The organism is Mycolicibacterium llatzerense, from assembly GCF_025331195.1.
Classification (GTDB): domain Bacteria; phylum Actinomycetota; class Actinomycetes; order Mycobacteriales; family Mycobacteriaceae; genus Mycobacterium; species Mycobacterium llatzerense.
Window position 1 is genome coordinate 1,598,260 of sequence record NZ_LXOV01000001.1, and the last position, 115,343, is coordinate 1,713,602.

The 115,343-nt window shown below is 65.5% G+C and carries 82 protein-coding genes, 1 tRNA gene, 1 other RNA gene and 3 pseudogenes (2 of these 87 only partly in view); 52 read left to right on the top strand and 35 right to left on the bottom strand.

The window, feature by feature from the left end:
- The 4 genes in view from A7G45_RS08005 to A7G45_RS08020 are tightly spaced (at most 27 nt apart) and all read right to left on the bottom strand, a layout consistent with a single transcriptional unit that may run on beyond the window.
- Nucleotides 1-1,562, bottom strand: partial view of an FAD-dependent monooxygenase gene (locus tag A7G45_RS08005; protein WP_260935529.1) — the 5' portion only. It extends 202 nt beyond the left edge of the window; the window shows 1,562 of its 1,764 coding nt (coding positions 1-1,562); it begins with the start codon at nucleotides 1,560-1,562; its stop codon lies beyond the left edge, outside the window.
- 24 nt (nucleotides 1,563-1,586) lie between these two features.
- Complete coding sequence (locus A7G45_RS08010) at nucleotides 1,587-3,569, bottom strand: acetoacetate--CoA ligase (RefSeq protein ID WP_260935532.1); 1,983 nt, start codon at nucleotides 3,567-3,569, stop codon at nucleotides 1,587-1,589.
- The gene (locus tag A7G45_RS08015; protein ID WP_260935534.1) at nucleotides 3,566-4,420 is read right to left on the bottom strand and encodes a fumarylacetoacetate hydrolase family protein; all 855 of its coding nucleotides are present in this window, start codon (nucleotides 4,418-4,420) and stop codon (nucleotides 3,566-3,568) included. Before A7G45_RS08015 ends, A7G45_RS08010 begins: the two co-directional genes overlap by 4 nt.
- A gap of 27 nt (nucleotides 4,421-4,447) precedes the next feature.
- A complete protein-coding gene (locus tag A7G45_RS08020) occupies nucleotides 4,448-5,017 on the bottom strand; it encodes a VOC family protein (protein WP_260935536.1) in 570 nt (189 codons plus the stop codon).
- A 263-nt stretch (nucleotides 5,018-5,280) separates the two neighbouring features.
- Between A7G45_RS08020 and A7G45_RS08025 the strand changes: the two genes are divergently transcribed.
- The 5 genes from A7G45_RS08025 to A7G45_RS08045 all read left to right on the top strand — a co-directional run bounded on the left by A7G45_RS08025 (nucleotide 5,281) and on the right by A7G45_RS08045 (nucleotide 10,907).
- Nucleotides 5,281-5,937 (top strand): TetR/AcrR family transcriptional regulator, encoded by a 657-nt coding sequence (locus A7G45_RS08025; RefSeq protein WP_260935538.1) that lies wholly within the window; start codon nucleotides 5,281-5,283, stop codon nucleotides 5,935-5,937.
- Between the two features lie 253 nt (nucleotides 5,938-6,190).
- Nucleotides 6,191-6,694: a flavin reductase family protein gene (locus A7G45_RS08030; protein ID WP_260935540.1), complete on the top strand. Its 504-nt coding sequence runs from the start codon at nucleotides 6,191-6,193 to the stop codon at nucleotides 6,692-6,694.
- Complete coding sequence (ribB, locus tag A7G45_RS08035) at nucleotides 6,691-7,974, top strand: 3,4-dihydroxy-2-butanone-4-phosphate synthase (RefSeq protein ID WP_260935542.1); 1,284 nt, start codon at nucleotides 6,691-6,693, stop codon at nucleotides 7,972-7,974. Before A7G45_RS08030 ends, ribB begins: the two co-directional genes overlap by 4 nt.
- Nucleotides 7,975-8,037: 63 nt before the next feature.
- Nucleotides 8,038-9,270 (top strand): acyl-CoA dehydrogenase family protein, encoded by a 1,233-nt coding sequence (locus tag A7G45_RS08040; protein WP_260935544.1) that lies wholly within the window; start codon nucleotides 8,038-8,040, stop codon nucleotides 9,268-9,270.
- 329 nt (nucleotides 9,271-9,599) lie between these two features.
- Nucleotides 9,600-10,907 carry a phytoene desaturase family protein gene (locus tag A7G45_RS08045; RefSeq protein WP_260935546.1) on the top strand — a complete coding sequence of 436 codons (1,308 nt, stop codon included), beginning with the start codon at nucleotides 9,600-9,602 and terminating at the stop codon, nucleotides 10,905-10,907.
- Nucleotides 10,908-10,985: 78 nt separating this feature from the next.
- Here A7G45_RS08045 and A7G45_RS08050 read toward each other — a convergent pair whose 3' ends face one another.
- From A7G45_RS08050 to A7G45_RS08065, 4 genes are read right to left on the bottom strand one after another with little or no spacing between them, the layout of a single operon-like run.
- Entirely contained in the window at nucleotides 10,986-11,534 is a 549-nt protein-coding gene (locus tag A7G45_RS08050) for a hypothetical protein (protein ID WP_260935548.1), read from the bottom strand.
- A 49-nt stretch (nucleotides 11,535-11,583) separates the two neighbouring features.
- Entirely contained in the window at nucleotides 11,584-12,477 is an 894-nt protein-coding gene (locus A7G45_RS08055) for an IS3 family transposase (protein WP_260932168.1), read from the bottom strand.
- Entirely contained in the window at nucleotides 12,474-12,791 is a 318-nt protein-coding gene (locus tag A7G45_RS08060; RefSeq protein ID WP_260932170.1) for a transposase, read from the bottom strand. The genes A7G45_RS08055 and A7G45_RS08060 overlap by 4 nt, the downstream gene beginning before the upstream one ends.
- A gap of 36 nt (nucleotides 12,792-12,827) precedes the next feature.
- On the bottom strand, nucleotides 12,828-12,989 hold the full coding sequence (locus tag A7G45_RS08065) for a hypothetical protein (protein ID WP_260935550.1): 162 nt from the start codon (nucleotides 12,987-12,989) through the stop codon (nucleotides 12,828-12,830).
- A gap of 439 nt (nucleotides 12,990-13,428) precedes the next feature.
- Here A7G45_RS08065 and A7G45_RS08070 point away from each other — a divergent pair, with 439 nt between their 5' ends.
- Together A7G45_RS08070 and A7G45_RS08075 are read left to right on the top strand one after the other, a co-directional pair.
- Entirely contained in the window at nucleotides 13,429-14,937 is a 1,509-nt protein-coding gene (locus tag A7G45_RS08070; RefSeq protein WP_260935552.1) for a wax ester/triacylglycerol synthase family O-acyltransferase, read from the top strand.
- 132 nt (nucleotides 14,938-15,069) lie between these two features.
- The gene (locus A7G45_RS08075) at nucleotides 15,070-16,386 is read left to right on the top strand and encodes a DUF445 domain-containing protein (RefSeq protein ID WP_260935554.1); all 1,317 of its coding nucleotides are present in this window, start codon (nucleotides 15,070-15,072) and stop codon (nucleotides 16,384-16,386) included.
- A gap of 420 nt (nucleotides 16,387-16,806) precedes the next feature.
- Here the strand turns inward: A7G45_RS08075 and A7G45_RS08080 are convergent, their stop codons facing one another.
- Nucleotides 16,807-17,781 carry a PDR/VanB family oxidoreductase gene (locus A7G45_RS08080; RefSeq protein ID WP_260935556.1) on the bottom strand — a complete coding sequence of 325 codons (975 nt, stop codon included), beginning with the start codon at nucleotides 17,779-17,781 and terminating at the stop codon, nucleotides 16,807-16,809.
- Nucleotides 17,782-18,510: 729 nt separating this feature from the next.
- Here A7G45_RS08080 and A7G45_RS08085 point away from each other — a divergent pair.
- The 15 genes from A7G45_RS08085 (at nucleotide 18,511) to A7G45_RS08155 (ending at nucleotide 30,709) form a co-directional block, all read left to right on the top strand.
- On the top strand, nucleotides 18,511-19,380 hold the full coding sequence (locus A7G45_RS08085) for an ABC transporter permease (protein WP_377042068.1): 870 nt from the start codon (nucleotides 18,511-18,513) through the stop codon (nucleotides 19,378-19,380).
- 29 nt (nucleotides 19,381-19,409) lie between these two features.
- Nucleotides 19,410-20,252, top strand: a complete 843-nt coding sequence (locus tag A7G45_RS08090) for an MlaE family ABC transporter permease (protein ID WP_260938057.1) — start codon at nucleotides 19,410-19,412, stop codon at nucleotides 20,250-20,252.
- A gap of 22 nt (nucleotides 20,253-20,274) precedes the next feature.
- Nucleotides 20,275-21,354 carry an MlaD family protein gene (locus A7G45_RS08095; RefSeq protein WP_260938058.1) on the top strand — a complete coding sequence of 360 codons (1,080 nt, stop codon included), beginning with the start codon at nucleotides 20,275-20,277 and terminating at the stop codon, nucleotides 21,352-21,354.
- Nucleotides 21,351-22,358: an MlaD family protein gene (locus A7G45_RS08100; protein ID WP_260935560.1), complete on the top strand. Its 1,008-nt coding sequence runs from the start codon at nucleotides 21,351-21,353 to the stop codon at nucleotides 22,356-22,358. The genes A7G45_RS08095 and A7G45_RS08100 overlap by 4 nt, the downstream gene beginning before the upstream one ends.
- Nucleotides 22,355-23,317, top strand: a complete 963-nt coding sequence (locus A7G45_RS08105; protein WP_260935561.1) for an MlaD family protein — start codon at nucleotides 22,355-22,357, stop codon at nucleotides 23,315-23,317. The genes A7G45_RS08100 and A7G45_RS08105 overlap by 4 nt, the downstream gene beginning before the upstream one ends.
- Nucleotides 23,287-24,435 (top strand): MlaD family protein, encoded by a 1,149-nt coding sequence (locus A7G45_RS08110; RefSeq protein ID WP_260935564.1) that lies wholly within the window; start codon nucleotides 23,287-23,289, stop codon nucleotides 24,433-24,435. Before A7G45_RS08105 ends, A7G45_RS08110 begins: the two co-directional genes overlap by 31 nt.
- Nucleotides 24,436-24,467: 32 nt before the next feature.
- Entirely contained in the window at nucleotides 24,468-25,427 is a 960-nt protein-coding gene (locus A7G45_RS08115) for an MlaD family protein (RefSeq protein ID WP_377042063.1), read from the top strand.
- On the top strand, nucleotides 25,424-26,380 hold the full coding sequence (locus tag A7G45_RS08120; RefSeq protein ID WP_260935568.1) for an MlaD family protein: 957 nt from the start codon (nucleotides 25,424-25,426) through the stop codon (nucleotides 26,378-26,380). The genes A7G45_RS08115 and A7G45_RS08120 overlap by 4 nt, the downstream gene beginning before the upstream one ends.
- A 32-nt stretch (nucleotides 26,381-26,412) precedes the next feature.
- Nucleotides 26,413-27,060 carry a hypothetical protein gene (locus tag A7G45_RS08125; RefSeq protein ID WP_260935571.1) on the top strand — a complete coding sequence of 216 codons (648 nt, stop codon included), beginning with the start codon at nucleotides 26,413-26,415 and terminating at the stop codon, nucleotides 27,058-27,060.
- Nucleotides 27,061-27,123: 63 nt separating this feature from the next.
- Entirely contained in the window at nucleotides 27,124-27,780 is a 657-nt protein-coding gene (locus A7G45_RS08130) for a hypothetical protein (protein ID WP_260935573.1), read from the top strand.
- Between the two features lie 136 nt (nucleotides 27,781-27,916).
- Entirely contained in the window at nucleotides 27,917-28,366 is a 450-nt protein-coding gene (locus tag A7G45_RS08135; protein ID WP_260935575.1) for a hypothetical protein, read from the top strand.
- Nucleotides 28,367-28,434: 68 nt separating this feature from the next.
- Entirely contained in the window at nucleotides 28,435-28,806 is a 372-nt protein-coding gene (locus A7G45_RS08140) for a hypothetical protein (protein WP_377042069.1), read from the top strand.
- A 122-nt stretch (nucleotides 28,807-28,928) separates the two neighbouring features.
- Complete coding sequence (locus A7G45_RS08145) at nucleotides 28,929-29,465, top strand: hypothetical protein (RefSeq protein WP_260938062.1); 537 nt, start codon at nucleotides 28,929-28,931, stop codon at nucleotides 29,463-29,465.
- A gap of 90 nt (nucleotides 29,466-29,555) precedes the next feature.
- A complete protein-coding gene (locus tag A7G45_RS08150) occupies nucleotides 29,556-29,960 on the top strand; it encodes a nuclear transport factor 2 family protein (RefSeq protein WP_260935577.1) in 405 nt (134 codons plus the stop codon).
- A 14-nt stretch (nucleotides 29,961-29,974) separates the two neighbouring features.
- Complete coding sequence (locus A7G45_RS08155; protein WP_260935579.1) at nucleotides 29,975-30,709, top strand: SDR family NAD(P)-dependent oxidoreductase; 735 nt, start codon at nucleotides 29,975-29,977, stop codon at nucleotides 30,707-30,709.
- Between the two features lie 214 nt (nucleotides 30,710-30,923).
- On the opposite strand, the gene A7G45_RS08160 is transcribed toward A7G45_RS08155, so the two are convergent.
- Complete coding sequence (locus tag A7G45_RS08160) at nucleotides 30,924-31,409, bottom strand: Lrp/AsnC family transcriptional regulator (RefSeq protein WP_260935580.1); 486 nt, start codon at nucleotides 31,407-31,409, stop codon at nucleotides 30,924-30,926.
- 188 nt (nucleotides 31,410-31,597) lie between these two features.
- On the opposite strand from A7G45_RS08160, the gene A7G45_RS08165 reads away from it, so the two are divergent.
- The 3 genes from A7G45_RS08165 to A7G45_RS08175 all read left to right on the top strand — a co-directional run bounded on the left by A7G45_RS08165 (nucleotide 31,598) and on the right by A7G45_RS08175 (nucleotide 36,632).
- The gene (locus A7G45_RS08165) at nucleotides 31,598-33,925 is read left to right on the top strand and encodes a thiamine pyrophosphate-binding protein (protein ID WP_260935582.1); all 2,328 of its coding nucleotides are present in this window, start codon (nucleotides 31,598-31,600) and stop codon (nucleotides 33,923-33,925) included.
- 37 nt (nucleotides 33,926-33,962) lie between these two features.
- A complete protein-coding gene (locus A7G45_RS08170; protein ID WP_377042070.1) occupies nucleotides 33,963-35,132 on the top strand; it encodes a 2-oxo acid dehydrogenase subunit E2 in 1,170 nt (389 codons plus the stop codon).
- 480 nt (nucleotides 35,133-35,612) lie between these two features.
- Entirely contained in the window at nucleotides 35,613-36,632 is a 1,020-nt protein-coding gene (locus tag A7G45_RS08175; protein ID WP_260935589.1) for an ABC transporter ATP-binding protein, read from the top strand.
- 134 nt (nucleotides 36,633-36,766) lie between these two features.
- Here A7G45_RS08175 and A7G45_RS08180 read toward each other — a convergent pair whose 3' ends face one another.
- The 5 genes from A7G45_RS08180 to A7G45_RS08200 all read right to left on the bottom strand — a co-directional run bounded on the left by A7G45_RS08180 (nucleotide 36,767) and on the right by A7G45_RS08200 (nucleotide 42,697).
- Nucleotides 36,767-37,738, bottom strand: a complete 972-nt coding sequence (locus A7G45_RS08180; RefSeq protein WP_260935593.1) for a quinone oxidoreductase family protein — start codon at nucleotides 37,736-37,738, stop codon at nucleotides 36,767-36,769.
- A 132-nt stretch (nucleotides 37,739-37,870) separates the two neighbouring features.
- Nucleotides 37,871-38,764 (bottom strand): SDR family oxidoreductase, encoded by an 894-nt coding sequence (locus A7G45_RS08185; RefSeq protein WP_260935596.1) that lies wholly within the window; start codon nucleotides 38,762-38,764, stop codon nucleotides 37,871-37,873.
- A gap of 72 nt (nucleotides 38,765-38,836) precedes the next feature.
- A complete protein-coding gene (locus A7G45_RS08190; RefSeq protein WP_260935600.1) occupies nucleotides 38,837-39,751 on the bottom strand; it encodes an SDR family NAD(P)-dependent oxidoreductase in 915 nt (304 codons plus the stop codon).
- A gap of 437 nt (nucleotides 39,752-40,188) precedes the next feature.
- A complete protein-coding gene (locus A7G45_RS08195) occupies nucleotides 40,189-41,595 on the bottom strand; it encodes an aldehyde dehydrogenase family protein (RefSeq protein WP_260935601.1) in 1,407 nt (468 codons plus the stop codon).
- Nucleotide 41,596: 1 nt separating this feature from the next.
- Nucleotides 41,597-42,697 (bottom strand): AMP-binding protein, encoded by a 1,101-nt coding sequence (locus A7G45_RS08200; RefSeq protein WP_260935604.1) that lies wholly within the window; start codon nucleotides 42,695-42,697, stop codon nucleotides 41,597-41,599.
- A 94-nt stretch (nucleotides 42,698-42,791) separates the two neighbouring features.
- On the opposite strand from A7G45_RS08200, the gene A7G45_RS08205 reads away from it, so the two are divergent.
- The gene (locus A7G45_RS08205) at nucleotides 42,792-43,586 is read left to right on the top strand and encodes a helix-turn-helix transcriptional regulator (protein WP_260935605.1); all 795 of its coding nucleotides are present in this window, start codon (nucleotides 42,792-42,794) and stop codon (nucleotides 43,584-43,586) included.
- A gap of 174 nt (nucleotides 43,587-43,760) precedes the next feature.
- On the opposite strand, the gene A7G45_RS08210 is transcribed toward A7G45_RS08205, so the two are convergent.
- From A7G45_RS08210 to A7G45_RS08220, 3 genes are read right to left on the bottom strand one after another with little or no spacing between them, the layout of a single operon-like run.
- The gene (locus A7G45_RS08210; protein WP_260935608.1) at nucleotides 43,761-44,030 is read right to left on the bottom strand and encodes a cytochrome C oxidase subunit IV family protein; all 270 of its coding nucleotides are present in this window, start codon (nucleotides 44,028-44,030) and stop codon (nucleotides 43,761-43,763) included.
- A gap of 4 nt (nucleotides 44,031-44,034) precedes the next feature.
- The gene (locus A7G45_RS08215) at nucleotides 44,035-44,634 is read right to left on the bottom strand and encodes a cytochrome c oxidase subunit 3 (RefSeq protein ID WP_260935610.1); all 600 of its coding nucleotides are present in this window, start codon (nucleotides 44,632-44,634) and stop codon (nucleotides 44,035-44,037) included.
- Nucleotides 44,631-45,350: a hypothetical protein gene (locus A7G45_RS08220; RefSeq protein WP_260935612.1), complete on the bottom strand. Its 720-nt coding sequence runs from the start codon at nucleotides 45,348-45,350 to the stop codon at nucleotides 44,631-44,633. Before A7G45_RS08220 ends, A7G45_RS08215 begins: the two co-directional genes overlap by 4 nt.
- Nucleotides 45,351-46,177: 827 nt before the next feature.
- Between A7G45_RS08220 and A7G45_RS08225 the strand changes: the two genes are divergently transcribed.
- The 7 genes and pseudogenes from A7G45_RS08225 (at nucleotide 46,178) to lipA (ending at nucleotide 50,689) form a co-directional block, all read left to right on the top strand.
- Complete coding sequence (locus A7G45_RS08225) at nucleotides 46,178-46,366, top strand: hypothetical protein (protein ID WP_260935615.1); 189 nt, start codon at nucleotides 46,178-46,180, stop codon at nucleotides 46,364-46,366.
- 185 nt (nucleotides 46,367-46,551) lie between these two features.
- Nucleotides 46,552-46,941 carry a hypothetical protein gene (locus A7G45_RS08230; protein WP_260935617.1) on the top strand — a complete coding sequence of 130 codons (390 nt, stop codon included), beginning with the start codon at nucleotides 46,552-46,554 and terminating at the stop codon, nucleotides 46,939-46,941.
- A 115-nt stretch (nucleotides 46,942-47,056) separates the two neighbouring features.
- Entirely contained in the window at nucleotides 47,057-47,371 is a 315-nt protein-coding gene (locus tag A7G45_RS08235) for a DUF7427 family protein (RefSeq protein ID WP_260935618.1), read from the top strand.
- 99 nt (nucleotides 47,372-47,470) lie between these two features.
- Nucleotides 47,471-47,806 (top strand): annotated as a pseudogene (locus A7G45_RS08240) (transglycosylase family protein); the annotation flags it as partial.
- Nucleotides 47,807-48,307: 501 nt separating this feature from the next.
- Nucleotides 48,308-48,661 (top strand): annotated as a pseudogene (locus A7G45_RS08245) (NlpC/P60 family protein); the annotation flags it as partial.
- 205 nt (nucleotides 48,662-48,866) lie between these two features.
- On the top strand, nucleotides 48,867-49,502 hold the full coding sequence (locus tag A7G45_RS08250) for a TetR/AcrR family transcriptional regulator (protein ID WP_260935622.1): 636 nt from the start codon (nucleotides 48,867-48,869) through the stop codon (nucleotides 49,500-49,502).
- Nucleotides 49,503-49,699: 197 nt separating this feature from the next.
- A complete protein-coding gene (lipA, locus tag A7G45_RS08255; RefSeq protein ID WP_260935624.1) occupies nucleotides 49,700-50,689 on the top strand; it encodes a lipoyl synthase in 990 nt (329 codons plus the stop codon).
- Between the two features lie 124 nt (nucleotides 50,690-50,813).
- Here lipA and A7G45_RS08260 read toward each other — a convergent pair whose 3' ends face one another.
- Complete coding sequence (locus A7G45_RS08260) at nucleotides 50,814-52,790, bottom strand: hypothetical protein (protein WP_260935626.1); 1,977 nt, start codon at nucleotides 52,788-52,790, stop codon at nucleotides 50,814-50,816.
- Between the two features lie 290 nt (nucleotides 52,791-53,080).
- Between A7G45_RS08260 and A7G45_RS08265 the strand changes: the two genes are divergently transcribed.
- Nucleotides 53,081-53,302 (top strand): hypothetical protein, encoded by a 222-nt coding sequence (locus A7G45_RS08265; RefSeq protein ID WP_260935628.1) that lies wholly within the window; start codon nucleotides 53,081-53,083, stop codon nucleotides 53,300-53,302.
- A gap of 338 nt (nucleotides 53,303-53,640) precedes the next feature.
- Here the strand turns inward: A7G45_RS08265 and A7G45_RS08270 are convergent, their stop codons facing one another.
- From A7G45_RS08270 to A7G45_RS08280, 3 genes are all read right to left on the bottom strand, one after another.
- Nucleotides 53,641-56,100, bottom strand: a complete 2,460-nt coding sequence (locus A7G45_RS08270) for a tetratricopeptide repeat protein (protein ID WP_260935629.1) — start codon at nucleotides 56,098-56,100, stop codon at nucleotides 53,641-53,643.
- On the bottom strand, nucleotides 56,097-56,399 hold the full coding sequence (locus A7G45_RS08275) for a hypothetical protein (protein ID WP_260935632.1): 303 nt from the start codon (nucleotides 56,397-56,399) through the stop codon (nucleotides 56,097-56,099). The genes A7G45_RS08270 and A7G45_RS08275 overlap by 4 nt, the downstream gene beginning before the upstream one ends.
- A gap of 157 nt (nucleotides 56,400-56,556) precedes the next feature.
- Entirely contained in the window at nucleotides 56,557-57,639 is a 1,083-nt protein-coding gene (locus tag A7G45_RS08280) for a DNA polymerase domain-containing protein (protein ID WP_260935635.1), read from the bottom strand.
- 268 nt (nucleotides 57,640-57,907) lie between these two features.
- Here A7G45_RS08280 and A7G45_RS08285 point away from each other — a divergent pair.
- A pseudogene (locus A7G45_RS08285) lies at nucleotides 57,908-57,985 on the top strand (hypothetical protein); the annotation flags it as partial.
- Here A7G45_RS08285 and A7G45_RS08290 read toward each other — a convergent pair.
- Nucleotides 57,977-58,123, bottom strand: coding sequence for a hypothetical protein (locus A7G45_RS08290; protein ID WP_260935637.1), 147 nt, complete (start codon nucleotides 58,121-58,123; stop codon nucleotides 57,977-57,979). The pseudogene A7G45_RS08285 and the gene A7G45_RS08290 overlap by 9 nt on opposite strands.
- Before the next feature lie 216 nt (nucleotides 58,124-58,339).
- Here A7G45_RS08290 and A7G45_RS08295 point away from each other — a divergent pair, with 216 nt between their 5' ends.
- A complete protein-coding gene (locus tag A7G45_RS08295; RefSeq protein WP_133759330.1) occupies nucleotides 58,340-59,020 on the top strand; it encodes a GAP family protein in 681 nt (226 codons plus the stop codon).
- Here the strand turns inward: A7G45_RS08295 and A7G45_RS08300 are convergent.
- Entirely contained in the window at nucleotides 59,017-60,516 is a 1,500-nt protein-coding gene (locus A7G45_RS08300; protein WP_260935646.1) for an MFS transporter, read from the bottom strand. The genes A7G45_RS08295 and A7G45_RS08300 overlap by 4 nt on opposite strands.
- A gap of 113 nt (nucleotides 60,517-60,629) precedes the next feature.
- On the opposite strand from A7G45_RS08300, the gene A7G45_RS08305 reads away from it, so the two are divergent.
- Genes A7G45_RS08305 through A7G45_RS08325 form a run of 5 tightly spaced genes read left to right on the top strand, consistent with a single transcriptional unit; the run spans nucleotide 60,630 to nucleotide 65,231 of the window.
- Entirely contained in the window at nucleotides 60,630-61,775 is a 1,146-nt protein-coding gene (locus A7G45_RS08305) for a LuxE/PaaK family acyltransferase (protein ID WP_260935649.1), read from the top strand.
- 3 nt (nucleotides 61,776-61,778) lie between these two features.
- Complete coding sequence (locus A7G45_RS08310; RefSeq protein WP_260935652.1) at nucleotides 61,779-62,177, top strand: iron-sulfur cluster assembly scaffold protein; 399 nt, start codon at nucleotides 61,779-61,781, stop codon at nucleotides 62,175-62,177.
- Nucleotides 62,152-63,387 (top strand): cysteine desulfurase family protein, encoded by a 1,236-nt coding sequence (locus tag A7G45_RS08315; protein WP_260935654.1) that lies wholly within the window; start codon nucleotides 62,152-62,154, stop codon nucleotides 63,385-63,387. The genes A7G45_RS08310 and A7G45_RS08315 overlap by 26 nt, the downstream gene beginning before the upstream one ends.
- Nucleotides 63,371-63,649: an acyl carrier protein gene (locus A7G45_RS08320; protein ID WP_260935659.1), complete on the top strand. Its 279-nt coding sequence runs from the start codon at nucleotides 63,371-63,373 to the stop codon at nucleotides 63,647-63,649. Before A7G45_RS08315 ends, A7G45_RS08320 begins: the two co-directional genes overlap by 17 nt.
- The gene (locus A7G45_RS08325) at nucleotides 63,642-65,231 is read left to right on the top strand and encodes an AMP-binding protein (protein ID WP_260935660.1); all 1,590 of its coding nucleotides are present in this window, start codon (nucleotides 63,642-63,644) and stop codon (nucleotides 65,229-65,231) included. The genes A7G45_RS08320 and A7G45_RS08325 overlap by 8 nt, the downstream gene beginning before the upstream one ends.
- Nucleotides 65,232-65,350: 119 nt before the next feature.
- On the opposite strand, the gene cspE is transcribed toward A7G45_RS08325, so the two are convergent.
- Nucleotides 65,351-65,554, bottom strand: coding sequence for a transcription antiterminator/RNA stability regulator CspE (cspE, locus tag A7G45_RS08330; protein ID WP_043402873.1), 204 nt, complete (start codon nucleotides 65,552-65,554; stop codon nucleotides 65,351-65,353).
- A 157-nt stretch (nucleotides 65,555-65,711) separates the two neighbouring features.
- Here cspE and A7G45_RS08335 point away from each other — a divergent pair, with 157 nt between their 5' ends.
- Nucleotides 65,712-66,755, top strand: a complete 1,044-nt coding sequence (locus A7G45_RS08335) for a zinc-binding dehydrogenase (protein ID WP_260935675.1) — start codon at nucleotides 65,712-65,714, stop codon at nucleotides 66,753-66,755.
- Nucleotides 66,756-66,758: 3 nt separating this feature from the next.
- Here A7G45_RS08335 and A7G45_RS08340 read toward each other — a convergent pair whose 3' ends face one another.
- Nucleotides 66,759-67,196: a DUF3887 domain-containing protein gene (locus tag A7G45_RS08340; protein WP_166651090.1), complete on the bottom strand. Its 438-nt coding sequence runs from the start codon at nucleotides 67,194-67,196 to the stop codon at nucleotides 66,759-66,761.
- Nucleotides 67,197-67,301: 105 nt separating this feature from the next.
- Between A7G45_RS08340 and A7G45_RS08345 the strand changes: the two genes are divergently transcribed.
- Entirely contained in the window at nucleotides 67,302-68,522 is a 1,221-nt protein-coding gene (locus A7G45_RS08345; protein WP_260935685.1) for an oxygenase MpaB family protein, read from the top strand.
- A gap of 3 nt (nucleotides 68,523-68,525) precedes the next feature.
- Here the strand turns inward: A7G45_RS08345 and A7G45_RS08350 are convergent, their stop codons facing one another.
- The 4 genes from A7G45_RS08350 to A7G45_RS08365 form a co-directional block, all read right to left on the bottom strand.
- A complete protein-coding gene (locus A7G45_RS08350) occupies nucleotides 68,526-68,789 on the bottom strand; it encodes a hypothetical protein (protein ID WP_043402880.1) in 264 nt (87 codons plus the stop codon).
- A gap of 243 nt (nucleotides 68,790-69,032) precedes the next feature.
- Nucleotides 69,033-70,043 (bottom strand): S1C family serine protease, encoded by a 1,011-nt coding sequence (locus A7G45_RS08355; RefSeq protein WP_260935689.1) that lies wholly within the window; start codon nucleotides 70,041-70,043, stop codon nucleotides 69,033-69,035.
- A 45-nt stretch (nucleotides 70,044-70,088) separates the two neighbouring features.
- Entirely contained in the window at nucleotides 70,089-70,883 is a 795-nt protein-coding gene (locus A7G45_RS08360) for a lipid uptake coordinator LucA (protein ID WP_260935691.1), read from the bottom strand.
- Between the two features lie 79 nt (nucleotides 70,884-70,962).
- Nucleotides 70,963-71,048: transfer RNA gene (locus tag A7G45_RS08365), tRNA-Ser, on the bottom strand.
- A gap of 68 nt (nucleotides 71,049-71,116) precedes the next feature.
- Here A7G45_RS08365 and ffs point away from each other — a divergent pair.
- Nucleotides 71,117-71,213, top strand: an RNA gene (gene ffs / locus A7G45_RS08370) — signal recognition particle sRNA small type.
- Nucleotides 71,214-71,241: 28 nt separating this feature from the next.
- A complete protein-coding gene (locus A7G45_RS08375; RefSeq protein ID WP_260935694.1) occupies nucleotides 71,242-72,516 on the top strand; it encodes an aspartate aminotransferase type Ic in 1,275 nt (424 codons plus the stop codon).
- Between the two features lie 276 nt (nucleotides 72,517-72,792).
- Here the strand turns inward: A7G45_RS08375 and A7G45_RS08380 are convergent, their stop codons facing one another.
- Nucleotides 72,793-73,071 (bottom strand): ribosomal protein L7/L12, encoded by a 279-nt coding sequence (locus tag A7G45_RS08380; protein WP_260935698.1) that lies wholly within the window; start codon nucleotides 73,069-73,071, stop codon nucleotides 72,793-72,795.
- A 117-nt stretch (nucleotides 73,072-73,188) separates the two neighbouring features.
- Here A7G45_RS08380 and A7G45_RS08385 point away from each other — a divergent pair, with 117 nt between their 5' ends.
- Nucleotides 73,189-75,186, top strand: coding sequence for a DNA polymerase III subunits gamma/tau (locus tag A7G45_RS08385; protein ID WP_260935701.1), 1,998 nt, complete (start codon nucleotides 73,189-73,191; stop codon nucleotides 75,184-75,186).
- Here the strand turns inward: A7G45_RS08385 and A7G45_RS08390 are convergent, their stop codons facing one another.
- Together A7G45_RS08390 and A7G45_RS08395 are read right to left on the bottom strand one after the other, a co-directional pair.
- Complete coding sequence (locus A7G45_RS08390; protein WP_260935703.1) at nucleotides 75,187-76,491, bottom strand: class I SAM-dependent methyltransferase; 1,305 nt, start codon at nucleotides 76,489-76,491, stop codon at nucleotides 75,187-75,189.
- Complete coding sequence (locus A7G45_RS08395; protein ID WP_260935706.1) at nucleotides 76,488-77,879, bottom strand: FAD-binding oxidoreductase; 1,392 nt, start codon at nucleotides 77,877-77,879, stop codon at nucleotides 76,488-76,490. The genes A7G45_RS08390 and A7G45_RS08395 overlap by 4 nt, the downstream gene beginning before the upstream one ends.
- A gap of 72 nt (nucleotides 77,880-77,951) precedes the next feature.
- On the opposite strand from A7G45_RS08395, the gene A7G45_RS08400 reads away from it, so the two are divergent.
- The 6 genes from A7G45_RS08400 to A7G45_RS08425 all read left to right on the top strand — a co-directional run bounded on the left by A7G45_RS08400 (nucleotide 77,952) and on the right by A7G45_RS08425 (nucleotide 114,021).
- Nucleotides 77,952-78,389 (top strand): SRPBCC family protein, encoded by a 438-nt coding sequence (locus A7G45_RS08400; protein ID WP_043399530.1) that lies wholly within the window; start codon nucleotides 77,952-77,954, stop codon nucleotides 78,387-78,389.
- A gap of 133 nt (nucleotides 78,390-78,522) precedes the next feature.
- Nucleotides 78,523-78,855: a YbaB/EbfC family nucleoid-associated protein gene (locus A7G45_RS08405; protein ID WP_029119043.1), complete on the top strand. Its 333-nt coding sequence runs from the start codon at nucleotides 78,523-78,525 to the stop codon at nucleotides 78,853-78,855.
- Nucleotide 78,856: 1 nt separating this feature from the next.
- Nucleotides 78,857-79,468: a recombination mediator RecR gene (gene recR / locus A7G45_RS08410; protein ID WP_043399537.1), complete on the top strand. Its 612-nt coding sequence runs from the start codon at nucleotides 78,857-78,859 to the stop codon at nucleotides 79,466-79,468.
- Between the two features lie 329 nt (nucleotides 79,469-79,797).
- Nucleotides 79,798-80,022: an MbtH family protein gene (locus A7G45_RS08415; RefSeq protein WP_043399539.1), complete on the top strand. Its 225-nt coding sequence runs from the start codon at nucleotides 79,798-79,800 to the stop codon at nucleotides 80,020-80,022.
- Between the two features lie 43 nt (nucleotides 80,023-80,065).
- Nucleotides 80,066-111,079 carry a non-ribosomal peptide synthase/polyketide synthase gene (locus A7G45_RS08420; protein ID WP_260935724.1) on the top strand — a complete coding sequence of 10,338 codons (31,014 nt, stop codon included), beginning with the start codon at nucleotides 80,066-80,068 and terminating at the stop codon, nucleotides 111,077-111,079.
- Nucleotides 111,076-114,021: an MMPL/RND family transporter gene (locus A7G45_RS08425; protein ID WP_260935727.1), complete on the top strand. Its 2,946-nt coding sequence runs from the start codon at nucleotides 111,076-111,078 to the stop codon at nucleotides 114,019-114,021. The genes A7G45_RS08420 and A7G45_RS08425 overlap by 4 nt, the downstream gene beginning before the upstream one ends.
- On the opposite strand, the gene A7G45_RS08430 is transcribed toward A7G45_RS08425, so the two are convergent.
- On the bottom strand, nucleotides 114,011-114,796 hold the full coding sequence (locus A7G45_RS08430; protein WP_043399605.1) for a GntR family transcriptional regulator: 786 nt from the start codon (nucleotides 114,794-114,796) through the stop codon (nucleotides 114,011-114,013). The two genes, A7G45_RS08425 and A7G45_RS08430, sit on opposite strands and share 11 nt — an antisense overlap.
- A 24-nt stretch (nucleotides 114,797-114,820) precedes the next feature.
- On the bottom strand, nucleotides 114,821-115,343 hold the 3' portion of the coding sequence (fabG, locus tag A7G45_RS08435; RefSeq protein WP_260935736.1) for a 3-oxoacyl-ACP reductase FabG. It continues 254 nt past the right edge of the window; the window shows 523 of its 777 coding nt (coding positions 255-777); its start codon lies off the right edge, out of view — the gene reads right to left on this strand; it ends in the stop codon at nucleotides 114,821-114,823.

Here is a 115,343-nt window from a genome sequence, read left to right on the forward strand (position 1 = left end):
TTCTCTGCGGCGGCCTCGGCCGCGGCCGACCACTGCTGGCCGTCGGCGCCGGTAATGAGCAGCAACCCTCCGTGGCGACCGACCAGGTCGTGGGTGGAGACGCGACCATCAGATGAATCGAGCCAGGCGTGCGGCAGTCGATGTCCGGGGCGGGTGGTCGGGTAGTAGGTCGAGCCCATCGGGTCCGCCGGCGGCGGCGGGGTGCCGTCGGGGACGAGGGCGCCGGCCGGGTAGAAGTACCCGATTTCGAGGTCGTGCGCCTGGAATTCGGTCCGTTGGGTCTGCACAGCTTCGTCGAACCGTGCCCGGCGGCTGGCGCCCATCGGTGTCTCGGAGAAGAACACGTCGAACACGGCGCGGTGCATCTCGGGTGGCACCGGGATGGGCAGCAGGCCCATGCCGGCGTCGACCACGAAGTGGTTCTGCATGGTGAACAGGGCCCAGTCGACGATGCGGATACCGACCGGTTGGCGTTCGACCGCGTAGGTGCCGAGCAGGGCTGCGTCGGCGTGGCCGCGGAGGACGGCCTGCAACTTCCACGCGAGGTTGTGTGCGTCCTGCACGCAGGTGTTGAGTCCCAGGCCGGTGGTGGGCGGGTGCCGATGCGCGGCGTCCCCGACCAGGAAGACCCGGCCATCGCTGTAGCGATCGGCGATGGTTCCCTGCACCGACCATCGGCTGATGCGCTTGATGGTGATGGGGTGGTCGCCGACGCCGAGCAGTTCTCGGATCTTGGCGAGGATGGTGGTTTCGTCGAGGTTGGAGTCATCGGTGGGCAGGAAGGCGAAGTGGAACGCCCATTCCTCCGAGTGGCGGCCCCAGGTGGGCCCCATCTGCACCATGTTGCCGCCCGATGGGTACGAGCCGGCTTCGGGATTGATGAAGTGGGCGATGAGGGTGTCGTCGTCCCACCATTCGGAGAAGTCGGCTTCGAGGTGGGTGGTGACGATGTCGAGCAGGTCGGACGCGCCGACCATGGTCGCTCCGATCGTGGGCCCAACGGTCTTGCCGCCGTCGGCGCCGACGAGGTAGTCGGCGATGACCGTGAAGCTCTCTCCGGTGGTCCGGTTGACGATCGTGGCGGTGACCGCCGATTCGTCTTGGCTCATCTCGGTCAGTTCATGGTGGAAAAGGACCTTGCCGGGTGCGCGCACTTCGGCATGGCCACGCAGCACGGGTTCGAGCCTGAGCTGCGGGTAGTTGGTCGACGGGCAGGCGCTGTCGCGCATGTAGCGCTCGGTGAGCGCGCCTCCTCCGAAGCAGTCCATCTTGGCGAACGTCTTGCCCTGAAGGGGGTCTGTGCCGGTGAGGCTGGTCTGCCAGACCACCGAGGCCATCTTCTCGATCGGTGCGCCGACGGCGTAGATGTCGTCGGCGATCCCGAATTGGCGGAGGATTTCCATGGTCCGCTGGTTGAGGTAGTGGGCTTTGGGTAGCAGCGATGTGCTCTCGTGCCGCTCTACCAGGATGTGGTCAATGCCATAGGTGGACAACATGATTGATGTGGTGAGGCCGGATGCGCCGCCACCGACGATAAGTACCGGGACTCGGATCTCGGACATGGGGGTCTCCTCGTGAGATGGGATTCAGTGGGTTGCGCGGCGGAGCTGGTCCGACAGCTGTTCAAAGACATCCAGTGAGCGGGGGTTGCGGACTGCCCCGTCAGATACGACGGTTTGCCGCGCCGCGCCGAGCAGAATGCGTTTGACGGGCACTTCGAGCTTTTTGCCGGTCATGTTGTAGGGGATGGCCGGCACGGCGATGATGTCGTCGGGCACGTGCCGTGGTGACAGTCGCCGGCGCAATCCGACGGCGATCTGGCTGCGCAGCTCGTCGTCGAGTTGGGCGCCATCGTGCAGGCACACAAACAGCAAGAGCGATCCGAGGCCGCCGGACGGGTCGTCCAGGTGCACGACAAGACTGTCCTCGATCGCGCTGAATTCCTGTAGCGCAGAGTAGAACTCGCTGGTGCCGAGGCGGATGCCACCGCGGTTGAGGGTGCCGTCGGATCGCCCGCTGATGATGCATGCGCCGCGGTCGTTGAACGTGACCCAGTCGCCGTGCCGCCAGTGGCCGGGGTAGACGTCGAAGTAGGCGCTGCGGTACTTGGCGTCGCCGGGGTCGTTCCAGAACTGTATCGGCATGGAGGGCATCGGAGCGGAGATGACCAGCTCGCCGAGTTCATTGGTGACCGGCTGGCCGGCGGCGTCGAAGGCGCGGGCCAGTACGCCCAAGGCAGCCGTGGTGATTTCGCCCGCGCGCACCGGGAGTAGCGGGCTGCCACCGACGAATGATGTGCACACGTCGGTGCCGCCGCTGGTGGACTGCAGGTACAGCGTGGGGTTGACCGCCTCGTAGACCCAGCGGAAGCCTTCTGCCGGCAGTGGGGATCCGGTCGACACCATCGCGCGTAGCCGGCTCAGATCGAACTGGTCCCGGGGCCGGACGCCGCGCTTGCGGCAGGCGATGAGAAAAGCCGCCCCCGCGCCGAACACGGTGACACCAGCGTCCTCGATGATGCGCCAAAGCTCCTCGGCGGCAGGATAATTCGGATCACCGTCGAACAGCACGATGGCAGCACCGAGCAAAAGCCCCGACAGCTGGATGTTCCACATCACCCACGTCGTTGTGCAGTACACGAAGTAGGTGTCGTCGGGACCTAGATCGGAGTGCAGCCCCAGCGCCTTCTGCAGTTCCAGCACGATTCCGCCGTGGCTGTGCACGATCGCCTTGGGAAGGCCGGTGGTGCCTGACGAAAACAGCACCCACAGTGGGTGATTGAACGCCTGGCGGTCGTAGCGGGGGAGTGCTGGTTCGGTGAGTAGGTCATCCCAGCTGATGTCGCCGATAGGGTCGCTGCCCAGGTAGTTGACGCCGACTGTGGTGGTCACTGACGGCAGACCGTCGCGGATCGCTGCCACTTCGGGGCGCCGATCGATGCTCTTGGCGCCGTAGCGGTATCCGTCGATGGTGATCAGGACGGTCGGTTCGAGTTGCCGGAGCCGATCGAGAACGCTGTCGGTGCCCAGCTCGGGAGCGCACACCGCCCAAATGGCACCGATGCTGGCGGCGGCGAGCATCGCGGTCACCGCTTCGGGGATGTTCGGCAGATACGCGGCGACGCGGTCACCGGGCCCAACGCCCAGCCGACGCAGCCCAGCGGCGGCGCGGGCTACGCGGTCGCGGAGCTCACCGCGGGTCACCGTGGTGGTGTCGCGTGTCTGTGACACCGCGGTGACGACGATCTGGTCGTCACGGCCACGCAACATGTTCTCGGCGTAGTTGAGCCGTGTGCGGGGGAACCACTGGGTGCCTGGCATTGACGGATCGTCGAGAACCTGGGTGGTGTCCCCCTCGCCGAGGACATCGAAGTACTCCCAGATGGACCGCCAGAAGCCGGACAAATCCTCGGTCGACCACTGCCACAAGCGGTGGTAATCGGAACCAATGTCAGGGTGAGTGTCGTTGAGCCACTGCGCATACCGGCCCATACGGCAGTCGGACAGTGACTGTTCCGATGGCGCCCACAGTATCTCGGTGTCGGCGGACGGGATGGCGTCAGCTGTCACTGCTGGTCCTGCTGGACCACCATGCGGTGACGCATCGTGCCGATGCCCTCGATGACCGTGATCAGTTCCTCGCCGGGCTGCAGGTAGCGCTGCGGGCTCATGGCGAAACCGACGCCGTCGGGTGTTCCGGTGAAAATCAGGTCACCGGGGAACAGCGGCAGGATCGACGACAGATATGACACCAGCGTGGGCACCGAGAAAATCAGGTCACCGGTGCGCGCGTGCTGTACCTGGTCGTCGCCGACCGAGCAGCTGATTTCGAGGTCGTCGGGATCAGCGAATTCGTCCGGGGTGACCAATGCGGGACCAAGGGGAGCGAACCCCGGGTACGACTTGGCGAGGCTGAACTGTTGCGGGCCGGGGGGCTTGATCTGAAGGTCGCGCTCGGACAGGTCCTGCGCCGCAGTGAGGCCTGCGACGTAGTCCCAGGCTTGTCCTGCCGGGACGTGGCGCGCGTGCCGGCCGATGACGACGACGAGCTCGGCTTCCCAGTCCACCGAGCCGGGGGGCATCGTGATATCGCCGAACGGCCCGGCAATGGAGGACGCGAACTTGGTGAACACCATTGGCGTATCGGGGAGTTCGATGTTGTTCTCTTCGGCGTGGCCTCGGTAGTTCAGGCCGATCGCGAAGATTTGGCGAGGTGTGCCCACCGGAGCGCCGAGCTCGGATGGGGTGTAGGCCTGCCCGGGTGCCGAGTCCAGGCCGCGGGCCCAGAGACAGAATTCTTCCCATCGATCCAGGGCGTCCTGGAAAGAGGAAGAAAACTTTCCGGCGCTGACGGTTTCGACGTCAACCGCACCGTCGTTGACGGTGAGGCTGAGCCGGCCGTTGATGTTGAGCAGTCGCATTTTTTCGTCGTCCTCGATGGGTGAGTTTTAGGTCGTCAGCAGTTCGAAGGGGCTGACCTGCGGTGACTTGAGTGCCCAGGCCCGCGTGCGCAGTTCGGCCTCGGGCGTGCCGGATTTCAACGCGGCGGCGAGGGCGGCCGCATCGAAGCTCGGGCCGATCGGATCGGCGGCGTATTCCGGGCCGTTCATGTACGCGGTGGCTTCGTCTGGGGTCACGAAGTTATCGATCTGCAGTTCGACCATGTTCCCGTCGGGATCGCGGTAATACAGCGACGTGGTCACGCCATGCTGAACGGGCACCCGCGGCTCGATGCCTGCGTCGCTCAGTTCCAGGTACTTGTCCACCAGGTCGCCCAAGGTCGGGAAGGTGAATGCCGAATGGGCCAGACCGATTGTCAGTGGAGTCCGGTCGCTCATGACGTCCCCGGGAGGGCCGAAGATGGCGAGGCGGTGGTGTTCCTCGTCGAAAGTCAGAAAGCACATCGCCGGGTTTTCGTAAACCACCTCTGCACCAAGGACTTTCAGATACCAGGCTCGCATCTCGGGGAGCTGGTTGGTCTGCAGGACGAAATGAGCCAGATGCGGCCGAGCGGTCATCGTCTTCTCTCCGTGGTTGGGTGGCCGGTTGTTTTCGAGCCGGCCGGCTAGTGGCAGATATCGGCGAAGTAGCGGATCGGTGGTGGTCGTAGGCGGCCACTGTTGGCGATCCGACGTGCGCAGGCTCACAGTAAGCTACGAATTGATTCGTAGTCAATGACTCATAGTCGAGATATTGGCGAGGTTATGCCCCATACTTAAAGAACTGAGGACGCTCCGGTCTTGTACGGGGGTTCTCTCGTGATCGACCGGAAGGGCCGCTAGTGCAGACGAAGACCGAGCAGCGGTCGCGCAAAGTCCAGGCCGAGGAGACGCGCCGCCGCATCCTCGAGGTGGCGGTCGAAGCGTTCTCTGAGCAGCAATATGACGACGTCGCGGTCGGCGACATCGCATCGACTGCCGGCGTGGCCCATGGGCTGTTGTTTCACTACTTCAAGAACAAGCGCGGCTTGTACCTGGCGGCGATGGAGGAGGCTGCGCGCGAGTTCGACGCGGCGCACCAGGGCGACTCGAACCTGCCGCCGGGCGCCCAAATGCGCCAGCGTTACTACAACCAGTTCGCCTACCTGGCGCGACACCGTGGCCTGGCGACCCGCTTGGTGTTGGGTGGGCGCGGCGCCGATCCGGAGGCATGGGCCTTCTTTGAAGAGCACCGCTGGCGCGAAATCGATCGGGGCTGCGCGGCGCTGGGCCTGGATGCTCAGCGGACCGCGCTGCGCATCATGCTCCGGTCCGCGACAGCAGCCGTCGACGCGGTCGTGGCCTTCTGGCACCAAAACGGACAGCCCTTCGAAGTCACCGAGCTGACCGACATCCTCTTCGAGCAAACGATCCTGGCTCTGCGTGGCGCCGCGCAACTCGATCCCACGTTGGCGGGTCCAGTCGAGCACGCCATCGAGCAGCTGCGTAGCCCCGTCTAAGCACCTACTTCCGCGCCCTTGCTCGGACCGGCTCCGCAGGCCGGCCCGGGTATCGGTGTGCCTCACCACCGCGCAATTTGCGCCCCGGGGAGCTCCTGTGCCAGATTTGGTCGACTTGAAGTCATTGACAATGAGTCAAAGCGAGCTAGGCTGTGACATGTACCACCTGCCCTCGGATGTGTTCGAAATGGGTTTGGTGGCAATCCCCGGCCAAGCGGACCGGATCGTTTGACATCCCTCTCCGGGAGGCACCATGGAAACCCTCAGTCTGGATAGCGCCGCCTTGCGAGCAGCGTTCGCGCACTTCCCGTCTGGCGTCATCGCGGTATGCGCCGACACAGAGACCGAACGTATCGGCATGGCCGCCAGCACATTTATGCCTGTATCGCTTGATCCGCCCCTCGTGGCGTTCTGCGTGCAGAACACCTCGTTGACATGGCCTCGCCTGGCCGCGGCTCCTCGCCTGGGTATCAGCGTCCTTAGCGCTGCCCACGGAGGCATTGTGCGGACGCTGGCCGCCAAAGATGGTGACCGGTTCGCCGGCGTGGAGACCGAAACTCTCGATGGGGGAGCGCTGCTGATCGCGGACGCGGTGGTCGCCATGGACGTGACGGTCACCGACCAGATCCGTGCGGGTGACCACACCATCGTCGTCATGCAGATCAACGACCTGCACGCTGCCAGCGAACCTTCATCCGCGAGTGAGCCAATCGTATTCCACCGCAGCACGTTTCGTACGCTGACGACGACGTCATGAACCGCATCGAGGCGGCGATCAGTGCATTGCGTCGTGGGCGTCCCGTCCTGGTCGCAGACGATGCCGACCGCGAGAACGAGGGCGATGTCATCCTGGCCGCCCATCACGTGAGCCCGGAGTGGGTTGCCTGGATGGTGCGCCACACCTCAGGGCTGTTGTGCGCTCCGATGACCGGCGAGCGCGCCGACGCGCTCGATCTGCCAGATATGGTGTCGCACAACCAGGATCCGAAACGCACCGCCTACACCGTGACGGTCGATGCGGCCGTGGGTATCAGCACCGGTATCAGCGCCGCTGACCGCGCCACCACGCTGGGTGTGCTGGCTGACCCTGCTTCCACCGCCGCCGATGTCATTCGCCCCGGACACATCCTGCCGTTGCGCGCGCGCCCCGGAGGCGTCCTGGAGCGGGCGGGCCATACCGAGGCCGCCGTCGACTTGTGCGCCTTGGCGGGACTCCCGGAGGTCGGGGTCATTGCCGAGCTCGTCGCCGATGACGGCTCGATGCTCCGCATGCCTGGTATTGAAGAGCTCGGTAGCCGCTGCGACCTGCCCGTTCTGACGGTCGCCGAATTGATCGCGTATCGCACCGCACACCCGGCCACGACCGTGACCCGCGGTCTCGATCGTGTTGTGCGCGTCGACGAAGCACGCCTTCCGACCCGGCACGGCATTTTCCGCACGGTGGGCTACCGGGATCAGCAGACCGGAGCCGAAATCTTGGCGTTGGTTGCCGGCACGCCAGGACCCAAGCCGGCAGTGGTGCGGGTGCACTCCGAATGCCTTACCGGGGAAGCGCTTGGTTCCCAACGGTGTGAATGTGGGCCACAACTCGATGAATCGTTGCGCCGCATCGCCGCCGAGGGCGGCGTCCTGGTCTACCTGCGTGGACAGGAAGGCCGCGGCATCGGCCTGCTGAAAAAGCTTGCGGCCTATCGACTGCAGGATGCGGGACTGGATACCGTTACGGCCAACCTCGCGCTCAACGAGCCGGTCGACGGCCGCGAGTACGGAGGTGCGGTCGCCGTCTTGCGCGATCTTGGGCTGACCTCGGTGCGGTTGATGACCAATAATCCGGCCAAAGTCCAGGCGGTCCATGACGGCGGAATCACTGTTGTACAACGTATTCCGCTCCACGTAGGGGCAGCCGCAGCCAACGTGCGTTATCTGGAGACCAAGCGGCGCAGCATGGGCCATTACCGGCCGGCCGACTGCGACCGGGTCACCGCCAACGCCGGCTCCGCGCCGTCGTGGCCATTGCTCTACGCAGGCATCCTGTGATGCCGCGGCGCCCGGCGCCGAACTTCTCAACCCACGTTGTTCAGATGAAAGGTATTGGTAATCATGAGCGTTGACCAGGACGTCCGACCGAGCGAGGACACCGCTGCTCTCGAGGACTCGTTCGACTTCGATGACGCACTCGGCGCAGAACTGCTCGACAAGGCCAAAGAGCTGCGGACACTTCTGGCAAGCAAGGCCGATGCAGCCGAGCAGGCCGGCGAACTCGACGACGAGGTTGTCGCCGCACTTACGGATGCAGGATTGTTCTCCATGGCAGGGCCCCAGCGCATTGGCGGCCTCGCTCAGTCGAGTCAGTCGATGGCCAAGGTCGCCGCTGAACTGGCGAAAGGATGCCCGTCCACGGCGTGGGTGTACACCATCTACAACTCGTGCCTGTGGTTCGCATCGAAGCTGCCGTCGGCGCTCCAGAGCCAGATTTTCGACGGCGGGATTCCGCGGATCTGCTCACCGCAGAACGGTATCGGCCAGTTGGTCGCCGACGGGGACAACTACATCCTGAGCGGACGGTGGGCCTACGCCACCGGCTCGCACGACGCTGCGGTCACCATGGTCCCGGCGTTGTCCCCCGAGCAGCTGCCGATGCTCGTGGTCATGCCGATGAGCGACGTCGTGCTCGAGAACACCTGGCAGGTTGCCGGGATGAAAGCCACCGGCTCGGACACTGTCGTCGCCAATGCCGTTGTCGTACCGGCGGGCAACGTCGCTCCGTTCACCGACATCTCTGCGACGCCGCCGACCTCGGTGGCCACTGAAGACCTGGAGCCCTGTGACTACTGGGTGAACTACCCGATCTTGCGGGCCAAGGCACTTGGCGTCCTGGTCGGCTGTGCAGAGGGCCTGCTGGAGGCGATCTCCGCCAAGAGCGGCGCGCCCATCATCTACAGCACCTACGCCCACAAGAGTGACTCCGCGGCCTATCACGCAGCGATCGGCGAGGCTGCCACCCAGATCCGTGCTGGGCGCCGCTTGGTCGAAAACTCTTGTGCGCGGATCGATACTGCTGCCCGCCAGCGCCGTGTCCTGTCAGTGGAAGAACGCACCGAAGCGCGTGGCGAAGGCGCTTTGGTTATCAGCATCCTCACCACAGCGATCGAACGGCTGATGGATCTCGGCGGCTCGTCGGGCTTCAGCACGACGGCTCCAGCTCAGCGCTACTGGCGTGACTTCAGCATCGCCGCACGCCACGTGATCTTCAACTCTCAGATCAGCTACGAAAGCGTCGGCCGCCGCGTGCTGGGAATTGAGCCCGGTGTCGTCGAGGTCGACATGCTCTGACCGCCACCTCAGTCGCGAACAACGTTGTGGGACGAGCAACCAGATAAGCTCTCCCGCAACGTTGTTCGTAGACTGCGCCTAGCGGCGCAACTCGCACGACGAATCAGGACATGCACCGTCACTGCTGGCGCACAGCGGGCGAACGGCGTCATTTTGATCGACCATGCCCGCGCTGGCATTGCCGGCGCGGCACGATGCCGGCGCACAGCGAACAGCCGATCTACGAACCTGGGCCGGGGGAGTACTGATCCGAGGCAGAATCCTGAGCGGGAAGCTGCGCTGTGATGACTCTGCCCGCCGCACCACTCACTGCACGCACGGAGGAAACCATGGCGGACACGGATCACGCCCAGTCATTTGACGCGGTAGTTATCGGTGCGGGTGCGGGCGGTATGGCCGCCGCGGCATACCTGGTAAAACGCGGCTACCGAACGCTCGTCGTGGAACGAGAACCACAGGTGGGGGGACGCGCCTCCACCGTGGACATCGACGGATTCGCCGTCAACACCGGTGCCCAGATCTTTGAGCTCGCAGGAGCCAATAAAGCCCTGTTCGATGAGGTCGGCGTACCGATCCGTGCACGAAAGCAGAAAGTCCCGCTCCTCCTGCGCCTGGGCAAGTACGACCTGCCCATGATGAGCGGACCCACCGGCTTCGTGATCAACAAGATCGTGATCGCCGCACTGGGCGGAACATCTCGCAAATTTGGATGGTTCCGGCCGAGCGAAGACCTGACCCTTGACCAGTGGCTCACCGGCATGGGCGCATCGGGCCGAACGATGAAGCTGGTCCGGAACCTGACGAGCGCGATGTTTGCGGCCGAACCAACAGATGTATCAGCCCAGGTGTTCTTCGACTACCTGACGAAGAAGGGCGGCATGAACATCTACGGGTCGCATCCCGATGGCGGGATCGGCCCATGGAAAGACCTGGCCGGCTACGTCGAGCGCAGCGGCGGCCAGATCTTGTTGAACGCGACGGTCACCGGCATCGGCGTCAACGCTGACGGCATAGCGGATTCGGTAACCGTCGAGCACAAGGGCGGCGGATCACAGACGATCCAAACCCGAAGCGTCATCAGCAATGTCGGGCCCGTGGCAACCGGTGGCCTGGTACCTGTAACGGCGTGGCCCAACGGCTACGTGGAGGCTCTGCACCGCGACAACTATCCCGGCACACTGATCACGATCAATTTCGCCACCTCCAAACGAATCCCCAACCTGAAAACCCTTGTGTTCTTCGGGTTCACCGAGCGATTGGCGTACGCCTCATACATGAGTGGGCCATCGCCGCGGCTGGCGCCCGCCGGCAAGCATCTGTATTGCGTGACCAGCACGCCACACCCTGCCAGCAGTGGGTTCGACGTCGACGCGGAAGTGGAACTGCTCAAGCAGGAGGGCATCGCCGAATTTCCGCAGCTGGCCGATGCGCGGATACTGTCCGTGGAGGTCTGCGCGGGCGACTGGCCCGGACAACGCGCGATCCCCGGACGCGACTGGCCGAATGAAACGCCGATCCCGAACGTGTGGAACGTCGGCGATGGGGCGCGCCCGCCGATGGGGGCAGGCCAGAGCGGATGCGTCGAGTCGGCGCGCTTAGCTGTCAGCAAGCTCGAGAACGCGATAAGTCCTTCCTAGCAACATGATTGGCGCGCCGAGCTACGTCAGGCGGCTCACCCGCCTCGTCGCGCAGGCGCAGAGACCCGCGCGCCCTGGTCAGCAGCCAGCAGCTTTCAATTCATCGAGATACCCGCCTGTATGCGCCGTCAGCTGTTCCATCACGCCAATGAAAGAACTTCGCTGACCGGTGTTTGGTATATCGATTTGCTCCAGGAATTCGGTGCTCAGCGCCAGGGTTCCCATGCTATGGCGAGTCTCCCCGTCGGATCTTCGCTGCCGCCGGCGAATGGTGATCTCCTTCTCGGCCGAGTGATCGGGGAGGACCGTCATCGTTCCCTCGCTGATGATGTCGAGATTGTTGTCGCCGAGCGCCAGCGACGCCACATTGATCGGAATCTCATGCACCGCTTTGTGTTTGTCTCTATTGACCAACACACCGAGGATGGTAAGGCCGTGCCAGTTCACGTCGCCGTTCCCGTTGAACGGCTGGTTCTTCTCGATCACCGCCAGCACAGCGGGGTCCAGAAGGGCCTGAAGGGCTGCGCGCTTGTTCTGCCATTCGGCGCTTGATTTGGCCGTGGGGTGGTACAGACTGTCGCGCTGGCTGGAGGTCAGGGTCACGCAATTCTGAGCCGCGCGGTCCATTGCGTGACCGTAGACCGCGTGTGGGGTTCCCCTGAAAAAGTGGACACGGTTAGCTTGATTGCTGATTGATCCGTGCGGTGATCTCGAAGTCGATAGGTGAGATCATTCCCAGTGAACTATGCCGCCTGTCATGGTTGTAGTAGCGAAGGTAATTGTCAAGTCCCGCAGCAAGATTCGCATACGTTGTGAAGGCATGCCGCTTGTAGTACTCGTGCTTGACCGTCGACCACAGTGATTCGGACCCGGCGTTGTCCCAACATATGCCGGTGGCCCCCATAGAGCGGCGCAGGCCGTGATCGGAGCAGACTGTGGCCAAGTCGTGACTGGTGTATTGACTGCCCCGGTCCGAGTGCAAGATGGTGCCGGCCACCGACCCGCCGCGGGTGAACACCGCCGCGTCCACCGCCTGCTCGACGAGCTCAGTGCGCATGTGGTCAGCCACCGACCAGCCCAGCACCCGTCGCGAGTGCTCGTCGCGGATCGCGCACAGGTAGGCATCGCCTTCACCGCAGGTCAGATAGGTGATGTCGGAGGTCCATACCGCATCGAGGCGGCCTTGATCGAAGACCCGGCCCACCCGGTCGGGTGGGAAAGACGCCGCCGGGTCGACGACTGTGGTTTTGACCTTGAAGGTGCGCGGGCTGATGCCTTCGATGCCCATCTCGGCCATGATCGCCGCGACGGTGTTGACCGACACCGAGACCCCAGCGGCGTGCAGGTCGGCGGTGATCCGTGGTGAACCGTAAGTGCGTCGGGATTCTTGCCAGTGGGCCAGGATCTTGACCTCGAGATCGCGGCGCCACTGCTGCCGCGGCGTGGGTTCGGTGCGTCGCTGCCGTGCTTCCCAGGCGTAATAGCCCGAGCGTGAGACGTCGAGGAGCTCGGTCAGTGTGGCGATGTCGTGGTCGGCGCACTCCGCGGCGATGAGCTCAAACCGACTCACCGATGTTGCTGTGCCGCAAAGTACGCCGATACTTTTTTCAAGAAGGCGATATCTCGGTCCTTCTCGGCCAGTTCCGCACGCAGCCGCACCAATTCGGCGCGTTCACGGGCCGTCAGATCGCCTTCTGGCGGCCCATGGCGGGCATCGCTGGCCACCCCGTCGCGGACCCTCTCCTGACGCACCCACTTGCCCAGCAGACTCTCGTGCAGGTTCAGTTCGCGGGCCACCTCCGAGACCGGCCGGCCCCTGTCAATCACCCGACGAGCAGCCTCCACCTTGAACTCCGGTGTGAACGACCGACGCGTCCGCGACATATCGACATCCTTCCAGCAGGACACCGTCCCGCTATCTCAGGTGTCCACTGAAACTGGGGAACCTCCGTGGTCGTGGGCGGCCCGGAGGTTGGTCAGGATGTCACCCATGATGAGGTTCCACTCGGACGGGGCGCGAAGGCTGACGCGGAGCGTCAGTACCGCGCGCTCGTCGGCGTCGCCGAAGGGGTAGGTGACCACATAAGAGAGCTCATTGCTCAAGTCTCCGGCCCGATAACTTTCGACAGAGGCCTGCAATTCAGCCAAATGCTTTTGGGCACGTCCATGTTTCGCGTAGGCGCTATCCACGATTGTGCATATTAGGACCAGACCCTGGCGGTGGCGTCATTTTGTCGGCTCGGCCGGCTGTGTGCAGTTGACTTCCAGGGCAAGCGTTTTGGTGTATGCGCAATGGGTTGGCGGCAGAAGGCGGCCTGGGATGGGGCGTGGCTTCTTTTTGTCCATGACGTTCGTTCGCCAACGACGGGCATGTAATCGGCTCCGCGTCAAGAGTTTGCCAAGTATACTGACTTTAAGTCATTGACACAAAATCAATCACCGGGTTAGGGTCGGAACTTCACAAAATGTGACCGGCGCCACTGCGGCGTCTCCAGAACGAAACGAACCCAAGGACGACGACGTGGATCAGATCAGGGGTAATGACGCCATGTGGCTGCATCTGGAAGCCGCCGGCGAGTCGATGCACATGACGTTGGCGTGTATCTACGAACCGGGCGGACTCCCGGCTCTCAGCGCCGAGGAACTGACCACCCACCTTGCATGCCGCGTAGTGTCGGCGTTTGCCACCTTCCGCCGCCGCCTCAAAGTCGTTCCGTTCAACATCGACCACCCGTACTGGGTCGATGACCCCGACTTCGATATCGCGCAACACATTCGGCAGCGCAAGGTACCCAGCCCCGGCGACCGGAACGCGCTGTTCTCCACGATGCTGGACGTCCACGCGGAACCGATGCGCAGGTCGAGCCCACTGTGGGACGTGACGTTGGTTCGCGGTCTCAACACCGTCGACGGATTGCCGCCGCACAGCTTCGCGGTGCTCTTCAGGTTCCACCACGTGATGGTCGACGGCCAGTCCGTCATGGAGATCATGCATCTCATCCACGACTCCTCCCCGGCCACGCCGGGGCTCGACGTGCACACCCCTATCGCATTCGTCGCCGCGCCCCCCTCGGTCCTTGCGATGGTGTGGCAGGCAGGAGTGAACGCCGTCGTCTATCCGGCCAAGAACGTTGTCCGAGTGGCTAGTCCGCTCCTTTCGGTGGTCCATCGTGCCGCAATGACCGCAGTGACGGCACCCGCCAGTGCCTTCGCCTGGGTCGCGGGACGCCTTGTGGCCACCGTAAGCGGATTGCTCAACGGCGCCGGCCCGACCCTGTTGCCCGCTGGTGCGCCCCGAACCCGCTTCAACAACCGCGTAAATGCTGATCGCCGTATCGGATTGGTCGAATTCGATCTCGATGCGCTTCGCGCGATGCGCCAGCTCGCCCCGGGCTCCACCATCAACGATGTCGCCCTAACAGTCATCGGCGGCGCGCTGCGGTGCCATCTCGATACGCTAGGCGAGCTGCCACCGGATTCGTTGGTGGCAGCGTGCCCGATATCAACGCGGCAGGACGCACCTGGTGCCGGCTCGCTGGGCAACCAGGCCTCTGCAATGTTCGTCCCGCTGTTCACCAACATCGCCGACCCCGTCGAGCGGCTGAAGGCAATCTCCGCGGCAACCGAGAAGGCAAAGGGCAGTGAGTATTCGGCGCGCGCCAAGCGTCTCACCGACATCATGTACAACACAACGGCCCTGGGATCGGCAGCGGCGGGCAGACTCGCGCTGCTCCTGGCCCACCGAGCGCCGGCCTTCAACACCATCGTCACCAACGTGCCCGGACCGAAAGAACCCATCTACCTGCTCGGCCGACCGCTGCGGGCCATGCAGCCGGTGCTGATGCTGATCGACGGCATGGGACTTTCGCATGTGGTCACCAGCGCCAACGGCAAGCTCATGATCGCGTTCGTCACCATCGCCGGCGCACTGCCCGATCCAACCGTCTACGAAGACGAATTGCGCGAAGTCGCCAGGGAACTCGACGAACGTGCACAGGTCAACGACGGCCGCGCGGACCAATGTGGGTGACCTTCATTGGTCCGCTTGGCACGCCGAGATCGGGCCGACCACCCGTCGACGAACGATGAACCACGAAATTCTGACGGCTGAGGTGATCGTGATGAACGTGCCAGATTTGGACGACACACCGGGGGACGACCAGTGACAACACAGCTCCTCGCCATCCAGACGTGGCCCGAAATTCAGGCCGACTTCAAACTCAACTGGCTGATCTACCTGTCGATGCCGCTTGTTGCGGCGTTCGTGGGCTGGAGCACCAAACTGCTCGCGGTCGAGATGCTCTACAAGCCACAGGAATTCAAAGGCATCGGACCCATCGGATGGCAGGGCATCGTGCCACGACGAGCGGGCAAAGTGGGGTCCAAAACCATCGAACTGCTGACCTCCAAAGTCCTCAAACCGGAGGAGATCCTCGACCGCGTCGACGCCAAAGAGGCGGTCGAGGCGCTGCGTGGTCCGCTGACCGAGGCAATCAATGAGGTGACGCGCGACGTCGCCGACCAGATCCGCCCCGGTCTGTGGGACGCATTACCCGAAGCCGGCAAATACGCCATTCGCTCCCGGCTGCACGCCGAGGCCCCCGCCATGGTGGAGAACCTGCTCGCCGAACTGAGAACCGACCTCAGCCGCTACATCGACATCCAGTTCCTGGCGGTCACCACCCTCGTGCGCAACAAAGCCAAGTTGGTCAAACTGATGCGCGCGATGTCCACCACCGCAATGGGATTCATGCGCCGCAGTGGCCTGTACTTCGGGTTGGGTATCGGCGTCGTGCAAATGGTCTGCTGGGGCCTGTTCCGCAATCCATGGATCATGCCGGCGTTTGGATTTGGCGTTGGCTTCGTCAGTGACTACATCGCACTGAACATGCTGTTCCGCCCGATGCAGCCGACGAAGATCCTCGGCTTGTTCACCTTCCAAGGCGCCCTGCATGCCGACCGCGAGAACATCACCCGCGACTACGGGAAGATGATGGCCGAGGACCTCTTCTCCCCGGACATCATGTTCGAAGCGGTTCTTCAAGGCCCCGGCTCGGAAAAGCTCTTTTCGCTGGTGGCCAAACATGTTGCGGCAGCGATCGACGCCCAGACCGGAATCGCCGGTCCGCTAGTCAAAGTCGCAGTCGGCACGCAGCGGTACAACCGCGCGAAAGACACCCTCGTACAGATGGTTCTCGATCGCCTGCCCACCACGCTGATGCAAGCGCAGGACTATGCGGTCGAGGTGATCGACCTGGAAAAAACCATCGTAGACAAGATGAACCAACTCACCGACGAAGAATACGAGTCGATTCTGCGCCCGGTGTTCAAAGACGATGAGCCGCTGGTGATCGCCATCGGCGCGGTCCTTGGTGGCATCGTCGGAGAGATCCAGGTCCTGATCATGGAGCAGTTCGGTCGCAGTGCGGAAACCGCTGCGGCAATGTCGGATCTGCTCGGCATGGTCGTCCATCGATAGACAGGTCGCAGTGCGGCTCGTCGCGCGCAGGACCGCCCGCGTCTGAGAACGCAACAACGTTCGGATGCGGCGGTGAGCCGACAAACAGCGTTCGCTCAGCTGGCGAACTGGTGATCACAGCCGAATATCGTTTGAATTACGGCACTTTCGAGCACTTCCATGGCGATGTAGCGCCGGCGGGCATACGTCTGTGCGATGCCAGACTGTCAGGTGTGCGCAGCTTCACGGAACGACGCGGGTGCCGCGCCGCTACGCACCCAAGTCAGTCGAACCACGATCAGAGGCAACCGGTCCGCCGGGGAGGTAGCGCCTCGGCGATGGTGCCGCTGTCGGCCGGTCCGTATGCCACGGACATCCCGCCATGCCTGTACAGCGGTCCCGCGGGTGCGAACTGGCGTTTCGGCGGTACTGGTGCGGCCGTCAGAGGTCGAGGACGAGACGTTTTCCGATGCAACGCGATACGCAGATCATCATCGACTCGCCTGCCTTGCGCTCCTCCGGGGTCAGCACTGAATCGCGGTGATCGGGAACCCCTGAGACGATGTCCACTTCGCATGTTCCGCAGGTGCCTTCCGAGCACGAGCTGAGCACGTCAATACCGGCCTCGCGGACGACATCGAGAATCGATGAACCGGCCGGAACCATAAGCGTGACACCGGATTCAGCGCATTCCACCTCGAACGCTGTATCGACTGTGGTGTCATCGATCGGCCGGGCGGCGAAGCGCTCGACATGCAGTGGCACACCCGCTTCACCGCAGGTGGTCTCCATCGCCGCGATCAGCGACTCCGGTCCACAGCAATACGCGGTCGCATTCGAGTCCCCAGAAGCGAGGAATCCAGCGAGGTCAAGCAGCCCGTGCTCTTCCTGCGTGCGGAACTGGACACGGTCGCCGTATCGCCCGAGTTCTTCGACGAAAGCCATCGAGGACTGCCGGCGGCCACCGTAGAGAAGCCGCCACGGGGTCTGGGATGCCTCAGCGGCCCTGATCATCGGCAGGATCGGGGTAATCCCGATGCCGCCCGCAACGAACAGGTAGCTGTCGGCGGGCACCAAGGGGAAGTGATTGCGCGGTCCCTGCGCGATCAGTTGGCAGCCTTCGTCGACCACGTCATGCAGATACGCCGAACCGCCCCGCCCCGCCTGCTCCCGCAGGATGCCCAGGCGCCACTGCGTGGCGTCCTCGGGATCGCCGCACAACGAGTACTGGCGGGTAAGTCCGTTCCCGAGGGCCAGATCGATGTGTGCGCCCGCCTGCCATGACGGAAGCGCGGAGCCGTCGGCCTTTTCCAGAACCAGCGCCAGGCAGTCGTCGGCAACAAGTTCCCTCGACCGTACGACGAGGGCCAACGTGTTTGCGGCGCTGACGGTTTCGCGGGTCTGTAGTTGCGTCATGTCGATCTCCACCATCGGATCAATATCGGGAATCCCGACTGCCTTGCCTGTGCTTGGTGTGTCCACCAGTGGCGCGCAGGACCGCGTGCCACTGGTGGAACGGGGTGGGGCACTACGTTGTACCGCCACCTTCACCGGTCTTCTCTACCCGTTCATTGACTTCATGTCAAGAAGATGATGACCTAGCGATAGGTGAGCAAACTACAGAAAATATGCACGTAGTGGGCGTTTTCCGACCCTGGCTACAAGCCGGTCGACGGTGGCATGAGCCGCGAATCTGACGCGTTTTCGGCCAGATTTCGAAATAGCCCGACTTTCGGTCATTGATTCTGGATCAACGATATGGTTAGGATGTGACCCACCACACGTCGCAGCCTGAAGGAGACCGATGTCGGTTAGCCCCGCGGTTGTGATCCGACCCGCAATGGCCTCGCCGCTGCATCCGGTCGGCTTAGCCAACAGAGCAGCTGGCCGACCTCGTGGCGAAGTGCAAGCAAACGCCGTTCTGGCCAGATGCTGTGAGGTTACGGCCGCAGCCGCGTAGGTGACACGCACGTGGCCGCCGCATCGCCGCGGCCACCGTCACCGACCATGCCCACCCACTCACCCAACAAAGGACACGGCAATGACGCCCAGTTTTCCGCGGCCCTCTGGGGCGCCGCGATGACCATGCAGCGGGCCTTGCTAACCGAGCTCGATGACGACCAGTCGCCGACGGCGCGCGACGAAATGAACGACGGCCAAGACTCTGGCGATCGCCCTGGTGGGGCGTTGGCCTCAGCCAAGGCTGGTGCGGCCAAGACGTTCTCGAAGCTTGCCGCGATTCCGGTGCGTAGCGCCGGCACCACCGGTCGCGGCGTGATTCTGGCCGGGCAGGTAATGAAATATGCTGTAACAGACACGATTACGATGAAGCTGCCGTTCGGCGAGCTGATCGTGCAGGCGTGGACGCTACTGAAAGTCACTGCGCTGCCAGCGGTGCTCATGGCAATTCCGTTCGGCGCGATGGTCGCCGTGCAGCTCTCTGGCCTGGTCAACGAGGTCGGCGCCAATTCCCTGGTTGGGTCCGCAACCGGTGTTGCGGTCCTGCGTCAGGGTGCGCCGGTGACCGCCGGCCTGCTCATGGGCGGCGCCGCCGCCTCGGCCATCGCATCCGACTTCGGCGCCAGGGCGATCCGCGAGGAACTCGACGCACTGCGGACCCTGGGCATCGATCCGGTCCGGCGGCTGGTTGTGCCCCGTTTCCTGGCGTTGCTGCTGATCACGCCGATTTTGGTCGTCATCGTCATCGCGATGGGCGTCGGTGCGGCCTTCGTCATCGCCACTGAGGTCAACGGCGTCACGCCGGGAAGTTTCTGGCTGTCCTTCGGGTCTTTCGCCAAGATGGTCGACCTGTGGTTCACCCTCGGTAAGGGTTTCTTCTTTGCGGCCATCGTGGCGGTGATCTCCTGTCAGCGCGGAATGGAGGCCAAAGGTGGTCCGCGCGGTGTCGCCGACGCGGTGAATGCCTCGGTGGTGCTCAACGTTCTGTTGATCGTCATCGTCAATCTGGCCATCACCCAACTGCAGACCATGTTCTTCCCGATGGCGGTGGCATAGTGGCTGCCCCGTCACAGCACCGCGCCTTGATGCCCTCGAAGCTGCTCGGCGCCCGCACGGCAGTACTTCGGCAGTTGCAGAGCCCATTTCAGACCGCCGGTCAGTGGGCGACGTTCATCGCCCAAACCGTCTGGCTGTTGCCGATCACGGTGCGCAAGTACCGACGCGAGACGCTGCAGGTGATGAACAACCTGGCGTGGGGCCGCGGGTCGGTCATCGTCGACGGCGGTGTCATCAGTGTGCTCGCGGTCCTGGGCATCACCGTCGGCGCCATCGTCGCCATCGAGGCCTTCGCGACACTCAACCTGATCGGGCTGGGTGCGCTCGCCGGCATCATCGGTGGCTGGGGCAACGTCCGTGAAATGGCGCCACTGGTGGCCGGCGTGGCATTCGCGTCCCAAGCCGGATGCCGTATGACCGCCGAAATCGGATCCATGCGCATTGCCGACGAAATCGATGCCACCGAAGCGATGGGGCTGCGGTCCATCCCGTTCGTGGTCGGCACCCGCGTCGTTGGCGGATTGATGTGCGTCGTACCAGGTTTCCTGCTGACCCTGGTCGTCAGCTTCATCACCTCCGATACGGTCATTCGAATCTTCTACAGCCAGCCCGGCGGTACCTACAACCACTATTTCGTGGAATTCCTCACCCCGGCAGACATCGCCGCCTCGCTGACGAAAGCGATCATCTACTGCACCGCAGTCACGCTGATCCATTGCTACTACGGGTATTTCGCCTCCGGCGGACCGGTCGGAGTAGGGCAAGCCTCGGGCCGGGCAATCCGGGCCAGCCTGGTGACCATCATGGTCCTGGACCTGGCAACCACCATCATGCTGTGGGGTCTGCGCCCCCAATTCGTCTTCAAGGGTTAGGTGAGCAGCCGTGCTATTTCGAATGTCGGCGCAAGCCGAAGCGCGCCGACTGACCATCATCGGCATCGCAGTCCTATTGAGCTTCGCCGCAGTGTGTTTCGCGATCGTCGCGCGACCCTTCGGCAAGAAGGAAATCAATCACATCTCCGTGGTCATGGACCTGCCCTACGTCGGTGAGGGCGTCGCCATGGGGTCGCCGATGCTGATGCACGGAGTCACCGTCGGCAAGGTCACCTCGGTGTCCAGCATGGCCAACGGCAACGTCCGGCTCAACGCCGACCTCGATACTGCCCCGACGGCGCACCTCACCGACACCTTGGGCGTGGACTTCCGGCCCGCGAACTACTTTGGTGTCACCGGCATCAACCTGGTTGCCGGCCAGAACGGTCAACCGCTGCGCAACGGCACCCAGATCACGACCACGCCGACAGGAAACTTCACCCTGCAGGCGCTGCTGTCGCGCATGGGCGCCATCACCGACGGCGTCATCACCCCCAAACTGGTGAGCGTCATCAACCGGGCAACTCGCTACACCGACGGACTCAATCCGCTCATCGAGTCGATGGTCACCACAGCCCAGTCGGTGACGAAAGTCCAGACCGTCAGCACCGAACAACTGCTGCGCAACACCACCGGGATCAGCGCCGCCTTCCCCGGATTCGTCCAACACGCCACGGTGGCCGGATACAACTTCAACGAAGGCGCGGGATACGTCGTGTTCAACGTGTCAGGCAAAGACGCGCTGCCCGGCCAAGACATGATTCCCGTTCCAGGACAACCTGTTTCGGACAAGTACTGGAATGAGCACGCCATCGCCACCCTGGAAGTGATGGCCAACTCATTCTTCGGGGCAGTGGGCAAGCTGCTGTCCTCACACACCAGCGATCTGCTGCCGGCGGTCAACCTCATCCAAACGCTGACCGACACCGTTCCAGGACTCGTGACCCCAGTCGGCGTCAAAGACATGCTGGTTGAGCTGCGCACACGGTTCGAGAAGCTCTATGGCGGGTCACCTGAGCAGCGGGCACTGCAGGTGCACATCGTGCTCGATCAGCTGCCCGGCGTTCAGGCTCCGGTGGCTGCAATGGGAGGTGGATCATGATTAAACCCATCGCTGCCCTATGGCGGTTTGTGCTCGCCAGCTTGTTGGGAGCAGTCGTGTTCGTGCTGATCGCCAACGTGCTGAGGCAACCAGTCGCCAGCGAAACACGCTCCTACACGGCGGAATTCACCGACGTGGCTGGCCTGCATGTTGACGCCGACGTCCGCGTGCGCGGAGTGCGCGTCGGGAAGGTCAAAGAACTGCGCCTGGTGCGCAAGGCCGGCCAGAGCATCGCCGAAGTCGATCTCAGCCTGGACACCCGCTACACCGTGGTGCGGTCCTCGCGACTGGCGATCAAGTACCAGGCGTTGACAGGACTGCGCTATCTCGATGTCGCCAACCCTGCCGAACACGTGCCCAACAGTGAGGCGCTGACCCGGATACCGCTGGGCATGACCCAGCCGTCCTTCGACATCACCACCTTGTTCAACGGATTGCAGCCCGTGCTGGCCACGCTGAGCCCCAACGACATCGACAAGTTCACCGACAACGCCGCGACCTTCCTGCAAGGCGACGGCAACGGGCTGGGGCCGATGCTCGACAGCATCCACAAGCTCACCGAGTTCGTGGGCGACCGCCAACAGGTCGTCTCCACACTGATGAACAACCTCAGTGCAATCGCCGACACCTTCGGCGGCCACTCCAAGGACCTCGTCCAGATCATCGATTGGCTGAACCGGCCCGTCGATGCCGCGCTGTCGGTGCTTGACGAATTCCGCAAATCGGAGCTGTACGGTCCCGCATTCACTTCTGCCGCAGTCAAATTGCTCGAGAACGCGGGATTCAAGCCGGGCGCCGCCGACATAGATAAAGGAATCGACCGTGCGATCACTGTCTTCGACAACTACAGCGACGCCTTCAAGCGAGTGCCCGTGATCTGGGACAACATCCAGCCGCCAGCTGAAACGGGCGCGGCATTGCCGTGTTCGCGCGGACGAGCACAACTTCCCGAGTCGATGGACGTTCTGCTCAACGGGCAACGGGTCGTGCTATGCAACCGATGAAAATGTTCCGGAATCCGATGTTCTGGGGTGTCGGCGCCCTGCTAATGGTCGCCGTGCTGGCCGTCACCGCTGCCGCCGTCTATGTCAGCCCACCGAATCAACGGGCAATCACCTTCTACACCGATGACGCCGCCGCGGTACGCCAGGGCGACGACATGCGCATCGCGGGAATCACCATTGGCAAAGTCGAGAGCCTCTCCATCGAGCCCGATCGAGTCAAAGTCCGCGCGTCAGTCGACAAGTCGGCATTCATTGGCGACCAGTCACAGATTCAGGTCCGGATGCTCACCGTCGTCGGCGGCTACTACATCGACCTGGTTTCCCTCGGAGATAAACCGTTGGACGAGAGGGTCATACCTGTCGAGAGAGTCACGACGCCGTACAACCTGATGAAGACGCTCGCCGACAGCACCAAGGTGACCGAGCAAGTGAACCCACGGCCGATCCGCGAATCCCTCGACGCGCTCCAGGCCGGCCTCAAAGGCGCCAACGTCGATACGCTGACCGCGGTCGTGAACGCGGGCAACGCCATCACCGACACCATTGACAGGCAACGCGGACAGGTCTCGCAAATCCTCAATCTGTCCGACGAATACATCGAGTCGCTCACCAACTACCGCGGCAAGCTCACCGAGCTGGTGCAGAAAATCTCCATCCTGGAACAGACGTTGGTGCTGTACGGCAAGGGATTTGCCGGCGCGCTCAAAGGTATGGGCGACATCAGCGACGACTTCCTGGTCCCGTACGCAAAATTCTGGGTCAACGGCCGCGAAGAATTCATCCAGAAGGTCCGCGAGTGGCAGAACCGAGTCCGGCGTTGGGTCGACAACAACAGCAGAATCGTGCCGAGGCTGCGCCGGGTCCGCGACAAGATCGAACGCGTCCTGGACGCCCAGAATGCACGCCCCGAGTTGCTGTCCACTGACGTATGTATTCCGATGCCGGGAAGTGGCTGCTGATGGATACCAATATGATTCGACGACTTGGCCGTACCGGAGTGAGCGCTGCGGTGCTCGCCGGCGTGGTCGCCGCGAGCTCGTCCTGCGGATCTACCGCGCATTCGGACGCATCCTACTGCGCGTTCATGCCGGACACCATCGGCCTCTACGTGGGGAACCCCGTTACGCAAATGGGTTATCCGGTCGGCACCGTCACGGCAATCCAACCCGGAGCCCAGAGCTCGCGCGTCAGCTTCTCGATCACTGAGAACCGGAATCTGCCGGGCGATGTGAAGGCGGTCATCCGCTCGCCATCCATCCTGGCCGACCGGTCGATGGAACTGGTCGGCAACTACGCCGCCGGCCCGAAACTTGCTCCGGGGTCCTGCATTTCGCTGGACCATTCCGCCTCGCCGAAATCGCTCTCGGAGGTGATCGGTTCGGCCGACACCTTCCTCAACGCAGTCAACAAGACGGGGTCACTCAACGTTGCAGACACGATCCGCGGAGTTGATCAGTTGGCGCACAACAACGGTGCCAGCGCCGGGCGCCTGTTGACCACGTCCTCGGCGTTGCTTGACAGTCCCGACCAACAGATCAGCGACATCGGCAACATCATTCAGAACGTCGCGACGCTGACCACGACCCTCACGGAGATCAGGGAACCGCTCAAAGAGATCGTGCAGGACGGCGCCGGCGCGATCAGCGACGTCTCGGTTGCCCTGGACGGAACCGCACGACTTGCCGGCAGCACCCCCGGCATCGGCACCCTGGGACCGCTACTCGAATCGGTCGGTGTCCTGGAGACCCATCTTGGAGATGAAACCCAAATCACCTTGGACGCAGTCAGTGACACCGTCCGCAAAGTCAGCCCGCACGCCAACGAACTGGCGCAACTGTTCAACGGAGTTCCGTGGTGGATCAATACGGCGGCGAATCACTTCAATGCCAAGCAATTCGGCACCTTCAACATCGCCTATCGGCCGCCGATGTTCCGGGTACCGACCCACAACGGACTGGCACTGTGCGGAGCGATGAACGCCGCCATGCCGGGCAGCTGCGCCGACGTCAACGGGCAGCCCTACGCCGTGGACGTCGCCCTTCTGCAATACGTCCTGCAGCAAGCGAGCCACTCATGATCCGGCGCATACTGCTGACCCTGACCTGCTCGATGGTCGCCATCGCCATGTCGGCGTGCGCATCGATATCGGTCAACTCCTTGCCGCAGCCCGGTGGAAGTCGCAGCGACGGATACGATCTGGTGATCGAGTTCGCGAACGTCCTGAACTTGCCGGAACGGGCCAAAGTGGTGCAGGACGGCACGACCATAGGCGTAGTGACCAAGGTCGATCTACGTAGCGATCACGTCGATGTGACCGCGCGCATCGACGCAGGTGTTGTCGTTCCGAACAACGCTCGCGCCACCCTGCAGCAGTCCACGGTCCTGGGCGACACCTACGTCGCTGTAGAGCGCCCCACCTCAGATCAAGCAGGAACGGCGATCCACGCCGGCGGCCGGCTCCCGGTCACCCAGACCACCTCGCCGCCGCAACTCGAGGACACCCTCGCCAACTTGGCCAACTTCGTAGGCAGCGGCGCGATTCAACGAGCACAAGACACCATCATCGGCATCAATCACGTGACCCCCGCGCGACGCGAAGACTTGCACTACATGGTCAGCCGCGTCACCACTGACCTGTCGGACTTGTCCAACAACATTGACACCGTTGACAAATGGCTCAGCGGCGTCACGGGCACGGCAGACGTGATGATGAGCAACCTCGATACCTACAAGTACTGGTTCTCGCCGGCCGGCATGTTGGGCTTCAATCGCGGAACCCAGGTCAGTCATTACATCGGCACCATCTTGCCCTCGATCGGCAGCATCTACAGCGGCGGCTACTGGGTTGTACCGCTGCTGAATTCGCTGGCCAATGCCGTGGGAGCAGTGCAACAGAGCAAGTGGGACTTCGAAGGCGAGGCAGCAGCCTGGCGCAAGCTGTTCATCGAAGACTTCCTCCCGGTCGACAAAAACCCGGCCATCAACATCACGTCCATCACCGGCCCGGACGGTCACGAGATGATCGACAAGACGCAGGACGTGCTCCGGATCCTGGGAGCCATGCCATGAGACGAATCAAAAACATCGCATCCTTCGCCGCTTTCGCCGCGATCATCGCCGTCGCCGCGGTGTACATCGGTTCATTCGGTCTGCGCATGGGACCGCCCGAGCACCGCATCAACCTGACCATGGCCGTGCCTGACATCAAAGGCCTCGTGGTGGGCTCCAGCGTTCTGTTGCGCGGAGCGGCGATCGGCAAGGTGACCGGCATCTCGACCAACGAGACAGAAGCCACCATCAAGTTCTACGTCAACGGCGACCAGCGCATCCCGGTTGACAGCGACGTGCGACTGGACAACCTGTCGGCGCTCGGCGAGGCCTACATCGGATTTCTGCCCAACGCCGACGGCGGCCCGACGCTTGCCGAAGGTCAGCACATCGACGCACGCACGGTCACCGTGCCGCCCTCGATTTCCCAACTAGCCACGACCGTGGTGCGCATTCTCAACCAGATGGACCCCGATCAGCTGAAAAGGGTCGTCAACGAGGCAGACGCCGGCCTGCCTGACCCGGGACAGGTCCTTCCCAACCTGCAGCGCGCCAGCCTGCTGACGCGAAACATGGTGGGGGGCATGAACGGTAAAGGCCAGGACGTCCTGCGGAATTTTCAAACGCTGCTCGAGAATGCCGGATGGGTAGGACCCAAACTCGCCGCCATCGGCCCACCTGTTGAGTCCTCTGGCGTGAACATCGGCCGCGTCTATCGCGGCATGATGAACACCGTTGGCTGGAACAACCCGCAGAACATGGTGCTGTTCCAGAAATTCCTCGCCCGCATTCAGAACCTGCTGGACACCCGCGGCGGCGACATCAAGGTGATCACCCAGGCTCTGCTGCCGCAGTTCCAGGGTATTGGCGGGGCACTGATGAATTTCGATACGGCACAGATTCTTTCGAATGCGCTGTCGGATATCCCGGAGGAGGGTGCGATCACACTGCATGTCACCATCCCCGACCACTAAGACCAATCCGACATTCTGAAAAGGAACCCCTCATGTCCGTCATCGACACCGATAGCTTGATCGACCACGACGAAGCCACCGAGACCGGCGAAACCGCCGCCACCGACAAGGGCAACGCAGCCACCGACGAAAAATCAGAAGCACCGCAGCCCAAGCAAAACCGCAACATCTCCATCTCCCTCCGTGCGGTCATCGTCGCCGTCGTGATCGCCGCCCTGGCTGCGACGGCCGGCACCTTCGGTTGGCTGTACATGGGCGCACACGACCAGCTCACCGCGCAGGCTCAAGATGCCGCCAACCGTCAACACGCTGAAGACATCGCGGCAAGCTACGCGACCAACGCCGCACAGATGGACTACCAGGACTTCAACGCGTGGAAAGTCAAGCTGGTCAACGGCACAACCCCTGAACTCAAAGACAAGCTCACCAAGGCCGCCAACTCCATGGAGCAGGTCCTGGCGCCCCTGCAGTGGAAGTCGAGCGCCAAACCGCTCGCGACGAAAGTCCGGTCTAACGCCGGCGGCATCTACACCGTCGACTCGTTTGTCAGTGTCCTGACCAAGACCATGCAGGCACCCGAAGGGCTGCAGTCCACCGCCACGTACAGCGTCACCATCGACAGCCGCAACAACTGGCAGATCACCGACGTCGGCGGAATCGACGCGGCCCTGGGCAAATAGAGCCCGCCCGACCAACCCCTCGTCCAGCGCCCACGCGCCGGCGGAAACCAACGAGAGGCCACGATGCACAAGTCTGGCGAAAATGCACTGATGCGCAGCAGCTGTGCCCGCCGCAGTAGGACCAGATTGGTCGTTGCAGGCGCGGCGCTGTGCGCTGCTGCGGCTCTCGCGAGCCCCGCCGGCGCCGACCCTTCCAGCGACTACGATCCTGTCGCCCACTACGACCAGCCGAAACCGTTGCCTGCGGTGAACGTGGTCGCTAGCAACTGGCAGCCGCAGTTCCCCTTCCCCTACGACCAGTGGCAGCAGCAAGTCACCCCCGCCGACATCACCGCAGAACGGGAAATGTGCCAGTGGTACAACGCCCAATACACGACGGTACGTCACCAGATCGAGGGCCTCAACGACAACGTCGTACGCCACAACGGCGACTTCAACGCACCCGGCGTGGCTCCCAACGCCGATATCGTAGCCGCCAATGTCGCGCAGTCCGCCGGCTTTCTCGCACCACGGGCGCAAGCGCTAACCCAGGCCTACGACCATGCGGGGGACATGTACTACCCGGTCTACCAAGGCGACGCGTTCTACGGTCTGTGGCAACAGATGTCAAACCTGAGCAATGGCCTCGCGGCCAGACAGCCGACGTGGTTCACCGGTCCGTCATTTCACCTGATGCAGTTCTGGGGCAGCAAGATCCACCGCTCCCACATATGCGAGTGAACACCGCGATTTCACGGCACGACCGCCAGCCAATCAGACCGACGACATGCCTAGCCAGGAGAGCAACGTGTGGGCTTCACATTCAACGACGACGGTGAGATCGCCCGGATATCAGCGGAAAGCATTTGGCGCCAACGTGATCACCTCGCTGGTGCCGGCAATCGGCTTGACTGTGGTGCTCGCCGCACCCGCCATGGCCGACCCCGCACCCGAGTTCCAACAAGTCATCGCGGCTGCACGCGCGGGAGCATCCTGCGGCCCGTTGACCCACAACCCGACGGTCGACAAAGCCGCGGACATCGTCAATCGGTCGACCTACACCTACCTCAATCACACCGCCGAGAACGTTCCCGCCGACAACACTCATCCCGTCGCAATCGTGAAGGACCTCGGCATCAACACCGACAAGGTGTCCTCGCTGGAGGGAGCTGCACACGGGCATAACGCGTCGAATGTGATCAAAGGCATTCTGCTGCAAGGCCGCAAAGACATCCCCGATTGCACCTACACCGACTACGGCGTGAGCCTCCTGTACGAGTCCGACACTGATTTCACGATCGGCGTCGTTGTCCTGGTCGGGAAGTGAAGCGAGACATGACTATTCCATCCCCGCCCCGGTTTGCGACGATCGAAGGAGCGCCCGTGCGCCGCATCATGGCAACGATGGCCTGCGGTGTCGCGGTCTGGGCACCGGCTCTAGTGTGCCCAACGACCGCATGGGCCGATGACGCAGTGACCTACGAGGTCGTCTCGGACGACATCCATACCGCCAACATCGAATACCAGGACCTGACCGGCCGGATCTCGGTACAACAGGTGCCACTCCCATGGCGTATCGATGCCGCAGTTCGTGGCGTTCGCAGTGAACCACCACAAGGAAGCCAGGTCCGGGCGGACTGGAGGCCAACCGCAGCGCCCACGCGATGGGTATCGGTGCGCATCATCTACCACGGAAAAGTCATCTGCCAGAACACCCTGGACATCGGCGACGCCGCCTGCTACGGCATCACTCCACGAATTACCTAATACAGCAACACAACTCGACAACGAACGAAAGGAGACGACGAGAAATGACCATTGACACCGATGCTCCGGCGACAAGGCGCCCGATCCGCGGTCGGCAGCTCACCACGATCGGTCGTCTCGCGATGATGTTTGCCGTCGCGATCCTGGGATCAGGCCAGACAACTGTCGCGCACGCCGACCCGGCGCCGCCGGCGGCCGCGCCCGACCCGTACCCCGACATCCGGTACTACGACCAGCTAGACGCCGCCAATTTCGTTGTGCCGGGCGGTGTTTTCTTCATCGCGCCGACGGGACAAAACTGCGGCATCTGGGGCCGAGGCAGTTTCGGCTGTTCCGGTGACATTGCCGGCGCGCCGCCGGGCACCAACCACATCGGGTGGATCGACGGTGACCGAGCCGTCCACTATGACTGGTCGGTCGCAGTCAGATTTCCCGCCAGTCAGGCACAACAGCCGCTCCCGCCGCGCAGCAAGATCACCCACGAAGGAACCACCTGCGCCGTCACACCTGACGGCCGAACCTACTGTGAGCGTGGGCCACTGCGCATTGTTCTCGAACCCACGCGGACGTGGTTGTCGGCGCCGTGGACAGACCTCAGCTGGCAACAGCTGGGGCCAGCGTCCTGCAGTCCGCCGGGCGGCGGGCCTTGCTACAGCTGAAACTGCCGGCCACGCCGTGATGCGCGCGTTCCCCGACCGTCGCTGGTTCACGGCACACAACTACGAAGAAACCGAGAGGCACACAACATCATGACAACCAATACCGACAGAGCCCGTCGCTGGCTCGACGTACTCGCCACCGGCGCAGTAGAGGACTGGTACGGCCTCGTCCACGAAGACCTCAGCATGCACGCGCCGCTGATGCCCGGTGAGACCGAGACGCCCACCCACGGTAGGGAAGCCAACCGCACGCGCGTCGGGACGCTCTGGCAGGCATGGGAGACGTTTACCTTCACCGACGTCGAAATCCACGGCGCAGCAGACGATCCCGCGCTGGTCTTCGTCACCGCACGCTCGGAAGCCAAGACAGTCTGGGGTGCCCCCTACAGCAACAGCTACTTCATCCGTCTGCGATTCCGCGACGGCCAACTGACCGAGCATCTCGAATTCATGGACCCACGACCGGTCCTGGCGGCCTTCGACGGCCACCTCTAGAAAGGAACGCGACAATGTCACTTGCGGGAAAGATTGCCCTCGTCACCGGCGCCGCGAGCGGAATCGGCCAAGCCGCCGCCTCGGCGCTCGCCGCCGTGGGCGCCGAGGTCTACCTCGCCGACCTCAACGAACAGGGAGCCAAAGCGGCAGCTACGGCGCTCGGCGGGCAGGCCAAAGGCATCCACCTGGATGTCGCTGACGCTGACTCCTGGGCCGCGGCCGTCGCACAGGTGACCTCGCAATCAGGGGCTCTGTCGGTCCTGGTCAACAACGCCGGCATCTTCACCCCCGGCGGCCTTGAGGCCATCGGGCAGAACGAGTTTCAGCGGACCTTCGATATCAACGCTCTCGGCGTGTTTCTCGGCATGCAGGCGGTGGTTGAGTCGATGAAGGCTGCCGGCGGCGGATCGATCGTCAACGTGTCGTCTTCAGCAGGTCTGGTCGGGGTGAAGGACGCGATCGCCTACTCCGCGTCCAAGTGGGCCGTTCGCGGCCTGACACGCAGCGCCGCGTTGGATCTCGCGCCATACTCCATCCGAGTGAATTCCGTGCACCCCGGCCTCATTGAAACCCCAATCTTCGCGGGCTTTCCCCGCGAAGCGCTTGACGGTATGACCGCCGCGTTGCCGCAGCCGCGGCTAGGACGCCCCGAAGAGGTCGCTGCGGTCATCGCCTTCCTGTCATCCGACGAGGCCAGCTTCTGCACCGGAGCCGAATACACCGTCGACGGTGGGTACGCGTGCGCCTAATGGCCAGCGCGCTGGTTTCCTCCCCGGTTCAAATAACCTGGGAGGAAACCATTCTCGCCGTCGTTCACCAGCGAACTCACTAATGACTGGCCATGGACCCCAACGGGGGCAACGACAGTTTAGGTACGTCTGGCGCCGTGGCGTGGAACCAGATTCGGCGGTGGCGCCGCTGGCTGCGGGCAGCCACGCGGACCTCAAAGCTATTGAACAGGTTCTACGTTCGCTCGACGATAGTGTCCAGCAAGGGTGTCAGCCGGTAGTCGACCAGTCTGCGCATCGCCAGTCCCGTTGTAGTCTTCTCGACTCCGTCAATGTCGAGAATCTGTCCGGCGACGCGATAGAGATCGTCAGCGTCACGGGCCACGATGTGAACCAGCAGGTCGGTGACACCGCTAAGACCATGCACCTCAACGACTTCCGGCACCCCTCGGAGAGCATCAGCGATGTTGCCGAGCTTGCGTTGAGTCACAGCAACCAGAATGAACGCCGTCAACGGAAATCCCAACGCGGCGGGGTCGATTCGACGTTCGAACGACTGCAGCGTCCCGTCGGCCTCCAGCTTCGCCAGACGCGAATGCACCGTGTTGCGAGCAAGTTTCGTTGTTTCGGCCAGACCGACAACGGTGGCTCTCGGGTCGGCGGCCAGTGCCCGAAGAATTCTGGCGTCGATGTCGTCAACAACGTGGTGTGGTGTGGGCATTCTGCGCAACTCCCAGCTGGTGATACGTGGCCTCGATGCGCATATTGTGCACCACGGGTGCCCGGTATTGCATCAAATGTCGTTCAATGTTGTGCTTCGGTGAGCTGTCTGCCCACTGCTGGTACACGAACCCGGTGGGTGGATAGTTACCAATCCTCCCGCGTCGCACGTAAAACAGGCAGGCCGTCATGAATGCAATCGTTTCCGTTGGCTCTCCAGCACAATCGTCCGCCCTCAGTGCCCTTGAGGCCGTCGAGAAGCGGGTGTTGTGGCTCGCAACCGCGATGGTCCACCACGCGAACCGGGTGCGGCCCAACACGTCCGGGCTGAAGGTGGGCGGACATCAGGCGTCGTGCGCCTCGATGGTCTCCATCATGACGGCCCTTTGGTTCGAACAGCTGCGCTCGGGGGACCGCGTCTCGGTCAAACCACACGCCTCCCCGGTGCTGCACAGCTTGAACTACTTGCTGGGGCAACTGGACGAGAAGTACATGACCACCCTGCGCGAGTTCGGCGGAATCCAGTCCTACCCGAGCAGGTCGAAAGACCCCGACCCGGTCGACTATTCCACTGGCTCAGTGGGTATCGGCGCTACCGCACCCGTTTGGGGGGCCATTGCCCGCCGATTCGTAGACACGCACTACGGCGCCGGTGGCACCGGCAGGCAGTACTCCCTGGTCGGTGACGCCGAGCTCGACGAGGGCGCAGTGTGGGAAGCCATCATCGATCCGGGAATCGCCGATCTCGGGGAGATCGTCTGGATCGTCGACCTGAATCGGCAGTCGCTCGACCGCGTCGTCCCCAACATCGCAGCAGGCCGCCTGGAAAGCATGTTCGCTGCCGCAGACTGGCAGGTCATCACGGTGAAGTTTGGGCGCTTGCTCGAATCGCTGTTCGCCCGGCCCGGCGGTGACGCGCTGCGGACTCGAATCCTGCAGATGCCCAACCCGGAGTACCAACGGTTGCTGCGCTGCAGCGCGGATGAGATCCGCCTGCGCCTGCCTGGCGAAGGCCCGGGAAGTGCAGATATCTCTGCGCTGGTGTCGACTCTCGACGACGCGACGTTGTCCGCTGCCGTTCGCAACCTCGGTGGACATGACCTCGCCGCGTTGAACAACGCGTTCGAGCAGATTGACGACACGCGCCCAACCGTCATCATCGCCTACACGATCAAAGGCTATGGATTGCCCACCGAGGGGCATCCGCAGAACCACTCTGCTCTTTTGAGTCGTGATGAATACGCCGACCTGGCAGCAACTCTGGGGATGGACCCGCTGCACCCGTGGCAGCGATTCGACGATCATTCCGAGGAAGGTCAGTTGTGCGCTGCCACAGCAGAACGCTTGCGCCGTGAGCTAATTCCCGCGTTGACCCCACCGGCCGTGCCGACCGATATCGGCCGCACACCGAAAGGTTCGGCTACCACACAGGCCGCACTCGGACGTGTGCTGCTGGATCTGACGCGTGAGGCGCCTGAGGCGGCAAGCCGGGTGGTTACGGTCAGTCCCGACGTCAGCTCGACTACCAACCTCGGCGGATGGGTCAACAAGGTCGGTGTCTGGTCAGCTGCCGAACGCCACAACTGGTTTGCCGACGATGCTGAAACGATCATGCATTGGAATGAGCGTCCCAGCGGGCAACACATGGAGCTCGGCATCGCCGAGACGAACCTGGTGGGTCTCATCGGTGAGCTCGGTGCGACCTGGAGCCGTTGGGGACAACCGCTGTTCCCGATCGGTGTGCTCTACGACCCGTTCGTCGAACGTGCCCTGGAGCCATGGTCATTCGGCATTTACGCCGGTGGCCAATCGATCCTGGTCGGCACTCCTTCCGGCGTGACGCTCGCAGCCGAAGGCGGGGCGCACCAGTCGATCAAGACCCCGTCGATCGGCATCGAACAGCCAGGTTGCATCAGCTACGAACCTGCGTTCGCGCTGGACGTCGAGTGGACGCTGTTGGCCAGCATCGCCCGATTGGGTCGGCCCGACGGAACGTCGGCATACCTGCGGCTATCCACCCGCCCGGTCGACCAAACGTTGGCCAATGTCCCCGCCGACCCGGCTGCCCGCGAACGCCGTCGTCAACAAGTCGTCGCCGGCGGGTATCCGTTGCTGCGCAGGGATTCTGCTCGCGTCACCATTGCCGCGATGGGCACCCTTGTCCCAGAAGCGATGGCCGCTGCGGAACGGCTGAACGAGGCCGGCGTGCCCGCCGATGTGGTGTGCGTGACCAGCCCGGGGCTGATCTTCGAAGCCCTGCAGGCCCGCCAAGGGCGTGCACACGGTGAGACATGGATTCTCGATCAGCTGTTCCCCCAAGACCGTGCAACCCCATTGGTGACCGTCCTCGACGGCCACCCGCACACATTGGCGTTCCTGGCCAACATCCAACAAGTACGGGCCACCGCGCTGGGGGTGTCCAAGTTCGGGCAGGTCGGAACTGTTGACGATGTGTACCGCTACCACGGCATAGACACGGACACCATTGTCCGTGCGGCCCTTGACATCGCCCGCTAATCCACCGCACCAGGTCAACGAGAAAAGACAACACTTCATGACGAGTACACAGCAAGACGTCGAGACCGTCGTCTACATGCCGGCACTGGGCGAAAGCGTCGAGGAGGGCACCGTCACCCGTTGGCTCAAACAGCCCGGCGACCGAATCGACGAGGAAGAGCCACTTCTCGAGGTTGCCACCGACAAGGTGGACACCGAGGTGCCATCACCGTGCAGCGGTATCCTCGTCCGGCTGCTCGCCGAAGAGAATGACGTCGTCGCCGTCGGTGCGGAGCTCGCCGTCATCAGCACCGAGCCCGCGGCCGCGCCGGTCGTCGCCGAACCACAGCCCGTCGTCGTGGCACCGGCACCGGCGGTCGTCGCGCCAGCGCCAGCGATTCCCGCTGTGTCTGAGGCGATTCCGGCGGCGCCTGTGGCGATCGCCCCCGATCGGACTCCCGTCACTGTGGGCCAATCTCCGACCGGGGCGGCCGCGCACAACGACGGCGCACAGCCAGTGGAGAAGCTGACCCGAATCCGACGCACCATCGCTGCGCGCATGGTTGAATCGCTCAGTGTTTCAGCGCAACTGACGACCGTGCTCGAGGTTGACTTGAGCACCGTCGCAAAACTCCGCAACGCGCACAAGTCTGACTTCCATGCACGCACGGGCGCCAAACTGTCTTTCCTGCCGTTCTTCACAAAGGCCGCGATCGCCGCGCTGCCCGAGCACCCCATGCTTAATGCCTCACTCAACGCTGACGTCACCGAAGTCACCTATCACAGTTCCTGCCACCTGGGAATTGCCGTTGATAGCCCGAAAGGCCTTATGGTCCCGGTCATTCGGAACGCCGATACCCTCAGCCTGGCGCGTATCGCTCAATCCATCGCGGACCTGGCGCAGAAGGTCAGGTCCGGAACGATCACGCCAGATGAACTCAGCGGCGGCACCTTCACCATCACCAACACTGGTAGCCGCGGTGCCCTGTTTGACACACCGATCATCAACCAGCCGCAGACTGGCATCCTGGGAACCGGAGCCGTCGTCGAGCGCCTGGTGCCGATCCGCGACGAGGATGGCGGTCTGCGCATCGAGGCCAGGCCGTTCGCCTATATGTCCATCACTTACGACCACCGCATTGTCGACGGCGCTGACGCGGCGCGCTACCTCAGCGCCGTGAAGAAGCATCTCGAATCTGGCTTTGCCGGTAGCGATCTGGAGGACTAGAGAGATGGAGCAGCGCGGCGCGTATCCCTCCTGCGCGGTATCGATTGCGCAGAGACTTACGCCTCGCGCCGATGTTGAGCATGGAGAATGGTCGCCCCAGTCAGAACAGCAACATCTGCGCCGATCAGTGGTAATGCTGCTGCGCACGCTCATGGTTGCCATCGTGCTGGCGGCCTACCTGTGGGCGGCGGTCTGCGACAACTCCACACCCAGGGCCCATGCGCCGTCGGGTCCGGCACCCATTCACGCGGCCAGTATCGCCCCGCTGCACCAGCCGCGTACTCCACGCGGAGAATCACACAGCGAGGCTGCTGATTTCGAATTGCGTCCTGGATATGGGGCGTGACTGGTGCACCCGAGTCCATCAGCAGAGCGGTGCGAATCTGAAAGTTGTTACCCCGTCGTGCAATCGCGCGTAGCGATCTGGGCACCGCCAGAGGCGCCGGGAATTAGCCAATTGATGTTGGAAGGCGAAGGACCATGGGCATTGAAATCGATGTAACAGGACTGAGCAAGTCCTTTGGGTCGTCGAAGATCTGGGAGGACGTCACTTTGACGATCCCGGCCGGTGAGGTCAGCGTCATGCTGGGCCCGTCCGGTACCGGTAAGTCGGTGTTCCTGAAGTCGCTGATCGGTCTGCTGCGCCCGGAGCGGGGTTCGATCGTGATCGACGGCACCGACATCTTGCAGTGTTCGGCGAAGCAGTTGTATGAGATCCGGACGTTGTTCGGTGTGCTGTTCCAAGACGGCGCGCTGTTCGGCTCGATGAACATCTACGACAACACGGCCTTCCCGCTGCGCGAGCACACCAAGAAGTCCGAGTCCGAGATCCGCAAGATCGTCATGGAGAAGCTGGACGTCGTGGGTATGCCCAACGACGGTCACAAGTTCCCGGGCGAAATCTCCGGTGGTATGCGCAAGCGTGCCGGCCTGGCCCGCGCCCTGGTGCTCGACCCCAAGATCATCCTGGTCGACGAGCCGGACTCCGGTCTGGACCCCGTCCGTACCGCCTACCTGTCGCAGCTGCTGATCGACATCAACGCGCAGATCGACGCCACGGTGCTGATCGTGACGCACAACATCAACATCGTGCGTACGGTGCCGGACAACATCGGCATGCTCTACCGCAAGCACCTGGTCATGTTCGGCCCCCGCGAGGTGCTGCTGACCAGTGAGGAGCCGGCGGTCAAGCAGTTCCTCAACGGTCGTCGTATCGGCCCCATCGGTATGTCCGAAGAGAAGGATGAAGCCACCGCGAAAGCGGAAGCCGCGGCAATCGAACTCGGTCACAGCCACGGTGGTGTCGACGAAGTCGAGGGCGTACCACCACAGATCGCTGTCACCCCGGGTATGCCGTTCCGGCAGGCGATCGCTCGTCGCCAGGCCCGGGTGCGCTCGATCCTGCACACCCTGCCGCCCGCCGCGCAGGCCGCCATCCTCGAAGACCTCAACAACAACCCGGCTCCGAGCGAAACCCAGACCTTAGAGATCGCGCGATAGCCACCACCTGACCTGCTCAGCCTGGCCCTGCATCGAAGACCAGGCTGAGCACGTGTCTAGAAGGCACCGATGCGCCGGACACGGGACCGCCGCGTCATGGCAACGACTTTCAGACCGGTGGGGTGGTTCGAACGTCAGTAACCGAATGTGATCTTCCCGGTGTGCGCGTTGCTTTCAAGAAGCTGATGGGCGTCAGCGATGTCGGCTAAGGCGAAGCTCGAATCGAGTGTCGGCCGAATGCCGAAGTCGTCCACCATCTTCAACATGCTGCGGAAATCATCAGGGCTACCGAGAGTGACCCCGAAGATCGACGCGTGGGAGAGATACAGGGTCGGTATATCGACGAGCGCTGCGCGGCCGCCGGTCGAACCGAAGACCGAGATTCGTCCCCCGGCACGTAGACACCGCAGCGCCTCAGGCAGATTCGAGCCCGCGCCGCTGAGGATGACGTCGACACCGCCCGAGGTGAATTCCTGAACTTGCTGTGGCCAGTCAGGATCAGGGTAAAGAAAACCCGCGGTTGCCCCCGCCGTACGTGCAGCTTCGACCTTGGCGGGCGTCGACGAGGTGACCAGCACTCGCGCGCCGATCGCGGCGCCGAACTTGATGGCAAAGGTCGACACACCGCTGCCCGCGCCGAGGATCAGTGCCGTCTCACCCGGCCGCAGGCCTGCCCGAGTGAACATCGCGCGATAGGCAGTCAGGGCGGCGCAGGGTAGCGACGCCGCTTCGTGCCACGACAACTGGGGCGGTTTCGCAAAGAGGTTCTGCTCGGGAACCGATATGTATTCAGCGTAGGTGCCGTCAGTTTCGTCGCCGATGACAGTCAGTTCTGCGCCGGGAAACGGAGCGCCCGGGGCCCACCCCAGGCAGGGGTAGATCACGACCTCGCCACCGGTATCGGTCCGGACACCGGCGCCGTCCATGCCCAAGATGCATGGGAGTGGCAGATCGCGGTCGCCACGCCTGACGATGGCGTCGTGCCAATTCAGCGAGCCCGCGCGGAGAGCGACGACGACCTCGCCAGGCCGCGGTACCGGGTCCGGCACATTTTCGATCGAAAAGGCTTCCGGACCACCCCACTCGTGGACGACTGCGGCCCTCATGTCTGCGACCCGGCGGTTGTTTGATGATTCACGTGAGTGGCATCTCCAGAAACGGGCAGTTGGGGAGCACCGGTTGCGCGCTGCAGCCGCGCCAACAGTGACGATGACGGCTGCAGCGCGCGTGCGCCGAGATCAGAGGGATTTGCCGGCCGAGAGGTCCGCGTAAGCCTTGGTGGCGAACTGTTCGAAAGTTGTCGGCTTGCGGCCCAGGAGCCACTCCAGCGTTTTCGAGTTGCCGATGAAGTCAAACTTGGAGTACCACCGCAAGATCGACTGCAGGATGTCCGCCTCGTGCTTGTGCTCACCGTTGACATCTGATGTGCCCCAAAGTACTTCAAGTAGATCAGCGGGCTTCTTGGACAGTACTGAGATGTCTTTGCCCATCACACGAGACAGGATTCTGGCCATCTCGATGGGGTCGATCTTGTCGGGACCGGCCAACTCGTAGGACGCACAGAAATGTGCAGAGCCTTCGATCAACACCTTGACGGCAACGTCGGTGAGGTCCTCCAACGCGATGTACGAGTGCTTGCGCGAGGTGTCGGTCCAGAAGCAGGGGAGCGCGCCCATCTGCATCACCGGCGCAACATGGACATCCCACATCATGTAGTCACACGGCTTGAGGATAGTGAAATCAACGCCGGACTCGATCAGTGCCTCTTCCTGATCGCGCTTGTAGCGATGCTGCATGATGTCGATGATCGTGTGCATCACCGAACTGAAGACCACATGACGGGTACCGACGCGCTTGGCGGCCTCGATCATCGCGAAACCCATCTCGCGTTCGCGCGGATGCGCACCCGGACTGATGTGATACACCGAGTCGCATCCGTCGAGAGCTTCGCTGTAGATTTCAGGGTCGCTGAGATCACCGACGAAGACTTCACTTGCCCCCAGCGACAACAGTTCGTCGTCGCGTCCGGCGGTACCGCGCGCGGCGCGGATCGTCAGGCCCGCGGCGGCCAGCTTCGGCAGCAGTAGCTTGCCCTGATGACCGAAAGCCGCGGTAACTAGAACAGATGGCATGAGTTTGTCCTCCTAGGTTGAGATTTCGCGTCCGCCGTGTGTCAACGGCAGGTCTGAGAGCGGTGCGGCATGTCACACCGGGAATGTCACGCCCGTGAGCTCCTCGGAGATGGACCAGAGGCGACGCTGGGCCGACGCATCGTGTGACCGGGCACTTGACTTGACGACGCAGGGTGCTCCCCGAGTCTGGAGCGCTTTGGACGGGCCCAAGAATTGGCCGCCACGCACGGCGGGGTCGGTCGCCGCCCGCAACGATGGCAGAGCGCCCATCGACGCGCTCTGCGTGATGAACGGCCGGGCGACGCGGTACATGGCACGGAAGTACATTGGCGCGTTCCCGACCAGTTCTGTGTCCGATAGTCCGGGGTGAGCAGCAACGGCGATGGTGTTGCCGGTGCCTTTCAGCCGCCGCTGCAGCTCGTAGGTGAACAGCAGATTGGCCAGCTTCGACTGCCCGTAAGCGGTTTCCGGATGATAGCCGTGCGCAAAGTGCAAGTCCTCGAAACGAATTCGAGCACCGACCTTGTGCGCCAGACTGGTAATCGTGACGACTCGGGATCCCTCAACTGGCAGCAGGTGTCCCAACAGCAGGCCAGTGAGCGCGAAGTGCCCGAGGTGGTTTGTTCCTAGCTGTAATTCGAAGCCATCTGCCGTCTTTGACGGCGGTGTGTACATGACGCCGGCATTGTTGATCAACAAGTCGATGCGTGGATAGGTATCGCGTAGCTCTTGAGCCGCGGCGCGGACGGAGTCGAGCGAGGCAAGGTCGAGCTCCTGTACGGAGAGGTCGGCCCCTGGATGATCTGTAGCGATGCTGGCCATCGCCGCGTTGCCCTTGCCGACGTTGCGTACCGCCAAAACCACGTGTGCGCCACGTGCCGCGAGCGCGCAGGCGGTATGAAATCCAATCCCGGCGTTTGCGCCGGTTACCACGGCAACCCGACCAGACTGGTCGGGAATTGCGGTCGTCGTCCAGTTATTGCCCACGGGGACACTCCATTTCAAGTGGATTCTTCGTAAACCCGAACCAGAGGTCGGAACGTTCTGCTGGCCGAATGCGGCTTCGTAGTTCTGCGACGACAACTTCTCGGCTCGTTGGCGTCCCCGCCGTCGAGTCGCGGTGCGCTTCGTGGGAGTCCGAAAGCCTTATGCCTGGCATGTTTTGGGAAGTCTCGTTCACATCGTGACAGTCCGTTGATCTGATGTCAATGAATGATTGTTGGTTGATAATTCGTGGTGGCGGCAGGTTGTTGCTTCGCGAATTGGTCCACGCTGGCCATTGGCTGCTGGCTCGTGATCTGTAATCGGATTCGATGCAATTGATTGCACTGCAGCTGATTCCATGTGCTGAGTGAGTACGGGGCGACCCGGGCGCTGAGTCAATCGCGCTGGGACGGTGGAGTCTGATTGCCGGTGAGCGCGGTCTAGTCTCGGATGAACCCCTTGTTGCGCATGAGGAAATCGGCCGGGTATCCATCGTGGGGAATATGCGGTGCCGTGTAGTGCGTCGGGCGGTGGCCGCTATAGACGTTGGTGATGGTCGGTTCATCGATGAGCGCGTCGATGAGGTCGGGGTCCTTGGTGATGGCGTTGACCACCAGGGAGTTTCGTAGCGGTGAGATACCGTCGGAGCGGGACCAAGGCGCGATCCACTCGCAGGGGAATGGCAACTCAGTATTGAGGGTTGCGAGATCTGGCTTGGGCAGCAGGTGTACCGCAGGGCGGAGTGCGGCGTTGGCTCCGTCGAGATCTGCAACTACCTGGTCGGCGCCGAGCAGGGGGATAGTGCCTACGGCGCGGAGTGCCAAGACATCGGCAATTGCACGGGCCCGATCGATAGGCTGTGTCGGCAGTTTCGCATCGGGATCATGTGGCGGCAGCGGTTTGATCGTCGACAAGCGTTGTGCGACTGCGTCGGCGAGCTCTCTGGGATCGCCTTCGTATAGCACGGCGGTGGTGTTCACGCACGCCATTCCGCCGTGGTGGCTCACCGAATCGACGATGGTGTCCAGGTAGTCGTGCCAGTCCATGTCGGCGGTGATGATGGTCTTCGAACGGCCGGGTCCGTTGACGAAAATGGTGGGATCGTCGGAGTACTTGTCCACCACGTCTTGGCCTCCATACACCATGCTCAGATCGGTGGACCGCAAGATTTCGTCGGCGCCGGCGTAGTCCGTCGGCAAGTAGATGACGTCGGCTGGGCGCAGGCCGGCTGCTCGCAGCGCCAGTACCATGCGATGAGCGGTGAAAGGTTCACGTCGAGACGGCCGGATGGCCACGCGGTATCCTAGAAGCAGCGCCTCGATCCAAAAACCGAACAATCCCACGGCATTTCCTGAAGCGTGAACGCCATAGACGCGCCCTTTGCGCGCCCACACTGCGCCACCCCGGCGTGTGCGGTCCTCTTGCCAGTCGAGCGCGGCGGCGCTCGGTTGAGCGGCCCGTATTGATGCCATGGCGGCGCGACATTGGTCGGCGACGGCGGCCGCGCCCGGAGTCGTTATCGACACGGGCAATCCGGATACCCGAGCTGCCAGCGTCGCGTACTCGTCGAAGGTTAGTCCCGCGATAGTCGTGTTCGCGACGAGGTCGGCCGCCTCATTGATGATCCGCATTCGCTCGGATACCGGCAAGGGAATGACGTGGCGTTGCGCGTCAATGTCTCGGCCGATCAGAAGCGTTGGCACGAAGGTCATCTCGGCGATCGGTACGCCAGCGGTGTCTGTGATCACTTCGGTGCGGCGGGAACGGTAGGTGCCCTGGACTGTCAGTGCATCGAGAACTACTGGTGCGGTCTCAATGCTAGACGTGCGGTCGATCTGTGCAGGCATGTCAGTAGACGCCCTCGATGACGGTCTCTCCTTCGAAGGAACTGACCGGCTGTACGGCGCTGATCGCGTCGCCGTACTGGCCGGCAGGACCGGCTACCCGAACGGCGCTATCGCGCTCGAGGTTGTTGGGAATGAACATGACTTTGCTGAGGTGATGCACCAGCACCTGCCCACGTTGCCCGTAGGGCACAGGCTCGCCGGTGGCGGGATCGAGCACCTCGAAAACCACATAGGGGAAGCGCGAATTGAAGACGTATACCCCGTCGTCGGGCTCAGCTGAACGCGTGATGGCCGGCGACAGCGTCATCGTGTTCCCGAACGCCATGGTGATCGACGTCCTGGGGAAGAGCTCCTTGAGCAGGAAGTAGGTGTCAGGGTCCAACTGAGCCCCGCCGAGCAACATGAACCGCACATTGTTGTTGATGAGGTCGACGATTTCCTGGCTCCGGGCCATCGCCTGCACAATCGGAGGGGTCGTGAAGATGTTGCCAATGTCTTGGCTCTGCAAGATGAATGCGGCCTGTTCGATGATGTGGTCGACGTATGCACTGGCTTCGCCATTGGTTCCCCGGGCCACGAGTTTCTTGGCCCAGCGTGGATCGAGATCTACGGAAAAGAACACCGAGCCGAGCGCTGCCGACACGTGCTTGGCGACATGCCCGACGCCGTGCGGCCCACTCGGCACGATACCGAGCATGCCGCGCCCCTGGTCGTAGCCACTATCAACCAGCTCGGCGACCTGCCAACGTATGGACTGCTCGAACCAATCGGGCATCTGAATCGTGCGTTTCGGTGCGCCCGTGGTGCCGCCCGATTCGAAGACGTACGGAATCGGCGCCGGCGAACCGTATCCGCGGGGAATCAAGTCTTCGACTGCGGCGGTGCGCAACTCGCCCGCAATGTTCGGAAACAGTCTCAGATCGGCAAATGTAGTGACGTCGGTTAAGGGGTTGAAATCGAGCACATCGAGCTTCCGGCGCCAGAAGGGCGAGCCGGTCTCGTCGCTGAAATGCCAATTGATCACTGAACGCAAAAACGCCTCTGGATCAGCGAGCGGTGCATTGCGTGGGACGTCAAGCAGTGCATAGTCAACGTGGGTCATGCCTTTGATGCTGCGCGTTCGAGCACTGACTAGGTAGAGCGAGGTTTTCCTAGGTCTGCCAGACCGTGGCTACCGGGGCAACTAGAGTTGGACCATGGCGGCCAACGGCCTTGGTGAGTTTCTTCGCGCACGCCGGGAAGCGGCATTGCCGGTTGATGACCGATCCGGTTCATTGCGGCGGCGCCGCACTCCGGGGCTACGTCGCGAGGAAGTCGCGACCCGAGCCGGTATCAGCGCCGATTACTACGCGCGACTCGAGCAGGGACGTGTGCGGCATCCGTCGGTGCAGGTCTTGGCCTCCGTTTCGCGGGCGTTGGAGCTCGCGCCGGAAGAGGTTGCTTACCTTCACGAATTGGCGATACCACGCGGCTGGGGTGCAACGACAGAATTGCCAGAGGGGCCAGGGGAGTATCTGTTGATGGTGATGAACACGTGGACCTTTGGCCCCGCCTACATCATCAACAGGCGCTGCGATGTCATCGCGCGAAATGAATTGGTGTGGTTGGTATTCGATCAGTTCGAGGTGACTGACAACATACTTCGCATGGTTTTCCTCGATCCCAGTGCGAAAACGACCTGGGTTGACTGGGAGTCTTTTGCTGTGGCGATTGTTGGCGGTGTGCGATCGATGCTCGGCAGCGATGTTGATCAACCGGGTACGGCCGAGTTCATTCGTGACTTCGCCTCGCGTAGCGATGATTTCGCACGCCTATGGAGTATCCAGAGTGTCAGTGTTCCTCAGGTTAAGCGGAAGTCGTTCAGCCATCACGAGCTTGGACATCTCGAGTTCGGATTTGATCTGTTGACATCGATGAGCAATCCAAGCCAACTGCTTGTCATCCACCGAACCGGTGACAGCGAAGGCGAGGCGACAACACCGTCGCAGTAGCCAGGTACGTCGGTAAATGAGCTTGCACTGCGAGCATTTATCGGATTCTGGCGCTCTCGGTGGCGTAATTCTGGTGGCCAGGGGCGAGGGTGACGGCGTTCGCTGCCTGTCTCCGGGTGGCCCCATGGATCACCGTAGGCTCCTGCGCTGCACGAAGGCGAAGGCAACTGCTGTCTACGGATGAATCGTAAAGTTGATGGTGATCAGTGCCGCGCACAGGACAACGACGTAGCCCTCGACGAGAATCCGGAGTCCAGCCTTGGCCTGCCTGACATCCATGAAATGATGTGCAACACAAAGGACTTTGATCATGGCGATTCCGATGATGATCGCGGCAGCCACGGTCTTGGAACCGTAGTTTTGTTCGACACCGACGATGTAACCGCCGAAGGTCAAGGTCAACAGGGCCGCCCACGTGAGGGCGAGACGTTTCTCGATATTCATTGCATCACTCGATCAGGTAGAACAACGCGAACAGGACGATCCACAGCAAATCCACCATGTGCCAGAAGATTCCGAATGTCTCGATCGTTGCAGGCAGGTGGGGTGTCGGTTCGGGGCGCCGCGCTGTCTGGCGTATCCGACCCAACGCTGTCAGTCCGATAAGGACGTGCACCAGATGGATGCCGGTAAACATGAAGTAGTAGAGGTAGAACTGGCTGGATGTTATTGAATGACCAGCCTGGAGCAGATGCGACCACTCGAGAGCTTTGATCGCCACGAACCCAATGCCACACAGAAAGGCTCCGTTGAGCAGCCGGACGACCTCTGAGTGTTCAGCCTTCTGGGATGTGGCCACTGCCTGCGCCACCAAGAGTGAACTGGTCAGTAGCAGAACGGTATTCAGTGCGCCGTAGGTGAGGTTGAGAGTCGAATTCCCCTCCGCGAACGCAGCGGGATTGCTGCCGCGGGCGTACATGAATGTGCCGAAGAACAGCGCGAACTCCGCCATGTCGCCCAAGACCAGAACCCAGATGCCGGCTTCTCCCGGGATGCGAGTCGTCTTCTGCACAGCGCGTGACGAAGTGATCGCGCTCAGTGCCGTCATGCGTTGATCCGTTCGGGTGCTGGGGCCATGGAAGCGAGTTGTGCGCCATCGAGATCGGATTCGGTCGCTTCCTCTGACTCTTCTCGGGCGATCGCCCGCAGCATCAATATTGAGAGAGTGATGATCCAAATGCAGAAGACGACGACGGGGACGTACCAGGTGAACAGTCCGTTCCACGCGAACGGTCCGTCATGGAAGAACACAGTCATTGTGCCCGAGAGAAACACCAGCCCTGCCCACAGGTTGAGGTAGCCGGACCAGCGGGGCATCAGCGGGCGAGTGTGCTTGTCGCGCAAGATCGCTGCGCCGATGACCGCCGTCTGCAGTACCGGCGTAGACGTGATGGTGGTGAATAGCAGCCATGCGGTGTCGTTCATTGCCAGCAGGATCTCTGGGGCCCGTGGCCTGAACGTCATGGATTGCCAGATCACCAACGAGAAGATGAACTCCAAGACGAACAACGCACCGAGCGCCAAGTTGGCGTAGGCCAATACTGCGTTGCCGCGGCTCATCCGCAGCATCTGCACGGTCAGCGCTGCGCTCCACGAAGCTAGGAACGCCGCGGCGAAGACCGACACGATCATGCCCGCGCGGATTCGAGTGCGATCCTCTGAAAACAACCGCACCAACTCCGGGCCGCTGGACTGAGGGGACGGAGGCGGAATGAAACCTGCTACCAACCAAAAACCGATCAAAAAGATGACGAGCATCCACAAACCGCTGTACACGCACCACCGCTGGGCACTGGTACTCATTGTCGTAAGCCTCCAAGCAGACGGCGATGTGCGTTCCGAGAAATTGTGGGCGCTGACCGGGCGCCGCTGGGCTTCCACCGCGGGAGCTGTCGAACTCAATCGTTTGGTAGCGCAGCGAGGGACATAGTAACCAGGCAATTGACTATGAATCAATGATTTTGAGTCGAGCGGTCGATCGGGCGTCGGGTCGTGGTCGACCCGCCGAAGGTCGAGTATTTGCTGAGCGGGTTGATCGCCGGTCGAACATGACCGTGGCGATCGGCAGTTGATCGTCGGCGCTGGGCGCGCTGAGAGTCGGCCGGCGGTCGACTGGACGGGGGCGGAAGGGGTATCCGAGTGGGCGCCGTCCATGGGGGTGGCTGTCGTCGCCGCGTAATTGACACTGTTCAACGGGTTGGTTGGCCTGGAGCCTCATCTGTCGGCGTGGCCTCGACCTGGGGTGGGTGGTAATTGCGGGCGGCGCGTCGGCTACTGCGCAGGCTTTCGATAAGTCATTGACTCAAAATCATTGAATTGACGTCAAGTGATTGCTAGTGTTATCGCAGAGCGGGCGGATTCACCCCAAGCGCCTAGCTCGGAGAGCCAGTCCAATGGGACGTTCGGGCTCTTCAGTAAGAGCGAAGGGAGCCGATCAATGAGGATCGGATTACTACCACCACTGGATACGACAAGCAGCGCCACCAGCCTGCCTGCCGAGACTCCCGGGCTGCGACCCCGACCTGCCGCAACAGTGCCCGTCCGCTTCATTGAGACGTACGCGACGCTATTCGAGATCAACGGCGGCAGTCATGTGGACCTTGATTACCAGTGACGGGCGCCGGCTAGCGGAAATCGGCTCCGAGGAAATCGCACGCCGAACTGTGCACACCCTGGGCTTCACCCAGTGGCGCGGACCGTTCTCCTGGGATGTGGTCGGTAACGACGGGCGTCGGTTCGTCGCCGAGATTCGGCACCACGTCGACAGCGGCCGATCATGAACACCCGTGATGACCTGCGCGTCACAACGGTCTCGGATGTCGGCACCCCTCTGGCTGCGATCACAACGGCGATGAGCGCTTCGCGGATAGTTCGTCCGTGCGAGCTGGTGCGGCTACGCGCCGCTGAATATGGGCGCGGCTTCAGCGCTCCGTGACAATGGAAAAACCAACTGGCGGTCACCACCATGCAACAACTACAAGAAACGAATTTGGCCTGGTCGCTCATAGAAGCCGTCAAGCCTGAGCTGGACGCCCGAGAGCGCAACCACGTCTTCATTAGTGTAGGGGCCGGAGACGCATTCACCGCCGTTCGCATCCTGATCAAACTGATTGATACCAAAGGGATTTGCCTGCAGACGCACCTGGTGAAACTCTGCGCGGCGTGGCTCGAGGCGTACCAGTTGCACGAGGACCACGCGCAACTCGCAGCGCTCATCGACGGCATAGCCGTCACTGCCGCCAGTCTTCGGACGGAACCGATCGTGCGAGCCCTTACCCGCACGAGAAGCTCAGCAGCTCTGGCGATTGCGTCCAGTGCATGCCTCGACCGGGGAGTTACCGCGCGGGCCGGCTAGCCGCGCTGTTTTACGAAAAGACCTGGTGTGGTCAAACGTTGGTGAATCCGGAATCGGACTCGCACGGCCTACGCCGACCACAAGTAGACCGTCGTCAAATGGAGGCACGATCACCATGAACAGAAATCAGAGTAGTCATGTCGCAGGCGATTTTCCCGGATGGCGCCTGAAGATGAGCGCAAAGCAGGCATGGGCCATCCTGACTGCTGGCGTGCTCAGCTATGAAATCGCTTGTCGGGATGGTCAATTGCTCAGCGAAGGCGTAGATGATTGGCTGGTCTCGCGCCCAATCCTCACCCGGGCAGCGATCGCGGCCATGGCGCTGCATCTGGGTAACGCGGTGCCCAAGCGCTATGACGTTGTCTCACTGGGGTTCCAGGTCCTTCGGCACAGCTCGCGGTACCTAGTGGCCGACCGGTTGGCAAGTTGACATGGCGCTGACCCCCACCGCAGGTGCATTATGCCGCGACAGCATCGTCCGACTGCCCTGCCGACCTGATGAATCCGACCCTGGCACAGGGGATCACCGATGACCGGGCGGCATCGTAAAGTCAGGACCTCAACATCAAGGGCGACGGCCTTGAAGTTCGCGGTCACTGGGGTGGTCCTGGGTGGTAGCGGCGGGGGACTTGCTGGCCATGCGAGTGCGGCGACGGACAGTGAATGGGATCTGGTGTCGCGCTGTGAGTCTGGCGGTGATTGGTCGATCAATACCGGCAATGGGTATCAGGGCGGGCTGCAGTTCGCGCAGTCCACGTGGAGTGCCTATGGGGGCGGCCAGTACGCGGCCGAGGCGCAGCGGGCGACCAAGGAACAGCAGATCGCTGTCGCCGAGCGGGTGCTTGCGGGGCAGGGCCGTGGAGCGTGGCCGGTGTGCGGTGGCCCCCTGTCGACGGCCACGCCACGCAATGTCCAGCCGGCTGCCGACGCGCCCGCGCCGGAGATCGGAACGGTCATCGACGCTGCGGCGCGGGACGTTGCGGCGCCCTCTCCCGATGCCGAACCGGCCGAGCTGCCGCACCCGCCAGACGTGTCCGCGCCACTAGCCTCACCGGATCCGCCCGCCCCAGTGGAGGTCGCGCAAGTGGCAGTCTCGGTTCCGGATGTGCAAGGCCCCCTACCGGATTCGCCGCCCGCACCGCAGCCCGCTCCGCCGAATGCCAGACAAGAAGATCCCGCCCCGGATGCTTCGCCAGCACCCGATGCCCAGGCAGAAGCTGGGCCGGCCCAGGACGCCGTGCTGCTACCACCCGCCGATCCGCAGTCCCCCGACCCGTCGCAGGGCCCGGCGCCCGAGCCGCCGGCGCAGTTGGTGCACGCCTCGGCCACCGATCTGACCGATGGCGCGGCCACCGAGGCCACCCTGATGACGCTCATCCGTCGCTATACGGGCACGCCGTACATCTGGGGTGGCGATTCCCCGGCGGGCACGGACTGTTCAGGGCTGGCATCGTGGCTGGCGAACACGGCCACCGGCCGCCCGGTGTTCGGTGACCGGTTCGACACCAGCACCGAGGAATCGGCGCTCCTGGCACGAGGATTCCAATACGGCACTGCGCCAGGGGCGTTGGTGATCGGCCGGAATGATCACCACACCGCGATCACGCTGGCCGACGGGACACCGGTCGCCAGTGGCGAGGGAGGCGGCATCCATATCGGTGGCGGCGGTGCCTACCAGCCCCAGTTCAACCACCACATGTACTTGCCGATCACATCCGACCGGGTTGATAGCTAATGGGCTGCGGCCGATGCGAACGGCGCGACCCGGTACGGTCTCGGCGTACGGGCAATCCGTGACATGAAATCCATTGATATTGTGGGGATTAACTCAATATGCACTTCCTGATGGGCAACGAACGGGTCTCTGAAATGACCGAAATGGGATCAAAGTAGTGAATGTTGTTCGAAGCATGAGAAGGAGCGGTGTGGCTAACGGTGAAACACGGGGGTCGCGTCCCCGCGGCAGACCCCGGCTGACCATTGAGAACGAAGCGATTGCCGACGCGGTGGCGGAACTCCTGGCCGCTGGTGGCTACGAGGCCGTGGGCGTCCCTGAGGTCGCCGAGCGACTGGAGATCTCCAGGGCCACGATGTACCGGGTGGTGCCGACGAAATCGGACCTTCTGGGCATTCTCTTCGAGGTGCGCACTCGCCAGCTGTCGGAGGACTCCGAAGCTGCCGTGTCTGCGGTCACTGATTCGACAGAGCAACTTGCGGCGCTAATCCGGCTGCAGGCCGAGGCGGCCGTGAACATGCGGCGGTACATGCCGGTGTTCTTCGGTGGGGGAGACCTGCCGCCCGAGGTCTTCGCGCGATGGCACTCGTGGAGCAAACGATACGAGGACCTGTGGGTCGACGTAGTCACCGCCAACATCGAGGATGGGAACCTCAAGGAGGGTGATCCGCAGACTACCGCGAGGCTCATTCTCGGCGCGATGATCTGGGTGTCCCGGTGGTATCGGCCGGTCGAGAAGTTGACAGCCGAAGAGATCGCAGAGACAGCGGTCAATCTGCTCGGTATCCGTGCGGGGCGGCGTGGCGCGGCGGTGCGCACGGCATGACGGATGCTGATGGTATGCAACGCCATTCGCCGCGTGCAGGGGTCCGATCGTGCCAACGTGGTTGTCAGCCTGGTTGCGCGGCGCCGTCCGCTCAAGGGGATCGCTGTAGGTGAAGTTGCCTGGGTGACCTGGCAAGACTTGTGGAGAATCCACTGAAAATTCATGTCTGTCAACGGTATTAGATCAATGGTAGGGGTATGGGTACTGACGTGAATCTTGACGGACGCAACGTGAATCCTGACGGACGCAAGCTGCTCCGTCTGGAGGTCCGCAACGCGGAGACGCCGATCGAGCGCAAGCCGCCGTGGATCAAGACCAAGCTGAAGATGGGCCCTGAGTACAAGGACCTCAAGAGCCTGGTCAAGCGTGAGGGATTGCACACGGTGTGCGAAGAGGCCGGCTGCCCCAACATCTACGAATGCTGGGAAGACCGCGAGGCCACCTTCCTGATCGGCGGCGAGCAGTGCACCCGCCGCTGCGACTTCTGCCAGATCGACACCGGCAAGCCCGCCGACCTGGACCGTGACGAACCCCGCCGGGTCGCCGAGAGCGTGCAGACCATGGGCCTGCGCTACTCCACGATCACCGGCGTGGCCCGCGACGATCTGCCCGACGGCGGCGCCTGGCTGTACGCCGAGACCGTCCGCCAGATCCACGAGCTCAACCCGAACACCGGCGTCGAGCTGCTCGCACCGGACTTCAACGGCGTGCCCGCGCTGCTCGAAGAGGTCTTCGACTCGCGCCCAGAAGTGTTCGCGCACAACGTCGAAACCGTGCCCCGCATCTTCAAGCGCATCCGCCCGGCGTTCCGCTACGAGCGCAGCCTCGGCGTGATCACCGCGGCGCGCGACTACGGCCTGGTCACCAAGAGCAACCTGATCCTCGGCATGGGTGAGACTCCCGAGGAAATCCGGGTGGCGCTGCAGGACCTGTATGACGCGGGCTGCGACATCGTCACCATCACCCAGTACCTGCGCCCGTCGCCGCGGCACCACCCGGTGGAGCGCTGGGTGCGGCCGGAGGAATTCGTCGAACACCAGCAGTTCGCAGATGGCCTCGGCTTCGCCGGTGTGCTGGCCGGACCGCTGGTCCGGTCGTCCTACCGGGCCGGAAAGCTATACAAGCAGGCGGCGCAGATGCGTGCTAACCGCACCGCGCCGCTAGCCGAGGATGGCTTACCCGACTGATTTCACGCCAAACGGCCGCCACGACAGTGTCGGTCCAGAAGAACGTGCCGTACTCGAGCTAATACGTGGGCTCGATATCCGCGTCCTGACGATGGCCTACTAACGTCGACCTTGTACGCGCAGTTTAGGTTTCGGCCACTGTTCCGAACTCCGGCTGGTTCAAGTAGCGCTGTGTCTGATCGAGTACGGCGGACAATCGCCGAGCCGAGAGCGCCATCGTGTCGTCGTTCATGTTGGTCCAGGCGTCGATGTCGGCCCACAAGAAGCCGTCGATCGTCATCTCGTGGAGACGATGACGTAGACCGCTGAGTGCGTGGACAACAGATGACGGATCACGATTCATTGGCCAGTCGTTTAGGCGGACTGTTATGTCGGCGAGTTCAGTTTGTGCCCGCGAACGCAACTGCCCGGCCGAGCCAGCCTCGCGCAACCAACTTACGGCTCGCTCGTAGAGGCCAGCGGCTCGCTGCAATATCACCGCGCGCCTCTGCTCTCGCAGGTAGAGCAAGAATGCTGCGTCGTCCTCACCTGGCCAGGGCTGCTGATTGACGGCGACTCGACGCAGCAGGTCTTCATCGCGGGGGTGGAACAGTCTGTAGTGACTTCGGTGTCGAATGTCGACGACTGCTTCGTCGGTGGTGCTAGCTGCTACGAACATTCTGGCGAGGAGGTAGTCGCCTATGCCTCGCAGCCGCGCGACTCGAAGGACCTCAGACGCACCGAAGATTGCGTCGCTCGGGCCGGCCGCCAGGGTGAGGAGCCAGCGGACGTCGTTTCGCTCGTGGCCCTTGGGAAACAGGTTCAGGAGCTTTCGTCGAAGTTCGCGGAACTTTTCTTGCACGGATGGGTCGACGTCTGGGGCGCAGGTCATTGCGCACGCCAAGCGGCAAGCCACGCCCACGAGCCTGTCGATGTCGACCACGTCGTTGGCCGCAGGTCGTTGACCGTTGAGGTGCAGGACGCGGAACGTCTTGGCGGGAGCAGCCGCCTTTAGCGCCGCCAATTTCGTCGTTAGCCGTTCCGCGGCGGCAATTTCAGCCCGGAGTTGCTGTTGGCCGGGGTCACGCAGCAGAGCGCCGGAGTGATCACCGTGGTAGCGCATGAAGGCCTGTTCGCCGTTAAACCGGATTGGCTCGGTGATGCGCCTGTCGCGCTCACGCAGCGTGGCCAGTCGGCCGAGCTCGTTTGCTTCGCGTCCGGGGGTGCGGGCGAGCCGTCGGTGTGCGTGGATAGCCGCATCGAAAACCAGTGCGCAACAACGCCTCATGTCGTCTGTTATCTCTTGGTCTTCGGCGGCATCTAGACGAGTCGTCAGCACATGAGTGAGATTGCAGAGGCTTTCGGCAGTACGAGTGGCTGTCTCGTCGAGTGCATGCGAGGCGTCGTCGCCGCTTGTCTGATTTAAGGTGTTGAACATCAATGCGGCTAATTGTCCTGCAGCTGAGGCCATTCCGGAGAGATCAGCTTCAGGCCCCTGGTCGACGTAGCTCTTTATTTGCTGCTTGAGCTTGACGATCAGCTTGCCCGCGTCGGGCTGGGCAATGTCCGAAGCATCGCAGCCCGGCGGCATGGTGGGCGTCGGCCACTCCAACCGTTTGGCATACTCGCCGGCGAAGTACCGCAACGCGGCGGGGGCGGTGTCTGCGTCGTCATAAAGCTGTAGCGCCCAGTAACACAGCGCCCACCATGGTTGGTTGCGTGTATTCCCGACCTTCAAGTGCACGGCCGCAGCGCTGCGCGTGACGAACTGCGCTCCAGCGATGGGCTCTAAGGTCCGCATCAGCGGTTCGAGCTGCCGGAATAGCTCGTGAAGAGACAAGGTCTCTTGGGCGGCGTTCGCGGGGTTCTGATCGGCCCACGCCTTGAACAGTTGGACCGTTCGTTTTAGTGAGTCGGGGAGTTGATCAAGCGGTGAGAGCGCAATCGTTGTCGGCGCAGACCCCATCTTTGGCAAACCCCCTCTATAACTGTCGAAGGGAAGCGTAGCGGCCCGCGGGCCGTGGTGGATGTCCGTCGGCGATATTGGAAATTCGCCACTGGCGACGCTGATGTGTCTCCGGTGGCGAAGGGGGGTGCGACGCCACTGGGTGATGCCGGCCATGGTCTGTCTGTGGGTGGATTCGCCACTAGAAAAATGCCACTGACCTGTGGGTTCAGTCTCCTGAGTCAGGTATCTGTTGGTGTATGCCCGGAGCCGCTTTCCGAATGGACAGCGTGGTTCCCGAGCGGAGCGAGCACCGATGCCGACTCCGTCCGGGCCAGCCTCAAGGGAAAGGTTGAATGATGTTCAGATGTGGCTATGGGGGTGGGCTCGCAGCAATCTTGATCACTGCGACCGTCGCCCTCGGAACGGCTGCGCCGGCTTCGGCGTACACCCGTGAAGATCCGGCTATGCCGGTGGCCGTATGTAATTGGCAGGGGCACTTCGGCGCCTCTACTTGGAATCCGTTCAGTGCCTACTCGAGCTACTGCTACGACCTGTCGATCCCGTTAGGGATCTCAATCGCTGGCAGCCTGGATGTTCAGGGCTACTGTTCGGCCAAGTTCGCCGGATCGAAGGCGATCGTCGTTGCCGACAATCCGCTCGGTTGGGTGTGCCAGCGGAACCTGTAGCCGTTCACGGCTGCGAGGTTCGCGCGCAGTTTGTGTCTTCACGACCGGTCGGCGGTGGCGTCTTAGGGCGCCACCGCCGACTGCTATTCGGGGACGTTGACCTGCAGTCAGACCGCTCGGCTGCGGGGCCGCGACGCCGCCCATTTCGGGAACTCGAGTGGACAAGTCCGCTGGTCCATCGTTGGCAATTGCCCACTCCGCGTAATCGTTCACGCCCGACGCGCAACGCGAGACCACCGACTGAGCTACAGTCCAGCCGATCCGAAGACAACCGGGACCAGCAGACAGACAGAATTGAACGTTGTCGGTGAAAGACGCTGGGTGGCTTCCGCGTGACGTTAGATCGGAGCGAAGTCCCAGTACACGTTGGTCATCGACGGTACAGCGGTAGCGGTGATGTACGTGCCGCGACCGCGCACGACCGCGATGAAACTGCTCCCGGCATCCACGGGTGCAGAGACGGTATGGGATTCGGCGTTGTCTTCGACCGCTACGTGGGTTGCACTATGCGGTCTCAGCGTGACCATCGCGAGCGTTCGGCCCGAGGTATTTGTGAATCGATACCGATTCTCACCGAGGTCCTCCGCGGCCCAAGGCCCTTGCTGTTGCGCGTGTTGCCGGTAGAACCGGAGGTCCTCTCGCACCTGGGCGGCCAGCTCAGTCTGGCCAGACTTTTCAAAGTAGTCGACTGCGGCTTCAAGATTCGGAATACCGTCGGCGAACCTGCGGAGCTGGCACTGCGCCTGACCAAGGTTAGTTGCGGCGTCCGCCCATCCTGAAATGTTGCCACGTTCCTGGTAGATCGCCGAGGCCTCTTGCAGCGCTTCGACGGCTTCGGCGAGAAGACTCTGCGAGTTCTGTTCGCGCGCAAGACCGCACAGAGCGCCGCCGAGATTCTTTTCCGCACTGGCGATTCCGGGTTTGTCTTCCAGTTCGCGGCTAATCGCTAGGGCGACACGCAGAGACTCTATTGCTTCGGCAAACCGTCCGTCCTTCGCCAGTGCCCCGCCGATGTTGGTCAAAGCGGCTGCCTCGCTGTGGCGATGCGGCGGATCGGATTCCCGGCTAGCTCGCACGTCCTCCCAATAGATCGCGAGTACTTCATCAACGGGCCGCCCCTGATCGAGGTAAACATTTCCCATATTGCTGCGTGCCGCTGCGGCCACGCCGACGTCGTTGATCTCCCCTGCGACCTGGGCGGCTCGCTGAAACGCCTCCAGCGCATCGCCGAACTGGCGCATCGCCCGAAGGGCTGCGCCGTAGTGGTTTAGTACGCACGCCGCGGTTCGCCGGTCATCGGCGTAAGGCACAAGTGAAGCGCCGATAGTCGCGATATCGTGAAACTCTTTGAGCCAATGGCGTTGTGACTTAAGTACTTCGCAAAGTAGGACAGCGAAGACCAGTACCAATTCGCGGTAATCAGGTCTCTTGGCGAGGCTGATGACGATCGCCTCGACGGTCGGACGTTCGGCCTCGAACCACGCTGCAGCGTGTTCGGGCGACGTGAACATCTTCTTCGCTCGTTCTGATACGACGGCCGTCAGCCACTCGGCTGCACCGCCGACGCCCAAGAGGTAACGAGGGACGATGAACTTGAGTGCACGCTCGGCGTCTTCGGGCTCTAGCGCGGACAACTCTGCCGAGTGCAGACGGAGCAGGTCATGCATACTCCAACGGTTGCGCACGTGCTGCTGGACCAAGTGACTGCGCACTAGCGCCATGAGTTGTGGCCTAACGGCGGTATGCGAAACCTCTATTAGCCAACCAGCTGTTTCCAGCCCGATATCGCCTCCGGGAACCACAGACAGCAGTCGGAACAAGCGCTGCAAGTTGTCGGGTAATCGCTTGTACGACAACCCGAATGCAGCCCTGACAGACAGATCGGTGCTGTATTCAAGGCTGTTGAGTCGGTCTTCTTCGCTTGCCAACTCGGCGATGAGTTCGGCGACTGGACGATCGGGTTCATCGGCCAGAAGTGCGGCAATGATCTGCAGTGCCAACGGAAGATGGTCACAGAGTCTGGCAAGTTGCCTGGTCGCTGCCGGCTCCGTAGCCAGCCTTTCGTCGGTGGGGTTGCGGCTGCTTGCCGAGCTGATCAGCAACTGGACGGCTTCGTCGGACCTCATCAGGCCGACTTCGATGACTTGCGGCTTCGGTATGTGGCCGAACGTTTCTCTGGTGGTGACCACGGCCTTGTGGATATCGCTAGCCGGTCGTAGCGAATCGAACTGCGAGCGATCACTTGCATTGTCGAGCCACAGAAGGACGGGCTTGGCTTCGGCTGCAAGCGCGTTGAGTCGTTGCTGGTACCGAATGGCCTGCTCTGCGGGATCCGCCGGAATGTCTGCGTCATCGATTCCGAGGAGCAGCAACAGCTTCGATAGAACTGACTCGGGCTGCACTCTGTCGTCGGGATCCTCTGCGTAACCTCGCAGGTCAACGAAGAGGACCTGCCCGAACGCATCAGTCGCACGCGCGGCGCTCGCAGCCGCTTGCACCAGTGCGGTCTTTCCTACACCCGGCGGGCCGGTCACGACGAGGATGTTGTCCCTGCCGCCGTCCGAAACGGACAATAGTTCGGCGATCTGCTGTAGCTCAGTCTCCCGGCCTACGAACGGCGGAGCGTCGTTGACCATCTCATCGAGCGAGAGAACGGTCGTCGCAGCCTTCAGGTCGGCGAGGCTCTCAACGATTACCTTGTCTATCCGGTACGCGGCGACCCCACCATTGGTCGCGCTGATATAGACGTTTTGGGCGGGAGAGGCCTCCCCTTGGTCTTGGCCTTGTGGATCGGTCACGATTCTTTACGCCGTCCGCGTCTGCCGTGCTGCCCGACGTTCACTTCGCCTACGCTCCACGCGGCAACCGAGCCGTTGTCGGCGTTGATCGACACGTTGGTCCCGCCATTCGACGCTGTTTGTACCCTATTGTCGTCGCCTTGCACTGACGTGGCGGCTTGACCGTTGTGATCCCGCTTTGCGCCCAGCGTGGTCAAGATGATCCCCGCAATCCCCGCGATAGTCGACACCGCGAGCAAGAGCCACCACCACCAGTGACGAGGTCCGCTCGACAGAAAGTTGATCGCAAATCCCGCCATGACGGTGGATCCCACCGTCAGAGTCGCTGGGATCCAGACCTTCGGCTGTATTCGTCCTGCTGACATCGCGCCGGTCCCTTTCTCTTAAACCAAGCCGAGTCGACCGTACAGAACGGATGCGACAAGATGCCTTCCATCAACGGACGCGGCCACCGGCTCAGTCATCAGCCCAGTGAGCGTCGACTTTTCTGCTCGGCTGGACCCGTGGCGGCTCGCCCGGCATCTTCGGATAGTCAGGGGGAAAAGGCATTTCGGTGGGGTTTGATTCCCACATGTCGAGCAGTTGATCGAGCGAGTGTTGCTTGCCGTCCATGTCGGCCCACGGGTCTCCGTCCTCGGCGAGGTATCCAGGAACTGTAGAGACGTTGAACTCCCTTGGTTCCGTGATGCTTTCAAGGTCAGACCAGGTAATGGGTGTCGAGACGGGAGCCCCCTGATGCGCCCGGGGTGACCAAGCTGCGGCGATCGTTCTGTCGCGGCAGTTTTGGTTGTAGTCGACGAAGATTCGGTCCCCGCGTAGTTCCTTCCACCATTCTGTCGTCACGCGCTTGTCTCGTCGTTCGAGCTCTCGACCGAAGGCGATAGCCGCATGGCGCACGTCGGTGAAGTCCCAGTTTGGCTTGATCCGCACGAATACGTGCACGCCCCGGCCGCCGGAGGTCTTGCAGTACCCAGTAATCCCGAGTTCGTCCAGCAACTCGCGAGCCTCGAGCGCCACTCTGGCAACGTCGCGAAATGTGTTGCCGGGTTGAGGATCTAGATCGATCCGCAACTCATCTGGTCGATCAACGGAAGTTGGATCATCCGTCCGTTTGACTGGCCACGGATGGAAAGTGATCGTTCCCATCTGGACACACCAGGCCAAGACTGCAGGCTCGGTCGGGCAGACTTCCGTCGCTCGCCTCCCAGAAGGAAACGTGATGTCGACACCATCGACGTAGTCCGGCGCCGCACGGATCATGCGCTTTTGGTAGAACCCACCGTCATCTGCGCCTCTACCCAACTTCATCCCCGGCTGCACGCCGTTGGGCCAGCGTTCGAGAGTCGTGGGACGTTGTAGCAATACGCGGAGAAGTGGTTCTTGGACCGCTACCGTGTACTGAACGAGGTCGAGCTTGGTTATCGCTGGAGTGATGTCCGTGGCTGGAAAGACAACGCGACTTGCGCTTGAGACGCGCAAGGTTCGCGTTGGCGCGGTTGAAGATTCGATCTCGATTTCAACGTCGTCTCGTTTTGCCATCTTCGCAGTCCTCGCCTCGTCGACTGGGTGCTGGGGCTTGAATCTGGCCCACCCCGATTCCAGTCTTCCAGTTCAACGAGCGATCCTCCGGTTCTACACACCAGTCGACGAGGGCGTGGGAAACGGGCTAGAACGACTGTGGCGCACCTTGGTGGCATGGCCGCGCGGGCAAAGTTGCGGCATCAGCAAATTGATTCGGAGACCGCCGCGGCAGCGGCTGCCGTACAGGAAGGCGTCTGATGACCGGAAAACGCACAGGGCTGAACTACCCGGAGAACCGAACTACCCCAAGATGCCGGGCGAGCCGAAGCGGGTGCAGCCGAGTAAGGACCGGGACCTACGGTGAGCAGGTGTGCGCCGCGCCCTGCGGGCTGGGCAGTGCCTGTAGATCGTCGGTGCCGCAGCCAAGTGCCGTTGTCGAGATCAGAAACGCCAGCACAGCGAGGTAGCGAAGTGGCTTTCCGCGCAGCGAGCGGGTATTCACCTGGTGTCCCGATGAGTCGCTGACGCAGACTGAAATATTTTGCTGTCGTCGCACGATGACACCTCCTCAGTGTGAATATCGCCTAGTGACTGGCAACCTACCGGTGACCGCCATTTGGTAGCCAGAAATGACCGAATAAGTTCGCTGAGATCGTACATCGACGCATATTGACGATCGTGCGGGCTCCGGGGCGATCCACTAGGTAGATTGCTGCCCATGACTGGAAGCTGGGGCACCGTGTTGACCGGGCTCGTTCCGCTCGGACTGGTGGTGGCACTGTCGCCCATCACCGTCATCCCGGCGGTGTTGGTCCTGCAGGCCCCGCGGCCCCGGCCGACGGGACTGGCGTTCCTCGCCGGCTGGACGGTCGGCTTGGCGGCGGTGATCGCGGTGTGCGTCCAGGCCTCGCACATGCTCAGCGACGTGCACAAGTCGCCACCGAGTTGGGCGTCATGGTTGCGAGTCGTGCTGGGTGCCGGGCTCATCGTCTTCGGTGTCTATCGCTGGTTCACGCGCGACAACAGTTCCGATTCTCCGGGCTGGATGAAGAAGGTCGCGACCGTCACCCCGGCGCGGGCGGCGGCGATGGGTGTGGCGCTGGTAGTGGTGCGCCCGGATGTCGTATTGATCTGTGTGCCAGCCGGATTGGCGATCGGCACCGCAGGACTCGGCCTCGAGGGTGACTGGTTGGCGGCGGCCTTCTTCGTGATCGTCGCCGCATCGACAGTGGCGATTCCGACCCTGGCCTACGCGATTGCCGGTGCTCGGCTCGATGACACGATGCGGCGGCTCAAAGACTGGATGGAGAAGAACAACGCCGCATTGATGGCCGTGATCATGGTCGTCATCGGCGCGATGGTGCTCCACAACGGCGCACGTGCGCTCGGGTGGCTCTAGACAGGCACAACTGGCCGCACCGCCCGCGGCATGAGCACCGCGGTGAGCGCGGCGGTGGCGAGGACTATGCCGCCGCACACGCCGAGCACCACGACCATGGCGTGCAGGTACGCGGACTGCGCCGCGGCGGCCAAGGTCGGGATGTGGTGCGACGTGGCCACCGTCACCGCGCCGACGACGGAATCCCGTGCGGCAGCGGCGATCGGGGCGGGCAGGCCGGCCGTGGGCAGCCGGTCGAGGTAGGTCTGTGCGAGCACGCTACCCAGGACCGCGACGCCCAGCGCGCCGCCCACCTGCCGGAAGGTCATCACCACTGCGGCACCCGACCCTGAGCGTTCCGGTGGCAGGACCGACAGGACCGCGTCCATGGATGGGGTGAGCGCGGCGCCGATCCCGAACCCGGCGAGCACCAGCCAGATGCTGACGAACCCGAATCCGCTTGTCTGCGTGGTCAATGTGCCGACCGCGAGGCCCGCGGCCGTGATCACCAGTCCGGCGGTGATCGGAATCTTGTGGCCCAGGCGCCCGGCCACCCGCGTCCCGAGTCCGACGCCGACGACGAACCCGCCGATCAGTGGCAGCAGCCGCAAGCCGGCGTGAAATGCGTTGCTGCCGAGGTTCACCTGCAAATAGAGCGGCACGACGAACAGCAGACCGAAGAGTGCGAAGCTCGCGACGGTGGCGTTGACGGTGCCCCAGGTGAACAGCTGCTTGGAGAACAGCGAGAGGTCGATCATCGGTTCCAGAGCCCGCCGCTCCCAGAGGACGAATACCGCCACCAGTAGGGCGCCGACAGTCAGCGCGCCCAGCACCGCGGGGCTGAACCAGCCCTTACCGGGTGCCTCGATACAGCCGTAGACGATGGCCGACAACCCGGCGGTCGACGTCACGGCGCCGAAGTAGTCGGTGGTCGCCGCGGTGGGATCCTTCGATTCGGGGAGGACCCACATCACGGCACCGATCGCGAGGAGCACCAGCGGCACATTGATGAGAAAGATTGCGCCCCAGGTGTAGTGGTCGATGAGATAGCCACCGACGATGGGGCCCAGGGGGATTCCGGCACCCATTCCCATCACGACGATCGACAGCGCCTTGCCGCGGTCCGCGGCCGCGAACTGGGCCGCGATCGTCGCCAAGGTGGCGGGCATGATGATCGCGGCCCCGACGCCGAGCAGGCCGCGGGCACACGTCAGCGCGGCCGTCGTCGTGGTCAGCGACGCCCACACGGAAGCACAGCCGAAGATCGCCAGACCCGTCACCAGGGCCAGTCGCCGCCCGTACCGGTCGACCAGCGATCCGACGGGCAGCATCAGTCCGGCGAACGCGAGGATGTAGGCGTTCGTCACCCATTGCAGGCTGCTGATGCCGGCGTCGAGTGCCGAGGAAATCGCGGGGAGCGCGACGTTGAGGATCGTCACGTCGAGCCCGATGACCAGCACCGAAAGCGTCAATGCGCTGACGACGAGGGTTTGCTTCTGCGCGGTGAGCGAAGCCATCGGTTCTCCAAATCCAGTTTGCGGCACGAGCCTTTCGTCATTCAGTCGGCTGACTGGGCGGCTCGGTTCCCGGTGGGAACTATTTGCTGTCGCGCACGACTACGACTCATGTGATGCAACTGGAGACAATGCTGGGCAGCGCGGGACGCGCGTTGCGGGTTCCGCAGGACGCTTGGGAATCGAACGTGACCTCGGTGATCCGCACCGCCGTCGCACCGCATTTCGCGGGAAACGACTTCTTTCGGGCGCAATGCGACGCTGCCGGGTTCGTCCCCGATGACATCGTCGAACGGGCGGACCTGGCGAAGATTCCGTTGCTGCCGGTCAGCATGTTCAAGCGGCAGGACGCCCATGTGCTCCTGACCGCCGGCCTCGACGAGATCGAACTCGAAGTGCGGTCCACGGGCACCGGCGGTATCCCGAGCGTCGCGCGTCGCGACAGCGCCACGATCAGCAACGCCGTCATCGGCATCACCAGCTCCTATCGCGACTTCTTCGAAATCTCCAAGGGCGCAGGGCTTTTCTTGTGTCCCTCGACGGCCGAGGCCCCGGAGATGGGCATGGTGAAGGTCTTCAACATCCTCAACGGCATGTTCGACGATCACGCCTACGTGGTCCGCGACTACGCCTTCGATCCCAACGAGGCCATGGAGTATCTCCAGCGCTGGCAGGGGATCATGACGCGCCACATCATCGGCCCGCCGTTCCTGATCAACCGGTTCCTCCGGTTCCTGGAATTCGAAGGGCGCTCGCTCGACCTCGATCCGGATTCGATGGTCATCATGCTGGGCGGTTGGAAGCGTTTCAACGGTGAGTCGATCAGCCGTGACGAATTCAACGGCAAGGTTCAGACCTACCTCGGCGTCCCCGCGGACCGGGTACGAGACATGTACGGACTCATCGAGTCCAACATGGTGGCGATCGAGTGCGAGCACCACCGAAAGCACGTTCCGCCATGGTGTTACGTGTCCATTCGCGACGTCACGGACGCGGGAACCGAACTGGCTCCGGGACAGACGGGTGCCATCGCCATCCTCGACGCGACCAACAGTGCCTACCCCGGATACATCCTGTCCGACGACATCGGCGAAGTGGACGAGACGCCCTGCGCGTGCGGCCGCAGTGGTCAGTCGGTGCACTTCCGCCGCCGCCGGCAAGGTGCCGAACTGGGCTGCTGCGCAGTCAGTATCGAGAAGTTCATCGAGTCGCGCGAGATTGTCGACGAGTGTCGTATCCCCGTCGACGTGCAGGCCGGGTAGGCGATGCCCCGATTCAGTCCCGAAGTCGTCGATCACTTCACCAACCCCCGCAACGGCGGGGAACTGCCCGGCGCCGACATCCGGGCCTTCGTCGGAAACCCGGTGTGCGGCGACCAGATTCAGCTCACCGCCACGGTCGTGGACGGTGTGGTCGCCGACATCAGGTTTCGCGCCTTCGGGTGCTCCCCGTCGCTGGCCGCAGCCAGCATACTGACCACCATGCTGGCCGGCGAGCCGGTGCACACCGCGGGGTCGCTGACCGCCGAGACCGTGGTGACCGCCCTCGGTGGTCTCGCTCCTGAACAACGGCACGTGGCCGCGCTGGCGGTCGATGTCGCCCATCGGTTCGCGGCGAACTTCGAGAGCGGGGTGAACGATGACGGCCTCGCTTGTGATGACTGAACTGCAACAACTTTCGGACGGTCTGGCCAGCGTGATCTATCTCGATCACGCCGCGACGACGCCGATGTGCGAGCAGGCCGTGAGCTGGATGTCGGTGGGGCACAGCCTGTACGGCAATCCGTCGAGCATGCACTGGGCGGGACAGGCCACCCGCGACGGCCTGGCCACCGCACGCGGGGAAGTGGCGAAGCTGTTCGGTTGTCCGCCCGAGGATGTCGTGTTCACCTCGGGCGGCTCGGAAGCCATCAACCTGGCGCTGTACGGCACCTTCGCGGCGCGTGGGTGGCGCGGCCACCTCGTGACAACGGCCATCGAGCACTCCGCGACGCTCAAATGTGTTGAGACGCTGCGTGAACGTGGCGTCACAGTCGCCGTGGTGCCGCCGACGAACGATGGTCACGTGGCCGTGGAAGCCATCGCGGAGGCACTGCGCGACGACACCGCACTGGTGTCGATCATGCACGCCAACAACGAGATCGGCACGATCCAACCCGTCGATGCCATCACCGAACTCGCCCACCGCCGCGGTATCGCGGTGCACGTGGATGCCGTGCAGACCGCCGGTAAGTTGCCGATCGACCATCTGTCCGCTGAGCTGATCTCCATCTCCGCGCACAAGTTCGGCGGCCCGAAAGGCGTCGGCGCACTTCGGTTGTCGCACGATCATGCGCTGGAACCCATCATTCGCGGTGGCTCGCAGGAGAACGGCCGGCGGGCGGGAACCGAGAACATCGTCGGCATCATGGGCATGGGCGGTGCCGCCGCACAGGCCCGGCAACGGCTCGCGCGCCAGGACTTTCGCCGCGAGGTCGAAGACCTGCGGGAGCTGCTGCTCGCGGAATTGAACACCATCCCGGGCGTGCGCTTCAACGGCGCGCAGCCGCAGATGGCCGAGACCGTGAGTGTGTCGATCGCGGGCGTGCGCGGCGACGCACTCGCCGATCAGCTGGACGCCCTGGGCATCTGCGTGTCGACGGGCTCGGCATGTCACGCCGGCAGCGGCGATCCGTCGCATGTGTTGGCCGCGATCGGCCTGGACACCGGGACCGCCCGGTCGACGTTGCGGTTCTCGCTGAGCAGCTCGAACCGCGACAGCGAGATGCTCCGCGCCGCAGCCGCCACCGCGTCGGCCGTCGAGCGGCTCCGCGCACTCAGTTGTCGCCAGAATCCCTATGACAGTGAGGTTTTCCCCAGTGCCACCACTCGATGATTTCGCGGCGGAGTTCGCCGCCGCGCTGGTCACCGTTCTCGATCCCGATGATGCCGACCGCATCGACCGCACCGCGATCGACCGGCAGACCAATCTGCTGAGCCTGCCCCTTGATTCGGCCGCGCTGCTGGAGCTGATGACGCGGCTCGAAGACACGTATCGGGTCTTCATCCCGCACGAGACGGCATTCGAATTCTCGACCGTAGGTGAGATCGGGGACTACATCGCCGATCGGCTTGCCGCCAAGGCCGCGCGTGGTTGATTACCGCGCTGCCACTGCGGTTCCGAGCCGGCCCATCGGATTCTTCGATGCCCGCGGCCTTGTCACCGAAATCGACCGGGCCACCGTCTTCGACCGCGCGCTGCGGATGGTCACCGGCTTGCGCGACCACGGGCTGCAGCGCGGGGACCGTGTCGTCATCGTCGGCGCCACCTCGCCCGACTACGTGTGCGTGACCATCGCCTGCCTGCTCGCCGGCATCGCGCCGTGCGCCGTCGCGTCCGCGTTCGATCCGTCGGACCCGGATTCCTCTGGCGTGCAACACATTCACGCTGCCGTCCGGGCCGTCTATCCGGCGGCGACGATAGTCACCGACGAGTGGCAGCTGCCCGCCGCTCCCGTCGGTGCGGCCACCTTGACGCCGGCCCAGTTCGAGGCTGCCGAACCGGCCGGCCCGGACACGCTCCACGCACCCGAACCGTCCGACATCCATCACGTCCAGCTCACCTCGGGATCGACGTCGGCGCCGAAGGCCGCACTGCTCACGCACCGAAATGTCGCGGCGCACTTGGCTGTTCTCGCCGCGGCGACCGAGTTGGACGTCGAGCGGGATCAGGTCTTCACGTGGCTGCCGCTCTATCACGACATGGGTTTCGTCCAGCTGTTGGTCGGCATCACCTCGGGGGTGGGACTGGACCTGATGACGCCGCTGGAGTTCGCGCGGGATCCGTCCTCGTGGGTACGCCACATGTCGGCGCGTAAGACCACGCTGACCGCGGCGCCGCCCTTCGCCTATCACCTGGCGGCCAGCCGTGCCCAGCGCCGACCGGATCCGTCCGTCGACCTGACGGCGCTGCGGCAGGCCTACGTGGGCGCCGAACCGATCCCGCCGTCGGTGCTGCGGACCTTCCAGCGGACATTCGCCCCGCAGGGACTCGCCGACGATGTGCTGCTGCCGTGTTACGGGATGGCCGAGACGGTGCTCGCGACCACGCTCTGCCTGCGCACGTGGCCGACGACGGAGACCTCGTTCGGCCGGGTGCGGTGGCGCACTTTCGACGGCCGCGAGATCGTGTCGAGCGGAACCGTCGTCGATGGCATGAAAATCGAGCTCACGGACGAGACCGGCGCTCCGGTCGAGGACGGTCAGGTGGGCCGGGTCCGGGTGCGCGGCGAGGCGGTCATGGCGGGCTATCTCGGCGAGCCCTCCGCGGGCGACGGGTGGCACGACACCGGAGACCTCGGGATCCTCGAGGACGGTGAGTTGTACATCGTCGGCCGCATCAAGGAGATGCTGATCGTGCGGGGCCGCAACATTCCGCCGTATGACATCGAGGCCGCGATCGAGGGCCACGAGATGGTGCCGGGCGGGTCGAGCGTCGTGTTCTCGCTGCCCGTGCCCGACAAAGGCACAGAGCCCCTGATTGCCGTGGTCGAAACAAAGGCCGACCACGCGCAGTGGGATGAGGTGGGCCGCGACGTCGCGCTACAGGTGCGCAAGTCGTTCGGCTTGGTGCTGTCCGAGGTGATCGTGCTGCCGCGCGGGATCATTCCGCGGACGACCAGTGGCAAGCGGCAGCGTGCACAGGTCAAGCAGCAGTACCTGGCCGGAGAGCTCCGCTAGGTACGCCATCGGACGGATGTCCAGGTCAGCAACCTGGACATCCGTACGACAGTGTCAAGAAAGACTTTGAGGGCTGGTGCGAAGCGTTCCGCACCAGCCCACTGAGCGTTGCAGCTCAGTTAGACCGCGGTGACTCCGGTCGCAGCCGGGCCCTTGCTGCCCTGGCCGACCTCGAACTCGACCCGCTGGCCCTCATCGAGGGTGCGGAAACCGTTGCTCTTGATCTCCGAGTAATGGACGAACAGATCCTTGGACCCGTCGTCGGGAGTGATGAAGCCGAAGCCCTTCTCACTGTTGAACCATTTCACAGTTCCCTGTGGCATATACCAACTTCTCTCATGTAGAGCGGATGTTAGGAAGAAACATCCGCTCGGCATCGTAGCTCAGTGGGCTACCTCTCTGCACCCTGAACAGTGCATATCGGCGCCCTCAATCGGGGTGCGTCGCGGGTCCGCCGTTGCCGCTTGGGACGATGGCCTGATGCGTGCGGCGATCTTCGAGCAATTCGGCGGGCCGGTGGACGTCCGGACCGTCGCGGACCCGGCGCCGTCGCCCGGTGGCGTGGTGGTGCAGGTGCATGCGACCGGGTTGTGCCGCAGTGACTGGCATGCCTGGGCCGGGCACGATGACGGCGTCGCACTCCCGCACGTACCCGGACATGAACTGGTCGGGGAAGTGGTCGCGGTGGGCGCCGACGTCCGGCGCTGGCACGTCGGTGATCGGGTCACCACGCCGTTCGTGTGTGGCTGCGGCCGCTGCGAATGGTGTGCCGGCGGTCAGGCTCAGGTATGCCCTGACCAGACCCAGCCGGGTTTCACCCATTGGGGCTCATTCGGCGAATACGTGGCCCTGCATGCGGCGGACACGAATCTCGTTGCGGTGTCGGAAGATATCGACGACGCCGCGGCAGCGGCGCTGGGGTGCCGGTTCGCCACCGCGTACCGCGCGCTGCGGGCCCGCGCCGACGTCCAGCCCGGCGAGTGGGTCACGGTGATCGGCGTCGGCGGTGTGGGGCTGAGTGCCGTCCAGGTGGCAGCCGCCGCCGGTGCCAACGTCATCGCCGTCGACCGCACCCCGGCCGCGCTGGAACTGGCGCGCAGTCTGGGCGCGACCGAAACCGTGCTCGCCAACGGCGCCGACGTGGCCACGGCGGTGCACGACATCACCGGTGGCGGCAGCCACGTCGCGGTCGACGCGGTGGGTACCGCGGGGACGTGTGCCGACGCGATTCACAGCCTGCGCAGACAGGGGCGCCACGTCCAGGTGGGCCTGCTACCCAACATCGACGGGCATCCGCAGGTGCCCATGGACCGCGTAATCGCCTGGGAATTGGACGTTTTGGGCTCACACGGCATGGCCAGCGCCGACTACCCCGAGATGCTGGATCTGGTCGCCGCGGGCACGCTGCGCCCGCAGACGCTGGTCGAGCGGGTGGTGGGCCTGGCCGAAGGCGCGCGCCTGCTGCCGGAGTTCGGTGCCGCCAGTCCCGTCGGCGTCACGCTGATCGACCCGCGCCTGCCCTGACGGTCAGGGGACCGGCACGCCTTCCCGGAGGAAGTAGACGCCCGCGATGGTGCCGTCGGGGTGAATCTTGACCCGGAACTGGCCGGGCATGCGATCCATCTGCAGCGGGATGTTCACCACGGTGAGGTCGCCGCGGGGCGTGTCTTCGGGACCGCCATGGGACTGGTATGCCCCGAACGTGCGCTGGTAGCTGTCCCACACCTGTTGTAATGCCTTGACCGACAGCTTCTTTTGCAGCTCCGGGTCGAACCGGGCGCTGACCGCGGCGTAGTTGCCGGCCGCGATGTCGTCGATGGTCGTCATCGCCACCTGATCGGGGGCGTCCGCCGCCGTGGCGGCCGGCGCCGCGCCGAGTGCGACGCCGGCACCGATTCCGAGCGCCGTGATCGCAGCTGCCAGTGTGTTCCGACCCTGATGCTTGGACTGTTCTCCCCGCCACATGAGGGCCAGCCTATGCGCTCGCATCCGTTTCGCCATTGACGAGACCCCGGGTACCGCCTAGTTTTGACTACATACGTTGTCAATGGTGACAAGGAGTTGAGCCTGATGTCCCTGCCGATCCCGGCACGCCATCCCGACCGGCCGCAACCGGTACCCGCGGCGATCAGTTCGTTCGCCACCATGCTGGCCATCGGGAAACCCGATTCGGCGGGGTGGCGGCGGCTGGGTGAGCGCCTCAACGCCGGCGACGAGCCCATGGATTCATTGGTCGCCTGGATGTCGGAGGCGGGGACGAAGCAGCTGCGGCCGTTGTTCGACCGCGCGCTTGCCGACGGCATCGCCAGCGTGCCGGAGGCGCCGGAGCCGTTGCGCCAATTCTTCGAATCGATCGAGGCCACGCCCGATTGGGTTGACCACGAAGCGCTGCGGATCGGGCAGCGGGCACTGCGTCGTGGCGGCGCCGACGGCATGTACATCGCGCGGGATGTGGCACTGCTGGGCGGCTACCAGTTCTCCGGGTTCAACCAGACCCTGCTGCGGACCGGAGCCCTGGAGAAGGGGTCCAACCAGCGGTTCGCCGAGACCATGCAATGGGCGCTCGACGTGATCGCTGCCGGTGGTCTGGACAAGTTCGGTTCGGGGTACCGGTCCACGATCCGCGTCCGGTTCGTCCATGCCATGGTGCGCCGGCACGTGCAGGCGCTGCCGGATTGGCGCGCCGAGCAGTGGGGCCTGCCGGTCAATCAGACCGACATGGCGGCCACGCTGGTCGGTGCGCTGATCGCGCCGACCCTCGGTGGCCTGGCCATGGGCATTGTGGCCACCCCCGCCGAGTTGAGCAGCATCGCTCACCTCACCCGGTACGTGGGCTGGCTGATGGGTGTGCAGGATGAATGGCTGCCGCGGTCCTTCCGCGACAGCGTGCGCATCCTCTATCACACGTCCACCGCGCTGGCGGTCTCCGACGAAACCACCAAACAGCTGTCGGTACCGATGGCGCGCGACCCGCTGACCTGGCATTACCGCGGTGCGGCAGGCCTTCGCCGGCGGCTGGCCTGGGCGCAGCATCTGTCGGTGACGACGGCCTTCCTGGGGCCGCGGGTGATGCGCACGCTGGGGCTGCCGGCCTACATGCCGCCGTGGTATCCGTTGCTCCGCATCCCCGTCAACGGCGTCCGCAGCATCGCGGCGCTGGTCCTGCCAGGCGGTTCGGACCGCGCTGCCGACCGTGGATCGCGTGAGCAGAAAGCTCTGCTGCACACCATGATCGGCGACGACCAGGCCACCATCGGGGCGGCCGCGTCCCACCTGCGCGGGGTGGCTTGAGCGCTACGTCAGCGGCGCGACAGTGGCGACGTAGGCCGGCTCGACAGGAGCCGGGTCGCGCCAGGCGTGGCTGCCGGACATCAACGCAACGGTGAACGCTTCCAGGACGCCGACCACGACGACGGGCCACATCGCTCCGGCCAGCACGCTGGTGAGGGCTTGGTGGTCCGGCCGTTCGTCGTTGCTGAATCGGCGGCCGAGGAGATACGTCGCCAGTGTCACCACAGCCCAAATCGCTGTGTACGCCTCCACGTAGAGGTGGACCACTTGGCTACTCCCTTTGACCGGGTAACCGCCGCGTGAACAGCTGTGACCGAAGGCTCATTCCGTCTCTGATGTCGCCAATCTAACCCTCGATGCGGCCCCCGCCAAGGGCTTCACTGGCCAGCGGAACGCCATTACGGGACGCCGCGGAGCAGTGGCAAATTGTCATACGGGTAAGTACCCGGTTAACACCTGTAGCCAGCTACTTTGACGAGCTAGTCGAAATTGTTGCCAGAAAATTGCGTGTCAGGACGTCAGCGTGGTCTTGGCGGTGTGCTGCTGGCCCGCGCGGTCGATCCAGAACAGTTCGACGACGTCACCCGCGTAGTGCCGGTCCAGCACGCTGGTGAGCGCGCCGGCCGAGCTGACGGTGACGGCGTCGATGCTCACCAGCACGTCACCCGGAACCATCCCGGCGATTTGCGCGGGCCCGCCGCTGATCACGTCGCGGATCAGCACGCCGGGCAGCTGCGAGTGCTCATCGGTGCCGCCCACCCCGACACCGAGCAGCGTCGGCTGCCCGATGTGAATGTTGTTCGACGCCGTACCCGCGCGGATCTGCGCGGCTGTCGCCAGCGCCTCGTTGATCGGGATCGCGAAGCCCTCGCCGCCCGGGCCCATGCGGAAGTTCAGCGTCGCCGCGACCGTCATCCCGACCACCCGGCCGTCGGTGGAGACCAAGGGGCCGCCCGAATCACCGGCCCGGACCGGGGCCGCGAACTGGATCAGGCCCGTCACCTGCTCAGAACTGCCTGTCAGTTCATCTCTGGCAGTGATGGTGCGGTTCAGCCCGATGATGTGGCCGGCCTCGTGAGTCAGTGAGCTGCCGCTGCCGTCGGCGTTGCCCAGCGCCACGACCTCGTCGCCGACAGCCAGCGTCGAAGAGTCACCCAGCGAGGCCACCGGCAGGTCGGCTGCGCCGCGCAACTGCAGCACCGCGATGTCGCGGTGCCGGTCGTAGCCGACCAGATCCGCGCGGAACGGTCGCCCGCCGACGGTCGCGGTCACCTTGTCGGCACCCTGCACGACGTGGAAATTTGTCAGCAGCGCGCCGTTGGAATCCAGCACGAAGCCGGTCCCGGCGCCGATGGCGTGCTGGTAGTTGATGACGGTGTCGACGCGTGCGGTCGCCGGTTCGACGGTGTCGGCCGCGGACGGGTCAGCGTGGGAGAGCGGGGCAAGGCTGATGGTGGCCATGGCAACAGCTGCCGCGGTGACCGCGGTGCCGAACCGACCGCAGAAGCGGAACCCGCCCATGTGCTGTCCTCCGGACTGCGAGGTGATGGCCCTGAAGGTAGGCCCTTAGGCTCCGCGCCCGAACAAGCCGGAGCCCTTGCCGGAGCGACGGTTGCGCAGCTTACCGGCGGGGGCGTCATCAGTCGCCTTTTCGTCAGCCTCGTCCTCGTTGGTGTCGGCGGTCTCTTCGCCGGACGTCTTGGCGGCTTCATCGGACTCGGCTTCGTCGGCGTTACCGGCGTCGTCGGTCTCTGCTGCCTCGGCCGCGTCGTCGTCGGCCTCAGCGGTGGTCTCTTCGCCGGCCTCTTCCTCGGCCTTTTCGCCGGACTCGGAGTCGGCATCGGCGGTGACGGCGGGGGCTTCATCGCCGGCCGCGTCGTCCTTGCCGCGGCCGCGGCGCGTGCCCTCTTTGACCTTCAGCGGCGCCGGGGGCGGCGGCGGCAGTTCGGCGACAAAGGCCAGGTAGAACGCCAGGGCGGCGAGCAGGGCCAGGCCGGCCGCGCCGCCGTAGATACCGAACAGCCAGGTGCCGGCCTGATCCAGGGTCAGCCAGATCTCGCTGATGGCAGCGCCGATGATCAGGACGCCGGCCACGATGTGCAGGACGATCGACCAGGTGCGCAAGGACTGCGCCAACTCGGGGGTGGCGTACTCGGGCAGGGCGGTGCGCTGGCGGGTGAACAGGACCGGCAGTGCCGACAACGCGACGAGCAGGCCGCACACGATGCGCATCGAGGTACCGAGGCCGTGCGACCAGTCGCCGGTCAGCTCATTCCAGCGAGGCAGTGCGAAGAAGAAGTACAACAGCCCGGCGAGCACCAGGAACGACGCGTGCCAAAGGATCGCTACCGGCCGCCGCATGCTGCTCCTTGAGGTTTTTGCTTCGATGTGCGGCCGGGGTGCGACCTGCTGATCAGCTGGTCGCACCCCGGACCGAGTGCGGAGGATAGGGGATTTGAACCCCTGAGGGCTGTTAACCCAACCCGCGTTCCAGGCGAGCGCCATAGGCCACTAGGCGAATCCTCCGTCGACAAGGGTACCCGACCCGAATCCGACGCCCTACCGGCGTGCCACTGGGTGGGTACTACACTCATGGCCGGACCCCGCGCGGCGTCCATCCTGTGAACTCCCCCAGGGCCGGAAGGCAGCAAGGGTCAATGGGCTCTGGCGGGTGCGCGGGGTCCCCTATGTTTTCGCGATCTGATGCGAAAGGCGCGCCGTGTCGTTTCTGTCCCTCGGCCGTGACGAATTGCAGGCCCAGCACGATCTGCAACAGCGCAATTACGCTGAACTGCAGGCCCGCAACCTGACGCTCGACCTGACCCGCGGTAAGCCGGCGGCGGAGCAGCTCGACCTGTCGAACGCGATGCTGAGCCTGCCCGGCGAGGACTACCGGTCCGCCGACGGTGTCGACACCCGCAACTACGGCGGCCTCCATGGCCTGCCCGAGCTGCGGGCCATCTTCGGTGAACTGCTCGGCCTGCCGGTGTCGAACCTGATCGCCGGCAACAACGCCAGCCTGGAGCTGATGCACGACGTCATCGTGTTCTCGCTGCTGTACGGCGGCGTCGACTCGACGCGGCCGTGGGTCCAAGAACCCGTGCTGAAATTCCTGTGCCCGTCGCCCGGGTACGACCGGCACTTCGCGATCACCGAGAGCTTCGGCATCGAGATGATCCCGGTGCCGATGCTCGAGGACGGCCCCGACGTCGACCTCATCGAGGAACTGGTCGCGGCCGACCCGGCGATCAAGGGCATGTGGTGCGTCCCGGTCTTCGGCAACCCGACCGGCGTCACCTACTCCTGGGAGGTCACCCGGCGCCTGGTGCAGATGCAAACGGCGGCACCGGATTTCCGGCTGTTCTGGGACAACGCCTACGCCGTGCACACGCTGACACACGAATCGGTACCGAACATCGATGTCGTCGGCCTGGCCGCCACCGCGGGCAACCCGAACCGGCCGTACGTGTTCGCCTCGACGTCCAAGATCACCTTCGCCGGCGCCGGGGTCAGCTTCTTCGGCGGCTCGCTCGGCAACATCGCGTGGTACCTGCAGCACGCCGAGAAGAAGACCATCGGCCCGGACAAGATCAACCAGTTGCGGCATGTCCGGTTCTTCGGCGACGCCGACGGCGTGCGCCTGCACATGCAGCGCCACCAGGCGCTGATGGCGCCGAAGTTCGCGGCGGTCGCCGAGATTCTCGACGACCGGCTCAGCGAGTCGAAGATCGCATCGTGGACCGACCCCAAGGGCGGCTACTTCGTCAGCCTGGATGTGTGGCCGGGCACCGCGAAGCGGACCGTGGCCCTGGCCAAGGACGCCGGTATCGCGGTGACCGCGGCCGGCGCGTCGTTCCCGTACAAGAAGGACCCGGAGGACAAGAACATCCGGATCGCACCGACCTTCCCGTCCCTGCCCGACCTGCGGGTCGCCATCGACGGGCTGGCGACGTGCGCGCTGCTGGCTGCGACCGAGGTGCTGCTGAAGGACTGAGGTCCTTGTCGGTGACGTGGCTTCCGCGTTGACCCTGTACTCAGGGCGCAATTGTGCGAGTGGGGTGCGCCGCCACGTCAGGGTCAACGGTTCTTCGCGCTGAGTTGGAGTTGATCCTGCATCCAGGGCGCAATCGTTCGAGTAGCGGTGTGTGCAGGCGCAGGGTCAATTGAGTTGTGATGGTCGGGCTCGGCGACCCTGACTGCACGGCGATTTGCGGGCGGTTTTTCCGCCACCAGGTCAGGTTCGCGGAGGCTGTGGCCGGTTGGTAGCCGGCTATAGCCGGTCGACGACGTCCTTGGCTTCTTTCAGGCCCATCCCGGTCTCCTCGCGCAGACGTTTGATGGCCTGGATCTTCTGCCCGGAGGCCGCCAGCCGCCAGACTTCCTGGCTCACTCCCGCGCCTCCGGACGGCTGCGGTCCGGCCGGCGGAGGCGGACTCACGCTGCCGCCGTGGCCGGCACGTTCCAAGGTCGCGACCCGGCGCTCCAGATCGGCGATCCGGTTCAGCAGATCGTCATACGAAACATCACCTGAGCGTCCGAAGAGTGCCATGCCGGCCAGTGTGGCCGATCGGCTCTTCGCACGCGCTGTCCGCGAGTGACGGGGTGCGTGGATTCGCAGTCAACGGGCAGCAGAGCATCAGTCGGACCCGCTCGGTAGCCTTCTCCCGTGGCTCTCTACCGCAAGTACCGACCGGCAAGTTTCGCTGAGGTTGTCGGGCAGGAGCATGTCACCGAGCCACTGTGCAACGCGCTGGAAGCGGGCCGGATCAACCACGCCTACCTGTTCTCCGGGCCGCGCGGCTGCGGTAAGACGTCGTCGGCGCGCATCCTGGCCCGCTCGCTGAACTGCGAACAGGGCCCGACGGCCAACCCCTGCGGCGAGTGCCATTCGTGCGTGGCGCTGGCGCCCAACGGGCCGGGCAACATCGACGTCGTCGAGCTCGACGCGGCCAGCCACGGTGGCGTCGACGACACCCGTGAACTCCGGGACCGGGCGTTCTACGCGCCGGCGCAGTCGCGCTACCGCATCTTCATCATCGACGAAGCGCACATGGTGACCAATGCCGGTTTCAACGCGCTGCTCAAGATCGTCGAGGAGCCGCCGGAGCACCTGATCTTCGTGTTCGCCACCACGGAGCCGGAGAAGGTGCTGCCGACCATCCGGTCGCGTACCCACCACTACCCGTTCCGGCTGCTGCCGCCGAAGACCATGCGCGGCCTGCTCGAGAAGATCTGCGCGCAAGAAGACGTACAGGTCGACGACGCGGTCTACCCCTTGGTCATCCGCGCGGGCGGCGGTTCGCCCCGCGACACGTTGTCGGTGCTCGACCAGCTGCTGGCCGGTGCCGAGGAGAATCGCGTCGTCTATCAGCGGGCGCTGTCGCTGCTGGGTGCCACCGACATGGCGCTGATCGACCGGGCCGTCGACGCGCTGGCCGCCGGCGACGGTGCGGCGCTCTTCGGGGCCGTGGAGTCGGTGATCGACGCCGGCCACGATCCGCGGCGGTTCGGTACCGATCTCCTGGAGCGCTTCCGGGATTTGATTGTGCTGCAAATAGTTCCGGACGCGGCGGCCCGCGGTGTGGTTGACGCCCCCGAGGACATCATGGAGCGCATGCGGGACCAGGCCGCCCAGATCGGCACCGCCACGCTGACCCGCTACGCCGAGGTGATGCACGCTGGGCTGGGGGAGATGCGGGGCGCGACGGCACCCCGGCTGCTGCTCGAAGTGGTGTGTGCCCGGCTGCTGCTGCCGTCGGCCAGCGACACCGAAGCCGCTCTGCTGCAACGGATCGAGCGCATCGAGACGCGGATGAACGTCTCGATCCCGGCGTCTGAGGGCGGGGTCGCTGCCGCGCCGCGGCAAGCGCCCGTGGCGGCACCGACCCCGGTTGCGGCGCCGGTTGCCGAGTCGTTCGCGGACGCCCCGCCTGCTCCGTCGGCCGCAGCTGCCGCGGCGAGCAATCGGCAGTTCATGCGGAGAAGTCAAGCGTCGCCGTCGGTTTCGGCGCCGGAACCAGAGCCTGCTCCGGCACCCCCGGCGCCGCCCGCTCCCCGGCCCGAGCCACGTCCGGCACCCGAACCTGCGCCGGTTCAACGTGAAACATCACCGGAACCCGTCGCGCCGCCGGCGGCCGAACCGGCAGCCCCGGCGCCCGAGCAGCCGGCCGCGGCTGCCGCGGGGACGCCCGGTGAGCCCGATGCGGCCGCGGTGCGGGCCATGTGGACGACGGTGCGCGAGAAGGTCCGTGCCCGCAGCCGCTCGCTGGAAGCCATGCTGATGGAGGCGACGGTCCGCGGCATCGAGGGCGACACCCTGGTGCTGGCACACCCGGCCCCACCGTTGGCGAAACGACTCAGCGAGCAGCACAACGCGGACGTCATCCGCGAGGCGCTCAAGGACGCGCTCGGGGTGAACTGGCGGGTGCGGTGCGACGCCGGTGCCGCGCCCGCGGGTGCGGTGGGGGCCGCCCCTGCCGCGTCGGCGCCACGCGCTGCGGCCCCGACGCCCGAGCAGCAGGCGGCCGTGGAGCGCGCCGAAGAAGAGGACATGCTGGCCGAGGCCGCCAACGACCGCGGCACGGACGTGCCACGGCGCGACCCCGAAGAGGTGGCGCTGGAACTGCTCAAGAGCGAGTTGGGCGCCCGGCCGATCGGGGAGTAGTCAGGGCGTCCACCACGGCCGCAGCGGCAGCCCGCCGTCGGCGCCGTGCTCGTCGAGCTTGACGGCCAGAACCTGGTGCAGCTGAACCACATTGGTCTCGAAGCCCACGCGTGAACCGGCCATGTACATGCCCCAGACCTTGGCTGTGGCCAGGCCGACCTCGGCGACCGCGTCGTCCCAGTTCCGCACCAGGTTGGCGCACCAGTCGCGCAGCGTCAGGGCGTAGTGCTGGCGCAGGTTCTCCTCGTGCAGCACCTCCAGCCCGGCGTCCTGGGCCGTGGCGATGATGTGGCCCGAGCCGGTGAGTTCCCCGTCGGGGAAGACGTAGCGGTCGATGAATCCGCCGATGCTGCCGGCGTGGTTGTGCGGCCGGGTGATGCAGTGGTTGAGCAACAGCCCACCGGGGCGCAGCCGGTCGCGCAGGAACCGGAAGTACGCCGGGTAGTTGGCGACGCCGATGTGCTCGGTCAGGCCGATCGAGGACACCGCGTCGAAGCGCCCCTCCCGCACGTCGCGGTAGTCGCCGTGCAGGACGCGGGCGAGGTCGGACAGGCCCTCGTCGGCGATGGCGCGCTGGGCCCAGTCGGCCTGCTCCGCGGACAGCGTCACCCCGATGGCGTGGACACCGTGGCGGGCGGCGTACCGGACCATGCCGCCCCAGCCGCAGCCGACGTCGAGCAGCCGGTCGCCGGGCTGCAACCGCAGCTTGTCGAACACCAGCCGGTACTTGTTCTCCTGGGCTTCCTCGAGCGTGGCGTCCGGGTGCGGGTAGCAGGCGCACGTGTACGTCATCGACGGGCCGAGCACCCGCTCATAGAAGGCGTTCGACACGTCGTAGTGGTGGTGGATGGCCTCGGCGTCCCGGATTCGGCTGTGCCGCAGCCCTTCTGCCATCCGGCGCCATTTCGGCAGGGCCTCCTGCGGCGGTGGGGCGATGGGCAGCAGGTGTTCGAATCCGATGGACCGCACGATGTTCGCCAGCACCCGCAGCGGCGGACGCTTGAACTCCACCTTGTCGCCCAGGGCTTTGATGAGCTCGTACGGATCGCCCGGATGGACGCCGAGGGCCGCGAGGTCACCCGCGACGTAGGCGCGCGCCAGGCCCAGGTCGCCGGGTGCGGTCGCCAGGTACGTGGTGCCGCGTGGCGTGAGCAGATTCAGTCCCAGTTCGGCGTCCTCGGGGCCGGCCGAACTGCCGTCGTACGCTTCGAATTTCAGGGGCAGCCGACCGCTCGAGAAGCTCTCCAGCACCTCGGCCAAGGTCAGCTTGCCGTCGGTCGTGCCGCGGTCGTCAGTTGTCGTCATCGCCGTTGTACCGCCTTCGCATAGAGACCTAATAGCCGCGATTCGGGGTCGTAAACGTCCTTGACCTTCTGGTACTCCGCACCGCCATAGCGCCGGTCGAAATCCTCGGGCGAGTAGAACGACTCGGAGTACAGGGATTTGTGGCCGCCGCACTCGTCGACCTTGTCCTCGATCAGCCGGTTCGTCTCGCCGGCCACCCGTCCGGCCGGGACCGATGACCAGAACCCGAGGTTGACGTAGCTGCGGTGGGGCTCGATCGGATACAGGGGCCAACGAGTGTCGCCGCGTAACCGCAACGGACACAACCAGATCGGGGTGATGGGCACGTGCGCCAGGAACCACTCGAGAAAGTCGACGACGCGCTCGACCGGCACCTCGACGTCCTGCACCACCCGCTCGCGCAGGGGCTGATCCGGGGCAAGGATGCTGTGCCGCTCGATGCGGTCGGCGATGTGGAATCGCTGGTCCAGACCGACGAGCTTCCAGTAGACGCTGCTGCGCCGGTACCGGCGGGGCCACAGCCGCCGCACGAGCGGACGTTGCGCGCCGAACGCCTCGGAGCACCAGAACCAGTCGGTGTCCCAGCGCCAGAGATAGTCGCCGGTGGTCAGCCGGTCGTGCCGCTCGCCGGAGTCGTGCTGGATGGAGCGGTAGAAGATGTGCTGGCCGGTGTAATCGCTGACCGGGCCGTCGGTTCCGGTCTTCATCCCCAGGCACAGGTAGCTTTCGTCGGGGCCGAACACGACGCCGTCGAGATAGTCGACCTGGACGCCGTCATATCCGCCGGTGTCGAGGATGCGCTGCAGTGCGTCGACCAGGTCGGCCACACGGTGAAAGCGCAGGTGCCTCAGCTTGACGAACGGCCGCACCGGTTCCAGTTCGATGCGCAGCCGCACCGAATAGCCGAGCGTTCCATAGGAATTCGGGAAGGCATAGAAAAGATCCGAGTGGGTGTCCGGGGATGCGGTGACCAGCTCACCGGCGCCGGTGAGGATGTCCAGCTCCAGCACGGACTCGTGCGGCAGGCCGTTGCGGAACGACGTCGACTCGATGCCCAGCCCCGTCACCGCGCCACCGAGGGTGATGGTCTTGAGTTGCGGCACGACCAACGGTGCCAGGCCGAACGGCAGCGTCGCCGCCACCAGCGTCTCGTAGGTGCACATGCCCTGGACGTCCGCGGTGCGGGACTCGGTGTCGACGGCGAGCACGCCGTCGAGCCCGGTGACGTCCAGACCCTTGGTCTTGGTGCGCGCCCGCGCCCGGAACAGGTTCGATGTCGGCTTCGCCAACCGCACCGTCTTGCCCCGCGGGATGGCGCGGTAGCTGTCCAGCAGTCGCTGAACGGCCGCCTCGTGGGCGGCCTGCGCGTCGGTCGTGACAGCTGTCACACCTATACGCTAGTCCGAGACAGCGGTCCTCGCGACCGCACAGTGATGCCATACGAACAGGAGTTTTGCCTGATGGGACAGGTCAGTGCGTCCAGCACCGTGTTGATTCTCGCCGAGCCGGAGAAGGTGCTGGCTGCGGTCTCCGACTACCAGACGGTGCGCCCGAAGATCCTCTCGTCGAACTACAGCGGGTACCAGGTGCTCGAAGGCGGACAGGGTGCCGGCACCGTCGCCACCTGGAAGCTGCAGGCCACCAAGAAGCGTTCGCGTGAGGTGAAGGCCACGGTCGACGTCGCGGGCAAGAGCGTCATCGAGAAGGACGCCAACTCGTCGATGGTGACCACCTGGACCGTCGCCCCGGCGGGCACCGGCTCGACCGTCACCGTCAAGACCGCGTGGCAGGGTGCCGGCGGTATCGGCGGCTTCTTCGAGAAGACCTTCGCCCCGCTGGGCCTGCGCAAGATCCAGGACGAGGTGTTGGGCAACCTGAAGAAGGTCATCGAAGGCTGAGCCTTCGGTCAGATACCGAAGGCTGAGCCTTCGGCGCACGGAGATTCTTTTCGCGGCCAGTCGGTCGCCCGACTTTCTGTCGGGCGACTAGGCTGGCGCGTAAACCCGATCATCGAAATCTGAGGGGATCACCATGCAACCCGGTGGCCAGCCTGATATGTCCGCGCTGCTTGCGCAGGCGCAGCAGATGCAGCAGCAGCTCATGGCGGCGCAGGAATCGCTGGCCACCTCGTCGGTGGTCGGCCAGGCCGGCGGTGGTCTGGTCAAGGTCACCATGATGGGCAGCGGTGAGATCACCGCGCTCACCATCGACCCGAAGGTCGTCGATCCCGATGACATCGAGACGCTGCAGGACCTCATCGTGGGTGCCCTTGGCGACGCCTCCGAGCAGGTGACGCTGATGGCGCAGCAGCGCCTCGGCCCGCTGGCCGGCGGCATGCAGGGCATGGGCCTGCCCGGGTTCTGATGTGTTTGAAGGACCCGTACAGGATTTGATCGACGAGCTCGGCAAGCTGCCGGGTATCGGTCCGAAGAGTGCCCAGCGCATCGCGTTCCACATGTTGTCGGTCGAGCCGCCGGAGATCGACCGGCTGACCGCAGTGCTGAACCGGGTGCGCGACGGCGTCAAGTTCTGTGCGGTGTGCGGCAACGTGTCCGATGACGACCGGTGCCGCATCTGCAGCGACCCGCGCCGCGACGGCACGTTGGTGTGTGTCGTCGAGGAGCCCAAGGACGTACAGGCGGTGGAGCGCACCCGCGAATTCCGCGGGCGTTACCACGTCCTGGGTGGGGCGCTGGATCCGTTGTCCGGGGTCGGGCCGGATCAATTGCGAATTCGTGAGCTGCTCAACAGGATTGGGCAGCGGGTCGACGGTGTGGACATCGTCGAGGTGATCATCGCGACCGACCCCAACACCGAGGGCGAGGCCACTGCCACGTACCTGGTGCGCATGCTGCGGGACATTCCGGGGCTATCGGTGACGCGCATCGCGTCGGGTCTACCGATGGGTGGCGACCTCGAGTTCGCCGATGAGCTGACGCTCGGCCGGGCCCTGGCCGGCCGCCGCGCCATGGTTTAACTCGCCTCCCGCCGAAACCGCGTTTCGCCAGGCGTCCACTGGCACTTTTCCCGCCTGAATACCGTTTCGACGGAATCAGCTAACTGTCGGAAATGCCAATTGGGTGGGACGGCCAGCGAAGTCGGTACCGTCATTGGCATCAGGCAAAGAATGTCGCGAAATTCGTTACAGCATCGGTGATTTCGGACGGATTGCTCGATCGCGGCGCGCCGGGGCCAGTTTATTGACGCCCGTTTGTAGACATAGCGTGGGCATGTAGCATTCGCCCACGGGCGGCGCGGAAATAGCAAAGCCCAATTATCTTGAGCGTCAATTCTTTTGGGAGCACCATGAGCACCAACCCGTTCGATGACGACAATGGATCTTTCTTCGTGCTGGTCAACGACGAAGAGCAGCACAGTCTGTGGCCGACGTTTGCTGATGTCCCGGCGGGTTGGCGAGTGGTCTTTGGCGAGGCCGATCGCGCCTCATGCCTGGAGTACATCGAGCGGGAGTGGACCGACATTCGGCCGAAGAGCTTGCGCGACCGACTGGCGGTGGGGCAGCGGCTCTGATCGTTCGTCGGATCGGGAGTAATTCGGTATTTCAGGGTTAGGGATGGATCTCGGCGATTCGTCGTGGCCGGTCACGCGTGGGCAGTTGGATATCTGGCTCGCGCAGGAAACGGGTCAATCGGCTGCGGAGTGGCAACTCGGCATCTTCGCAAAAATTGACGGACCAGTCGATTTCGGGTTGTTCGAGCAGTCGATCCGGCGCGTCGTCGGGGAAGCCGATCCGGTACTGGCGACCTTCTCGGAGACCGATGGTCAGGTCCGCCAGCGGGTCCTTGATGCCGCCGATTTCGACGTGGCCTTCGTCGATCTGACCCACGCCGACCAGCCGATGGCCGAGGCGCGCGCCATGTCCTCGGCGCTGCAGCGCACCCCCATGCCGCTCGACGGCCTGCTGCTGCGCTTCGCGTACTTCCAGGCCGGTCCGGCCGAATCGTTCTTCTTCGCGTGCTGCCACCACATCGTCGCCGACGGCATCGGACTGGCGCTGGTCCTGCAGCGGATCGCCGCCGTCTACTCGGAAACTGTTGCGGGCGTAGCGATTCAGCCGTCGTACTTCAGTTCGCTGCAGGATCTGCTCGACTGTGAGGCAGCGTACGAAGCCTCCGCGGACTACGCAGAGGACGAGGCGTACTGGACGGCGAACCTGCCGGCAGAGCCCACCCGTGAGCTCCGGCTCGGCGACGCGGCGGATGCCGAGGACGGCTCGTCGGAGCCGATCCAGCTCGCCCCTGCACTGTTGGCTCAGGTGGAACGACTGTGCGACGCCTGGGATGTGCGCCGGTCGACGGTGCTCATCGCCGCTTGCGCGCTGGTCCTGCGTGGCCGGTCAGCTGACGGCCACGAGGTGGTGCTGGACCTGCCGGTGACCCGCCGCGTGCTGCAGGTGTCGAAGACGTTGCCCGGCATGGTTGCCGGGGTGGTGCCACTGGTCCTGCAGGTTTCCCCCGATGCCACGGTCGCCGAGTTCTGTGCGCATGTGCACACTCGCACCCGAGAAGCGGTGCGCCATCAACGATTTCCGGTACAGGCCCTCGAGCGCAAGATGCACGGGGTGGGCGCCGACCGGATCGTGGTGGACTTTCTACCGTCGGGGTTCACCGTGCCGCTGGGCGAGGCCACCGCGGCAGCGCAACTGATCTCAGGTCTTGGACGAGGCTCCGGACTCGCGTTCTCGGGCACGGGCGACGAGCTGTCCGTCACGACGTTCGGTACCCGCCAGCTCGACGTCGTCGAATTGGCGGACCAGCTGGACCGGGTGTTGACCGCGATGACGGCAGATCCAGCTCAGCGCCTGTCGTCGTTGCCGGTGCTGGGTGCACCGGCCGAGGAACGGCTGGCCGAATTCGGAAACTGGGCGACGCTCGCCACCGAGACGGACCCGCCGGCATCGATTCCGGCGCTGTTCGCCGATCAGGTGGCTCGCGTGCCCGAGGCGGTCGCGCTCAGCGGCGACGGTCGGGCGCTGACTTACCGGGAACTCGACCGCGCGTCGAACCAGATGGCTCAGCTGCTTGCCGACCGCGGTGCGGGTCCGGGTCGGCGCGTGGCGGTGATGCTGCCGCGTTCCACCGAGGCCATCGTGACGATCCTGGGCGTGCTCAAGACCGGTGCGGCATATCTGCCGATCGACCCGGCGCTGCCGGCGTCCCGAATCACCTTCATGCTGGACGACTCTCAGCCGTTCGCGGCCGTCACCACCGCTGCGCTGGCAGACCGGTTCGACGGGTTCGACGGCATCGTCGTCGATGTGCGAGAGCGCGACGCATTCGACGAGACCGGCGACTGGCCGGCCGCGGCCGGGCCCGAGCCCGACGATGTCGCCTACGTCATCTACACCTCGGGTACGACCGGCACGCCGAAAGGCGTTGCGATCGCCCATCAGAACCTGACCCAGCTGATCGCGTCGCAGGACGCCGGCCTGCCGTCCGAGCAGGCCTGGTCGCATTGGCATTCGTACGCCTTCGATTTCTCGGTGTGGGAGATCTTCTCCGCGCTGCTGCGCGGTGGCCGACTGGTGGTGGTGCCCGAGTCGGTGTCCGCTGATCCGGCCGAGTTCCATGACTTCCTGATCGCCGAAAAGGTCACGGTCCTCACCCAAACCCCTTCTGCCATCGGCATGTTGGACATGACGGGCCTCGAGTCGTGCGCTCTGGTGATGGGCGGCGAGGCGTGCCCGGCCGAGGTGGTCGACCAGTGGGCCCCCGCGCGCGTGATGGTCAACGGCTACGGCCCGACCGAGACCACCATCTACGCGGCGATCAGTGCGCCGCTGGCGGCCGGCGGCGGCGCGGCGCCGATCGGATCGCCGCCGAGCGGCGCGGCCCTGTTCGTGTTGGACGGCTGGATGCAGCCGGTGCAGCCCGGCGTGGTCGGCGAACTGTATGTGGCCGGCGGCGGTGTCGGTGTCGGGTACCTGCACCGGACCGCATTGACCGGATCCCGCTTTGTGCCATGCCCGTTCGGTAAGCCCGGCGAGCGCATGTACCGCACCGGGGACCTGGTGTACTGGGGCGACGACGGCCAGCTGCGGTACGTCGGCCGCGCTGATGCGCAGGTCAAGATTCGCGGCTACCGCATCGAATTGGGCGAGGTACAAACAGCTTTGGCGGCGCTCGACGGCGTCGTGCAGGCGGCAGTGATCGTCCGGGAGGATCGTCCCGGCGACAGGCGCCTCGTCGGCTACGTGACCGGCGCCGTCGATCCGGTCGAAGTGCGGGCCGCATTGGCGGATCGGCTGCCGGCGTACCTGGTCCCCGCCGCGGTGGTGGCGCTGCCCGAACTGCCGCTGACCACCAGCGGCAAGCTCGACACCCGCAGCCTGCCGGCCCCTGAGTACACGGGCGACGACTACCGTGCGCCCGACAGCCCGGTCGAGGAGATCCTGGCCGCCATCTACGCCGAGATCCTCGGCCTGGAATCGGCGGCCGTCAGCGTCGACGACTCGTTCTTCGAGCTGGGCGGCGACAGCATCCTCGCGATGCAGGTGGCGGCGCGGGCTCGGGCCGCCGGTCTGGCGTGCCGCCCGCGTGACGTGTTCGTCGAGCAGACGGTGGCGCGCCTGGCGCAGACGGTGACCGTCACCGATGGCGCGGATGATGTGGTCGACGAAGGTATCGGACCGGTACAGACCACCCCGATTCTGCGGTGGCTCGCTGGTATCGAGGGCCCGGTCGACCAGTTCAACCAGACCCTGGTGTTGCAGGCGCCGCATGGCGCCACCGCGGCCGACGCGGTGATGTTGTTGCAGGCCTTGCTGAATCGGCACGCGATGCTGCGGCTGTGCGTCGGCGCCGATGGGACCCTGGAGGTACCCGAAGCCGGTTCGGTCGCTGCCCACGAGTGCGTCGTCGAGGTCGATGAGCTGTCCGAAGCAGCGGTGGCCGCGGCACGGACCCGGCTGAACCCGAATGCCGGGCTGATGGTGAGCGGCTTGTGGGTCGGCGCCACCGGACAGCTGGTGCTGATCGTGCACCACCTCGCGGTCGACGGGGTGTCGTGGCGAATCCTGTTGGAAGACCTCAATATCGCGTGGGCTCAGCACCGCGCCGGCCAGCCGGTGGAGTTGGCGACGACCGGAACGTCATTCCAGAAGTGGGCCGCGCTGCTCACCGAGCACGCGCTCCAGCCGGACGTGCCGGCGCAGGCGGCGGCCTGGCGCCACGTCGCTTCGGTACCCGCGGCCCTACCGGCGGCGGACCCTGCTGCGGACACCTACGCCACCGCGGGCCAGTTGTCGGTCGCTCTGGACGCCGACCACACGCGTGCGCTCCTCGGCGAGGTACCGGCGGCTTTTCACGCTGGGGTGCAAGACATTCTGCTGATCGGGTTCGCCCTCGCGGTCGCGGAATTCCTGGGCAGCGCCGGCGCCCCCATCGGCATCGACGTCGAAAGCCACGGGCGTGACGAAGACATCGCGGCCGACGTCGACCTGTCGCGGACCGTGGGCTGGTTCACCGCCAAGTACCCGGTGGCGCTTTCGATGGGCCAGCTGACCTGGTCGCAGATCATCGCGGGTGACGAAGCGCTCGGCGCAGTCGTCAAAGCGGCCAAAGAACAGCTGCGGTCCCAGCCCGCCGGTCTGACCTACGGCGTGCTGCGATACCTGAACGACGACATTGATCTGGACGGCGCCGAACCGAGCATCGGGTTCAATTATCTGGGGCGCCTTGGCTTCCCGCAGATCGCCGGGATCGACGAGTTGTGGCGGCTGGGGCGGGACGAACTGTCCCTGGCCGGCGCCGCGGCACCGCTGCCGCTGTTCCACACCGTCGAGCTGAACGCCGGAACCGTCGACACCGATGCCGGCCCGCAACTGCAGGCCGACTGGACGTGGGCGACGTCCGTTCTCGACGACGCCCAGCTGAACCGGTTGAGCCGGTTGTGGTTCGAGGCGCTGTCGGGCATCTGTGCACACGTGCGGGCCGGTGGTGGCGGGCTGACGCCGTCGGATATCGCGCCTGCGCGCCTGGGCCAGCAGCAGATCGACCAGTTGCGGCAGCAGTACCGCATCGCCGACATCCTGCCGCTGACGCCGTTGCAGCAGGGCCTGTTGTTCCACAGCAGCACCGCGCACGAACGGGCTGACGTCGCGGCCGAAATGTATTCGGTACAGCTCGATTTCACGCTGACCGGCGCACTGGATCCGCAGCGACTCCGTGATGCGGTGCAACGCACGGTCAACCGGCATCCGCACCTGGCGGCCACGTTCTGCCAGCAGTTCGACGAGCCGGTTCAGGTGATCCTGGCTGAACCCGAAATCTCCTGGAAGTTCATCGATTTCGGCGTGACAGGGGCGTTCGAGGAAGATGAGATTCAGCGGCTGTGTGCCGCCGAGCGCATCGCAGTCGGCGATCTCGCCGGTGAGCCGCCGTTCCGGGCCCTGTTGATCCGCATCGCCGAGGACCGGCACCGGTTCGTGCTGACCAACCACCACATCGTGCTCGACGGCTGGTCGCTGCCGATCCTGCTGCGTGAGATCTTCGCCGGTTATGCCGGGCACCGGTTGCCGCCGGCGGCGTCGTACCGGAAGTTCATCACCTGGCTCGCCGATCGGGACCTCGATGCGGCACGCGCGGCGTGGGGTGCCGTGCTGGCGGGCTTCGATACGCCGACGCTGGTAGGCCCACAGGACCGGCTGCAGGACCGGCTGGGACGGGGCGGGCGCGGCTTTGCGTCGTTCGAGATTCCGGCAGAGACCACCCGCGCACTCGGGGAGCTGGCGCGTTCCTGCCAGACCACCGTCAGCACTGTGCTGCAAGGGGCCTGGGCCGTGCTGCTGACGTCGCTGACGGGCAAGCAGGACGTGGCATTCGGCACCGCGCGGTCCCGGCTCGGTCAGCTGGACATGGGCGACACCGAATCGATGGTGGGCCTGCTGATCAACACCGTGCCGGTCCGCGCCAACCTCGCCGCGGGTACCACGGTGACCGGCCTGCTCGATCAGCTGCAGACCGCGCACAACGACACACTCGATCATCAGCACCTGGCGCTGGGCGAGATTCACCGCGTCGCCGGTCACGACCAACTCTTCGACACGCTGTTCGTGTACGAGAACTATCCGGTCGAAGCCGGAGTGTCGGTCGGCGGTGACGACGGTGCCGAACTGACGATCTCGTCGTTCGCGAACCGGGAGTTCAACCACTACCCGCTGACGGTCGAGGCGTTCCCGGGCGATGAGCTCGGGCTGCACATCGAATACGACAACGAGGTGTTCACCGAGGCCGGCATCGAGGCGATGATCGGCAGGTTGCGCCGGCTGTTGGTCGCGATGACCGACGACCCGACGCGGAAGCTGTTGTCCATCAACCTGCTCGACGCGGCCGAGCAAGACCGGCTGCAGCACTGGTCCGGGGCCGGGACCCGCGCGCCGGTCGGACTCGGGCCCGAGCTGCTGGCCGCTGCCGTCGCGGTCGATCCGGCTGCCGTCGCCGTCGTCGACGGGGCGACTGAGATGTCCTACCGCGAACTCGACGAAGCCTCGAATCGCCTGGCGCGCTTGCTCATCGACCACGGCGTCGGTCCGGAACGCGCGGTGGGCGTGGCCATGGACCGATGCGCGGACCTGGTGGTGGCGTGGTGGGCCGTGCTCAAGGCCGGCGGCGTGTACGTGCCGGTGGACCGCACCCATCCCGTCGAACGCATTGCCACGGTGCTGGATTCGGTGGCCGCCGCCTGCGTTCTCACGCGAGACGTCGACCAGGTCGGTGGCGCGGGCGCGCGCCCGGTGATCCGGGCGGACGTCGACCTGTCCGGCTACCGCGCAGAACCGATCACCGACGCCGACCGCGCGCTGCCGCTGACGGTCGACAACACCGCCTACGTCATCTTCACGTCGGGCTCCACGGGCGAGCCCAAGGGCGTCGCGGTCAGCCACGCCGGCCTGCTGGGAGCGGCTGCGGCACAACGTGACTCCTACGGCTTGGTCGCCGACGACCGCGTGCTGATGGTCGCGGCGCCGACCTTCGACGCGTCCCTGTTCGAGATGCTGATGGCGACGGGCGCGGCAGGTGCGCTGGTGGTGGCACCGCGGGACGTGTACGCCGGCGAGGCGCTCGTAGACCTGATGCAACGGCAGCGCGTCAGCGCGACACTGCTCACCCCGACGGTCGTGGCGTCCCTGGACCGCACGCGGCTCGACGGCCTGACGACGTTGATCACCGGCGGTGAGGCCTGCCCCGACGAACTGGTGCACGCCTGGGCGCCAGGTCGCAGCATGTTCAACGCCTACGGGCCCAGCGAGTCCACCATCTGGGCCACCGGCACCCCGCTGCTGCCGGGCCGGCAGGTGAACATCGGGACGCCGATCGCGGGTACCCGGACCCTGGTGCTCGACGCCCAGCTCAACCCCGTACCGCCGGGTGTCACCGGCGAGCTGTACCTCGCCGGCCCAGCGGTGGCGCTCGGCTACGTCGGCCGACCCACCCTGAGCGCTGAACGGTTCGTCGCGAATCCCCATGGTGGGCCAGATGATTCCGGCAATCGCATGTACCGCACCGGCGACTTGGCGCGCTGGAACGCCGACGGCACACTGGACTACCTGGGCCGGGCCGACACCCAGATCAAACTGCGCGGTCAGCGCATCGAACTCGGCGAGATCGAAAGTGCGCTGCTGGCCTGCCCGCAGGTCAGCCAGGCCGCGGCCACCGTGCACCACGGCACCGGTGGCGCCCAACTGGTCGGCTATCTCACCTTCGAACACGCCACCGACGGCAAACGCGACACCGAACATGACGCGGAGATCGTCGGGGAGTGGCAGGACATCTACGACGAGCTGTACGCCGCCGCAGACGCGGAAGGTGAAGCGCCCGAGTTCGGTTCGGATTTCCGGGGCTGGAACAGCAGCTACACCGGCGAGCCGATTCCGCTGGCCGAGATGCAGCAATGGCGGGCCGCCACGATCGACCGGATCATGGCGCTGCATCCGCGGCGGGTGCTCGAGATCGGTGCCGGCTCCGGCCTGATCCTGTCCCAGATCGCGCCGCACTGCGAGCAGTATGTCGCCACCGATGTCTCGTCGGCGGCGGTCGACAAACTGGCGCATTCGTTGCAGCAGTTGCAGATTCCGTGGCGCGACCGGGTCGAGTTCATGGCCCGGGCAGCGCACGTCACCGATGGACTGCCCCGTGGTCATTTCGACACCATCATCGTGAACTCGGTGGTCCAGTACTTCCCCAACGCGGCGTACCTGACCGAGGTCATCGACAAAGCGGTGGAACTGTTGGCGCCCGGGGGAACTCTGTTCCTCGGCGACATCCGTAATCACAGTCTGCAGAACACTTTCCAGACTGCCATCGTGGTGGCCCGCAGTGAGGGCGAGACTGATGCCGCGGTCCTGCGTCAGCGCGTCGAGCATGCCGTGCTCGGTGAAGCCGAACTGCTCCTCGCGCCGGAATTCTTCACGACCTGGGCGGCGCGGCGGGAATCGGCTGTCGGGCTTGGTATTCGGATCAAGCGCGGCACCGCGGACAACGAGCTCAACCGATACCGCTACGACGTCACCATTCACAAGGCGCCCGCCGCCGGCCGTTCGGTGGCCGATATCCCCACCTGGACGTGGGGCGAATGCGCCGACCTGGCCGGGCTGCAGCAGCGCTTGGCCGGCCTGCGGCCGGAGGCGATCCGCGTCGCCGGCATTCCCCGCGCGGGAGTGCGCATCGACGTCCGGCTGGAACAGGAACTCGCCGGCATCCGGGTGGACGCGGAAACTCCTGAAACGCCCGAGACCACAACGGAAGAACTGCACCGCGTCGGTGAGGACGCGGGATACCAGGTCGCCGTCACCTGGGGTGCGGAGCCCGGCTGTGTCGACGCCGTCTTCGTCAGCCCGGGCGATGCTGGTTCGGCAGGGGTGCCGCTGACGGACTTGTATCGTCCGCACGCGCACCCCGGGGTCCACGCCAACGAGCCGCACAGCAGCACGAAGATCAGTGCCGTCCGGAACCGGCTGAGCGCCTGGCTGCCCGACTACATGGTGCCGCAGCACATCGTGGTGCTCGACGAGATGCCGCTGACGACGTCGGGCAAGCTCGACCGCAAGGCGCTGCCGGCGCCCGAGTACACGGACACCGACGGCTACCGGGCTCCGGCCGGCGTGGTGCAAGAGATCCTCGCCGACATCTACGCCCAGGTGCTGGGTGTGCAGCGAGTCGGCGTGGACGACTCGTTCTTCGACCTGGGTGGCGACTCGCTGTCGGCGATGCGGCTGATCGGTGCCGTCAATTCGAGCTTGGCCGTGGACCTTTCGGTGCGCGCGCTCTTCGAGGCACCCACCGTGGCGCAGCTGGCGCCGCGGATCGGCGGGGACGCGACGCGGCTGGCGCCGCTGGTGGCTGTCCCGACCGATGCGCGGCCGACCGCACTTCCGTTGTCGTTCGCCCAGAACCGGCTGTGGTTCTTCGACCAGTTGCAGGGACCGTCGGCCATCTACAACCTGGCCGTGGCCCTGCGGCTGCGCGGCCGCCTCGACACCGACGCGCTGGGCCGGGCACTGGCCGATGTGGTGGCCCGCCACGAAAGCCTGCGAACGTTATTCGTGGCCCCGGAGGGCACCGCCGAACAGGTGATCATTCCGGCGGACCAGGCCGATATCGGCTGGGAGACCATCGACGCCGGCGGCTGGCCGGCACGCAAGCTGGACGACGCGGTGACCGCCGCGGCCCGCCACACTTTCGACCTGTCCACGCAGATCCCGTTCCACGCCAAGCTCTTCCGCGCCACCGATGACAACCACATCCTCGTCATCGTGGTGCACCACATCGCCGCGGACGGCTCGTCGGTCACCCCGCTGGTGCGCGATCTCGGGTTGGCCTATGCCAGCCGGTGTGCGGGTCGGGCCCCGGACTGGTCGCCGTTGCCGGTGCAGTACGTCGACTACACGCTGTGGCAGCGTGCGCAATTCGGCGAACTCGATGACGCGGACGGCCCGATCGCCGCGCAGCTGGACTTCTGGCAGGAGACCCTGACGGGACTGCCCGAGCGCCTCGACCTGCCCACCGACCGCCCGTATCCGCCGACGGCCGACCACCACGGCGCCCGGGTGACCGTGCAGTGGCCGGTCGCCCTGCAGCAGCAGATCCGCCGCGTCGCCCGTGAGCACAACGCCACCAGCTTCATGGTGATCCAGGCGGCGTTCGCCGCGCTGCTGGCGCGGATCAGCTCGACTTCCGATGTGGCGGTGGGCTTCCCGATCGCGGGCCGGCGCGATGCCGCCCTCGACGAACTGGTCGGCTTCTTCGTCAACACCCTGGTGCTGCGGGTCGACCTGGGCGAGTTCGCCGGCGGCGACCCGACGTTCGCCGATCTCCTGGCGCAGGTGCGCAGGCGGAGCCTGGCGGCGTACGAGCACCAGGACGTCCCGTTCGAGATGCTCGTCGAGCGGTTGAACCCGACCCGGAGCCTGACTCACCATCCGGTGGTCCAGGTGCTGCTGGGCTGGCAGAACTTCTCCTGGCAGGCGGGGGATGCGGCAGGGCTGGCCCTCGGCGATCTGCAGGTGACCCCGCTGACGGTGGACACCCAGACGGCCCGCATGGATCTGGCGTTCTCGCTCGGCGAGCGCTGGGACGGCGACGGGGAGCCCGACGGACTCGACGTGATGGTGGAGTTCCGCACCGACATTTTCGACACGGAGAGCATCCAGGCGCTCGTCGGCCGGTTCGAGCGAATGGTGTTGGCGTTCAGCGCCGATCCTGAGCAGCGGTTGTCGGCGGTGGATCTGCTCGACGAGGTCGAGCAGGCCCGGCTGGACCGCTGGGGGAACCGTGCCGTGCTGGGTCAGCCGACGGCTGCAACGACCGTGCCCGAGGTGTTCGCCGCGCAGGTTGCCCGCACGCCGGACGCGGTCGCGGTGGTCTGCGGCGACCGATCACTGACGTACCGGGAACTCGACGAGGCGTCGAATCGATTGGCGCACCTGCTGACCGCGCAGGGTGCCGGACCGGGACAGATTGTCGCGCTGCTGTTTTCGCGCTCCGCTGAGGCGATCGTCGCGATCCTGGCGGTGCTCAAGTCCGGCGCGGCATATCTGCCGTTCGATCCGGCACTGCCGGCGGCCCGTATCGAGTTCATGCTCGGCGACGCCGCACCGGTCGCCGTCGTGACCACCAGTGATCTGGCGGACCGGTTCGACGGATTCGGCGTCACGGTCATCGACGTGGCCGACCCAGCGGCGGCGGCGCAGCCGAGCACGCCGCCGCACGGTCCCGCGCCTGACGACGTGGCTCACCTGATCTACACCTCGGGCACCACCGGTATGCCCAAAGGCGTTGCGGTCACGCAGTACAACGTCGTTCAGTTGTTCCAGGGCCTGGAGATCGGCATCGAGCTGTCGGCGGAACAGGTGTGGACGCAGTTCCACTCCTATGCGTTCGACTTCTCGGTGTGGGAGATCTGGGGCGCGCTGCTGCACGGCGGACGGCTCGTGGTGGTGCCCGACGCCGTAGCCCGCTCCGCTGACGACTTCCACGACCTGCTGGTTCGCGAGCGAGTCACGGTACTGACCCAAACGCCCTCTGCCGCAGCGGTGTTGTCCACCGAGGGGCTGGACGCGGCAGCCCTGGTCATCGGCGCCGAGGCGTGCCCGCCCGAGATGGTCGACCGCTGGGCACCGGGCCGCACGATGGTCAACGTCTACGGGCCCACCGAGACGACCATGTGGCTGTGCAAGAGCCTGCCCCTGACCGCGGGCTCCGGCGCACCACCGATCGGCTCGCCCACTGCGGGTGCGGCGTTCTTCGTGCTCGACGAGTCGCTGCGCCCCGTCCCGCCGGGAGTGGTCGGCGAGCTGTACCTCGCCGGGCGCGGCGTCGGTATCGGCTACTGGCGCCGATCTGGCCTGACCGCAACACGTTTCATGGCCTGCCCGTTCGGTGAACCGGGCACCCGCATGTACCGCACCGGAGATCTGGTGTCGTGGCGCCCCGATGGGCAGCTGGACTACTTCGGCCGCGCCGACGAGCAGGTCAAGGTCCGCGGCTACCGCATCGAATTGGGCGATGTCCGTTCGGCATTGGCCGAGCTACCCGGCGTCGAGCATGCGGCGGTGATCGCCCGCGAAGACCGTCCCGGCGACAGGCGCCTGGTCGGTTACATCGTCGGCACGGCAGACCCGGCCGAGGCGCGCACCGCGCTGGCGCACCGGCTGCCGGGCTACATGGTCCCGGCCGCCGTCATCGGCGTGCCGGCGCTGCCGGTCACCGTCAACGGCAAGCTGGACACCAGGGCGCTGCCGGCTCCGGACTACCAGGACGCCACGCGGTACCGGGCCCCGTCGGGCGCGATCGAGGAAACCCTGACGGCCATCTACGCCGAACTTCTCGGTGTCGAGCGGGTCGGTGTTGACGACTCGTTCTTCGACCTGGGTGGAGACTCGTTGTCCACCATGCGGTTGATCGCCGGGATCAACGCGGCGCTCGACGCGGAGCTGCCGGTGCGGACCGTCTTCGAGGCACCCACTGTGGCTCAGCTCGCGGCGCGGATCGGCGATGGCGCGACGAGGCGCGAGCCGCTGGTGGCGGTCGAGAGGCCGGCCGTCATCCCACTGTCGTTCGCGCAGAACCGGCTGTGGTTCGTCGACCAATTGCAGGGCGCGTCAGCGCTTTACAACATGCCGGTGATGCTGCGGCTGCAGGGTCAGCTCGATGCAGAGGCGCTGCGCGCGGCGCTGGCCGACGTGGTCGACCGGCACGAGAGTCTGCGCACCGTGTTCACCGCGACGGAAGGCACGCCCCAGCAGGTGATCGTGCCCGCCGACGAACTCGAGCTCGGCTGGGACGTCATCGAAGCGAGTGCCTGGACCGACGCACAACGAGCGGACGCGGTACGCGCCGCCGCGCAGTACGCGTTCGACCTGGCCACCGAAATCCCCGTGCGCGCCAGCCTGTTCCGCCTCGCCGACGATGAACACCTGTTGGTGGCAGTGGTCCATCACATCGCAGCGGACGGCTGGTCGCTGCAGCCACTGGTGACCGACCTGGGCGCGGCATACGTCAGCCGCCGCGCCGGAGAAGCGCCCGGTTGGGCGCCGCTGGCTGTGCAGTACGTCGACTACACGCTGTGGCAGCGCAGGCAACTCGGCGAACTCGACGCTCCCGACAGTGAGGTCGCGGCCCAGCTCGGTTACTGGGCCGACGCCCTGGCCGGCATTCCCGACCGGATCGACCTGCCGACCGACCGCCCGTACCCGGCGGTCGCGGACCTGCGTGGTGCCACGATCGAAGTGGACTGGCCCGCCGAATTGCAGCAGCAGATCGCGCGGGTGGCGCGCGAACACAACGCGACCAGCTTCATGGTGGTGCAGACCGCGCTGGCGGTCATGCTGGCCAAGCTCGGCGCCAGTTCCGATGTCGCCATTGGCTTTCCGATCGCCGGGCGGCGCGACCCTGCCCTCGACGACCTGGTGGGCTTCTTCGTCAACACCCTGGTGCTGCGTGTCGACCTGACCGGAAACCCGACTGTCGAAGAGCTTTTGGCACAGGTGCGGGCGCGCAGCCTCGCGGCCTACGAACACCAGGACGTGCCGTTCGAGGTACTGGTCGAACGCCTGAACCCGGCTCGCTCCCTGTCCCACCATCCACTGGTCCAGGTGATGCTCGGCTGGCAGAACCTGCCGTGGCAGCACGTGGGCAGCACGGGCAACCTCACCCTGGGCGACCTGACGGTCACTCCGCTGCCGGTGGAAACCCAGGCGGCGCGCATGGACCTGGCGTTCTCGCTGTCCGAACGGTGGAGCGCCACAGGCGAACCCGCCGGCATCGGCGGCATCGTCGAATTCCGCACCGACGTTTTCGATGCGGAGAGCGTCGAAGCGCTGGTGCGCCGGATGCAGGCGGTGCTGGCGGCCATGACCGCCGACCCCGGCCGAGCCCTGTCCACGGTCGATCTGCTGACGCCGCACGAGCGCGCCCGGATCGAGGCGATCGGTCATCGGGATGTCTTGACGCGGACGGTGGTCCAGCCGTCCGTTCCGGAGTTGTTCGCCACCCACGTCCGGCGCGCTCCCGACGCGGTGGCGATCACCGACGCGGGCGCGGCAGTCGCAGCTGACGCTCGCGCGTCGATGACGTACGCGGAACTGGACGCTGCGTCGAACCGGATGGCCCACCTGCTGACCAGCCACGGTGTCGGGCCGGGTTCGGTTGTCGCGCTGCTGCTTTCCCGATCGACCGACGCCATCGTCGCAATACTGGGCGTGCTCAAGACCGGCGCGGCGTACCTGCCGGTCGACGTGGCGTGGCCGTCGGCGCGGATCGAGTTCGTCCTCGACGACGCGGCCCCGGTCGCGGCGATCACCACCGACCCGGCACTGTTGTCGGGCTTCAGCGGAGCGGTCGTCACCGTTGCCGACGCTGCGGCACAGCCTGATTCAGCGCTGCCGATGCCGAACGCCGACGCGCTGGCCTACGTCATCTACACCTCGGGCACCACCGGTGTGCCCAAAGGCGTCGGGCTCACCCACGCCAATGTGACCCAGCTGCTCGGCACTCTCGACGCGGGCCTGCCGGCCGCCGGGGTGTGGAGTCATGCGCATTCGCTGGCGTTCGACGTGTCGGTGTGGGAGCTCTTCGGTCCGCTGCTGCGCGGTGGCCGCGTGGTGGTGATCGGCGACGATGTGGCCCGTTCGTCGGCGGATTTGCACCACACCTTGGTGACCGAAGGCGTCACCGTCCTGACCCAGACCCCAACAGCGGCAGCGGTGTTGTCTCCAGTGGGACTGGAGTCGGCGACGCTCGTCGCGGTCGGTGAAGCGTGCTCACCGGAGGTGGTGCAGCGCTGGGCGACCGGTGGCCGCGTGATGGTCAATGCCTATGGGCCGACCGAGACGACGATGTGCGTTGCGATCAGTGCGCCGCTGACGGCCGAGTCGGTGGCGGAATCCGCAGTGGTGCCGATCGGTTCGCCGGTGGGCGGCGCCGCGCTGTTCGTGCTCGACAACTCGTTGCGGCCGGTGCCGCCCGGGGTGATCGGCGAACTGTATGTCGCCGGTGCCGGGTTGGGCGTCGGCTATCTGCGGCGTGCCGGACTGAGTGCCTCGCGGTTCGTGGCCTGCCCGTTCGGGGCGCCGGGCCAGCGGATGTACCGCACCGGCGACCTGGTGCGCTGGGGTGCCGACGGACAGCTGACCTATCTCGGCCGCGCTGATGAGCAGGTCAAGATCCGTGGCTACCGCATCGAACTCGGCGATATCCAAACGGTTTTGGCGGCGCTGGACGGTGTGCAGCAGGCTGCGGTGATCGCCCGCGAGGACCGACCCGGTGACAAGCGCCTCGTCGGGTACGTGACCGGGACCGCTGATCCGGCCGCGGTGCGAGCCGAGCTGGCCGGGCGACTCCCGGGTTACATGGTGCCCGCGGCGATCGTCCCGTTGGACCGTTTGCCGTTGACCGCCAACGGCAAGCTGGACACCCGTGCCCTGCCCGCACCCGACTATGCGGTGGGCGAGTACCGGGCGCCGGCGACGGCTGTCGAGGAAATCCTGGCAGGCATCTTCGCGAATCTGTTGGGACACAGCCGCGTCGGTGTCGACGAATCGTTCTTCGACCTCGGCGGCGACAGCATCGCCGCGATGCGTCTGATCGCGGCGATCAACGCCGCGCTGGATACCGACCTGGCGGTGCGCACGGTGTTCGAGGCGCCCACCATCGCCGAGCTGGCGCCGCGGATCGGGACGTCCACGCCGCGCCGGGATCCGCTGGTCGCAGGAGAACGGCCCGCGGTCATCCCGTTGTCGTTCGCGCAGAACCGCTTGTGGTTCCTCGAGCAGCTGCAGGGTCCGTCCGCGACGTACAACCTCTCGACGGTACTGAAGCTCGCCGGGCGATTGGACGCCGAAGCGCTGCGCGCCGCGCTGGTCGACGTGGTGGCCCGGCACGAAGCGCTGCGCACCGTGTTCGTCGCACCGGACGGCGTGCCGCAGCAGGTGGTGCTGCCGGTGTCCCAGGCCGACATCGGTTGGGAGAGCACCGATGCGACCGGTTGGTCGACTGCCCGCCTGGACGACGCCGTCGACACCGCAGCGCGCTACGCCTTCGACGTGTCCACTGAGATTCCGTTGCGTGCCAGCCTGTTCCGGGTATCCGCGGACGAGCACGTGCTGGTGGCCGCGGTGCACCACATCGCGGCCGATGGCTGGTCGATCACGCCGCTGGCGCGCGACCTCGGCATTGCCTACGCGAGCCGCTGCGCCGGACAGGCACCGCCGTGGTCCGACCTGCCGGTGCAGTACGTCGACTACACGCTTTGGCAGCGTGCGCAATTCGGCGATCTGCACGATGGCGACAGCCCGATTGCGACGCAGCTCGCCTACTGGCAGGACGCGTTGGCCGGGCTGCCCGAGCGGCTGCAACTGCCGACCGACCGCCCCTACCCGCTGGTGGCCGATCAGCACGGCGCGACCGTCGCCATCGACTGGCCGGCCGAATTGCAGCAGCAGATCGCGCGGGTGGCGCGCGAGCACAACGCCACCGGATTCATGGTGGTGCAGGCCGCGCTCGCCCTGCTGTTGTCCACGGTCAGCGCGAGTTCCGATGTCGCCGTGGGCTTCCCGATCGCGGGCCGCACCGACCCGGCGCTCGACGACCTGGTCGGCTTCTTCGTCAACACCCTGGTGCTGCGCGTCGACCTCACCGGCGATCCGACCTTCACCGACCTGCTGGCGCAGGTACAGCAGCGCAGCCTCGCGGCGTACGAGAACCAGGACGTGCCGTTCGAGGTGCTGGTGGAGCGGCTCAACCCCACGCGCAGCCTGACGCACCACCCGCTGGTGCAGGTCTTGCTGGCGTGGCAGAACCTGCCCGGCCAAGGACAGCACGGTGCCGGGCTGACCCTCGGCGACCTGGCGGTGACGCCGCTCCCGGTGGACACCCAGACCGCCCGCATGGACCTCACGTTCTCGCTCGGCGAGCGCTGGACCGACGACGGTGCGGCGGCCGGCATCGCGGGAACCGTCGAATATCGCACCGACGTCTTCGACGCCGGCAGTATCGAGACGCTCATCGAACGGTTGCAGCGGGTGCTGGCCGCCGTGAGTGCCGATCCCACAGCGCCGGTGTCCACGGTCGAGATGCTCGACGACGCCGAGCGCACGCGTATCGATGCCATCGGCAACCGGACCGCACTCACCAGGCCTGCTGGCGATGCCACGATTCCGGGAGTGTTCGCGGCGGTGGTCGCGCGGACCCCGGACGCCGCGGCACTGAGCTGCGACGGCCGCACACTGACCTACGCGGAACTCGATAAGCGCGCCAACCGCTTTGCGCACCTGCTCGCTGAACACGGAGCCGGGCCGGGGCAGACTGTGGCACTTCTGCTTCCGCGGTCCGCGGAAGCGATCGTGGCGATCCTGGCGGTGCTCAAGACCGGTGCGGCGTACCTGCCGCTCGACCCGGCGCTGCCGGCGTCCCGCGTCGAATTCGTGCTCACGGATGCCACGCCGGTCGCGGTGGTCACCACGGGTGACCTGACGGACCGGGTCTCCGGCCTGGACGTGGCCGTCATCGAGGTGGATGACCCCGCCGACGCCCAGCCCGACACGGCACTGGCCGGGCCCGCCGCAGACGACGTCGCGTACCTGATCTACACCTCCGGCACCACCGGTGTCCCCAAAGGTGTTGCGGTGATGCACCGTAACGTCACTCAGCTGATCGGCGCCCCGGACTCCGGCCTGCCGGACGCGGGGGTCTGGAGCCAGTGGCATTCGCTGGCGTTCGACGTTTCGGTGTGGGAGATCTTCGGCGCGTTGCTCAACGGTGGCCGACTGGTCGTCGTACCCGAGTCCGTCGCGCGGGCACCGGAAGACCTGCACGCGCTGCTGGTGGCCGAGCAGGTCACCGTGCTGAGTCTGACTCCCTCTGCGGCAGGCGCACTTTCGCCGACGGGTCTGGACGGGGTCACGCTCGTGGTCGCGGGCGAGGCGTGCCCCACCGAGTTGGTGGACCGCTGGGCCGGCCGCGCGATGATCAACGCCTACGGTCCCACCGAGGCCACCATCTACGCCGCGATCAGCGCGCCACTGACGCCCGAACAGCCGACGGTGCCGATCGGCTCGCCGGTACCGAACGGCTCGACGTTCGTACTCGACAGCCATCTGCGGCCCGTGCCGATCGGTGTCGTCGGTGAGTTGTACCTCGCCGGCGGCGGCATCGCCGCGGGATATCTGCGCCGCGGCGGGCTGACCGCCTCGCGCTTTGTGGCCTGCCCGTTCGGCGGGCCCGGCGCCCGCATGTACCGCACCGGTGACCTGGTGCGCTGGCGCGCCGACGGTCAGCTGGATTACCTGGGCCGAGCCGATGATCAGGTCAAGATTCGCGGCTACCGCATCGAATTGGGCGATATCCAAGCAGCTTTGGCGGACCTCGACGGAGTCGAACAGGCCGCCGTCATCGCCCGCGAAGACCGGCCGGGGGACAAGCGGCTGGTCGGCTACCTCACCGGATCGGCCGACCCCCTAGCAGTCCGTACCGCGCTGGCAGATCGGCTGCCGGCGTACATGATTCCGGCCGCCGTGGTCGTCGTTCCGGAGCTGCCGTTGACGGCCAACGGCAAGCTCGACATCCGTGCTCTGCCGGCGCCCGAGTACGCCGCGGGCGACTACCGGGCGCCCGCGAACGCGATCGAAGAGATCCTCGCCGGCATCTACGCCGCGGTGCTCGGCGTCGAGCGCGTCGGTGTAGACGACTCGTTCTTCGACCTTGGCGGCGACAGCATTTCGTCGATGCAGGTGGTCACGCGGGCGCGCGCGGCAGGCCTGACCTGCCGGACCAAGGACCTGTTCGTCGAGCAGACCGTCGCCCGGCTGGCCCGGGTGGTCGAGGTCAGCGAGAACTCGGGCGGGGAATCGGACTCGGGCGTCGGGCCGCTGCCGGCCACCCCGATCATCGAATGGCTGCGCAGCGTCGACGGCCCCACCGACGAGTTCAACCAGACCGTGGTGGTGCAGGCACCGGCGGCTGCCACCGAGGCCGACGCGGTATTCCTGTTGCAAGCCTTGCTGGATCGCCACGCCACGCTGCGGATGCGTGTCGACGAAGACGATGCCGGTGGCTGGTCGCTGACCACGGCTGAACCAGGCACCGTGGACGCGCGGGAGTGCTTGCACACCGCGGACACCTGGTCCGACGACGCACTGGCCGCGGCTCGCGCGCAGCTGAACCCAACTGCGGGGACGATGCTCGCCGCGCTGTGGGTGGCGGACACCCGGCAGCTCGCGGTGATCATCCACCACCTGGCCGTCGACGCGGTGTCGTGGCGAATCCTGTTGGAAGACCTCAACATCGCGTGGATGCAGCGCCGGGCCGGTCAGCCGGTGGCGTTGCCGGCGGGCGGCACGTCGTTCCAGCGCTGGGCGGAAGTCCTCGTCGAGCGTGCCCAGGATCCGAGCGTCGTCGAACACGTCGCCACGTGGCAACAGGTGGCGCAGGCTCCGGCCGTATTGCCGGCTGTGCAGCCCGCGGTCGACACCTTCGTCACTGCGGGGCACCTGGCGGCCGAACTGGATGCCGAGACCACCGCGACGCTGCTCGGCGCCGCCCCTGCGGCGTTCCATGCCGGCATCAACGACATCCTGGTAATCGGATTCGCCTTGGCGCTGGCCGAATTCGCCGGTGCGCACGGCACGCCGATCGGCATCGACGTCGAGGGACACGGGCGTCAGGAAGAACTCGGCTCCGACATCGACCTGACCCGGACCGTCGGCTGGTTCACCGCCAAGTCCCCGGTGTCGATCACCCTCGGGGACGTCACCTGGGCGCAGGTGATGACCGGTGACACCGCGCTGGGCGCCCTCGTCAAGGACGCCAAGGAGCAGCTCCGCGCGCTGCCGGACCCCCTGACCTACGGGCTGCTGCGCTACCTGAACTCGGATGCGGTTGTGGCGGGACCGGATCCGGCCATCGGCTTCAACTACCTCGGGCGCCAGGGCGGTACCGCCGAACTCTCCGAGGAGCTCTGGCGCATCGGGGATTCGTCCGCCGTCGCAGCGATGGCCATCCCCATGCCGCTCATGCACACCCTGGAACTGGGTGCCGGAACCATCGAGACTCCGGATGGCCCACGGCTGCATGCCAATTGGACCTGGGCTCCGTCAGCACTCGATGAGGAACAGGTGACCCGCCTGAGCCGGCTGTGGTTCGAGGCACTGTCCGGCATCTGCGCCCATGTCGCCGACGGTGGGGGAGGACTCACCCCGTCGGACATCGCGCCGGCGCGCCTCAGCCAGCAGCAGCTCGACGAGCTGGAGCAGCATCACGGCGTCGCCGACGTGCTGCCACTCACCCCGGTTCAGCAGGGTCTGCTCTTCCACGCCACCACCGCCCAGGGCGGCGAGGACCTGTATGCCGGACAGCTGGACATCGGGATCACCGGGCAAATCGACGTCGACCGGCTGCACGATGCAGTGCGCGGCGTCATCGCCCGGCACCCGCACCTGGTGGCGAACTTCCACCCGCGGTTCGGGCAGCCGGTGCAGGTCATCCCGGCCGATCCCGTAACCGCTTGGCGCTACCTGGAACTCGATTCCGAAGCGGAGCTGGCAGACATCCGCGCGGTCGAGCGTGCCGCAGTGTGCGACCTGACCACGGGCCCGGTCTTCCGCGCCGCACTGATCCGAGTCGCACCCGACCGGTACCGATTCGTCCTGACGAACCACCACATCGTGCTCGACGGCTGGTCGATGCCGATCATGCTGGCGGAGATCTTCGCGGGCTATCACGGCCACCGGCTGCCGCCGGCCACGCCGTACCGCAACTACGTCAGCTGGCTGTCCGACCGGGACCACGACGCGGCCACCGCCGCCTGGGGCGAACTGCTCCGCGGTATCGATACGCCGACGCTGGTCGGACCGACCGGCCGCACGGAGTCGGGACCCCGGTTCGTCGAGACCGTCACGCTGCCCGCGGAAATCGCCACGGCCGTCGGTGAATTGGCGCGGTCACGGCACACCACCATCAACACCGTGCTGCAGGCGGCGTACGCGCAGCTGCTGTGCTGGCTGACCGGCAGCCACGACGTGGTGTTCGGCACCACGGTGTCCGGGCGGCCCGCCGAAGTCTCCGGCGTCGAATCGATGGTCGGCCTGTTCATCAACACCGTGCCGGTCCGCGCCCACCTCACCGCGACGACCACCTCGGCGGACCTGCTCGATCAGCTGCAGGGTGGCTACAACGACACCCTCGACCATCAGCACCTGGCGCTCAACGAGATTCATCGCATCACCGGTCAGGACCAGCTGTTCGACACCCTGTTCGCGTTCGAGAACTACCCGGTGGACACCGCGGCGCTGTCGAGCGATGCCGAGCTGGCCGTCACGGATGTCGCGACTCACGAATCCACGCACTATCCGCTGACGGTGCAGGCGCAGCCCGGTCGTGAACTGACCATCCGTATCGAGTACGACACCACGGTGTTCGGCGCGGCCGACATCGCGGCGATGATCCAGCGGCTGCAGACGGTGCTGGTGGCCATGACCACCGAACCGGGACAACCGGTCTCGGCCGTCGCTGCCCTCGAGCCGGACGAGCAGGCCACGGTGGATCAGTGGAGCGGGCGGAGTGTGCTGGCGGAACCCGTTGCCGGCGAGACGGTTCCAGGGCTGTTCGCCGAGCAGGTGGCGCGGACGCCGGATGCGGTGGCGCTGACCTACGACGCGTCGGCGCGGACCTATCGGGAACTGGACGAGGCGTCAGACCGGTTGGCGCACGTGTTGGCCGCCCACGGCGCGGGCCCGGGACGGGCCGTGGCCCTGGTGTTCCCGCGCTCGGCCGACGCGGTCATGGCGATCCTGGCGGTGCTCAAGACCGGGGCGGCGTACCTGCCGATCGACCCGGCGCTGCCCGCGGACCGCGTCGAGTTCATGTTCACCGACGCGGCACCGGTGGCAGTCGTCACCACCGCGGCACTGGTCGACGAGATCGCCGGCCTCGGTGTGCCAGTGCTGGACGTCACCGCCGGAGATGGCGAAAACCACGTCACGGCAACACTTTCGGGACCGCGACCCGACGACATCGCGCATATCATCTATACGTCCGGAACCACCGGGCTGCCCAAGGGTGTCGCGGTCACGCACCGCAACGTGACCCAGCTCTTCGCGGGGCTGGACCTCGGATTCGAGCTCGGTCCCGATCAGGTGTGGGCGCAGTTCCACTCCTATTCGTTCGACTTCTCGGTGTGGGAGATCTGGGCTGCCCTGCTGCACGGCGGGCGCCTGGTGGTGGTGCCCGACGCGGTGGTCCGCTCGGCAGATGAGTTCCATGCCTTGCTCGTTCGCGAGCAAGTGACGGTGCTCGCGCAGACCCCGTCCGCGGTGAGTGTGTTGTCGCCGGAAGGCCTGGAATCGATGGCGCTGCTGATCGGTGCCGAGGCCTGTCCGCCGGAACTGGTGGACCGGTGGGCGCCTGGTCGCGTGATGCGCAATGTCTACGGTCCGACCGAGACGACCATGTGGGTGACCAAGAGCACGCCACTGGCGGCGGGTTCCGGTGCGCCACCGATCGGTTCGCCGGTTCCGGGCGCCGCGCTGTTCGTGCTCGACGCCTGGCTGCGTCCAGTGCGCCCCGGCGCGATCGGCGAACTGTACGTCGCGGGCCGCGGCGTCGGCGTCGGCTACTGGGGCCGATCGGCGCTGACCGCAACGCGTTTCATGGCGTGCCCGTTCGGTGCGCCGGGAACCCGGATGTACCGGACCGGCGACCTGGCCAGCTGGGGCCCCGACGGGCAGCTGCGGTACCTCGGCCGCGCCGACGAACAGGTCAAGATTCGCGGGCATCGCATCGAATTGGGCGAAGTGCGTTCCGCTCTGGCCGCCATAGCCGGTGTCGAGCAGGCAGTGGTGATCACCCGCGAGGACGAGGCCGGCAGCAAGCGCCTGGTGGGCTACATCGTCGGGTCCGTGGATCCGGCGCAGGTGCGGGCGACACTGGCTCAGCGTCTGCCCGGCTACATGGTCCCGGCCGCGGTCGTCGGCCTGCCGGAACTGCCGGTCACGGTCAACGGCAAGCTCGACACCCGCGCGCTGCCGGAGCCGGAATACGTTGCGGGCGTGTACCGGGCCCCGGGCAGTCTCACCGAGGAGATCCTGGCCGGCGTGTACGCGCAGGTCCTCGGTATCGAGCGGGTCGGTGTCGATGATTCGTTCTTCGATCTCGGCGGCGACTCACTGTCGACGATGCGGCTGGTCGCGGCGATCAATTCCGCACTGGACGTTGATCTTCCGGTCCGCGCGGTGTTCGAGGCACCGACCATCGCGCAGCTGGCTCCGCGCATCGTCGCGGGTGAGCGCGGCCTGCAGCCGCTGACCGCGGGCGAACGTCCGGACGTGGTGCCGTTGTCGTTCGCGCAGAACCGGCTGTGGCTGGTCGACCAGGTGCAGGGACCCTCGCCGGTCTACAACATAGCGACGGCCTTGCGGCTCGGAGGAACGCTGGACGTCGATGCGCTCGGCGCCGCGCTGGCCGACGTCGTCGGCCGGCACGAGAGCCTGCGCACGCTGCTCACCGCACCTGACGGCACCCCGCAGCAGGTGGTGATCCCCGCGGCGCGTGCCGATTTCGGTTGGGACGTGGTCGACGCGACGGAGTGGTCGGCCGGCCGACTGCAGGACGCCCTCGAGGCCACCGCGCGTGGCACCTTCGACCTGGCCGTCGATATCCCGTTGCGGGCGCGCCTGTTCCGCGTCGCCGATGACGAGCACGTGCTGGTGGCCGTGGTGCATCACATCGCTGCCGATGGTTGGTCGCTGCGACCGCTGGTCGCCGATCTGGGTCTGGCCTACGCCAGCCGGTGCGCCGGTCAGGCGCCGGACTGGGCGCCGTTGCCGGTGCAGTACATCGACTACACGCTCTGGCAGCGTGCACAATTCGGCCGTCTCGACGACAGCGGTAGCCGGGTGGCCGCGCAGCTGGCGTACTGGGAGGACGCGCTGGCCGGGCTGCCCGAGCGCGTGCAGCTGCCCACGGATCGGCCCTACCCGCTGGTCGCCGACATGGCCGGTGCGACGGTGGCCGTCGAATGGCCTGCCGAATTGCAGGAGCAGGTGGCCCGGCTGGCCCGGGAGCACAACGCGACGACCTTCATGGTCGTCCAGGCCGCACTGTTGGCGACGCTCGCGAAGGTCAGTACGAATGCTGATGTCGCAGTGGGCTTCCCGATCGCCGGACGACGTGATCCCGCTCTCGACGATCTCGTCGGCTTCTTCGTCAACACCCTGGTGCTGCGCGCCGACCTGACCGGCGACCCGACGGTCACCGACCTGCTGAACCAGGTCCGGACCCGCAGTCTGGAGGCCTTCGAGCACCAGGACGTGCCGTTCGAGGTATTGGTGGAGCGGGTCAACCCCGCACGGAGCCTCACCCACCATCCGCTGGTGCAGGTCATGCTGTCCTGGCAGAACTTCACCGGGCTGACCGATCCGGCCGGCGGCTCGGGGTTGAAGGGCGTCGACGTCACGTCGATCCCCCTGGGTACCCAGTCCGCCCGGATGGACCTGACCTTCTCGCTGTCCGAACGTTGGACTGCGACAGGGCAACCCGCCGGCATCGGCGGCGAGGTCGAGTTCCGGACCGACGTGTTCGACGCCGAAACCGTTGCGGCCCTGATCAACCGGATGGAGTTGCTGCTGGCAGCGATGACCGCCGACCCACAGCGGCCGCTGTCGTCGGTGAGTCTGGTCGACGACGCAGAACAGGCGCACCTCGACACGCTCGGCCACCGCGCGGTCCTGACCGCGCCGGCCGCAGCATCCTGGTGCATTCCGGAGTTGTTCGCCGCCCAGGTCGCCCGCACCCCGAACGCCGGGGCGCTCACCTGGCAGGGCCGGACCCTGACGTACGCGGAGCTGGATACGGCGGCAAATCAGTTGGCGCACCGGTTGATCGGGCATGGCGCGGGTCCGGGCCAGACCGTGGCATTGCTGTGCCACCGGTCGGCCGAAGCGATCGTCTCGATCCTGGCGGTGCTCAAGGCCGGGGCGGCCTACCTGCCGATCGACCCGGCGCTGCCGTCGGCCCGTATCGATTTCATGCTCGACGACGCCATGCCGGTTGCTGCCGTCACCACCGGTGATCTGGTGGAGCGGCTGGCCGGGTTCGGCCGACCGGTCATCGACATGGCCGACGCCGATATCGAAAATCAGCCCACCACAACGCCTCCGGTGCCCGATGCGAATGACGTCGCCTACCTGATCTATACCTCCGGCACCACCGGCGTGCCGAAGGGCGTCGCCATCACGCACCGCAACGTCGTCGGACTACTGGGGCAGCTCCACGACCAACTACCGACGTCCCGCGTCTGGAGCCAGTGGCACTCGCTGGCCTTCGACGTCTCGGTGTGGGAGATCTTCGGAGCCCTCCTGCATGGCGGACGCCTGGTCGTGGTGTCCGAGACGGTGGCTCGTTCGCCGGAGGAGCTGCACGAACTCCTGGTGGCCGAGGGCGTCACGATGCTGACCCAAACCCCTTCCGCCGCAATGATGTTGTCCCCGCAGGGGCTGGAGTCGACGTCGCTGGTGGTGGCGGGCGAGGCGTGCCCACCCGAACTCGTCGACCGCTGGGCGACCGACGGCAACACCACGGGCCGCGTCATGATCAACGCCTACGGTCCGACCGAGGCCACGATCTACGCGGCGGTCAGTGCGCCGCTCTCGTCGGGGTCACCCGCCGTGCCGATCGGTACTCCGGCCTCGGGGGCGGCAGCTTTCGTCCTGGACGAGCGTTTGCGCCCGGTGCCGGTCGGTGTGGTCGGTGAGCTGTACGTGGCCGGCTCGGGTGTCGCGGCGGGCTACGTGCGGCGCGGGGGATTGACCGCGTCGCGCTTCCTGGCGTGCCCGTTCGGCGCACCGGGACAACGCATGTACCGCACCGGCGACCTGGTGCGGTGGGGCAGCGATGGTCAACTACAGTACCTGGGCCGTGCCGACGAGCAGGTCAAGATTCGCGGCTACCGCATCGAATTGGGCGACGTGCAAACGGCATTGGCCGGTCTGGACGGCGTCCGGCAGGCCGCGGTGATCGTGCGCGAGGACCGCCCCGGCGACAAGCGATTGGTCGGGTACATCACCGGCACCGCGGACCCGGCCGAGGCGCGGACCGCAGTGGCCAAACACCTTCCGGCGTACATGGTTCCGGCCGCCGTGGTGGCGCTGGCGACGCTGCCGCTGACCCCCAACGGCAAGTTGGACCGGCGGGCACTGCCCGCTCCGACCTACGGCAACGTCGACCAGTACCGGGCGCCGGGCACGCCGGTCGAGGAGACGCTGGCCGCGGTCTACGCCGACGTCCTCGGCGTCGAGCGGGTCGGTGTGGACGACTCGTTCTTCGAGCTGGGCGGCGACAGCATCATGTCGATGCAGGTGGTGGCCCGGGCGCGGGCGGCCGGCCTGACCTGCCGGCCGCGCGACGTCTTCGTCGAGCAGACGGTGGCCCGACTGGCGTTGGTCGTCGGGACCGTCAGCGATGCGGCCGATGTCATCGACGACGGTGTGGGGCCGGTGGTCGCGACGCCGATCATGCGGTGGCTGGCCGGTGTGGACGGCCCGACCGGCCAGTTCAACCAGACCATGGTGGTGCAGGCTCCGGCGGGCGTCACCGAGACCGACGTCGCAATGCTGTTGCAGACCTTGATGGATCGGCACGCGATGCTGCGCCTGCAGGCCGACGCGAGCTGGACGCTGCAGGTGCCCGAAGTGGGAGCGGTCGATGCCACGGATTACCTGCGCACGGTCGACGAGCTGACCGAGGACGCCGTGGTCGCAGCGCGGTCGCGGCTGAACCCGGCGGCCGGCGTGATGCTGAGCGCGCTATGGGTGGCGCCGGCGCGTCAGCTGGTGCTGATCATCCACCACCTGGCGGTCGACGGGGTGTCGTGGCGAATCCTGTTGGAGGACTTGAACGTCGCCTGGCTGCAGTCCCGTGCGGGCCAGCCCATAGAGATTCCGGCGAACGGCACCTCGTTCCAGCGCTGGGCGCAGGTGCTTGTCGAACACGCCGCGGCGCCTGAGGTGGTTGCCCAGGCGGAGGCCTGGCGACAGGTGGCGGCGACGCCGGCGCTGCTGCCGGCCGTTGAGCCGGAGCGGGATACGTTCGCCACAGCCGGGCAGCTGTCGGTCACGCTGGACGATGTCGACACGGTGCAGACGCTGCTGCGCGAGGCCCCGGCGGCGTTGCATGCCGGTATCAACGACGTACTGCTGATCGGATTCGCCTTGGCCGTGGCCGAATTCGTCGGCGGCGGTCGCACCATCGGCATCGACGTGGAGGGGCACGGACGCCACGACGACATCGCCGATCAGCTGGACCTGTCACGCACCGTCGGCTGGTTCACCACCAAGTACCCGGTGGCCATCACGGTCGGTGACGTGTCGTGGGCGCAGGTGACATCCGGTGACGCCGCGCTGGCCGCGGTGCTCAAGAACGCCAAGGAGCAACTGCGGGCCCTGCCAGATGGGCTGACCTACGGTCTGCTGCGATACCTCAACGACGCTGTCGATCTCGAAACAGCCGATCCGGCAATCGGATTCAACTACCTGGGCCGACTCGGCGGTGGGTCCGAGCTGTCCGACGAGCTGTGGCAGGTCGGCCGGGACAGCTCAGCAGCAGCCGAGGTCACCGGCGCGGCCACCGCGGTACCGATGCCACTCATGCACACCGTGGAGCTCAACGCGGGCACCGTGGACACCGAAGCCGGCCCGCAGCTGCATGCCAATTGGACGTGGGCGCCGTCGGCGCTGGACGGCGCGCAGGTCGAACGGCTGAGCCGGTTGTGGTTCGACGCGCTGACGGGTATCTGCGCACTGGTCCGTTCCGGTGGCGGCGGCCTGACCCCGTCGGATATCGCACCGGCGCTCCTGGACCAGCGGCAGATCGACGAGCTCGAGCGCGAGTACCCGGTCGCCGACATCCTGCCGGTGACCCCGCTGCAACAGGGATTGCTGTTCCACGCCGCGCAGTCCGGTGTGGACGCCGATCTGTATGCGGTGCAGCTGGACCTGACCCTGGCCGGACCGCTCGACCCCGACCGGCTGCGGGATGCCGTGCAGATGGTGGCCGAACGTCACCCGAACCTGGCCGCCCGCTTCCACCCCGGACTCGATGTGCAGGTCATCCCGACGGCGCCGGAAATCGCCTGGCGTGCCATCGATCTGACCACAGCGGACGGCGCAGACACCGAGGTGACGCGCATCCGCGCCGCCGAACGTGCGGCCGTCTGCGAGCTGGTCGACCAGCCGGCGTTCCGGGTTGCGCTGATCCGCACCGGAGAACACCGGCACCGGCTGGTGCTGACCAACCACCACGTCGTGATGTACGGCTGGTCGTTGCCGATTCTGCTGCGCGAAATCTTCGCCGGCTATCACGGGTACCGACTGCCCGCGGCAGTGCCGTACCGCCGCTTCGTCACGTGGCTGGCCGAGCGGGACCTCGATGCCGCACGCACCGCCTGGGCCGAGGTGCTGGCCGGCGTCGACGACCCGACGCTGGTCGCGCCACGCACCGCAGCAGGTGCCCGCGGCGTGAAATCCGTTGCGCTGTCGGCCCAAACCACCCAGGCCGTCGGAGAGCTGGCACGCTCGCGTCACACCACCGTCAACGTCGTCTTGCAGGGCGCCTACGCACAACTGCTCATGCAGCTGACGGGTCGGCACGACGTAGTGTTCGGCACCGCCGTCTCCGGTCGTCCGACCGATGTGGCCGGGGCCGACTCGATGGTCGGTCTGATGATCAACACCGTGCCCGTGCGGGCCGCGGCCACCGCGACCACCACCGCCGCGGACCTGCTCGACCAGTTGCAGGGTGCGCACAACCGGACCCTCGATCATCAGCACCTGGCGCTGGCCGAGATGCACCGAATCACCGGTCAGGACAGGCTCTTCGACACCTTGTTCGCGTACGAGAACTACCCGCTGGGCGCCGCTGCGTCAGGCGGCGTCGGCGAGCTGACCATCACCGAGTTCAGCAGCCATGAACAGAATCACTACCCGCTGACGGTGCAGGCCATGCCGGGCGAGGAACTGGGCCTGCGCGTCGAGTACGACACCGACGTGTTCGACGCGGCCGCCATCGACGCGCTCGTCGAACGATTCGAGCGGGTGCTCGTGGCCATGACCACCGCGCCCACCCAGCGCCTGTCTTCGGTCGATCTGCTTGCTGCCGAGGAGCACTCGCAGCTGGACCGGGTCGGCAACCGTGCCGCCGCGGCCGATTCCGTTGCGGCGGCCTCGATCCCGGAGCTGTTCACTGCCCAGGTCGACCGGACACCGGACGCTGTCGCGCTCACTGCCGCGGGCCGCTCGCTGACCTACCGCGACCTCGACGAGGCCTCGAACCGGTTGGCGCACCGGCTGATCAGCCACGGGGCGGGCGCCGGCCAGCCGGTGGCGGTGCTGTTCGGCCGGTCGATCGACGCAGTCGTGGCGATCCTCGCGGTCCTCAAGACCGGGGCGGCCTACCTGCCGATCGATCCGGCACTGCCCGCGGAGCGGCTCGCGTTCCTGCTGTCCGACGCGGCGCCGAATGTCGCGGTCACCACGGCAGACCTGGCCGGCCGGCTCGAAGGCTTCAACGGTGCGGTCCTCGTCGACGACACGGCCGAAAACCTGCCCGCCACACGACTTCCGCTACCGGACGCCGAGAGCGTCGCGTACCTGATCTACACCTCCGGCACCACCGGCGTGCCGAAGGGTGTCGCGGTGGCGCACGGGAACGTGGCCCGGCAGTTCGGGGTTCCGCTCGCGGGCTTGCCCGCTGACCCGGTGTGGACGCAGTGCCACTCCTACGCGTTCGACTTCTCGGTGTGGGAGCTCTGGGGCGCGCTGCTGCACGGCGGCCGCCTGGTGATCGTGCCGGAGTCGGTGACTGCCGCAGCGGATGAGTTCCAGCAACTGCTCGCGGCCGAACACGTCAATGTTCTCACCCAAACCCCCTCCGCGGCAGGTGTATTGGTGCCCGAGGAGCTGGGACAGCTGGCGCTGCTGCTCGGCGGCGAGGCGTGCCCGGTCGAGTTGATCAACCGGTGGACCGCGTGCGGGCACTCAGTGATCAACGCCTACGGTCCCACCGAGACCACGGTGTACGCGGCGATGACGGGAATCCTCACGCCGGGAACAGGTTCGGTGCCCATCGGTGCGCCAGTGCCCGGCACGGCGTTGTTCGTGCTGGACGGCTGGCTGCGCCCCGTACCCGCGGGTGTCGTCGGTGAGTTGTACGTCGCGGGCGACGGTGTGAGCGTCGGCTACGCCGGCCGATCGGCGCTGACCGCCGGCCGCTTCGTGGCCTGCCCGTTCAGCGGCGTGGGCGAGCGGATGTACCGGACCGGGGACCTGGTGCGGTGGGATACCGACGGCCTGTTGCACTACGTCGGCCGCGCCGACGAGCAGGTCAAGATTCGTGGCTTCCGCATCGAACTCGGTGAAGTACAAACGGCTTTGGCGAGTCTCGACGGCGTGGAGCAGGCGGCCGTGATCGCCCGCGAGGACCGCAGCGGCGACAAGCGTCTCGTCGGGTACGTCACCGGCACGGCCGATCCCGCGACGTTGCGCACCCAGCTGGCCGAGCACTTGCCGGCCCACGCGGTCCCTGCCGCCATCGTCGTGCTGCCCGCGCTGCCGATGACGACCAACGGCAAGCTCGACGTCCGCGCGCTACCGGCGCCCGAATACCGGGCCGGCGCCTACCGCGCGCCGGGCACTGTCACCGAGGCAGCGCTGGCCGCCTGCTACGGCGCGGTGCTCGGCGTCGAGCGCGTCGGTGTTGACGAGTCGTTCTTCGACGTTGGCGGCGACAGCATCTCGGCCATGCACCTGGTCGCCGCGGTCCGCGCGGACCTCGGCATCGAACTGTCGGTGTCGGCCGTGTTCGAGACGCCCACGGTGCATGAACTGAGCGTGCGGCTGGCTGCGAGCTCCATGGACAGCGCGGCCGCACCCGAGATCGCGCCGGTGCAGGTACTCAAGACCGGTACGGGCGTCCCACTGTTCTGCCTACACGCGGTCAGCGGCGTCAGCTGGCCGTACCAGTTGCTCGGCGGCTACGTCGACGCCCCGATCATCGGCATCCAGCAACCCGCCACCGACCAACCGCGGTCCATCGGCGAGATGGCGGCGACGTACGCCGACCGGATTCAGGCCGAGCAGCCGTCGGGCCCGTACCACCTGCTCGGCTGGTCGTTCGGCGGTGTGGTGGCGCACGCGGTCGCCGTGGAGCTGCAGCGGCGCGGTGCCGTGGTCGCCCGGCTCGTACTGCTCGACGCCGAGCCGAGCCTGCGCGTCGCCAACCAGGCCGTCGACCGGGATCAGCTCACCGGTGTTGTGGACGACGGGCTGCTGGACCTGTTGGTGCACAACTTCGACACCAACGTCGCGCTGTACCGGGAGCACGAGGCCGGGCAGTTCCACGGTGATGTCGTGGTGGTCGCGGCGACCCGGGACGACGCTGATCGCGGCACGTTCCTCGAGCAGAGCTGGCGCGAGCGGGTGACCGGCGACGTTGCCGTGCACGTGGCGGCGTGCGGCCACCATGAGATGCTGACCGTCGAAGCGCTTGCCGAGTACGGCGAGCATCTGGGCGGTGAGGCAACGTGAAGGTTCGGTCGGGCATGGGTGTGTTCACCGGGGCTTTCGAGCTGCTGGCGCGGCTGGTGCTGCGCCGGCCGTGGGCGGTGATCGGCGCCTGGCTGCTGCTCGTCGTGGCGCTGTCGGTGACCGTGCCGCCGCTGATGAAGCTGGCGAGCGACCGCAACCAGGAATTGCTGCCGGCCAACTCCGCGGTGATGGCGGCGACCCGGGACATGACATCCGCGTTCCACGAACCCGGGATTCAGAACATCGCGCTGGTGGTGCTCACCGACGAGAGCGGACTGACCAAAGCCGACGAAGACGTCTACCGCACCCTGGTCGACAGTCTGCATCGCGATACGCACGACGTCGTGATGGTGCAGGACTTCATCTCCCAGCCGCCGATGCGAGAGGTGCTGGCCAGCAAGGACAACAAGGCGTGGTTCATCCCCGTCGGCATCCGGGGCGAGCTCGGCTCACCGGAATCCAGCGAGGCATACAAACGCGTCGTCGGCATCGTCGACCACACCGTCGCCGGCTCCACCCTGACGGTCCACATGACGGGACTGACCGCCACTGTCGCCGAACGAGAACAACTCGGGTTGCGCGACCTGCGGGTCATCGAGACCGCCACGATCGTCATGGTGCTGCTGATTCTCTTTGTGGTGTACCGCAACGTCGTCACCATCCTGGTGCCGCTGGCGACCATCACGCTGTCGCAGGCCGCCGCGACGCAGGGGGTGGCGGCCCTGGCGACCTGGGGCCTGCCCATCTCGCAGCAGACCGTCGTCTTCATGAGCGCCATGATGATCGGCGCGGGGGTCGATTACGCCGTCTTCCTGATCAGCCGCTACCACGAATACCTCAGGCAGGGACTGGATTCCGACGAGGCCGTGGCACGGGCGCTGACCGCCATCGGCAAGGTGATCGCGGCGTCCGCGGCCACCGTCGCGGTGACGTTCCTTGGCATGAGCTTCACCACCCTCAAGGTGTTCTCGACCACCGGGCCGGCGCTGGCCGTCACGATCGCGGTGGCGTTCCTGTCGTCGATCACGCTGTTGCCGGCGATCCTGACGCTGGTGGGACGGCGCGGCTGGGCTAGGCCGAGGAAAGAACTGACCAGCCGCTTCTGGCACCGGTCCGGGATCAACATCGTGCGGCGCCCGGTCGTGCATCTGGTCGGCAGCCTTGTGGTGCTGATCGCGCTGGCCGCCGGCGTGGCCTGGCTGCACACCAGCTACGACGCGCGCACCGCGCTGCCGGCCTCGGCCGAGAGCAACATCGGCATGGCCGCGATCGAACAGCATTTCCCGGCGAGTGTGACTGCACCGCAATACCTTTTCGTCCAGTCCCCGCATGATCTGCGGACCACCAAGGGGCTCGCCGACCTCGAACAGATGGCGCAGCGCGTCGCGCAGCTGCCCGATATCGCCGCAGTCCGCGGTGTCACCCGGCCGACCGGCGCCCCGCTGGGACAGGCCACGCTGAGCTTCCAGGCAGGCGAGATCGGCAACAAGCTCGCGGAGGCGACCAACAAGATCAACGGCAGCGTCGACCAACGACAGGCCCTGGTCGGCGGGGCCGGCAAGCTCGCCGACAGCCTGGCCACCGTGCGTAGCCAACTGACCAAGACCATGGGCGTGCTCGACAACCTGAACAAGAGCATGGCGAGCATCAAGGACCAGCTCGAGAGCTCGCAGGAATTCCAGGACGCGCAGCGGGAGATGGATGCCGTGCGCAATTCCGGCGACGTGCCGAACATCCCACCCAGGTCGGGCAGCCAGAACTTCCAGGACATGGTCGCAATGGCCGATGCCCTGCTGGCGCAGCGGAAGGACAACCCCGGCTGCGACAACGATCCGGATTGTGCGGGCCAGCGCGACCAACTGCAGCGACTGTCCGACGGTCTGCACAAGATGCAGCCCTCGTTGGACTCGGCGGCCAAAGCCCTTCGCTCCCTTGGCGGGAGCGGCGGAAGCGGTGCGAGCAGTAGCCCGGGTGGGATGAAGCAGAACATGGCGGCCCTGCAGGAGGGCGCCAACGCGCTGGCCGAGGGCAGCCGGAAGATCGCCGAAGGGCTGCGGGTCCTCGACGACCAGACCAAGCAACTGGGCGAGGGGCTTTCGCACGCCTCGGCGTTCCTGCTCGCGATGAAGCTGCACGCATCCGAGCCGGGCGCGGCGGGCTTCTACATCTCGCCGGAAATCCTGGGCAACGACAAGTTCAAAGACCTGGCACGGGTTTTCATGTCGCCGGACGGGCATTCGGCGCGGTACCTGGTCGAGTCGACGCTGAACCCGTATGACACCAAGGCCATGGATCAGGTGAAGGCGATCCTCGCTGCCGCGCAAGGCTCACAGGCGAATACGTCGCTCGCCGACGCGAAGATCGCGATGTCGGGCATGACCCCGTACTACGCGGAGCTGCGGGACTACTTCAACAAGGACCTGCGGTACATCGTGCTGATGACCGTCATCGTCGTCTTCCTGATCCTGGTATTGCTGCTGCGCGCCATCGTCGCACCGCTGTACCTCGTTGGCACCGTGATCCTTTCGTGCCTGTCGTCGCTCGGCATCGGGGTGATCGTGCTGCAGATCTTCGGCGGCCAGCCGATGGCGGCGAGCACACCGGGCATGGCGTTCATCGTGCTGGTGGCCGTCGGCGCGGACTACAACATGCTGCTGATCTCCCGCATCCGCGACGAATCCCCGAACGGTATCCGCTCGGGCGTCATTCGCACCGTCCGGAGCACCGGCAGCGTGATCACCTCTGCCGGAATGATTTTCGCCGCACCCATGTTCGCCATGCTGTTCAGCAGCATCGGCTCGATGGTGCAGGGTGGCTTCATCATCGGCGTCGGCCTGCTGATCGACACCCTGATCGTGCGTACCGTCACCGTGCCGGCGCTCGCCGTGCTGGTCGGCAAGTACAACTGGTGGCCGTCACGCCGGACGGCGGCTACGCCGTAACGGTGAGCTCGACGCGGCCGTCGGTGCCGAGCGTTTCGCGTTCGGCTGTCACCGTCGTCTTGGCGACCAGCCGGACGCGGTCCGCTCGGAACAGGTCCTCGGAGTACTCGAACGGCTGACCGTCGGCGTCGCTGGTGACGCGCGTCATCGCCAACAGGGGAGTGCGCGTGGGGATTTCGAGCCACGCGGCCTCACGCGGATTGGCGCTGACGACCTCGATGCTCTCGACCGACGACGCCGGGGCCAGGTTGTAACGGACCGCCAGAATGTCGTAGATCGAGCCACCGAGGGGCTGCTCCAGCAGGTCGGGCACCCGCTCGGCGAGCAGGTGCGCGCAGTCGACCGACAGCGGGAAACCGTCGGCGTACCGCAGCCGCTGCACGACGACGAGCTCGGTGTCGGGCTTGACTCCGAGGCGCTGTGCCTCGGTGGCCGTGGCGCCGCGCAACGCCGTGGCGAGCACCCGGCTGCGGGTGGTGGAATGCCCGCCTTGTTTGAGCCGGTTCGGCAGGCCTGACAGTTCGGCGACGTTGCGTTCGACGAGCACGGTCTTGATGAAGGTGCCGCCCGCGCGGCCGCCCCGCCGTTCCAGGATTCCGGCACGGCTCAGGGGAACCAGGGCACTGCGCAGCGTCGCGCGGGACACAGCGAACCGCTCGGCCATCTCGCGTTCGGAGCCGAGGCGGTCACCGGGCCGGAGGGCGCCAGCATCGAGCATGCTGACGATACGGCGCCGCACATCCTCGGCGACCGGGCCGCCCTCGGACTCGTCCATGTGGTTCACCGTACCGACCGACTGTCAGCCTGCGAGGGCGTCCAGGGATTCGGGCAGGATTTGCCCGCCGTCGACGACGATGGACTGCCCGGTGATGTAGCGGGCCTCGTCGGTGGCGAGGAACCCGGCGAGGTGGCCGATGTCTTCGGGGGTACCGAGCGTGCCGGCCGGGATGGACCGGGCCATGCCGGCGAGGTAGTCCTCGCCCATCTCCTGCAGTCCCTCGGTGAGGATGTTGCCGGGCAGGACGGCGTTGACGGTGATGCGCTTGGCGGCGAGTTCGATTGCGGCGGTGCGCATGAAGCCCAGTTGCGCGGCCTTGGAGGCGCCGTAGTGCGACCAGCCGGGGAACCCGGTGACCGGGCCGGTGATCGACGAGGTGATGACGACGCGTCCGGCGCCGCTCTGGGTCAGTGCCTCGAGGCAGGCCTGCACGCTGTAGACGGTGCCCTTGACGTTGACGTCGAGCACGGTGGCCAGGTCCTCGGGTGTCATGGTGGCCAGCGGCGCTTCAGGGAAGATGCCGGCGTTGGCGCACAGCACGTCG

What these genes read in the sequence shown, in the direction of transcription:
- A7G45_RS08225 (WP_260935615.1), top strand. Translation starts at nt 46,178, where the DNA reads ATGTGGACCTTGATTACCAGTGACGGGCGCCGGCTAGCGGAAATCGGC.
- A7G45_RS08230 (WP_260935617.1), top strand. Translation starts at nt 46,552, where the DNA reads ATGCAACAACTACAAGAAACGAATTTGGCCTGGTCGCTCATAGAAGCC.
- A7G45_RS08260 (WP_260935626.1), bottom strand. Translation starts at nt 52,790, where the DNA reads ATGGCCGGCATCACCCAGTGGCGTCGCACCCCCCTTCGCCACCGGAGA.
- A7G45_RS08235 (WP_260935618.1), top strand. Translation starts at nt 47,057, where the DNA reads ATGAACAGAAATCAGAGTAGTCATGTCGCAGGCGATTTTCCCGGATGG.
- A7G45_RS08340 (WP_166651090.1), bottom strand. Translation starts at nt 67,196, where the DNA reads ATGTGGCGGGGAGAACAGTCCAAGCATCAGGGTCGGAACACACTGGCA.
- A7G45_RS08205 (WP_260935605.1), top strand. Translation starts at nt 42,792, where the DNA reads ATGGCGGCCAACGGCCTTGGTGAGTTTCTTCGCGCACGCCGGGAAGCG.
- A7G45_RS08095 (WP_260938058.1), top strand. Translation starts at nt 20,275, where the DNA reads ATGTCGGCGCAAGCCGAAGCGCGCCGACTGACCATCATCGGCATCGCA.
- A7G45_RS08280 (WP_260935635.1), bottom strand. Translation starts at nt 57,639, where the DNA reads ATGGCAAAACGAGACGACGTTGAAATCGAGATCGAATCTTCAACCGCG.
- A7G45_RS08295 (WP_133759330.1), top strand. Translation starts at nt 58,340, where the DNA reads ATGACTGGAAGCTGGGGCACCGTGTTGACCGGGCTCGTTCCGCTCGGA.
- A7G45_RS08310 (WP_260935652.1), top strand. Translation starts at nt 61,779, where the DNA reads ATGCCCCGATTCAGTCCCGAAGTCGTCGATCACTTCACCAACCCCCGC.
- A7G45_RS08105 (WP_260935561.1), top strand. Translation starts at nt 22,355, where the DNA reads ATGAAAATGTTCCGGAATCCGATGTTCTGGGGTGTCGGCGCCCTGCTA.
- A7G45_RS08195 (WP_260935601.1), bottom strand. Translation starts at nt 41,595, where the DNA reads ATGCCTGCACAGATCGACCGCACGTCTAGCATTGAGACCGCACCAGTA.
- A7G45_RS08160 (WP_260935580.1), bottom strand. Translation starts at nt 31,409, where the DNA reads ATGCCCACACCACACCACGTTGTTGACGACATCGACGCCAGAATTCTT.
- A7G45_RS08165 (WP_260935582.1), top strand. Translation starts at nt 31,598, where the DNA reads ATGAATGCAATCGTTTCCGTTGGCTCTCCAGCACAATCGTCCGCCCTC.
- A7G45_RS08345 (WP_260935685.1), top strand. Translation starts at nt 67,302, where the DNA reads ATGTCCCTGCCGATCCCGGCACGCCATCCCGACCGGCCGCAACCGGTA.
- A7G45_RS08415 (WP_043399539.1), top strand. Translation starts at nt 79,798, where the DNA reads ATGAGCACCAACCCGTTCGATGACGACAATGGATCTTTCTTCGTGCTG.
- A7G45_RS08030 (WP_260935540.1), top strand. Translation starts at nt 6,191, where the DNA reads ATGGAAACCCTCAGTCTGGATAGCGCCGCCTTGCGAGCAGCGTTCGCG.
- A7G45_RS08090 (WP_260938057.1), top strand. Translation starts at nt 19,410, where the DNA reads ATGCCCTCGAAGCTGCTCGGCGCCCGCACGGCAGTACTTCGGCAGTTG.
- A7G45_RS08130 (WP_260935573.1), top strand. Translation starts at nt 27,124, where the DNA reads ATGCACAAGTCTGGCGAAAATGCACTGATGCGCAGCAGCTGTGCCCGC.
- A7G45_RS08060 (WP_260932170.1), bottom strand. Translation starts at nt 12,791, where the DNA reads ATGTCGCGGACGCGTCGGTCGTTCACACCGGAGTTCAAGGTGGAGGCT.
- A7G45_RS08015 (WP_260935534.1), bottom strand. Translation starts at nt 4,420, where the DNA reads ATGCGACTGCTCAACATCAACGGCCGGCTCAGCCTCACCGTCAACGAC.
- A7G45_RS08080 (WP_260935556.1), bottom strand. Translation starts at nt 17,781, where the DNA reads ATGACGCAACTACAGACCCGCGAAACCGTCAGCGCCGCAAACACGTTG.
- A7G45_RS08405 (WP_029119043.1), top strand. Translation starts at nt 78,523, where the DNA reads ATGCAACCCGGTGGCCAGCCTGATATGTCCGCGCTGCTTGCGCAGGCG.
- A7G45_RS08215 (WP_260935610.1), bottom strand. Translation starts at nt 44,634, where the DNA reads ATGACGGCACTGAGCGCGATCACTTCGTCACGCGCTGTGCAGAAGACG.
- A7G45_RS08020 (WP_260935536.1), bottom strand. Translation starts at nt 5,017, where the DNA reads ATGACCGCTCGGCCGCATCTGGCTCATTTCGTCCTGCAGACCAACCAG.
- A7G45_RS08185 (WP_260935596.1), bottom strand. Translation starts at nt 38,764, where the DNA reads ATGCCATCTGTTCTAGTTACCGCGGCTTTCGGTCATCAGGGCAAGCTA.
- A7G45_RS08180 (WP_260935593.1), bottom strand. Translation starts at nt 37,738, where the DNA reads ATGAGGGCCGCAGTCGTCCACGAGTGGGGTGGTCCGGAAGCCTTTTCG.
- A7G45_RS08400 (WP_043399530.1), top strand. Translation starts at nt 77,952, where the DNA reads ATGGGACAGGTCAGTGCGTCCAGCACCGTGTTGATTCTCGCCGAGCCG.
- A7G45_RS08125 (WP_260935571.1), top strand. Translation starts at nt 26,413, where the DNA reads ATGTCCGTCATCGACACCGATAGCTTGATCGACCACGACGAAGCCACC.
- A7G45_RS08040 (WP_260935544.1), top strand. Translation starts at nt 8,038, where the DNA reads ATGAGCGTTGACCAGGACGTCCGACCGAGCGAGGACACCGCTGCTCTC.
- A7G45_RS08265 (WP_260935628.1), top strand. Translation starts at nt 53,081, where the DNA reads ATGCCGGTGGCCGTATGTAATTGGCAGGGGCACTTCGGCGCCTCTACT.
- A7G45_RS08170 (WP_377042070.1), top strand. Translation starts at nt 33,963, where the DNA reads ATGACGAGTACACAGCAAGACGTCGAGACCGTCGTCTACATGCCGGCA.
- A7G45_RS08300 (WP_260935646.1), bottom strand. Translation starts at nt 60,516, where the DNA reads ATGGCTTCGCTCACCGCGCAGAAGCAAACCCTCGTCGTCAGCGCATTG.
- A7G45_RS08140 (WP_377042069.1), top strand. Translation starts at nt 28,435, where the DNA reads ATGGCAACGATGGCCTGCGGTGTCGCGGTCTGGGCACCGGCTCTAGTG.
- A7G45_RS08305 (WP_260935649.1), top strand. Translation starts at nt 60,630, where the DNA reads ATGCAACTGGAGACAATGCTGGGCAGCGCGGGACGCGCGTTGCGGGTT.
- A7G45_RS08315 (WP_260935654.1), top strand. Translation starts at nt 62,152, where the DNA reads ATGACGGCCTCGCTTGTGATGACTGAACTGCAACAACTTTCGGACGGT.
- A7G45_RS08145 (WP_260938062.1), top strand. Translation starts at nt 28,929, where the DNA reads ATGATGTTTGCCGTCGCGATCCTGGGATCAGGCCAGACAACTGTCGCG.
- A7G45_RS08175 (WP_260935589.1), top strand. Translation starts at nt 35,613, where the DNA reads ATGGGCATTGAAATCGATGTAACAGGACTGAGCAAGTCCTTTGGGTCG.
- A7G45_RS08120 (WP_260935568.1), top strand. Translation starts at nt 25,424, where the DNA reads ATGAGACGAATCAAAAACATCGCATCCTTCGCCGCTTTCGCCGCGATC.
- A7G45_RS08430 (WP_043399605.1), bottom strand. Translation starts at nt 114,796, where the DNA reads ATGGACGAGTCCGAGGGCGGCCCGGTCGCCGAGGATGTGCGGCGCCGT.
- A7G45_RS08210 (WP_260935608.1), bottom strand. Translation starts at nt 44,030, where the DNA reads ATGAATATCGAGAAACGTCTCGCCCTCACGTGGGCGGCCCTGTTGACC.
- A7G45_RS08360 (WP_260935691.1), bottom strand. Translation starts at nt 70,883, where the DNA reads ATGCGGCGGCCGGTAGCGATCCTTTGGCACGCGTCGTTCCTGGTGCTC.
- A7G45_RS08155 (WP_260935579.1), top strand. Translation starts at nt 29,975, where the DNA reads ATGTCACTTGCGGGAAAGATTGCCCTCGTCACCGGCGCCGCGAGCGGA.
- A7G45_RS08085 (WP_377042068.1), top strand. Translation starts at nt 18,511, where the DNA reads ATGAACGACGGCCAAGACTCTGGCGATCGCCCTGGTGGGGCGTTGGCC.
- A7G45_RS08355 (WP_260935689.1), bottom strand. Translation starts at nt 70,043, where the DNA reads ATGGGCGGGTTCCGCTTCTGCGGTCGGTTCGGCACCGCGGTCACCGCG.
- A7G45_RS08275 (WP_260935632.1), bottom strand. Translation starts at nt 56,399, where the DNA reads ATGGCGGGATTTGCGATCAACTTTCTGTCGAGCGGACCTCGTCACTGG.
- A7G45_RS08335 (WP_260935675.1), top strand. Translation starts at nt 65,712, where the DNA reads ATGCGTGCGGCGATCTTCGAGCAATTCGGCGGGCCGGTGGACGTCCGG.
- ribB (WP_260935542.1), top strand. Translation starts at nt 6,691, where the DNA reads ATGAACCGCATCGAGGCGGCGATCAGTGCATTGCGTCGTGGGCGTCCC.
- A7G45_RS08045 (WP_260935546.1), top strand. Translation starts at nt 9,600, where the DNA reads ATGGCGGACACGGATCACGCCCAGTCATTTGACGCGGTAGTTATCGGT.
- A7G45_RS08100 (WP_260935560.1), top strand. Translation starts at nt 21,351, where the DNA reads ATGATTAAACCCATCGCTGCCCTATGGCGGTTTGTGCTCGCCAGCTTG.
- cspE (WP_043402873.1), bottom strand. Translation starts at nt 65,554, where the DNA reads ATGCCACAGGGAACTGTGAAATGGTTCAACAGTGAGAAGGGCTTCGGC.
- A7G45_RS08390 (WP_260935703.1), bottom strand. Translation starts at nt 76,491, where the DNA reads ATGACGACAACTGACGACCGCGGCACGACCGACGGCAAGCTGACCTTG.
- A7G45_RS08115 (WP_377042063.1), top strand. Translation starts at nt 24,468, where the DNA reads ATGGTCGCCATCGCCATGTCGGCGTGCGCATCGATATCGGTCAACTCC.
- A7G45_RS08110 (WP_260935564.1), top strand. Translation starts at nt 23,287, where the DNA reads ATGTATTCCGATGCCGGGAAGTGGCTGCTGATGGATACCAATATGATT.
- lipA (WP_260935624.1), top strand. Translation starts at nt 49,700, where the DNA reads ATGGGTACTGACGTGAATCTTGACGGACGCAACGTGAATCCTGACGGA.
- A7G45_RS08380 (WP_260935698.1), bottom strand. Translation starts at nt 73,071, where the DNA reads ATGGCACTCTTCGGACGCTCAGGTGATGTTTCGTATGACGATCTGCTG.
- A7G45_RS08050 (WP_260935548.1), bottom strand. Translation starts at nt 11,534, where the DNA reads ATGGACCGCGCGGCTCAGAATTGCGTGACCCTGACCTCCAGCCAGCGC.
- A7G45_RS08420 (WP_260935724.1), top strand. Translation starts at nt 80,066, where the DNA reads ATGGATCTCGGCGATTCGTCGTGGCCGGTCACGCGTGGGCAGTTGGAT.
- A7G45_RS08200 (WP_260935604.1), bottom strand. Translation starts at nt 42,697, where the DNA reads ATGACCCACGTTGACTATGCACTGCTTGACGTCCCACGCAATGCACCG.
- A7G45_RS08150 (WP_260935577.1), top strand. Translation starts at nt 29,556, where the DNA reads ATGACAACCAATACCGACAGAGCCCGTCGCTGGCTCGACGTACTCGCC.